The organism is Streptomyces sp. LS-MS-L19, assembly GCF_058382285.1.
Window position 1 is genome coordinate 2,105,113 of the sequence record NZ_JBYCLL010000001.1, and the last position, 111,541, is coordinate 2,216,653.

Consider the following 111,541-nt stretch of genomic DNA (forward strand, 5'->3'; position numbering starts at 1 on the left):
CGGTCTGACCGGGGTGCTGCTGGCCTCGCCCCCGCTGGACTTCCACGTCTCGGACACCTACTTCGTGGTGGCGCACTTCCACTACGTCGTCTTCGGCACGGTCGTCTTCGCGATCTTCGCCGGCTTCTACTTCTGGTGGCCCAAGTTCACCGGCAAGCTGCTCGACGAGCGGCTCGGCAAGATCCACTTCTGGACGCTGTTCGTGGGCTTCCACACCACGTTCCTGGTGCAGCACTGGCTGGGCGCGGAAGGCATGCCGCGCCGGTACGCGGACTATCTCGCCGCGGACGGCTTCACCGCCCTGAACACGGTCTCGACGATCGGCGCGTTCCTGCTCGGCATGTCGACGCTGCCGTTCCTCTACAACGTGTGGAAGACCGCGAAGTACGGCGTGCCGGTCGGGGTCGACGATCCGTGGGGCTTCGGCCGCTCCCTGGAGTGGGCGACCTCCTGCCCGCCGCCGCGGCACAACTTCACGACGCTGCCGCGGATCCGTTCCGAGTCCCCGGCGTTCGACCTGCACCATCCGGAGTACGCGGCCCAGGCTCCGCAGCCCGAGCCGAAGAGCGAGCAAGCGAGCGAGCAAGCCGGTCACGAACCGTCCTGATCGCCTCGGTCAGCTCGGCGGGCTCCAGCACCTCGAACTCGAAGCCGGTCAGGACCACATGGATCACCATGACGTCGAGGCTGGAGGCCCCGGTGCGCAGGATGCAGCTGTCGGGCCCCTCCGCCTCCAGCACCCCGGCGCTCGGCGAGATCCGCTCGGCGGCCTCCTCGACCGGCACCAGCAGCCGCACCACCGCGTGTGCGGCGTACGCGCGTGTGGAGACGCCTCGCGAGACATAGGCGGCGAGGTCGTCGGCGGGCGGGGTGCGCGGGGTGAAGCGGGGGCCGTGCGGCGGCTTCGGGGTGATCCGGTCGGCGCGGAAGGTCCGCCAGTCGTCCCGGTCGAGGTCCCAGGCGACCAGGTACCAGCGCCGTTCGCTGCACACCAGGCGGTGCGGTTCGACGGTACGGCGGCTGGTGGCGCCCCCGTGGTCGCGGTACTCGAAGCGCAGCCGCTCGGCGTCCCGGCAGAGGTGGGCGAGCTCGGTGAGGACTCCCGGGTCCACGGCATCCGGTTGCGGGCCGCGGAGCATCGGCACGGTGAAGGCGTTCAGGGCGCCCACCCGGCGGCGCAGCCGGCCCGGCAGGACCTGCTCCAGCTTGGTGAGGGCCCGCACCGAGGTCTCGCCGATGCCCTCGATGCCCTGTCCCGCCGCGGTGCGCAGACCGACGGCGACCGCGACGGCCTCGTCGTCGTCCAGGAGCAGCGGGGGCAGCTCGGCGCCCGCGCCCAGCTGGTAGCCGCCGCCGGTGCCGGGGCTGGCGTTGACGGGGTAGCCCAGCTCGCGCAGCCGGTCCACGTCCCGGCGCACGGTGCGCGGGGTGACGCCGAGGCGTTCGGCGAGGTCGGCGCCGGACCAGTCGCGGTGGGCCTGGAGCAGCGAGAGCAGGCGCAGGAGTCGTGCCGAGGTCTCCAACATGGTGCCGAGTCTGCCAGTCATTGCGGACAGTGGCTGTCCGCAAGCCTTCCTACCTTGGACTCATGGCAGACAACAGCGTGCACAGCCACCGGATCGACGTTCCGCAGGCCCAGCTCGACGACCTGCACACCCGCCTGGACCTCACCCGCTGGCCGGACGAACTCCCGGACGCGGGCTGGGCGTACGGCGCCTCCCTGCCGTACCTCCGGGATCTCGCCGCGTACTGGCGCGGCGCCTACGACTGGCGCAAGCACGAGGCCGCCCTCAACGAACTCCCGCAGTACGTCACGGAGATCGACGGCGCCCGGGTGCACTTCCTGCACATCCGCTCCGCCCGACCGGACGCGCTCCCGCTGATCCTGACGCACGGCTGGCCGGGGTCGGTCGTGGAGTTCCTCGGCGTGATCGGCTCCCTGAGCGAGCGGTTCCATCTGGTGATCCCCTCCATCCCGGGCTTCGGCTTCTCGGGGCCGACACGCGAGAAGGGCTGGAACGTCAACCGGGTCGCCCGCGCCTGGGCGGAGCTGATGCGCAGGCTGGGCTACGAGCGCTACGGCGCCCAGGGCGGCGACCTCGGCGCGCTGATCTCCCCCGCGCTGGCCCGCGTCGCCCCCGAGTCCGTGGTCGGCGTCCATGTGAACGCCGCCTCGGTCGGCTTCATCCCGCTCGGTCCGGTCGACGAGGAGGCCAGGAAAGGACTGACCGAGCGCGAGCTCAAGAGCCTCGCGAGCATCGCCGACTTCACCACGGACGGCTTCGGCTACAACGTCCTGCAGTCGACCCGCCCGCAGACCCTCTCCTACGGCCTCACCGACTCGCCGGTGGGCCAACTGGCCTGGATCATGGAGAAGTTCCAGGCGTGGACGCACTCCTCGGCCGCGCTGCCGGAGGACGCGGTCGACCGGGACACCCTGCTCACCAACGTGATGCTGTACTGGCTGACCGGCACGGCCGGCTCCGCGGCCCGCATGTACTACGAGAACAGCCATGTCCCGGACTGGTTCCCGACGTCGAGCTCCGGGGTGCCGACGGCGGTGGCCAACTTCGGCGAGGACGTGGCGATCCGCCGCTGGGCCGAGCAGGCCAACACCGTCGTGCGCTGGACGGAGTTCGACCGCGGCGGCCACTTCGCGGCCCTGGAGGTCCCGGAGCTGCTCGCCGGTGACGTACGGGAGTTCTTCAGCGCGCTGCGGTGACGGACACCGACAGATCGTTGTCCCGCGTGTAGTACGGCCCGGCCTCCACCGGGCCGTACGCCGTCTCCACGTGTGCGCGGGGGTAACTGAACACGGGCTGTCTGTCGGCGATGTCGTCGAGCAGCCGGGCGATCCGCACCCGGGGCCCGCTCTCACCGTGCGGCCGCAGCCACAGGTCCCAGATCCCGGGCCCGAGCACCTGATACGGCACCGGGAGGACGAACCGGGCCTCGGCCACGGCGACTTCGGTGCGGTGGGTGGGCCCCGGGGCGTGCCGGGGGCGCAGCTCGGCGTACGCGGCCGGGGTGAAGCAGGTGCCGTAGAGGCGTCCTCGTACGGTCAGCCCGGCGGGCTCCACGTACGGCTCGTCCGCCTCGGCGTGCGGGGCGCGCAGCCAGCTGCGGACGGTGAGGTTGCCCTGGCGGGTGGCGTACGGGATGCGGACGGCGACGTACCCGCGGGAGCCGCTCGGGGTGCGGGCGGTGAGGGCGCGCAGGTCGGTGGCCCCGGTCGCGAGGCGCAGCGGCTCGTCGTCGGCCACGCACGCGTACGCGTCCCAGCGGCCCTCGGGCAGGAGGACGGTGCTCGGCAGGGCGGCGCGGAGCCGTCCTTCGCCCACCGGGGACAGCGGCAGTCCCACCTCCTCGTGGCCGTCGCGGCGGCGCAGCACCAGATGGGCCGTGCCGCTCGCCCCGCCCGCGGTGACGTCGAAGGTCAGGCCGCCGGCGGAGTCGGCGACACAGTCGGCGCGCAGTCGTACGCCCTGCCGTGCGGGCATGGTCCTCCCGTGGTTCATGTCGTCCGGTCAGACCTTCGTGGGCCTCCTTTGGTTGTGTGCGTGCGGTCACTCACTGCTGATACGGCAGTTGCGGAACGTCGAAGCAGGTGCTGTTCATGTCGCCCTGGGAGACCCAGCCCCGGCCGTCCTGCCAGCGGGCCACCGAGAGACAGGTCTTCCGGGACTTCGGCGGCTCGGGCAGGCGCTCGAACCTGACCGGGACGAGCAGACCGTCCGCCGTGTAACCCTGGCTGCGGTTCATCCAGGCGTCGACACACGCGCGCGTGACGCCCTGTGGCGCGCAGGACTTCGCCGCGTCCGTGAACCACATGGCGGCCGCCCAGCCCTCCAACTGCCACTGGGAGTGGGTCCCGAGGTTTTTCGTGGCGTCCCTGAAGGCGCGTACGGCCGCGTCGCCGGTGTCCTGGAAGTTCCGGCTGGACCCGGTCGCCCACAGGGCGTTGCGGCAGCGCGGGGCGTCCTTGTAGTCGTCGGGGACGGTGGAGGTCCAGTTCTGCACGTTGGTGACCTTGGCGGTGACCTCGACGCCGGCCTGGTCCATCGCCTCGCACAGCTGGGCGTTGCCGTGGTTGTCGACGGCGTCGAAGACCAGGTCGACGCCCTGCTCCTTCAGATCGGCCGCCACGGCGCGGAAGTTGGGCAGCGCGAAGTCGACCTGCTCGGTGACGACCTTGTAGCCCTCGGCGCGCAGCCCCTGCCCGACGAGCCGTGCGTAGGCGGCGGAGGCGGCCTGGTTGTACGAGACGACGGCGGCCGTACGGGCCCCGTGCGCGCGCTTGAAGTAGCGGTAGACCTCGGTGCCGCCGTACTGCCTGCCGTCCCAGCCGGTGGTGCCGGCGCGGGGCGCGAGGCTGCCGTAGATGCCGTAGAGGTGCGGCCAGGTGTCGTAGGCGGCGCCGATGGGCTGACCGCCGATGTCGGGCACGCGCGCGTGGGAGACGCGGGAGGCGCCCGCGTAGTCGAGGGCGGTGGTCGCGACCAGGGCGACCACCTTGTCCTCGTCGATCAGCCGGTGCACGCAGGTGTTGTTGCCGACCCCGCTGCCGCCGTCGTCGCACTCGCGCACCTCGATCCGGCGCCCTTCGACGCCCCCGCGCGCGTTGAGGCGCTCGAAGTACGCCTTGGCGCCGTCGCGCGGGCCGGTGAAGGTGTCGCCGCCGACCGGGCTGGTGGCGCTGGTGACGATGCCGACGCGGATCGGGCCGGTGTCCCGGGCGGGGGTGGCCCGCTCCCGGTGCTCGAAGTCGCTCTCGGGCAGCCGGCTGCCGCACGCCGTGCCCACCGCGAGCAGCAGGACGGCGAGGGCGGCCTCAGCAGCCCGGCAGGGCCGACGCCGTGGCATTGCCGCTCAACTGCACCAGCGCGCACAGGGTGTTGACCGAGACCTTCCAGGTGCCGTCCTCCTCGACGGCTGTTCCGGAGGCCTTCGGCAGGGCGGTGGCGCCGTTCAGGAGGAGGGTGTACGTCACGGTCGCCTGGTCCGGTTTCGTGAACTCCACCTTGGTGACCTGCGCCTTCACCTGCCCGCCGCGCTGGTCCCCGCTGAAGGCCTGGAGCACCGGGCCCATCTCGTCGCCGTTCTCCAGGACCGCCTGCTTGTCCTTGGTGGAGGTCTTCGGGTCGAAGAACTTCTCCCAGTTCGTCTTGATCTCGCGCTGGGCGGCAGCCGCGTCGGCGGGCCCGCTCGGTGACGGCGGCGCGGAGGACGCCGGCTGCTCCACCGAAGGCGTCGGCGGCGGGCTCTCGCTGCCGCCGCCGCTGTCGTCGCTGCACGCCGTGAGGGCCACGGCGAGGACGAACCCCACCACCAGCCCCCGGCTGCCGTTCCCCCACGTGCGGTCGCTCCCGAGAACCATCTGGCTCACCACCGGGTGTCGGTCCGGGCCAAGTGCGCCCGGTGCTTTCAGGGTCAGCTTCAAGAAGGCATAGTGCAAGCGATTGGCTGACATGGACAGGGACGCGACATGTGGGAGCCAGAGATGCGGACAGCCCGACTGCGGACCGTGCACCCCGTCCTCTGGGCCGGCTGGGCCACGCTCGCCGCGGGCGCGGTGCTGTGCGTGCTCGGCTGGTACGGCGTCTCGGGCGAGCGCTACGCCGAGCGGCAGCTGCCCTACCTCGCCTCGTGCACGGTCCCCGGCGCCGCGCTGATCGTCGCCGGGGCGGTCCTCCTCACCCACGGCCGGGGCGCGCTCGCCGCCGCGCGCGTGGAGGAGCTGTACGGCCTCCTGGTCGCGGCGGAGCCCGCGGAGGCCGAGGAGTCCGCCCCGAGGGCTCCCCTCGCGGTCAGCGGGGACCTCCTCATGGTGCCCGGCGGCACGCTCTGGCACCGCGCGGACTGCCCGCTGGTCGCCGGGAAGGTGGAGTCGGTCCCGGTGGACGCCAAGCTCCTGGCGAGCGGCGAGCTGGGGCCCTGCCCGATCTGCGAGCCGGTCGAGGAAACCGACTGATGTCCTCGCTGACCTGGGACCTCACGCTGGCCGGGCTGTCGGTCGGCAGTGCGGCCGCGCTCACCGGGATCGGCCTGATCGTGACGTACCGCGCGACCGGGGTGCTGAACTTCGCGCACGGGGCGGTCGCGATGGTGTGCGCGTACACGCTGCGGCAGTGCGTGGTGGAGTGGGGCTGGCCGCTGTGGGCCGGCGCGCTGCTCACGCTCCTGGTCCTGGCCCCGGCCCTGGGTGTGGTGCTGGAGCGTTTCGTCTTCCGGCCGCTGTCCGTCCTGGGCGGCGATCCGGCCCAGACCCTGGTGGCCTCCATCGGGGTGTTCGTGCTGCTCGTGGGCGGGGCCGCGCTGCTGTGGGGCCAGGGCGCCCGGGACGACGCCCCCGGGCTGGTTCCGGCGGACCCGTGGGGGCAGCTGGCGGTCGTCCTGGTGCTGGCCGTGGGCGTCGGCGCCGTGATCCGCCGGACCCGCTTCGGACGGGAGCTGCGGGCCGTCGTGGACGACCGGCGGCTGGCCGTGCTGGGCGGGATCGACGCCGACCGGGTGGCGGCGGCCGGCTGGGCGTTCGGGTCGTTCACGGCGGGCCTGACGGGAGTGTTGCTGGCGCCCTACGTCCGCCTGGACCCGTACGGTCTCCCTCTGCTCGTCATGGAGGTGGTGGCGGTCGCCGTGGCGGCCCGGATGCGGAGCCTGCCGGTGGCCGTCCTGGTGGCGCTGGCCATCGGGGTCGCCCAGAGCCAGCTGACGAGACTGCACCCCTCCGGGTGGGGCGAGCCGCTGCTCCAGGCGGTCGGTGCGAACCTCTTCGTCGTGGCCCTGCTGATCGCCTCACTGGCACTCCCCCGCGTCGGGACCCGCGACGCACTCCCCCGCACGGCCACCGCGCGCGTGCCGACACCGCCGGGCGCGTGGATCGTCGCGGCGGTGCTGTTCCTGCTCCCGCTCGGCTTCGCGGGCTCGGACCTGCACACGTCGGTCCAGGTACCGGCGCTGGGTGTGGTGCTGCTGTCGCTGGTGGTGGTGACCGGCAGGGGCGGTCAGATCTCGCTCGGACAAGCGGCGTACGCGGGCCTGGGGGCCCTGTTCACGGCACTGCTCGCCGCGGGCCGCTTCCCGGGCCTGCCCCGCCTGCCGGAACTGGCGGCCCTGGCGCTTGCGGTGCTCCTGGTGGCCCCCCTCGGCCTCCTGACCGGCTGGCCGGCGATCACCCGCCGGGGCCTGGCGCTGGCCCTCGCGACGTTCGCGGTCGGCGTGGGCGTGAGCCGCTTCGTCTTCGCCCAGCCGTACGCCACGTCGGGCCTGTCCCTGGACCGCCCCGAGGGCTTCGAGGGCGATCGCGCGTACTACGTCCTGGAGCTGGCCCTGCTGACACTGGCCCTGCTGGCGACCCGAGCCCTGCGCAGAGGCCGCACCGGCAGGGCCCTGGCCGCCCTGCGCGATCACGAGGCGGGCGCGTCGGCGGCCGGCGTCCGGGTCCCCGCCCTGAAGCTCCTGGCGTTCGTGGCGGGCGCCGCCCTGGCCGCCCTGGGCGGCGGAATGCTCGCCATGGGCCTGCGCGCCTTCGACCCCGGCGCCTACGACCCCGTCCGCAGCCTCCTGTGGTTCGCCGCGGTGGTGGTCCTGGGCGCCGACAGCACCCTGGGCGCCCTGGCCGCGGCGGCCCTGCTGGTCGGCCTGGACGCGGGGGCGAGGGGCGGGGTGGCGGCGGCCCTGATCGGCGTCCTGGCGGTGCTGGTGGGCCGGTTCCCCGGGGGCCCGTACGAGGCGGTACGGCGGCTGCGGTCCGGGCGGAGACCGACGCTGACGGCGAAGGGCCGTGAGGCACGGCGCCGACTGCGGTCAGCGCAGCTGTCTTTCCCGGCCACAACGGCGAGCACCCCGAGGGCGGACCCCGCCGGTGCCGAACCCACCCCGGCCCACCGCCGAAGCCCCCTCCCACCGCCAGCCGCCGACGGCGCCGCACCCCCACCGGGGCCACCCGCGCCCGCAGGCCGGGGAGTCCTCACCACCCACAACCTCCAGGCCCGCTACGACGGCTTCACCGCCCTGGACGGAATCGAGCTCACCGTCCAGCCAGGCAGAATCACCGCGATCATCGGCCCCAACGGCGCCGGAAAGAGCACCCTCTTCCACTGCCTGGCAGGCACCCTCCGCCCCACCCACGGCCAAGTCCGCTACGACAACAGGAACATCACCCACCTGTCCCCCCACGCCCGCACCCGCCTCGGCATCGCCCGCACCTTCCAGCAACTCGCCGTCTTCCCCACCCTGACCGTCACCGAGAACATCCAAGTGGGCGCGGAACAGGGCCACATCAAAGACCCAGAGGCACCGGGCCGCGCCCTCAGGCTGTTCACCCTCGACGGCAACCTGCGCAACGCCCCGGCCGCCGGCCTCCCCACCAGCACCCTCCGCCGCGTGGAACTCGCCAGAGCCCTCGCCGGCACCCCGAGCGTCCTCCTCCTCGACGAACCCGCCGCCGGCCTGGACACCGCCGAGGTGACCGCCCTGGCCCGTGTCCTCAAGGCCCTCGCGGCGGACGGCACCGCCCTCCTGGTCGTCGAGCACGACCTCGACCTGGTCGCCGACCTCGCGGACGTCGTGCACGTCATGACCGCGGGCCGCATCATCGCCTCCGGCCCCCCGGCCCACGTGCTGGACGCACTCGACGCCCGGGAGACCGCCGTATGAAAGGAATCTCCCTGCGCCACGCGCGCGTGCGCTACGGCCCGTTGGAGGCCCTGCACGGCGTCACCCTCACCGCCCCCGGTCCCGGTCTCACCGTCCTGCTGGGCCGCAACGGATCGGGCCGTACGACGGCGTTGCGCGCCCTGGCCGGAACCGTGTCCCTGACCGGGGGCAGCGTGGTGTGGGACGGTGCCGACGTGACGCGCGTGCCGGCGTACGAGCGGGCCCGCCGCGGGCTGTGCATGGTCCCCGAGCGCCAGGCGGTGTTCGGCTCGCTCACCGTCCGCGAGAACCTCGAACTCGCCGCGCCCGCCCACGACCTGGCCCTGGACGCCTATCCGCAACTGGCCCCGCTGCTCCCCCGCCGGGCCGGCACCCTCTCCGGCGGCGAGCAGCGGATGCTCGCGATCTCCCGCGCCCTGCTGGCACGCGCACGCGTGGTCCTCGTCGACGAGCCGGCCCAGGGCATGTCCCCGACGGTCGCGGCCCGCACGTACGAACTCCTCGCCGCGCTGGACGCGTGCGTGGTCGTGGCCGAACAGCGGCTGCCGCCCGCGCTGCTCGGCAGGACGGCGATCGTGTACGAACTGCGGCGCGGCGCGGTCGTGTTCGCCGGGGAGGCGGCGGAGCTGCGGCTGGGGTGAGCCTCGGTGGCACCTTGTGCGCCCAGGGGCCCCGCCCGGTCGGAGGACCGGACGGGGCCCCGTGCCCGCGACAGGGGGGAGCTCTCAGATTTCGAGGCGCTGCCCGGGCACGATCAGGTTGGGATCAGCTCCGATCACGGCCTTGTTGGCGGTGTAGAGCCGCTGCCAGATGGTGCCGTGCCGGGCGGCGACCTTGCTGAGCGTGTCGCCCGGGCGGACGGTGTAGTCGCCGCGGGACGCGCTGCGGTTGATGTGGCCCTCCGAACGGGTCGGCGTCTTCGCCGGCTTGGAGGGAGCGGCCTTGGCCGAGGACGAGCTCCCGGCCGAGCCGGAGGAGGCGCCGGGCGCGCTGCCGTACGCCCCGGCCCGGGCCGAGCAGGTCGGCCAGGCGCCCCACCCCTGGGCGCCCTGGACCTTGGTGGCCACGGCGATCTGCTGGGACTTGGTGGCCTGGTCGGCGGTGGGCGCGTAGGCCGTACCGCCGTACGCGCGCCAGGTGCCGGCGGAGAACTGGAGTCCTCCGTAGTAGCCGTTGCCGGTGTTGATGTGCCAGTTCCCGCCGCTCTCGCACTGGGCGATGCGGTCCCACACCCCGCCGTCCGCCGCCACGGAGTTGCCGGCCGCGGCCAGCAGTCCGAGGGGGGCGAGCAGGGCGGCCCCGGCAAGGGCCGCGGTGGTCCGGGTCTTACGAGCGCTGTCGCGCGTGGTATCGGCACATTCGGACATGCGGTTCCCTCTCGAACAACCCGGGGTCCCCCAAGGCGGGGCGCGCTCCCGGCACAGGGGCCGGGTGGTCGCGCTCCGCCCCGTCCGCCGAAGGTGGTGCGAAGTGCTGGCTCGATGCGTCGGCGGACGTTCCCGAGCGGTGCTCGCTGCACACGGCGGAGGAATGTAGAGAGCGCGACCGGTCGGCATCAACCAACTGCTTGTCATTCCAGGCCAGTTCGCCGTTACCGAGGGTATCGGCGATTTCCGGACACCCACTTCATTCGCTGATTTCCTGATTTGTCGACCAGGTGCGTTACCGATCTGTGACTCAGTTCACGCAACCAACTCCCTTACCTTTCCATCGACTTGACGCTGAGTGTCCGATTCCGGACCCGGGGTGACCCTGTGCGCTGGATGGTTCGATTCCGTTCGCCCTGGGGCGTGACTCCCGCCACAGATCGGCCGTTGTCTTCTTCATGAGCCCGGGACCCGCCCGAGCACCACATCCCGAGGGAGCCACCCGTGCCGCGCATGCTCGACGTCAGCGACGAGGTACGTGCCGAGATCGGCGACGAAGAAGCCGACCGGCTGCTCGCCGGAGAGAACGCCCCCGGCAGTTACGACTGCACGTCCTGCCGCACCCAGGGCGACTCCGAACAGGAGCGCACCAGCACCGTCCTGTTCATCGGCGACGAGACCGCCGTCCTGGCCTTCGCCCACGCCACCTGCCTGCCCTCCCAGGTCGTCCAGGTCACCGAGGAGCAGCTCCAGGGCGCGGTGAAGTCCATCACCGGTGACACCGTCGACCTGGACCCGGACAAGGTCGTACCCGAGCAGGCGGTGCTCGGGGTGACCAGCGGACTGGTCCTGATCGCCGGGGAGTTGCACCCGGCGCTGGTCGTGGAGCCGACCGGGCCGATCGTGCGGCCGGGCGCGACGGGACTCGGCGACGACTTCCTGCCGCTGCTGATCGAGCAGGGCTTCATGCCCCTGACCACGATCGACTCGGTGCCGTCGGTGCTGCACGGCTGGTCGGTGCTGCTGGCGGTGGGCCAGCTGCACGCGGTGCTCCAACCCTCGGCCAACGGCGGCCAGCCCGTGGCCTGGTGGCAGGCGCACCAGCCGCTCCAGGTCACCGAGGGCTGGCGGGCCGCCGCGAACAAGCACCAGCAGGTGCTGATGTTCGCCGCCCCGGTGGGCTCCATCGGACGCCAGCCGCGCGAGGACCTGCTGCGGGACGCCCTCGACAAGGCCGCGGCCAACGGGAAGTTGGTGGCTGCCGCGATGCCCCTCGCGGGCACGTGAGGGGCCCTCGGGGGACGCGCCCTTGAGGGCGCACCCGCATCCCTGAAGTCCCGCGGTCGTTTGGACATACGTGCACCCATACGACGCTCCGCGCCGGTTTCCCGGCGGACCATCGGCCACGCCGATCTACGACGCGCTCTACTCCGAGTACGTCAAGACCTTCCGTTCGCTGCCGGGTGACCGCAGCGGCGAGGAGGAGCTGGGCTTCACCGCGTTCGGGAACACCCCGCACGCCTCGGGCTCGTTCAGCAGCTCGTACAGCGCCTACAGCGCGGGGGCGTTCAGCGCCCGCCAGCAGTCGCAGTGGCAGCGGGTGGGACACATCGGGCAGCAGCACACCGGGATGCACCACGTCCCGGCGGCGCTGCCGCCCGGCCCGCGCAGAGGGATCTGAGGCATGAGTGAGGGGGCGGTCCCGGACGGGACCGCCCCCTCACTCATGCTCGCGTCACTTCTTCCTGGCGTTCTTCGCGCCGCGCTTCTCGCGCACCCGCACCGAGATGTGGATCGGGGTGCCCTCGAAGCCGAACTCCTCGCGCAGCCGGCGCTCGATGAACCGCCGGTAGCCCGCCTCGATGAACCCGGAGGCGAAGAGCACGAACCGCGGCGGCTTGGTGCCGGCCTGGGTGCCGAAGAGGATGCGCGGCTGCTTGCCGCCCCGGATCGGGTGCGGATGGGCGGCGACCAGCTCCCCCAGGAAGGCATTGAGGCGGCCGGTCGGGACCCGCGTCTCCCAGCCCGCCAGCGCCGTCTCGATCGCCGGGACGAGCTTCTCCATGTGCCGTCCGGTCTTCGCCGAGACGTTCACACGCGGCGCCCAGGCGACCTGGCCGAGCTCGGTCTCGATCTCCCGCTCCAGGTAGTAGCGGCGCTCCTCGTCGAGGGTGTCCCACTTGTTGTAGGCCATGACGACGGCGCGGCCCGCCTCGACCGCCATGGTGACGATCCGCTGGTCCTGCACCGAGATGGACTCGGAGCCGTCGATCAGGATGACCGCGACCTCGGCCTTCTCGACGGCGGCCGCGGTACGCAGCGAGGCGTAGTAGTCGGCGCCCTGCTGGAGGTGGACCCGCTTGCGGATACCGGCGGTGTCGACGAACTTCCAGGTGATGCCGCCGAGTTCGATCAGTTCGTCGACCGGGTCCCGGGTGGTGCCGGCCATCTCGTTGACGACGACCCGCTCCTCGCCGGCCACCTTGTTCAGCAGCGAGGACTTGCCGACGTTCGGGCGGCCGATCAGCGCGATCCGGCGGGGGCCGCCGATCCCGGTGCCGCCGAAGGTCTGCTCGGGCGCCTCCGGCAGCGCCTCCAGGACCGCGTCCAGCATGTCGCCGGTGCCCCGGCCGTGCAGCGCGGAGACGGGGTGCGGCTCGCCGAGCCCGAGGGACCAGAGGTACGAGGCGTCGGCCTCGCCGCTCGGTCCGTCGACCTTGTTGGCGCACAGGACCACGGGCTTGCCGGCCTTGCGCAGCAGTCGTACGACCGCCTCGTCGGTGTCGGTGGCACCCACCTTGGCGTCGACGACGAACACGACGGCGTCGGCGGCCTCGATGGCGTACTCGGCCTGCGCGGCCACGGAGGCGTCGATGCCGAGGACGTCCTGCTCCCAGCCGCCGGTGTCGACGACCTTGAAGCGGCGCCCGGCCCACTCGGCCTCGTAGGTCACGCGGTCACGGGTGACCCCGGGCTTGTCCTCCACGACGGCCTCGCGGCGCCCGATGATGCGGTTGACGAGGGTCGACTTGCCGACATTGGGCCGGCCGACGACGGCGAGCACGGGCAGCGGACCGTGCCCGGCCGCCTCGATGGCCCCCTCGACGTCCTCGATGTCGAAGCCCTCTTCCGCGGCGAGCTCCATGAACTCCGCGTACTCGGCGTCGCCAAGCGCCCCGTGGTCGTGCTCCTCGCCCGAGCCCTCGGAGTGGATGTGGTCGTTCATGAAGTCCGTACCTCGTTCATCGTGGTGATCGGTGGACCGGCCGGAGGTGTCCGGTTTGATCCACTACTCAGTGTCGCCTAGCGCCCGGTGAGGCGCCTGGCGTTTTCCAGGTGACTGCTCAGTTGCTTCTGAATGCGCTCGGTCGCCTCGTCGAGCGCCCTGCGCGTCCGCCGTCCGGTGCCGTCGCCCGCCTCGAAGGGCTCGCCGAAGACGACGTCGACGCGGCTGCGCAGCGGAGGCAGTCCCTTTATCAACCGTCCCGGCTTCTCGTTGCTTCCCAGCACGGCCACCGGGACGATCGGAGCCTCGCCCCGCACGGCGAAGTACGCGAGCCCCGCGCGCAACGCGGCGAAGTCGCCCTCGCCCCGGCTGCCCTCGGGGAAGATGCCGAGCACCCCGCCGCCCGCGAGGACGTGCAGCGCCCGGGAGATCGCCTGGCGGTCGGCGGCCGTACGGTCCACCTTCAGCTGGCCGATGGCCGTCAGGAACGGGTCGAGCGGACCGACGAACGCCTCCTTCTTGATCAGGAAGTGCGTCGGCCGGGGCGCCACACCCATGACCATCGGACCGTCGATGTTGTGGGAGTGGTTGACCGCGAGGATCACCGGTCCGGTGCTCGGCACCTTCCAGGCACCCAGCACCCGCGGCTTCCACAGCCCGTACATCAGGCCGACGCCGATCCGCCGCCCGACCTCGGCACCCCGCCCCGAGGGCAGCTCGCTCACTTGCCGGCCCGCTTCTCCTCGACGAGGGTCACGACACACTCGATGACCTGCGCGAGGGTGAGCTCGGTGGTGTCCACCTCGACCGCGTCGTCGGCCTTGGCGAGTGGGGAGGTCTTCCGGCTGGAGTCGGCCGCGTCCCGCTTGATCAGGGCCTCGCGGGTGGCCTGGACGTCGGCGCCCTTGAGCTCACCGCTGCGGCGGGCGGCGCGGGCCTCCGGCGACGCGGTGAGGAAGATCTTGAGGTCGGCGTCGGGCAGCACGGTGGTGCCGATGTCCCGCCCCTCGACGACGATGCCCTTCTCGGCGGAGGAGGCGAGCGAGCGCTGGAGCTCGGTGATCCGGGCCCGCACCTCGGGCACCGCGCTCACCGCGCTCACCTTGGAGGTGACCTCCGGGGTGCGGATCGGACCGGCCACGTCGGTGCCGTCGACGGTGATCGTCGGGTTCTCCGGGTCGGTGCCCGAGACGATCTCCGCCTTGCCGGCCACGGCGGCGATCGCCGTCGGGTCGTCGATGTCGATGCCGTTGTTCACCATCCACCAGGTGATCGCCCGGTACTGGGCGCCGGTGTCCAGGTAGCTCAGCCCCAGCTGCGCGGCGACAGCCTTCGAGGTGCTCGACTTGCCCGTGCCGGAGGGGCCGTCGATGGCGACAATCACGGGCTGGGCGGCGCCGTTTTCCACGGGGGGACACCTTTCGGGTGCGGTCTGGCGAGTGGTGTGGGGGCGCGACTGTGCCCCGCACCAGGTTACTGGCTCCCCGGACCCTGTCTTACAGACGGATGATCCAGCGGATCACTGCCGGATCGCCCAGCCCCGTTCCCGCAACGAGGCCGACAGCACCGGCGCTGCCGACGGCTCCACCATCAGCTGCACCAGACCCGCCTGTTGCCCGGTCGCGTGCTCGATCCGCACGTCCTCGATGTTCACGCCCGCCCGGCCGGCGTCCGCGAAGATCCTGGCCAGCTGTCCCGGCTGGTCGTCGATGAGCACGGCCACGACCTCGTAGACCCGGGGAGCGGACCCGTGCTTGCCGGGCACCCGCACCTGGCCCGCGTTGCCGCGCCGGAGCACGTTCTCGATCCCGGACGCGCCCTCGACCCGCTTGGCCTCGTCGGCGGACTGGAGCGCCCGCAGCGCCCGCACGGTCTCCTCCAGGTCCCCGGCGACATCGGTGAGCAGGTCGGCGACCGGTCCCGGGTTCGCGGAGAGGATGTCGATCCACATCCGGGGGTCGGAGGCGGCGATCCGGGTCACGTCCCGGATCCCCTGACCGCACAGCCGTACGGCGGCCTCCTCGGCGTGTTCCAGTCGTGCGGCGACCATGCTGGACACCAGATGGGGCATGTGCGAGACCAGCGCCACGGCCCGGTCGTGGGCCTCGGCGTCCATGACCACCGGCACCGCACGGCAGTGCGAGACCAGCTCCAGTGCGAGATTGAGCACCTCGGTGTCGGTGTCCCGGGTGGGGGTGAGCACCCAGGGCCGACCCTCGAAGAGGTCGGCGGAGGCGGCGAGCGGCCCGGACTTCTCCCGACCGGACATCGGATGCGTACCGATGTACGAGGACAGGTCGAGCCCCAGCCCCTCCAGCTCCCGGCGTGGCCCGCCCTTGACGCTGGCCACGTCGATGTAGCCGCGGGCGGCACCGCGCCGCATGGCGTCGGCGAGCACTCCGGCCACGTGCGCGGGAGGAGCGGCGACGATCGCGAGGTCGACCGGGCCCTCGGGCGTCCCGTCGGTGCCGGCGCCGAGCGCGGCCGCCGTACGGGCCTGCTCGGGGTCGTGGTCGGCGAGGTGCACGGTGACACCCCGCTGGGTCAGGGCCAGCGCGGCGGACGTACCGATGAGCCCGCTTCCGACGACGAGTGCGGTCCTCACTGGGCGATGTCCTTGCGGAGGGCGGCCGCGGCGCCGAGGTAGACGTGCGCGATGTCGGCGCGGGACCGGTCGGACTCTATGTGCGCGAGGACCCGGACCACGCGGGGCATGGCGCCCTCGATGTCGAGTTCCTGGGCGCAGATCAGCGGGACGTCCACGATGCCGAGCTTGCGGGCCGCGGCCGCCGGGAAGTCGCTGTGCAGGTCGGGCGTGGCCGTGAACCAGATGCTGATCAGGTCGTCCGCGGTCAGTTCGTTCCGCTCCATGATGGCGGTGAGCAGTGCTCCGACCTGCTCGTCCATGTGGCCGGCCTCGTCCTGTTCGAGTTGGACGGCGCCCCGGACCGCTCGTACCGCCACGACGTTGCTCCTCGCTGATCTGCATACCGGCTCTGTGGACGACCAGCCTAGTCAGCCCGCCCGAAAGGGGTGCGCGGCGCCCGCCCCGTGAGATGGCTGCACACACCAGGTCAATGTCACCTGAATGTCCCAGTTCCGTTACTTGGGGCGAAACACACCCGTGCGCCTCTGGACTCGGGCCCCCGGGTCCGCTCTCATGGCAGGAAACTCGCCTCGGGGGAGGCCCTTTACATGAAGCGTTCCGGACCGCTGCTGACCTTGCTCGCGGGATTGCTGCTCGGCCTGTTCATGCTGTCGCTCAACGCCACGACGGGCGAGAAGCCGACGTCGGCGGCGGTGCAGCCGTCACCCAGCACCAAGGCGTCGCCCGGCACCACCGCGTCGCCGAGTGCCGCGCCGAAACCGACCACCGCGCCACCGAGCCCGTCCCCGTCCCGCACTCCCGTGTCCGAGGGCGTCTACACGGGCCGTACCGACGACGACTCCGCCGCCGTCGCGATCACCGTGCGCGGCGACAAGGCGATCGCGTACGTCTGCGACGGCAGGAACGTCGAGTCGTGGCTCCAGGGCGACGTGAAGGACGACGGCAGCCTGAAGCTCACCGGCAAGGGAGGCGCGAGCCTCGACGCCAGGGTCAAGGGGACCAGGCAGCTGAGCGGCAAGGCGAACGTCGGCAGCGGCGGCTACCCCTTCACCGTCGACAGGACGAACAAGTCGTCCGGCCTCTACCGGGCGAACAGCACGGTGGCCGGCGCGAAGATCGAGGGCGGCTGGATCGTGCTGCCGGACGGCGAGCAGGTCGGCATCCTCAAGCGCGACGGCAAGCCCTCCCCCGCACCCGAGATCGACCCGGAGACCGGTGCGGTGACGGTCGACGGACAACAGCTCACGGCCCGCCCGGTAACCCCCTGACCCCAGGGTCTGTCCGGCGGATCATGCCGGCGTCGCGGGGCTCACCTGCACCGAGCAGCACCGTCTCTTGCAGCCGGCCTGATCCGCCGGACAGACCCTAGCCCGAGGGAGCCGATCATGACCGTCGACCCGAACGCGGCCACCCAGAGCTGGCCCTCACCCGAACCCGAGCGCCGCCCCAACCCGGCCCGCTATCTGATCCCGGCCCTGGTCGCCGCCGCGGTGGCGGTCGCCCTGGGCGCGTACGGCAAGGTCCACGACCCGGCGGGGACGGCCTTCAACCTCGCCGGTTTCAGCAGTACGGGCGCGGTGAAGTCGTGGCTCGCGACGGCCGCGTTCCTCTTCGCGCTCGTCCAGCTCGTCTCGGCCCTGATGGTGTACGGCAAGCTGCCGGGCCCGAGTTGGTCGTCCACCCTGCACCGCTGGTCAGGGCGCGTGGCCTTCCTCCTCGCGGTGCCGGTCGCGGTGCACTGCCTGTACGCGCTGGGCTTCCAGTCGTACGAATCACGCGTTCTGTGGCACTCCCTCCTGGGTTGCTTCTTCTTCGGTGTCTTCAGTGCCAAGATGCTGCTGCTCCGCTGGGAGCGACTTCCCGGATGGCTGCTGCCGATCGTCGGCGGGCTCGTCTTCACCGCGCTCACGATCCTCTGGCTGACCTCCGCCCTCTGGTTCTTCCGCACCTTCGGAGTGACGACATGACGCACAGCCCGACGCGGCGCACGGTCCTTCTCGCGACGGGCGCGGTCTCGCTCGCCGCCGGCTGCGGCGAGTACGGCAACGAGAACAGCGACTCCGGGTCGAGTTCGGTTCAGGCGTCGGCCGGTACCGAACTGGCGAAGACGAGCGAGATCCCGGTCGGCGGCGGAAAGATCTTCAAGGACGAGAAGGTCGTGGTCACCCAGCCGAAGAAGGGCGAGTTCAAGGCCTTCTCCGACATCTGCACCCACCAGGGCTGCCAGGTGACCAGCGTCTCCGACGGCACCATCAACTGCCCGTGTCACGGCAGCAAGTTCAACATCACGGACGGCTCGGTGGCGAACCCGCCGGCCAACCGGCCGCTGCCGGAGAAGCAGATCAAGGTCACCGGCGACTCGATCGAACTCGCCTAGGCGTCCCGGGACTACGCGTCCCAGAGCGCCCCGAGCGTCACCAGCTCACTGCCGTACTCGATCCGGTCGGCCCACTCCACGGGCCACGCGTCGGCTCCCAGGTGGGCGCCCGCGAAGGCGCCCGTGAGGCAGGCGATCGAGTCGGAGTCGCCGGAGCTGCACGCGGCCCGCCGCAGGGCCGTGAGCGGCTCCTCGGGGAACTGGAGGAAGCACAACAGCCCGGTCGCCAGGGCCTCTTCGGCGATCCAGCCCGCCCCGGTGGCCAGGCACGGGTCGTCCTCGGGCGAGGCGGTGCGCACCGCGTCGTCGAGCCGGTCGAGGACCGCGAGGCACTCGTCCCAGCCGCGCGCCATGAACTGCCCGGGCGTCGGGTCCTGACTGCGCGCCCACAGGTCCCCGAGCCAACGCTCGTGGTACTGGCCCCGGTTCACCAGGGCGTACGACCGCAGCAGCGCGACCAGGTCACCCGGCTCGGTGCCCTGCGCGAGCAGCCGTACGGCACGTGCGGTGAGGTCGGAGGCGGCGAGCGCGGTCGGGTGCCCGTGGGTGAGCGCGGCCTGCAACTGGGCGGCGCCCGCGCGCTGTTCGTCGCTCAGGCCGGGGACGAGGCCGACGGGCGCGACGCGCATGTTGGCCCCGCAGCCCTTGGAGCCGATCTGGCTGGCGTCCTGCCAGGGCAGATCCGGGCGCTCCAGGAGGTCGCAGGCCCTGAGGCAGGTGTTGCCGGGGGCGCGGTTGTTCTCCGGGGAGCGGTTCCACGCGATGAACTCCCGGCGCACCGGCTCGGCCATCTCGGGCCCGAGCACCCCCCGGTCCATGGCCGTCCGCAGCCCCCTGCCCACCGCGAGCGTCATCTGGGTGTCGTCGCTGACGACGGCCGGCGTGAACAGCTCCATCTCCCGCCACGGCCCGCACTTGGCGAGGATCGACCGCACGTCGTTGAACTCGGTCGGGAAGCCGAGGGCGTCCCCGAGGGCGAGGCCGACGAGGGTGCCGGTGGCTGCGCGCTTGGTCAGGATCGTGGTCATGCGGGGCGTCCTTCCGGGGACGGTCGGAGGAGAGGGGGGTGCAGACCGGTGGCGGGTCCCGCGCGGTAGAGCGCGGCCGGTTTGCCGCGGCCACCGGTCAACCGCGCGGCACCGGGGACGGCTTCGACGAAGCCGGGCGTGGCCAGCACTTTGCGGCGGAAGTTGGGCCGGTCGAGGGTGGTGCCCCAGACCGTCTCGTAGACCTGCTGGAGCTCGCCGAGGGTGAACTCGGGCGGGCAGAAGGCGGTGGCCAGGCACGTGTACTCGAGCTTGGCGCCGACGCGTTCATGGGCGTCGGCCAGGATGCGGTCGTGGTCGAAGGCGAGCGGCCGCGCCCGGTCGTACGGCACCCAGCGGGCGTCGGCCGCGTCGCTGCCGCCGTGCGGTTCGGGAGGGTCGGGCAGCAGGGCGGCGAAGGCGACGGAGACGACCCGCATCCGGGGGTCGCGGTCGGGCTCGCTGTAGGTGCGCAGCTGTTCCAGATGCAGCCCGGAGACGTCCGACAGCCCGGTCTCCTCGGCGAGTTCACGCCGGGCGGCGCTCTCCGCGGACTCGTCCGGGTGCACGAACCCGCCGGGCAGCGCCCAGTGTCCGGCGTACGGCTCCTGCCCCCGCTCCACGAGCAGCGCATGCAGGGCGCCTTCGGCGACGGTCAGGACGGCGAGGTCGACCGTGACGGCGAAGGGTTCGTAGGCGTACTTGTCGTAGTCCACTCGCGCTCGCCCCCTTTATGGTCAGCATGACTAATAGTCACTACGACTATAAAGGGGGCGAGCCGGGTCCGACAAGCCCCTGGAGGCGCCGACCCAGAAAGGCGAGCAGCCGTGTCTCGGCACGCGCGCGGGACGGCACGGAGAGGGGCCCGGCGAACCGCACGCCCCGGTCCTCCTGCCCCACCACGCACTCGGCGACGGGCAGCAGTTCGGCCGCGAGGCCCTCCGGAACGGGCCACTCCCGCCCACAGGCCCGGGCCACGTCCCACCCGTGCACGGTGATCTCGACGGCGCCCACGGCCGCCATCACCCGCACGTCCAGCGGCCGTTCACCTACCAGCACCTCCTCCGGCGGCCCGGCGGCCCAGGCGCCGAGCACGGCACACGCGCGTGTGCGGAAGCCGCAGACGCGGTCGGCGTGCGGGAGGAGCCCGATGCGGGCACCGGTCAGCCCCTCGTACAGCGCGTCCAGGGAGTCGTCGAGATGGTCCAGCAGCTCGCCCAGGTTCCAGTCGGCGCACGGTGTGTCCCTGCCGGGACTCACCCGCCCCGCTTCCGCCACACTGCCCAGCGCGTAGGCCAGCGAACGCTCCAGCAACTCCCCCGCACTCATGACAGCACCCCCGCCGGATCGCCGCAGCGGCCTCTCGGCGGCCCCGCAGGCGCCTGCCGGACCCCGGCCGACCCGACGGGCCCCGGAGGCTGCACAGGGCCCTCCAGCGCCGCCGGACCCGTCTCGCCGCTGATCCCGGTCCTCTCGTCCATCCCCGCTCCCTCCACCGCTGCCGTCACGACTACAGACCGCCAGGGGGACGAAAACGCATCGGCCGGTCCCGGAGTTCTCCGGAACCGGCCGCACACGCACGCGTGTCGTGCCTACAGATCGACTTCCTTCATCAGCATGCCGACCTCGGTGTTGGACAGCCGCCGCAGCCAGCCCGACTTCTGGTCGCCCAGGGTGATGGGGCCGAAGGCGACCCGCACCAGCTTGTCGACCGGGAACCCGGCCTCGGCGAGCATGCGGCGCACGATGTGCTTGCGCCCCTCGTGGAGGGTGACCTCGACGAGGTAGTTCTTGCCGGTCTGCTCGACGACCCGGAAGTGGTCCGCGCGCGCGTACCCGTCCTCCAGCTGGATGCCGTCCTTGAGCTGCTTGCCCAGGTCGCGCGGGATCGGGCCCACGATGTGCGCGAGGTAGACCTTCTTCACGCCGTACTTGGGGTGGGTCAGCCGGTGGGCCAGCTCACCGTGGTTGGTGAGCAGGATGACGCCCTCGGTCTCGGTGTCGAGCCGCCCCACGTGGAAGAGCCGCGTCTCACGGTTGGTGACGTAGTCGCCGAGGCACTGCCGGCCCTCGTTGTCCTCCATCGTCGAGACGACACCGGCGGGCTTGTTCAGCGAGAAGAACTGGTACGACTGCGTCGCCACGGTCAGGCCGTCGACCCTGACCTCGTCCTTCTCGGGGTCGACCCGCTTGCCCTGCTCCAGGACGATCTCGCCGTTGACCTCGACCCGCGCCTGCTCGATGAGCTCCTCGCAGGCCCGCCGCGAACCGTAGCCCGCGCGCGCGAGGACCTTCTGGAGCCGCTCGCCCTCCTGCTCGGCGCCCGGGTAGGTCTTGGGGAGCTTCACGTCCTTCTTGCCGGCGTACCGCTCCCGGTTGCGCTCCTCGGCCCGGGCGTCGTACTCCCGCGAGCTCGCCGGAGCCGTACGGCCGCGCCCGCTGCTCTGCCCCTGCCGGGGGCCGCCCTTGGCGCCGCCGCGCGCGGAGGCACCGCGCCCCGACTTGGGGCCGTCCGGGGAGGCGCCGGGGCCCACGTCGTAGCGCCGCTCCTCGGGGCGGGGCTTCCTCGGCCGGCCGGCCTGCTTGTCGTCACGGTCGTTCCCAGCGCCGCGGTAGTTGCCGCGGCCGCCGGTGCTCCCACCGCGACCGCCGCCGCTCCCGCCGCGACCACCGCTGTTCCCACCGCGGCCGCCGCTGTTGCCACCACGGCTCCCGCCGTTGTTTCCGCTGCTGTTCCTGCCGCTGCTGCTTCGCATCAAAGTTCCGTCGTCGTCGTGTCAGGCCTGGCCGACGTGGGGCCGTCGTCCGGATCCGGGGCGTCCGGATCGAACGAGGGTACGGCTTCCTGGGTCTCGGCCTCGATCGCCTCCGCCTCCGGGAGGAAGGGCGCGAGCTCCGGGAGCTCGTCCAGACCGCGCAGGCCCATCCGCTCCAGGAAGTAGTTCGTCGTCACGTACAGGATCGCACCTGTTTCGGGTTCCGTGCCCGCCTCCGCCACCAGGCCCCGCTGGAGGAGGGTGCGCATCACACCGTCACAGTTCACTCCGCGCACCGCGGAGACCCGGCTGCGGCTGACCGGCTGGCGGTAGGCGACCACCGCCAGGGTCTCCAGCGCGGCCTGGGTGAGCCGGGCCTGCTGGCCGTCCAGGACGAACCGCTCCACGGCCGGGGCGTACGCGGCCCGGGTGTAGAACCGCCAGCCGTTCGCGACGTGCCGCAGCTCGAACCCGCGCCCCTGGGCGGCGTACTCGCCGGCCAGCTCCCTGAGCGCCTTGGTGATCTGCCGCTTGGGCCGCTCCAGGATCTTCGCCAGGTGCTCCTCGGTCGCCGGCTCGTCCACGACCATCAGGACGGCCTCCAGGGCCGGCTTCAGGTCGAGGTCGGCGACGCCGGGCAGCCCCGCCGGGGCCTCTTCGGTCTCCTCGCTCACGCCTTCTCCTCCTTGGGCGGCTCGGGCGGCCGGTCGAACTCGTCGGTCACCGTCGGCTCGGCCTCCCCCTCACCACCGGTCCACCGCACCAGAAGCTCCCCGAGCGCGGTCTCCTGGTCCAGCGCCACGGCCTTCTCCCGGTACAGCTCCAGCAGTGCCAGGAAGCGCGCCACGACGGTCAGGGTGCCGTCGGCATCCTCCACCAGCAGCCGGAAGCTGGCCTCACCGAGCTCCCTGAGCCGCGCGACGACGATCCCGGCCTGCTCCTGGACGCTCACCAGGGGTGTGTGGATGTGGTCGACGTACACCTGCGGCTTGGGCTTGGGCTGCATCGCCTTCACGGCGAGCTTCGCGAACCCCTCGGCGCCGATGCTGATGACGACCTCGGGCAGCAGGTCGGCGTGGTGCGGTTCGAGGCCGACGGTACGGGGGTAGCGCCGGGCCTCCTCGTCGAGCCGCCGGTTGAAGATGTCCGCGATCTGTTTGTACGCGCGGTACTGCAGCAGCCGCGCGAAGAGCAGGTCCCGGGCTTCGAGCAGCGCGAGGTCGGCCTCGTCCTCCACTTCGGCGGCGGGCAGCAGCCGGGCCGCCTTGAGGTCGAGGAGCGTGGCGGCGACGACGAGGAACTCGGTCGTCTCGTCCAGGTCCCAGTCGGGCCCCATGGCCCGGATGTACGCCATGAACTCGTCGGTGACCTTGGAGAGCGCCACTTCGGTGACGTCCAGCTTGTGCTTGGAGATCAGCTGGAGCAGCAGGTCGAAGGGCCCCTCGAAGTTGGCCAGCCGAACCTTGAAGACACCGTCGGGGGTCTCTTCTTGCGGTTCGCCGGCGGGGGGCTCCTCTTGGTCACCGCCGCCGTTGTGGACAAGCGTCCCGCCCGGCGGGACGGGTGGGCGCAACGGCTCACCGGCTTCGGGCCCGGACTCGACCTCGGCCACGGACGGATCGACCGGCCCCCGCCCCAGCGCACGCCGACGCCCGGCGGAGCCACCGGGCCCGGAAGCGGAAGAGTCGTTCGAGGTCATAGCCCCCGCAGGCTACCGCCTACCGCCCACGCAGCCGGCGTACGAGAATGCTCGCGTCCCCACGGGACTCCAGATCCGCCAGCACCACGGCGACCGCCTCGCGGACGATCCGCCCCCGGTCCACCGCCAGTCCGTGCTCACCCCGGAGCACCAGACGCGCGTGCTCCAGATCCATCAGCTCCTCGGCCGACACATACACGGTGATCTTCTCGTCGTGCCGCTCCCGCCCACTGGGCCGCCGCGCGGGCGAGCGCCCCCGCTTGCCCCGGGGCTGCCCGGCATCGGAGGCAGAACCTTCCTGCGCCCCTCGACCACGCGCGGAGCGGCTGCGGGACTCGCCTTCCTCGGAGCCGTCGGCGTCGGCCGCCACATGCTCGGCCCCGTCGCCGTCCCCGCCCTGCGCGGGCACGGACTGCGGCGCGTCCTCGGACGCCGCGACCCCGTCGGACTCCCCCGCGGGAGCCGGTACCCGGGCCTCGCCGTTGGCCCCCCGCCGGGGAGTGGACGCCTGGAGCGCCATTCCCCCTGTCGTACGGAACAGTTCGTCGGCCCCCGGCAGACTCACTCGGCGTGACACCGGGCGAGCACCTCCCTGGCGAGCTGACGGTAGGCGGCGGCACCGACGGAGTTGGAGGCGTACGTGGTGATCGGCTCTCCGGCGACCGTGGTCTCCGGGAAGCGGACCGTGCGCCCGATGACCGTGTGGTAGACGTGGTCGTCGAAGGCCTCGACGACACGCGCGAGCACCTCACGGCTGTGGACCGTGCGCGAGTCGTACATGGTCGCGAGGATCCCGTCGAGCTCCAGCTCCGGGTTGAGCCGCTCCTGGACCTTCTCGATGGTCTCCGTCAGCAGTGCGACACCACGCAGCGCGAAGAACTCGCACTCCAGAGGCACTATCACCTTGTGCGCGGCCGTCAGGGCGTTGACCGTGAGGAGGCCGAGCGAGGGCTGACAGTCGATCACGATGTAGTCGTAGTCGGCCATGAGCGGCTTGAGGGCACGCTGCAATGTCGACTCGCGGGCGACCTCGGAGACCAGCTGGACCTCCGCCGCCGACAAGTCGATATTGCTCGGCAGCAGGTCCATGTTGGGGACCGCGGTCTTCAGCAGGACCTCGTCGGCCGCCATGCCCCGCTCCATGAGCAGGTTGTAGACGGTGAGGTCGAGCTCCATCGGGTTGACACCGAGACCCACCGACAGCGCGCCCTGCGGGTCGAAGTCCACGAGCAGCACGCGCCGGCCGTACTCCGCGAGCGCGGCACCCAGGTTGATGGTCGACGTGGTCTTGCCGACGCCGCCCTTCTGGTTGCACATCGCGATGATCTTCGCGGGGCCGTGGTCGGTCAGCGGGCCCGGGATCGGGAAGTACGGCAGCGGGCGTCCGGTCGGGCCCACGCGCTCACGGCGCTGGCGGGCCGCGTCGGGCGCGAGCGTGGCCGCGTACTCCGGATCCGGCTCGTACTCGGCGTCGGGGTCGTAGAAGTGCCCCTCGGGCAGTTCGTCGTAGTCGGCGAAGTGGTTGTGGGGCGCGCCACTTCCGTCGCCGGCCATGGCGTTCACGTGATGGCCATCCATGCTCTGGTGTGCTGTCCGCAGGGTCTGCGGACGACTCTGGTGGGCTGCGAAGGTGCGCACCGCGACGGAGCCGACAGCCTCGAACCCCGCGTGGCCCTGGGCCTCGGCAGGCATTCCTGGTTGACCACCCCCGGGAGAAAATGTCGACTCATTCACAAGTCGTCTTACCTCCTTGGTGACCAGGAAACTTCTAGACAAGGTCAGCGTGGCACCATGCCGACGGTTGGCGACTCTATGGCGTGTCGGGTGTTCACAGCAACACAATCCGCCGGACCCGGCAGGATGTGTCGGCAATGAAACATCCCGCTGTCAAGGGCGTACGGCAGTCGCACGGCAGGTTTCGCCGGTGTACGAATCGGTTCAAGGGTTACGTTCGACGCGAGTTGACCGAGAGTCGCAAAGTGACCATACACACATGCGGCCGGACCTTGTGGGCAAGGTCCGGCCGCATGTGCCTCGTTGACGCGCCTTGTTGACGTATCGCCTTTACGAAAAGGTGACTTAGCTCTCTGCCGAGGTCAGTGGCTCAGCCGAGCAGGGTCTCGAGCTCCACGTGCTCCAGGCCGTGCGCCTCCGCCACCTCGCGGTAAACGACCTTGCCGTCATGGGTGTTGAGGCCCTTGGCGAGCGCGGGGTCGCGGCGCAGCGCCTCCACCCAGCCGCGGTCGGCGAGTTCGACGATGTAGGGCAGCGTGGCGTTGGTGAGCGCGTAGGTCGAGGTGTTGGGCACCGCGCCGGGCATGTTGGCGACGCAGTAGAAGACCGAGTCGTGCACCTGGAAGGTCGGTTCGGCGTGCGTGGTCGGACGCGAGTCCTCGAAGCAGCCGCCCTGGTCGATCGCGATGTCGACAAGGACACTTCCGGGCTTCATGCGGGACACGAGCTCGTTGGTGACCAGCTTCGGGGCCTTGGCGCCCGGGATGAGGACGGCGCCGATGACGAGGTCGGCGTCCAGGACGGCCTTCTCCAGCTCGAAGGCGTTGGACATGATCGCCCGGACCTTGGTGCCGAAGACCTTGTCGGCCTCGCGCAGCTTGTTGATGTCCCGGTCGAGCAGCGTGACGTGGAAGCCCATGCCGACGGCGATCTGGGTGGCGTTCCAGCCGGAGACCCCGCCGCCGATGACGACGGCCCGCGCGGGCTGGGTGCCGGGGACACCGCCGGGCAGGACACCGCGGCCGCCGACCGAGCGCATCAGGTGGTAGGCGCCGACCTGCGGGGCGAGCCGGCCCGCGACCTCGGACATCGGGGCGAGCAGCGGGAGCGCGCGGGAGGGCAGCTCGACGGTCTCGTAGGCGATCGCGGTGGTGCCGGACTCGATGAGCGCGTCGGTGCACTCCTTGGAGGCGGCCAGGTGCAGGTAGGTGAAGAGCGTCTGGTCCTTGCGCAGCCGGTGGTACTCCTCGGCGACGGGCTCCTTGACCTTCAGCAGCAGGTCGGCGGTGGCCCACACCTCGTCGGCGGTGTCCAGGATCTGGGCGCCCTCGGCGACGTACTCCTCGTCCGGGATCGAGGAGCCGATACCGGCGCCGCGCTCGATGACGACCTGGTGGCCGTGGCGCACCAGCTCGTGCACACCGGCGGGGGTGATGGCCACCCGGAACTCGTTGTTCTTGACCTCGCGGGGGATGCCGACCTTCACGTGGATCACGGTCCTTGGCTCAGAGTGTGTGGGGCAATACGACACATACCCGGGCATGCATGGGCACACCAGGAGACACCGCAGGAGAAGGTGCGGCAGAGCCAGTCTAATGAAGGTGTTCTCTCTGTCTAGCCTTTCATTGCATCAATCTTCTGCGGATGTACTACGGATTTCGCAGGCGTCAGCGTCTTGTTTCGGTTCATCGACCTGCGAGGACCCAGGTTCCCCCTCGGAAAGCTCCTCACTCAGCAGCCGTTCTGCGGCGCCGCGGTGCAGGTGCGCGGCCGCCGGATCGCCCAGGTGTTCCAGGGTGTCGGCGATCCGCAGCTGGAGCGCGGCCTGGAGCCGGACGTCCTCCGCGCGCCGGGCCCACTCCACGGCGTCCTGGCAGGTGCGCAGCGACTCCTCGGGGTGTCCGGCGTACTCCTGGACCCGGGCGAGTTCGCTCAACGCCCGTGCGTGGGCCGCGACATCGCCGTTCTTGCGGTGCCCGGCGAGCGCGGCCCGCCAGTTCCTGACCGCCTCGCCGTAGCGGCCCGCGTAGGTGTGCGCGGCGGCGATCCGGCCGTACAGCCGGGCGGCCTCCGCGCGCTCGTCCCGGGCCAGCCTCTGGGCGAGGGCCCGGCCGAACCAGTCGGCGGCCCGGTCGTAGTCCCCGAGCTCCAGATGCGCACCGCCTACGGATTCCATCGCGCGACCGGTCGCGTACGGGTCATTCGCCTGCCGTCCGGCGTCCAGAGCCGCCCGGTAGCGGGTCAGCGCCTCCCGGGTCCGGCCGGTCTGGGCGTCCAGGTCGGCGAGGTTCAGCAGGGCCGCGGCCTTCTCGCGGGGCAGCGCGCGCCGCTCGGCCACGTCGAGGACGAGGCCGTGGATGCCGTAGAGGTCGGGGGCGGCGGCCTTGGTGCCGAAGTGGGCCACCATCGTGCGCACGAGCTGCGACATCAGGCGCCTGGCCAGGGTGTCCAGCTCCCCGTCGGCGACCGCGAGCCGGGCCGCGGCGAGCAGGGCGGGCCTGCGGACGCGCAGCCAGTCCTCGGCGGCCCTGGGGCTCGGGAAGCGCAGCGAGCGGGGCATGCCCTGGAGCTTCTTGTGGGCGTCCGGGTTGTCGGTCTCGGTGATCGCGCGGGAGGACTGGAGCAGCCGTACGGTCCGCTCCAGCATCCGGGCGCGGGCCAGCTGGAGCTCGGCGGGGCGCTCCTGGGTGTCGGCGAGGGCCTTGAGCAGCGGGTGCAGACAGCCGGGGACCTCGTACTGCGGCAGCGGGGAGTCCACAGCGTGCAGCAGGCCGAGCGCGACGAAGTCGTCGAGGGTGGAACGGGCGCCGCCCACCGAGCAGCCCGCGAGCGCGGAGGCGGTGTGCGGGTCGACGAGGCCGGCCGGGGCGAGGGAGAGCAGTCGCAGTATCCGGGCGGCGGGGGCGGGCAGGGAGGTGTGGACGAGCTTGAAGACCCGGCTGAGCGGGGTTCCCTCGTCACTCTCCGCATGCAGCTGCTTGGACAGATCGGCCACGGCGGCCTTGGGCCGGGCGGCGAGCCAGCCCCCGGCCAGCATCAGCGCGGCGGGATGGGCCTGGCACTCCTCGACCAGTTGCTCGGCCGCGCGGGGGTCCACGGTGATGCGGACCGACCCGGTGTGCCGGGACAGCAGCTCCAGCGCGGACTTGGTGTCCAGGCCGCCGACGGTGCACGGCCGGACGTCCGCGATCCCGGTCAGCGGGCCCCCGGACACGGCCACGACCAGGCACTCCGGAGTGTCCGGAAGCAGGGCGTCCACCTGTTCCGCGGCCACCGCGTCGTCCAGCAGGAGCAGCGCGCGCCGGTCGGCGAGGGCCTCGCGCAGGGTCTCGGAGAGGTCGTCCTCGGTGGCCCCCGCGGGAGCCGGCACATCGAGCGCGGCGAGCAGGTCCCGGGCCACGTGCGCGACCGGAACAGGGGTGCCGTCGGGCTCGCTCAGCCGGGCGCGCAGCACCCCGTCCTCGTAACGCTCAGCGACCGCGCGGACGAGTTCCTCGGCGAGCGCGGTACGTCCCGAGCCGGGACGTCCCGCGATGAGCAGCACGCGCGCGCGGGGTGCTTTCCGGCCCGCGAGGGTGTCCAGTCCGGCGCGCTCGATGTCGGCGCGCAGTTCCTTCAACTCCCGTGTCCGCCCCAGGAAATGATCCTCGCCGGACAGCCGTACGCCCTCCGCGTCCACCGCCTGATCCGTCACGGGCCACACTCCCGTCCCACCGCACGCGCAAAGCCCGCCGGTAACCCCGGAACGGGCACCAAAAGCCTAGTTCACGCTGTGCAACGTTCCTGGCGGAGCGCGACGGTGAGGGCTGAAGAGTCCCTCGATCGGATCAACGGATCATAGGATCGCCGGTCTTGGCAGTACCGCCAGGGGCGCGGGGAACTGCGCGATCAGCCCCCACGAACCCGCATCCCGCCACGGACCGCTACGACCGCGGCGCAACCCGAGAAACCGTCACGCCTCGAACGGCCGCGCAGGCCACTCCGCCTCAGCAGGACGCAACCCGTCCAACCCGCCGGAGGCCCGCGCGGCGACCAACGCCAGCACGCCCACCACCAGGCAGTCGTTGTGCAACTCCCCCGCCAGCACCCCCCGCACCAACTCCGGCACGGACACACGCGCGTACTCCAGGTCGATCTCCTCGTGCTCGACCTCGAAGCGCTCACCGTCGGCCTCGGACAGCCCCCGCGCCAGGAAGATCCGGATCGCCTCGTCCGAGCCCCCAGGCGACGTGTAGACATCCGTCAGCACCCGCCAGTGCTCCGCCTTGACGTGCGCCTCCTCGTACAGCTCCCGCTGCGCCGCGTGCAGCGGGTTCTCCCCCGGTACGTCCAGGAGCCCCGCCGGGATCTCCCACAGCTTCTGCCGTACGGGGTGCCGGTACTGCCGGATGAGCAGCACCCGGTCCTCGTCGTCGAGGGCGAGGACGGCCACGGACCCCGGGTGGACCTGGTAGTCGCGGTGGACCACCGTGCCGTCGGGCATGACCACCTCGTCCGTGCGGACGGAGGTCTTGTTGCCCACGAAGGGGGTCCGGGTCCCCCGGATCTCCCACTCTTCCGGGGTGTCCTTGATCGTCATGCCCTGTCCTTCCCCACGTGCAAAAGAAGCCGGGACGCCCGCTGTTGAATGCGCGCGCCCCGGCCACCGTACAACTGTCGTGTCAGTTCGAAGTCTTCCGCTCGACCGACGCCTTCACGAGGCCCGCGAAGAGCGGATGCGGACGTGTCGGGCGCGAGCGCAGCTCCGGGTGGGCCTGCGTGGCGACCAGATAGGGGTGGACATCGCGCGGGTATTCGACGTATTCGACGAGCTTGCCGTCCGGCGAGGTGCCGGAAAACAGGATGCCCGCCTTCTTTTCGAGCTCCGCGCGGTAGGCGTTGTTCACCTCGTAGCGGTGCCGGTGCCGCTCCTCGACGTACTCCTTGCCGTCGTACACCTCGCGGACGATGGAGCCCTCGGCGAGCTTGGCCGGGTACATGCCGAGCCGCATGGTGCCGCCCATGTCGCCCTCGCCGGCGACGATGTCGAGCTGCTCGGCCATGGTGGAGATGACCGGGTGGGCGGTCGCGGAGTCGAACTCGGTGGAGTTGGCGTCCGGGATGTCGGCCAGGTTCCGCGCGGCCTCGATCACGATGCACTGGAGGCCCAGGCACAGGCCGAGGAGCGGGATCCTGTTCTCGCGGGCGTACTTGATCGCGCCGACCTTGCCGAGCACACCGCGGTCGCCGAAGCCGCCCGGGATGCAGATGCCGTCGACGTCACCGAGCTGGGCGGCGGCGCCGGCCGGGGTCTTGCAGTCGTCGGAGGTGACCCACTTGATCTTGACGCGGGCCTTGTTGGCGAAGCCGCCCGCGCGCAGCGCCTCGGTGACCGAGAGGTAGGCGTCGGGCAGGTCGATGTACTTGCCGACCAGGGCGAGGGTGATCTCGTGGTCGGGGTTGTGGACGCGGTCGAGCAGGTCGTCCCAGGTCGTCCAGTCCACGTCCCGGAACGGCAGGTCCAGCTTGCGGACGACGTAGGCGTCCAGGCCCTCGCCGTGCACGGTCTTCGGGATGTCGTAGATCGAGCGGGCGTCGGGGCAGGCGACCACCGCGGCCTCGTCGACGTCGCACATCAGCGAGATCTTGCGCTTGATGGCGGTGGGGACCTCGCGGTCGCAGCGGAGCACGATGGCGTCCGGCTGGATACCGATGTTCCGCAGGGCCGCAACCGAGTGCTGGGTGGGCTTCGTCTTCAGCTCACCCGAGGGGCCGATGTACGGCAGGAGCGAGATATGGACGACGAAGACGTTGTCACGGCCGACCTCGTGACGGACCTGGCGGACCGTCTCCAGGAACGGCAGCGACTCGATGTCGCCGACGGTGCCGCCGACCTCGGTGATCACCACGTCGACCTCGTCGGTCGCCATGCGCCGGATGCGGTGCTTGATCTCGTTGGTGATGTGCGGGATGACCTGCACGGTGTCACCCAGGTACTCGCCGCGCCGCTCCTTGGCGATCACCGTGTTGTAGACCTGACCGGTGGTGACGTTGGCGGAGCCGTCCAGGTCGCGGTCGAGGAAGCGCTCGTAGTGGCCGATGTCCAGGTCGGTCTCGGCGCCGTCGTTGGTGACGAACACCTCGCCGTGCTGGAAGGGGTTCATCGTGCCCGGGTCGACGTTGAGGTACGGGTCGAGCTTCTGCATGACGACGCGCAGGCCCCGCGCCTTGAGCAGCATGCCGAGGCTGGAAGCCGTCAGGCCCTTGCCGAGCGAGGAGGCGACACCCCCGGTGACGAAGATGTGCTTGGTCGTCGTGGTGCTGTTTCGAAAAACAGGGGGCATGGCCAAGAGGGGGCTCCCGTGGTCGCGATCTGGAGGTGCGGTTCGGGGGTCTGGCGCCCACCGGTCCACGGGCTACCAGGGTATCAGCGCCGTGGAGAGATGGCTTCCGGCCACGCTCCGCACACAAGCCGACACGGACCCGCACGAGCGCACCGGTTTCTCACCCGTTGCTCACCCGTTCGGCCCAGCCGCGTTGTCCCGAGCGGCACACAGATCATCTACGTGCGTCGTATCCTGCTCGGACACTCGCTGCCGAGCCCGGCCGGAAACACGGGACCACCCCCACCCGTAAGACCCGGAACAACGAGAGCTCGTCAGTTCGTTGAGCAACAGTTGTCGTTTTGCCTCACAGCCGCATGACTGTTTTGCTTCACCGCTCAACGACGCATTACAACGACCCCCTTGACCGCACCAAGCGACAGCCCCCTTTTTCCTTCAGGGGGTGACGTGGCCGTTCGACTGGAGTTGCACGTGGCCGGGCGCATCGAAGACTACGCACTCATCGGAGACATGCAGACCGCTGCGCTGGTCTGCCGGGACGGCACAGTGGACTGGCTGTGCCTGCCCCGCTTCGACTCGCATGCCATCTTCGCCGGCCTGCTGGGCACCGAGGAGCACGGCTTCTGGAGGCTCGGCCCCGCGCACGCGGCCGACGCCGAGCCCCCCACGGCGGCCCGGCGCACCTACCGCGGCGACTCCCTGATCCTGGAATCGGAGTGGGACACCTCACGCGGCACGGTCAGGGTGACGGATTTCATGCCCCCGCGTGACGGCGCCCCCCAGCTGATCCGGATCGTGGAGGGCGTCTCGGGTCGCGTGCCCATGCGCTCGGCCCTCCGGATGCGTTTCTCCTACGGCCGGGTCGTCCCCTGGGTCCACAAGCACGAGGGCCGCACGGTCGCCGTGGCGGGCCCCGACTCGGTGTGGTTCGACACCGACTGCGAGACCTACGGCAAGTCCCTGACCACGTACTCGGACTTCACGGTCGCCCCGGGTGACCGGATCGCGTTCACCATCTCGTGGCAGCCCTCGCACAAGGAGCCGCCGCCGCTCCCGGAGCCCGAGCAGTCCCTGGAGGCGACCGAGGACTTCTGGCGCGAGTGGGTCGAGCACTGTACGTACCACGGCCCGTACCGCGAGGCGGTGATCCGCTCCCTGATCACCCTCAAGGCGCTCACCTACGCCCCCACGGGCGGCATCGTCGCCGCGCCCACGACCTCACTGCCCGAGGACATCGGCGGCGTCCGCAACTGGGACTACCGCTACACCTGGCTGCGGGACGCGGCCATCACCCTGTCCTCGCTGCTGCGCACCGGCTACCGCGAGGAGGCCCGCGCCTGGCGCGAGTGGCTGCTCAGAGCGGTCGCCGGCGACCCCGAGAACCTCCAGATCATGTACGGCATCGCGGGCGAGCGCGAGCTGGGCGAGGCCGAGCTGGACTGGCTGCCCGGCTACGAGAACTCCGCCCCGGTCCGGGTCGGCAACGGCGCCGCGCACCAGCTCCAGCTGGACGTGTACGGCGAGGTCACCGAGGCCCTGCACCTCGGCCACATGACGGGCCTCGCCCGCAACGACTACGCCTCCATCCTCCAGCTCAAGCTGATCCGCTACCTGGAGGACCACTGGAACGAGCCGGACGAGGGCATCTGGGAGGTGCGCGGCCCGCGCCGCCACTTCGTGCACTCCAAGGTGATGGCCTGGGTCGCGGTGGACCGCACCATCAAGCTGATCGAGTCCGGTGACGCGGACGGCCCGCTGGAGAAGTGGCGCGACCTGCGCGACGACATCCACCGGGACGTCTGCGAGAAGGGCTACGACAAGGAGCGCAACACCTTCACGCAGTCGTACGGCTCGAAGGAGCTGGACGCGAGCCTGCTGCTCATCCCGCAGATGGGCTTCCTGCCGCCCGACGACAAGCGCGTCATCGGCACCATCGAGGCGATCCAGCGCGAGCTGTCCACACCGGACGGCTTCATCCTGCGCTACCCGACCTCCAGCGGCGAGGAGAACGTCGACGGTCTCCCCGGCGACGAAGGGGCCTTCCTGGCCTGCTCGTTCTGGATGGCGGACGACCTCGCGATGATCGGCCGCGTGGACGAGGCGAGGAAGCTCTTCGAGAAGCTGCTCTCGCTGCGCAACGACCTCGGTCTGCTCGCCGAGGAGTGGGACCCGCGTCTCAAGCGCCAGGTCGGCAACTTCCCGCAGGCCTTCAGCCATGTCCCGCTCATCGACACGGCCCTGCGTCTGACGGCGTCGGGGGCGTACGGCGGCTGAACAGGACCGGAGCGCCGGGCCCGCCTAGGCTGGGAGCCAACAGCCCCTGCACGAAAGGGGGCGCCCCATGGCATCCCCGTCGAAGGCGGGCGCGGCTCTCACCGCGCTGCGCGAGGATCTGACCGGCGACGTGCTCGCCCCTGACGACCCGGGCTATGACGAGGCCCGGACCGTCTTCAACGCGATGATCGACCGCAGGCCCGCGGCGATCGCGCAGTGCGTGAACGAGGACGACGTCGTACGGGCCGTCCGCTTCGCCCGTGACCTGGACCTGCCGATCGCGGTGCGCGGCGGCGGGCACAGCGTGGCCGGGATGGCGGTGAACGACGGCGGCCTGGTCGTGGATCTGCGCCACATGCGCGCCGTGGCCGTCGATCCCGCCGCGGAGGCGGTCCGCGTCGCGGGCGGCGCCACGATGAGCGACCTGGACCGGGCCTGCGAGCCCCACGCCCTGGCCACCACCGGCGGCCGGGCCTCGACCACCGGGGTCGGCGGCTTCGTCCTGGGCGGCGGCTCCGGCTGGCTGGACCGCTGGTGCGGGCTCGCCGTCGACAACCTGCTCGGCGTCGAACTGGTCACCGCGGACGGCGAGCGCGTCCACGCGAGCGCCGACGAGCACCCCGACCTGTTCTGGGGCCTGCACGGCGGCGGCGGCAACTTCGGCATCGCGACCGCGATCACCCTGAAGCTGCACGAACTGCCCGAGTTCTCCATCGCGCTGCTGCTGTACCAGCCGGAGTTCGGCCCGGAGGTGGTCCGCACCTACCGGGAGGTGATCGCCCACGGCCCGGACGAGGTGAGCGGCGCCGTCCTGTACATCACCGGCCCGCCCGAGGAGTTCGTCCCGCCCCACCTCGTCGGCACCCTCCTGTGCGGTGTGCTGCTGACGTACGTCGGCGGCGAGGCGGACATGCGCAAGGTGGCCGAACCGCTGCTGGCGCTGCCGCACGAGACGGAGGTCGTCGGGACGATGCCGTACGCCGACGTCCAGTGCATGATCGACGACCCGCCGGGGATGCGGAACTACTGGTCGGCGGAGTACCTCACGGAACTGCCCGACGCGTACGTGGACCTCTACTGCGCCCGCGCGCAGTCCATGCCGGTGCCCTCCGGCAGCATCCACGCCCTGTTCCCGCTCGGCGGCGCGATCGCCGACGGCCCGCGCGAGTGGCCCGTGCCCTACCGTGACGCCCCCTGGGGCCTGCACCCCTTCGGGATGTGGGAGGACCCGGCCGACGACGAGCGGGGCGTCCAGTGGGTCCGGGACGTCCGCGCCGACGCCCGGCCGTGGAGCACCGGCGCGGTCTACCTCAACTTCATCGGCGACGAGGGCGTCGACCGGGTGGTGGCCGGCATGGGCACCGCGAACACCCGCCGCCTGGCCGAGGTGAAGCGCCGCTACGACCCGGACAACGTGTTCCGCTTCAACCACAACATCAGGCCGGCCTGAGCGCCGTCAGCGTACGTTCGCCGCCGGGGTCGCCCGCCGTGGCCGGCACCAGGGCGACCTCGTCAAGGCCGGCCTCGGCATAGGCGGCGATCCGCTCCCGTACGGCGTCCAGGTCGCCCACCAGACCGACCGTGCCCGCGGCCGCGGCGGGCAGCGCCCGCACCAGGGTCTCCCGGTCGGCCCCGCGCGCGGCCAGCTCCACCGCGTCGCCGAACCCGGCCCCGGCGAACACCTCGCTGTACCCCGGCACGGTCAGGTAGCCGGCGATGCTCCTCAGCACCTGCGCGAGGGACTCCGGCTCGGGGTCGACGGCGGCGGGCAGCCACGCGGCGAGCGTGGGCGCCGTACGGCCCGCCTCGACGGCCGCCGCGTCCAGCTGCGCGCGCAGCGCCCGCACCTGCTCCGGCGAGACCACGTCCAGCAGCATGCGGTCGGCGTGCGCGGCGGCCGTGGCGATCGCGCGGGGCCCGAACGCGGCCACCGTGAGCGGCCCCCCGGGCGACGGCAGACGCCGGCGGAAGGAGCTGCCCGGCACGACCGGTTCACCTGGAGAACCATGCAGAAGCCGTCGTACGGCTGCCGCGTGCTCCTCCAGTACGGCGGCGGGGCGGGTCCTCGGCCGGTCGTGCACGCCCTCCACCACCCGCTTGCTGGAGGTGCCCAGCGCCACCCCGACCGGCCGGCCGACGAGGGCCGCGACCGAGGCGGCGCCCCGGGCCGAGGTGTACGGGTCGCGTACGGACACCGGCACCGGTCCCGCCGTCAGCGCGACCCGCTCGGTGGCCCGCCCGATCGCGGTGGCGAGGACGAAGGAGTCCCAGGTGGGGCCCTCCCCCGCCCAGACCTCCCGGTACCCGAGCCGGTCGGCGGTCACGGCCACCCGCACCGGCTCCTCGACCGGACTGTCGTCCTCCCGTGCCACGGCCACCACGCTGAAGTCCATGCACCGGCCGCTACCCCGCCCCTGCCGCCCGCACGCCTCGGGTAGCGTCCGGCTCATGGACAGCGCTACGAACAGCGGATTCGACACCCAGGGCGCCGGGATCACCGTGCGGCGCGCGCTGGAGCTGCCCGGGCTGCGCAGCGGGCTCCCGGAGATCCTCGCGGGCGCGGACCGGCTGCACCGGAGCGTGCGCTGGGTGCACGCGGGCGAGGTGCCGAACATCGCCTCCCTGCTGAAGGGCGGGGAGCTGCTGCTGACCACGGGCTACGGGCTCGGCACCCGTCCGGCCGACCAGCGCGCGTTCGTGCGCACGCTGGCCGAGCGGGGCATCGCCGCCCTGGTCGTCGAGCTGGGTCCGCGCTTCACCCGGCTGCCCGCGGCCCTCGTCGACACGGCCCGCGCGACCGGTCTGCCGCTCGTGCAGCTGCACCGCGAGGTGCCGTTCGTGACGGTCACCGAGGAGATCCACACCGAGATCGTCAACGGTCACTACGCCCTGCTCCAGCGGGCCGAGGAGGTGTACCGGCGCTGTACGGAGGCCCTGCTGGGCGGCGGCGGTGTGCCGCAGGTCCTCGGCATCCTGGCCGACTTCGGCGGCAATCCGGTCTTCCTGGAGACGACCGACGGGCGGCTCCTGTACGCCGCCGGGGCCGGCCCCGAGGGCGCCGACCCGCTCCAGGTCTGGGAGGGGCTGCGCGGCCAGCACAAGGACTCGCCGCCGGCCGGGTCGGTCCTCGTGGACGTGCCGGGCGGCGGGCCCGGCACCGGGTCGGTGCGGGCGCGGCTGGTGCTGCTGCCCGTGCGGGGGCCGATGGGCCCGGTGCACCGCATGGCCGCCGAACGCGCCGCGGGCATCCTGGCCGTGGTCCTGATGCAGGCCCGCCAGGAGGAGGAGCTGGCGGCCCGCGGGCGCGGCGACTTCCTCACCGACCTCGCGGAGGGCCGGATCACGGCGGAGGACGCGCCCGCGCAGGCGCGCGTGCTGGGCTTCCGGCCGGGCGGCGGCCCGCTGCTGCCCGTGGTGATGCACCTCGGCTCCTCGGGCGGCGGCTGGACGGTCCTGGCCCGGGCGGTCTCCGAGGAACTGGCCTCGGTCGGGGTGCCGGTCCTGCTCGGCGTCCGGCCCGTCGAGGGCCGCGTCCTGGTCCTGCTGGGCCTGCGCTCGGAGTCGGAGCGGCCGACGGTGGCGGACCGGGTCGCGGCGGCGCTCAGGGCGGGCCTGGAGCGCGCGGGGATGCAACGGCCGGGCGACCGGCCGCCCGTGGTCGTGGTGGGCGTGGCGGGCAGCTGGACGGCGGCCTCGGCCGGCCTGCGGCACGCGGCCGAGACGGCGACGGCGGCCCAGGGCCTGTCGGACCGCCCCTGGTACGACGCCCGCCGCCTCGACATCGACCTGCTGCTGTGGCGGCTGCGCGACCACCCGGACCTGGCGGCCTTCGTGGACCGCGCCATCGGCCCCCTGCGCGCCCACGACGACCGCTCCAAGCCGCCGCTGCTGCCCACCTTGCAGACCTACCTGGCGCACGCGGGCCGCAAGGCGGAGACGGCCCGCGAGCTCCATCTCAACCGGCAGACCCTCTACAACCGCCTCGCCCGCATCGGCGAGTTGCTCGGCACCGACCTCGACGACCCGCAGACGGTTCTGGCGTTGAGCCTGGCGCTGCGGGCCCGTCGGCACGTGCCCTAGGTCTGGTGCCTGGACCTCAGATCGGCCGGGGCTGCGTCAACTCGTCGTAGACGCTGAGCACTTGCGCGACGGTCTCGTCCTCGGTGGGCCAGGTCGCCGCCTGCCGCACCCCCCGCTCCCGCAGCAGCTCCTGCCGCTCGGGGTCACCGAGCAGCCGTACGACGGCCTCGGCGAGCGCCTCCGAGTCGCCGTACGGGACGAGTTCGGCCGCGTCACCGACGAGTTCGGGGATCCCGCCGACCGCGGTCGCGACGAGCGGTACGCGCGCGTGCAGCGCCTCCTGGGCGAGCACGGACCGCGCCTCCAGGCGGCTGGGCAGCAGCGCGAGGTCGGCGGCGGTGAGCAACTCGGCGACGTCGTCCCGGCGTCCGATGAGCCGGACGGGCAACCCCTCGTCCTCGATACGTTGCTGGAGGGCCGTCCGCAGCGGTCCCTCCCCGGCGACGACGACCAGCGGCACGGGGTCGAGCCGGCGCCACGCGCGTGTGGCGTCCAGCAGGGTCTCGTAGCCCTTGTGCCGCTCCAGGGCGCCGACGGCCATCAGCAACGGCCGCCCGGTGGCCCCGAGTTCGGCCCGCAGCTTGGGCCGTAGCCGGTCGGGGTCCTCCTGGTCGACGGCCCCTCGCGGACCGGGCAGGGCGACGGCGGCGAGGCGGGCGTCGCGGGCACCGGTCCTGCGGGCCCGGTCCACGAGCGCCGAGGTGGACCCGAGCACCACGGCGGCCGCCTTCACGACCCGGCGTTCCAGAAGGCGCACGAAATGGGCCCGGGCACCCTCCGCGTACGCCCGGTCGTGCCAGGTGACGACCAGCGGAGTCCGGCGCCCGCTGAGCGCCAACACCGCACGGAACGAGGCGTGCAGTCCGTGCGCGTGCACGAGGTCGGCGTCCGAGCAGACCGCCCGCAGTACGGCGACGGAGGTCGGGTCACTGCTCCGCGGCACATGCACGTGCTCAGCGCCGGCCCCGCTGAAGTCGTAGGCGCGGTCCGCCTCGGCGGGGGCGCACACCGTGACCCGCACGCCCCGCGCGACGAGCCCCGAGGTCAGGGAGCGCACATGCGCGCTGCTGCCGGCATTGCCGCCGCCCAGCACCTGCACGGTGCGCAGCGAGGACTGGCCGTGCGGTGCGTGGCTGCTCACGGGGGTCACGTGGCCGGGCTCCTGGTTCGGGTCGGACGGTCACGAGGAAACGTACAGAAGGTGTCGAGCGGGGGGTGTACCGCGCGCTTCCTACGCGTGATGGGTTCTCTGCCAAGGATGCCAGGACGCACGGGTGTTCCGTGCATGCGGAGAACGGGGGAAGGGCACGCACGGCGAGTCGGGTTCACTCACACGAGTGATGCACCCCTCACGCGTCCGCCCGAGCCGTCGCCAGCAACTCCTCCGCGTGCGCCCGGGCCGTCTCCGAGTCCTCCTGGCCGGCGAGCATCCGGGACAGCTCGCGCACCCGCTCCTCGCCCTCCAGCACCTTCACCCCGGACCGGGTGACGGACCCGTCGTTGGTCTTCTCGACCAGCAACTGCCGGTCGGCGAAGGCCGCGACCTGGGGGAGGTGGGTCACCACGACGACCTGCGCGGTCTTAGCGAGCCGCGCGAGGCGCCGCCCGATCTCGACCGCCGCCTTTCCGCCGACACCGGCGTCGACCTCGTCGAAGAGATACGTCGGCACGGGGTCGGTCCCCGCGAACACGACCTCGACGGCCAGCATCACGCGCGAGAGCTCACCGCCGGACGCGCCCTTGGCGATGGGCCGCGCCGGGGCGCCCGGGTGCGGGGCCAGCAGCAGTTCGACCTCGTCGACACCGGCTGGCCCGTAGGCGACCGGACGACCGCCGACCTCCACACCCTCCGGGTCCTCGGTCTGCCGGATGGCGAAGGACACACGCGCGTGGGGCATCGCCAGTGACGCCAGCTCTGCCGTCACCGCCGCCGCAAACCTCTCCGCGGCCTCCGATCGTGCGTCCGTCAACGCCTGCGCGAGTCCACCCAGTTCGGCCCTGAGCGCGTCCCGCTCGGCGGTCAGCTCGTCGATCCGCTCGTCGTCGCCGTCGAGTTCGGTGAGCCGCGCGGCGCTCCGCTCGGCCCAGGCCAGTACGGAGGCCACGTCCTCGCCGTACTTCCGCGTCAGCGCGGTGAGCGCGGCCCGCCGCTCCTCGACGGCGGACAGCCGCAGCGGATCGGCGTCCAGGTCGTCGGCGTACCCGGCCAGCTCTCCGGCCACGTCGCCCAGCAGGATCCCGATCTCGCCGATCCGGTCGGCGAGCGCGGACAGGGCGGGGTCGTGCGACCGTACGGCTTCCAGGGCCCGCTGGGCGCCCGCCACGAGCGTCGCCGCGTCGATCCCCTCCGGGTCCTCGGGATTGCCCGCGAGGGCGGCATGAGCGGCCGTGGCGGCGGACGACAGGGCCTCGGCGTGCCCCAGCCGCTCCGCCTCCTCCGCCAGCTCGACGTCCTCCCCGGCCCGTGGCTCCACGCCGGCGATCTCGTCGAGCCCGTACCGCAGCATGTCGGCTTCCTGGGCCCGCTCACGCGCGCGGGTGACGATCTCGTCCAGCTCGGCGGAGACGGCCCGCAGCCGCCGGTAGGCCTCGGTGTACTTGGCCAGCGGCACGGCGACGGCGTCCCCGGCGTACCGGTCGAGCGCCTGTCGCTGCCGGGTCAGCTTGAGCAGCCCCTGCTGATCGGTCTGCCCGTGCACGGCGACCAGCTCATCCGCGAGCTCCGCGAGCACCCCGACGGGCACCGACCGCCCGCCCAGATGCGCCCGGGACCGCCCTTCGGCGGAAACGGTACGGCTGATCAGCAGCGCCCCGTCGTCGAGCTCCGCCCCGGCCTCCTCGGCCCGTACGACCACGGAGTCCCCGGCGGACACGGTGATCCGCCCCTCCACGACCGCCTTCTCGGCCCCGATCCGCACGAGCGCCGCGTCAGCCCGCCCGCCGAGCAGCAGCCCGAGGCTGGTGACCACCATGGTCTTGCCCGCACCCGTCTCACCGGTGACAGCGGTGAACCCGGGCGACAGCTCGACGACAGCGTCATCGATGACTCCGAGCGACCGTATCCGCATCTCTTCCAGCACGGTGAAGACCTTACGAGGTCGGGGCGGGCGAGTGCGAGGTGCCCTGTTCACTCGGGCGAGTGGAGGTTCTTCAGGGGCGCGGGGAACTGCGCGACCAGCCACATGCGGCCTTGTGTCGCGCACACCCCACAAGCCACCCCCTACGGAGCGCTAGTGAGGCGCCCCCCGCCACCCGGATACCGGCAACGCGAACTTCGCCACAAGCCGGTCGGTAAAGGACGCGTGATGCAGCCGGGCCAGCCGCACCGGCACAGCCCCCCGCCGCACCTCCACCCGCGCCCCCGGCGGCAACTCGAAGGTCCGCCGCCCGTCACACCACAACACCCCCGGCGGAATGTGCGGCAACAGCTCCACGGCCAGCACAGAGTTCGGCGAGGTCACCAACGGCTTCGCGAACAGCGCGTGCGCGGAGATCGGCACCATCAGCAGCGCCTCCACCTCGGGCCACACCACAGGCCCCCCGGCAGAGAACGCGTACGCCGTGGACCCGGTGGGCGTGGACAGCACGATCCCGTCACACCCGAACCCGGTCACCGGCCGCCCGTCGATCTCCAGCACCACCTCGAGGAGCTTCTCCGCACCGGCCTTCTGCACAGCGGCCTCGTTCAGCGCCCAGTCGGTGTGGACGATGTCCCCGTTCCGGTGAACGACGACATCGACCGTCATCCGCTCCTCGACCTCGTACGCCTTGGTCACCACCCGGTCGACGACCTTGTCGAGATCGTCCCGCTCGGCCTCCGCGAGGAACCCGACACTGCCCAGGTTGACGCCCAGCATCGGCACCCCGGACGCCCGGGCGAACTCGGCGCCTCGCAGCAGCGTCCCGTCACCGCCGAGCACGATGAGCAGCTCGCACCCTTCGAGGCACTGCGGAGTCGCCTCCTTGACGAGTTCCACCTGGGGCGGCAGCGGCAGGTCCGCCGCCTCGTACTCCAGGACGCGCACGCCGATGTCGGAGCGCAGCAGCCCCTTCACGACCAGCTCGGCACTGCGAATGGCCGCGGGCCGCCCGGTGTGGGCGAGCAGGAAAACAGTACGAGCTCGGTTCTGGCTCAACGCGGCCCCTCCGCCACTGCACGGTCGACATCGGCCGGGTCCAGGGCGGGTGCCCCGGCACGCAGCCACAGAAAGTATTCGACATTGCCCGAGGGCCCGGGCAACGGACTGGCCGTGACGCCCTTCACCCCGAGCCCGAGTTCCGCCGCCTTCGCGGCCACCCCCCGTACGGCCTCCGCCCGCAGCTGCGTGCTCCGTACGACTCCCCCGCTGCCCAGCCGTTCCTTCCCCACCTCGAACTGCGGCTTCACCATCATCACCAGATCGGCGTCCGGCTTCACGCACCGCACCAGGGCGGGCAGCACCAGACCGAGCGGGATGAAGGACAGATCCCCCACGACAAGATCCACTGGTTCCCCATCGATCGCTTCGAGCGTCAACTCGCGTACGTTCGTACGGTCCTTGACGGTGACGCGTTCATCGCTCTGGAGAGACCACGCGAGTTGGCCGTAGCCGACGTCGACGGCGACCACGTGAGCGGCCCCGGCGCGCAGCAGTACATCGGTGAAACCCCCGGTGGAGGCCCCCGCGTCCAGCGCCCGCCGCCCTTCCACGACGAGCCCCCGCGGCACGAACACCTGGAGCGCGCCCGCGAGCTTGTGCCCACCCCGGGACACGTAGTCGGGATCGCTGTCGTCGCTCTGCACCACGATCGCGGCCGCCGTCTCCACCTGGGTGGCCGACTTGGTCGCGACGGTCTTGCCGACGGTGACCCGCCCGGCCGCGATCAGCTGGCTCGCGTGCTCGCGCGAGCGCGCGAGCTTCCGCCGGACCAGCTCGGCGTCCAGCCGACGGCGTGCGACTCCTGCCACGTTCGGTTCAGCTCCTAGTGCCATACGAGGGTGAGGGCGCCCTCTGGTCATACGACGGTGAGGGCGCCGGAGGTCCCGGGCGCGCGTCGAGCGCGGTGAGCGTGTCGCGCAGCCCCCGGTGTACATCCTCGTACACCTCGATATGGCCGTCGGTGGCGAGGTGGTCGGCGTCGCCGAGCCGCTCCAGGTGGGCGTCGACCTCGGCGTTGCCGGTGGGGGTGCGGGGCACGTGCAGAGGGGCAGGGGCGGCCGGATCGTGGTCGGGTCCGACCGCGACCTCTGGTGAAGGCTCTGGCTCTTGTGAAGGCTCTGGAACCACGTCGCTCATGCCCAGACGCTACCCCGAACCGCTGGGGTACCGTCGATCGCGATGGCCACGATCGAGGAGTGCCGCGCCGCACTCGAGAAGCTCTCCGACAACATGCGCAGCGCCGAGGGGGATGTCGCCGCGGCGGCTTCCATGGACCGCTCGGTGAGCTGCCGTATCACCGATCTCGACGTCACCTTCGTCGGCCGGATGACCGGCGGCCGGATCGTGGTGCACGACACCCTTCAGGGCCCTCCGAAGGAGAAGGCCCAGATCAGGCTGACCATGTCCGGTGACGACCTGGTGGCCCTGGTGGACGGCGAGCTGAACTTCGCCAGGGCCTGGGGCTCGGGCCGGGTGAAGCTGGAGGCGGGCCTCAGGGACCTGTTCCAGCTCAGGAAGCTTCTTTAGCGACCACACGCGCCTTCCGCGCGGCCGGCACAACCAGCGGTGTCCCCGTCTCCGGGTCGTCGATGACCTGGCAGCGCAGCCCGAACACCTCCTCGACCAGCTCGGCCGTGACGATGTCGTTCGGCGCGCCCTCGGCGATGATCTGCCCGCCCTTGAGCGCGATGAGGTGCGTGGCGTAACGGGCCGCGTGGTTCAGGTCGTGCAGCACCGCGACCAGTGTGCGGCCCTGCTCCTCGTGGAGTTCGGCGCACAGGTCGAGGACGTCGATCTGGTGCTGGATGTCGAGGTAGGTGGTCGGCTCGTCCAGGAGCAGCAGCGGGGTCTGCTGGGCGAGGGCCATCGCGATCCACACCCGCTGCCGCTGTCCGCCGGACAGCTCGTCGACGTACCGCTCGGCGAGCTCGGCGACCCCGGTCTGCCGCATGGACTCCTGGACGACCCGCTCGTCCTCGGTGGACCACTGGCGCAGGAGGCCCTGGTGCGGGTAGCGGCCACGGCCGACCAGGTCGGCGACGGTGATCCCGTCGGGCGCGATCGACGACTGCGGGAGCAGGCCCAGGGTGCGGGCGACCTTCTTCGCCGGCATCGACTGGATGACCTGCCCGTCGAGCAGCACCTTGCCCTGACTGGGCTTGAGCATCCGCGACAGGGCCCGCAGGAGCGTGGACTTGCCGCACGCGTTGGGGCCCACGATCACCGTGAAGGAGTGGTCGGGTATCTCCACCGACAGCTCCTCGGCGATGACCCGCTGGTCGTAGGCGAGGGTGACGGTGTCGGCGGACAGACGGTTCACGGTGCTCCTTGGGTTGTTCAGTCCGCTGGTGAGGCTGGTCCGGGGGCTCATATCCGGCCCGCCCTGCGCTCGGTGACCAGGAGCCACAGCAGATAGACGCCGCCGAGGACTCCCGTGACCACGCCGACGGGCAGCTGGTCGGCGCCGAAGACCTTCTGGGAGATCCAGTCGGCGGTGACCAGGAGGGTGGCGCCCATGCACAGGGACGGCAGCAGGTTGGGGCCGGGCGAGCGGGTGAGACGGCGGGCGAGCTGCGGGGCGGTGAGTGCGACGAAGCTGACCGGCCCGGCGGCCGCGGTGGCGGCGGCGGTGAGCAGGACGGCGGCGACCAGGAGCAGCAGCCGTACGCGCTCGACGCGCACGCCCAGGGCGTTGGAGACGTCGTCGCCCATCTCCATCATCCTGAGGCCGCGTCCGTTGGCGAGGACGAGCGGGACGAGGATCGCGCACAGCCACAGCAGCGGCCACACCTGCGTCCAGTCCCGGCCGCTGAGCGAGCCGGTCATCCAGACCACGGCCTGCGACGCCTCGGTGAGGGTGGACCGGGTCAGCAGATAGCCGTTGACCGCCGTGACGATCGCGGAGACACCGATACCGACCAGGACCAGTCGGTAACCGTGCACTCCTTGCCGCCAGGCGAGCAGATAGATACCGAGCCCGGTCACCAGCCCGCCCACGAGCGCGCCCGTGGTCACCTGCTCCGCACTCCCGGAGAACAGCACGATCATGGTGAGCGCCCCGGCCGTCGCCCCCTGGCTGAGCCCGAGCACGTCCGGACTGCCCAGCGGATTGCGGGAGATGGCCTGGAACAGCGCCCCGCCGAGCCCGAGCGAGGCCCCGACCAGGAGCCCGACGAGCACCCTGGGCAGCCGCAGCTCGTTGACGATGAACTCCTGCCCCGCGTTGCCGTTCCCGAGCAGGGTCCTGAGCACGTCCCCGGCGGGGATCGGGAAGTCGCCGGTACCGATCAGCACCACGCTCGCAGTGAGCGCGGCGAGCAGGATCAGCGCGACGACGACGGTGGCCCGGACGTCCAGACGCAGGGAGAGCCCGCCGGGGGTCCTGATGGCACGGTTGGTCCTCACAGCTGCGCCGTCCTCCGCCGTCGTACGAGAAAGATGAAGACCGGCCCGCCGATGATCGCGGTCACGATCCCGACCTGGAGCTCCGCGGGCCGCGCGACGACCCGCCCGATGACGTCGGAGCCCAGCAGCAGCACGGGCGACAGGATCGTCGCGTACGGCAGGATCCAGCGCAGGTCCGGGCCGGTGAAGGAGCGCACGATGTGCGGGACCATCAGTCCGACGAACACGATCGGACCGCAGGCGGCGGTCGCGGCCCCGCACAGCACGGTCGCCGAGAGCATGGCCAGCGCCCGGGTGCGGTTGAGGTTGGCGCCGAGTGCCCTGGCGGTGTCGTCGCCCATCTCCATCGCGTTGAGCGGGCGAGCCAGCGCGAGGGCGAGGAGCGAGCCGACCGCGAGGAACGGCAGCACCTGCAGGATGGTCGAGTTGCTCGCCGAGGACAGCGAACCCACCGTCCAGAAGCGCATCTTGTTCAGCGCCTGGTCGTCGGTGATCATCACGGCCTGGAGATAGCCGTACAGCGCCGCACTGATCGCCGTACCGGCCAGGGCCAGCCGCACCGGGGTGGCGCCCCGGCTGCCGCCGAGGAACCAGACCAGCGCGCCGACGGCGGCCGCACCGACGAAGGCGAACCACACATAGCCGCTGAGCGAGGTGACGCCGAAGAAGGTGATCGCGGTGACGACGGCCGCGGACGCGCCCGCGTTGATGCCGAGCAGCCCCGGGTCGGCCAGCGGATTGCGGGTCAGCGCCTGGAGCACCGCCCCGGACAGACCGAGGGCGGCGCCGGCGAGCAGGCCGAGGACCGTCCGCGACAGCCGGTCCGCCACGACGACGTCCCCGTAGGTCCCGGTGTCGTGGAAGAGGCCGTGCCAGACCTGGCCGACGGACAGCCCTTTCGCACCGATCGCGATGCTCGCCACCGCGACGGCCACCAGGACGGCCAGGGAGACGAAGAGCCCAAGGACTCGTATCGCCCTGCGGGTTGGGGGCGCGGGGGCGGTCTCCGCGCGCTGTTCGGGAGGACTGTCGACCAACACGCAGTTAGGTTAGCCTACCCTGCCAACCGGCCACGATTCCGAGGGGCGACCGTACCCGGACTCGCAGGAGGACCTGGGCCCCGCCCGGAGCTCCAGCCTCAGGGCCCGGCTAGAGCCCCAGCCTGGCCAGCGCCTTCCCCGAGTCCAGCTCGCACACACCCTCCCCGGCCGCGGTCCAGGCCGCCGCACACAGCGCCCGCAGACCGTCCAGCGCCTCCCCGTCACCGTCGATTTCCAGCCGCTCCTTCCCGGCCGTCGCCGTCCACCCCCCGCACCGGAAGCCGTCTCCCGCCTCGGTGACCTCGGGCTGCCCGGTGAGCATCCCCCGCAGATCCGCGTCCACGTACGTCGGCCGGTGCTGCGGCGGCGCGGCCAGCAGCAGGGCTCCGTCGGTGACACCGGTGAGGACGAGCAGCGAGTCCACCTCGCCGTTGAACGCCCCCTCGATGTCGGTGTCCAGCCGGTCCCCGACCACCAACGGCCGCTCGGCACCGGTCCGCAGAATCGTCTCCCGGTGCATCGGCGGCAACGGCTTGCCCGCGACCTGCGGCTCGGCCCCGGTCGCGATCCGCACGACCTCCACCGCGGCGCCGTTGCCCGGAGCGATCCCGCGCCCGCTCGGAATCGTCAGGTCGGTGTTGGACGCGAACCACGGCACCCCGCGCGCGACCGCGTAACTGGCCTCCGCGAACCTCCCCCAGGGCAGATCCGGCCCGCCGAAGCCCTGCACCACGGCCGCCGGATCGTCGTCCGCCGACTCCACGGGCTCAAGACCCCGCTCCCGCAGCGCCACCCGCAACCCCTCGCCACCGATGACGAGCACCCGCGCCCCCGCCGGAACCTGCTCACTGATCAGCCGCGCGACCGCCTGCGCGGAGGTGATCACGTCGTCGGCCCCCGTCGGTATCCCCAACTCGGTGAGGTGATCGGCGACGGTGTCCGGCGTCCGCAGGGCGTTGTTGGTGACGTACGCGAGATGCATACCCCCCTCCCGCGCGGTGGCGAGCGACTCGACGGCGTGCGCGATCGCGTTGCCGCCCGCATACACCACCCCGTCGAGATCGAGCAGCGCGGTGTCGTACGCCTCGCTCAGGGCCAGTCCACTGCCCTCGGGCCTCGTCCTCACGCGCTGGCTCATTCCGCATCGCTCCCAGTTAGACGGCTTTCCCCCGATCATCCCCCATGCCACTGACACCCGTACGATGCCGGGATGAACACAGCAGGTCACCCGGAAGCAACGGCGCGCCGAGGCCTGGAACTCACCCCGTTCCGAGGCCTGCGCTACGACCCCGACCGGGTCGGCAGCCTCGCCGCCGTCACCTCCCCGCCGTACGACGTCGTGGTCCGCCCCGACGGCCTGCACCAGCTCCAGTCGAACGACCCGTACAACATCGTCCGGCTGATCCTCCCGCAGGCGACGACCCCGGCCGAGCGCAACGCACAGGCGGCCCGCACCCTGCGCGGCTGGCTGTCCGAGGGCATCCTGGCCGCCGACCCCGAACCCGGCCTGTACGTCTACGAACAGCAGGACGGCGCCGGCCTCCTCCAACGCGGGATCATAGGGACCCTGCTCCTGTCGGAGCCCTCAGAGGGTGTGGTCCTGCCACACGAGGACGTCATGCCCCATGTGGTCGCCGACCGCGCGGCTCTGATGCGCGCCACCTCGGCGAACCTCGAGCCCCTGCTCCTCACCTATCGCGGCAACGGCACGGAGTCCGTCACGACGACCGCGATCGAGCGCGCCGCCGAACAGCCCCCGCTCCTCGCCACCACCACCGAGGACGGCTACAGCCACCGCCTGTGGTCGATCACCGACCCGGCGGACGTGGCCCGCATCCAGTCGGACCTGGCCCGGCACCAGGCCCTCATCGCCGACGGCCACCACCGCTGGGCGACCTACCGCCGTCTACGCGCGGAGCACCCCTCCCCCAGCCCCTGGGACCACGGCCTGGTCCTCCTGGTCGACACGGCCCGCTACCCCCTGCGCGTCCGCGCCATCCACCGCCTCCTGCACAACCTCCCGGTGGCACGGGCCCTCGCGCCCCTGGAGGGCCTCTTCCGTGTCAGCCGTCTCGAGGTCGGCCTGGCGGAAGCCCTCGACACCCTCGCCGACGCGGCCTGCGCGGGCAACGCCTTCCTCCTCGCCGGCGACGGTGCCTTCCACCTGGTGGACCGCCCGGCCCCGGACCTGCTGGCCCGCACGATCCCCACGGACCGCCCCACCGCCTGGCGCACCCTGGACGCGACGGTCCTGCACGCCGCCCTCCTCGCCCACGTCTGGCACATCCCCGAGGACGACCCCGCCCGCATCGCCTACATCCACGACACGGCGGCCACGGTCGAGAAGGCGGAACGCGACGGCGGCACGGCGGTCCTCATGCACCCGGTCCGCGAGGAGGTCGTCCGCGACCTCGCCCGCCAGGGCGTCACCATGCCCCGCAAGTCCACGTCCTTCGGCCCGAAACCGGCCTCGGGCCTGGTCCTGCGCGCACTGGACGTCTGACACGATCCCTGACACGAAAAAGGGGCGGGATCTCCAGGATCCCGCCCCTTGCTCATCGAACCGCGCGTGCGTCAGTCCTTGAGGTCGCCCTCATCGTCCTCGACGTCGTCTTCTTCTACGACCTTCTCGGCGCCCTCGGTGTCAGCCTCGACCTCGTCCTCGTCCTCTGCGAAGGCGTCGACGAACTCGACCCCGTCCAACTCGGCGAGCCGGTCGGAGGCGTCGGTGCTGCCGTCCTTGTCGGACTCCACGGCCTTGGCGAACCACTCGCGCGCCTCGTCCTCCCGACCGGCGGCGAGCAGCGCGTCTGCGTACGCGTACCGCAGCCGCGCGGTCCACGGCTGCACCGAGTTGGAGGCCAGCTCGGGGCTCTGCAGCGTCACGATGGCCGCGTCCAGCTGCCCCATGTCACGCCGGGCACCGGCGGCGACGAGCCGCATCTCGACCTGCCCGGCCTTGTCGAGCTTGTGCACCTCGGGCGCACCGGCCATGTCCAGCGCCTTCTCCGGCCGCCCGAGCCCACGCTCGCAGTCGGCCATGACGGGCCACAGCTCCACGTTCCCGGTCATCCGCCGCGCGGCCCGGAACTCGGCGAGCGCCTCGCTGTACTTCTGGTTGGCGTACGCCGCGAACCCGGCCGCCTCGCGTACGGTGGCGACACGCGACGCCAGCCGCAGGGCCACCTTGGAGTAGCCGTACGCACCCTCGGGGTCCTCGTCGATGAGCCGCGCGACCATCACCAGGTTCTTGGCGACATCCTCCGCGAGCCCCTTCGGCAGGCTCTGCAGCTCCTGCCGTACGTCCTTGTCGATCTCGTCGCCCGTGACGTCCTCGGGGATCGGCAGCCGCTTGATCGGCTCGCGGTCGCGGTCCCGCTCGTCACGGAAACGCCCGCCACCGCCACGGCGGTCGTCGCCACCGCGCCGGTCGTCCCGCCCACGGAACCCACCGGGCCGCCCGCCACGGTCGTCCCTACGGGGGCCGCCACCACGCCCACCGCGGTCGTCCCTGCGGTCGTCCCGACGGTCGTCGCGCCGGAAGCCACCACGCTCACCACCACGGCTGTCGTCACGCCGGCCGTAGCCGCCGCCACTCCGGTTGTCATCACGACGGAAACCACCACGCTCACCACGGTGGTCGTCCCGCCGGTCATTGTCCCGACGGAAGCCACCGCGGTCCCCGCGGTCGTCACTCCGGCGGTCATCGCGACGGTCGTCACGGCGATCGTCGCGGCGATCGTAACTGCCGCGGTTGTCGTCGCGCCGGAAGCCACCGCGATCACCACGATCGCCGCGGTCGTCCCGACGGAAGCCGCGGTCCCGGTCGTCCCCACGGGGGCCACGGTCGCGGTCGTCGCGCCGGCCGTAGCCACCGCCGCCACCACGGTTGTCGTCCCGCCGGTCGTTGTCACGGCGGAAGCCACCACGGTCGTCGCGACGGTCGTCACGGCGTCCGTACCCACCGCCGCGGTTGTCGTCGCGGCGCTCTACACGCTCGCCCCGGCCGCCGCGGTCATCACGGTCATCACGGCGGAAGGCAGGCCGGTCACCGTCGCGCCGGAACCCACGGTCACGGTCGTCGCGGCGCGGCCCGGCCGGCCGGTCATCACGACGGAACGCGGGACGAGGTCCGCGGTCGTCGCCACGGGGAGCACGGTCGCGGTCGTCGCGCCGGCCGTAGCCACCGCGGTTGTCACCACCGCGATTGTCGTCGCGACGGAAGCCACCGCGATCCGCACGGTCACCGCGGTCATCCCGCCGACCGTAGCCACCGCCACGGTTGTCGTCACGACGGCCGTAACCGCCGCCGCCACCTCCAGCGCGGTTACCGCCGCGGTCACCGGCACCGCGGTCGTTGTCGCGACGGTCGTTGTCGCGGCGGAAGCCGCCACGTTCACCACGGTCCCCTCGGTAACCGCCGCGATCGCCACGATCACCACTGTCCCGTCGCCGCTGGTCGCGCTCCGGTCGATCGTCGGGAGAGTTGGTGGACATGGTGACTCCTGTCTTCGGTACCGCAAGCATTCTAAAAACAAAAGGACCCCTGGTCCCAGCTGAACGCTGGGACCAGGGGTCCTCCAAAGATTGTTCGGCGGTGTCCTACTCTCCCACAGGGTCCCCCCTGCAGTACCATCGGCGCTGTAAGGCTTAGCTTCCGGGTTCGGAATGTAACCGGGCGTTTCCCTCACGCTATGACCACCGAAACCCTAATGGTTTCGAGCGAACAAGCACACTCTTCTGTTGTGTGGTTCAGCTCTAAGCCGACAACCGTTCGTTGTCTCAGAACTAACACAGTGGACGCGAGCAAATATGGACAAGCCCTCGGCCTATTAGTACCGGTCACCTCCAGCGGTTACCCGCCTTCCAGATCCGGCCTATCAACCCAGTCGTCTACTGGGAGCCTTAACCCCTCAAAGGGGGTGGGAATACTCATCTCGAAGCAGGCTTCCCGCTTAGATGCTTTCAGCGGTTATCCCTCCCGAACGTAGCCAACCAGCCATGCCCTTGGCAGAACAACTGGCACACCAGAGGTTCGTCCGTCCCGGTCCTCTCGTACTAGGGACAGCCCTTCTCAATATTCCTACGCGCACAGCGGATAGGGACCGAACTGTCTCACGACGTTCTAAACCCAGCTCGCGTACCGCTTTAATGGGCGAACAGCCCAACCCTTGGGACCGACTCCAGCCCCAGGATGCGACGAGCCGACATCGAGGTGCCAAACCATCCCGTCGATATGGACTCTTGGGGAAGATCAGCCTGTTATCCCCGGGGTACCTTTTATCCGTTGAGCGACGGCGCTTCCACAAGCCACCGCCGGATCACTAGTCCCGACTTTCGTCCCTGCTCGACCCGTCGGTCTCACAGTCAAGCTCCCTTGTGCACTTACACTCAACACCTGATTACCAACCAGGCTGAGGGAACCTTTGGGCGCCTCCGTTACCCTTTAGGAGGCAACCGCCCCAGTTAAACTACCCATCAGACACTGTCCCTGATCCGGATCACGGACCCAGGTTAGACATCCAGCACGACCAGACTGGTATTTCAACGACGACTCCACAACCACTGGCGTGGCTGCTTCAAAGTCTCCCAGCTATCCTACACAAGCCGAACCGAACACCAATATCAAACTGTAGTAAAGGTCCCGGGGTCTTTCCGTCCTGCTGCGCGAAACGAGCATCTTTACTCGTAGTGCAATTTCACCGGGCCTATGGTTGAGACAGTCGAGAAGTCGTTACGCCATTCGTGCAGGTCGGAACTTACCCGACAAGGAATTTCGCTACCTTAGGATGGTTATAGTTACCACCGCCGTTTACTGGCGCTTAAGTTCTCAGCTTCGCCACACCGAAATGTGACTAACCGGTCCCCTTAACGTTCCAGCACCGGGCAGGCGTCAGTCCGTATACATCGCCTTACGGCTTCGCACGGACCTGTGTTTTTAGTAAACAGTCGCTTCTCGCTGGTCTCTGCGGCCACCCCCAGCTCACCAAGTAAATTGGATCACCAGGTGTGGCCCCCCTTCTCCCGAAGTTACGGGGGCATTTTGCCGAGTTCCTTAACCATAGTTCACCCGAACGCCTCGGTATTCTCTACCTGACCACCTGAGTCGGTTTAGGGTACGGGCCGCCATGAAACTCGCTAGAGGCTTTTCTCGACAGCATAGGATCATCCACTTCACCACAATCGGCTCGGCATCAGGTCTCAGACACATGAGTGGCGGATTTGCCTACCACTCGTCCTACACCCTTACCCCGGGACAACCACCGCCCGGGATGGACTACCTTCCTGCGTCACCCCATCACTCACCTACTGCAAGTCTGGTTCGTCGGCTCCACCACTCCCCTTTGCCCGAAGGCTCCGGGGCGGCTTCACGGACTTAGCATCGCCTGGTTCGATGTTTGACGCTTCACAGCGGGTACCGGAATATCAACCGGTTATCCATCGACTACGCCTGTCGGCCTCGCCTTAGGTCCCGACTTACCCTGGGCAGATCAGCTTGACCCAGGAACCCTTAGTCAATCGGCGCACACGTTTCCCACGTGTGTATCGCTACTCATGCCTGCATTCTCACTCGTGAACCGTCCACCACTGCCTTCCGGCGCAGCTTCACCCGGCACACGACGCTCCCCTACCCATCCATACAGGCGTTGGCCCTGTTGTATGAATGACACGACTTCGGCGGTACGCTTGAGCCCCGCTACATTGTCGGCGCGGAATCACTAGACCAGTGAGCTATTACGCACTCTTTCAAGGGTGGCTGCTTCTAAGCCAACCTCCTGGTTGTCTCTGCGACTCCACATCCTTTCCCACTTAGCGTACGCTTAGGGGCCTTAGTCGATGCTCTGGGCTGTTTCCCTCTCGACCATGGAGCTTATCCCCCACAGTCTCACTGCCGCGCTCTCACTTACCGGCATTCGGAGTTTGGCTAAGGTCAGTAACCCGGTAGGGCCCATCGCCTATCCAGTGCTCTACCTCCGGCAAGAAACACACGACGCTGCACCTAAATGCATTTCGGGGAGAACCAGCTATCACGGAGTTTGATTGGCCTTTCACCCCTAACCACAGGTCATCCCCCAGGTTTTCAACCCTGGTGGGTTCGGTCCTCCACGAAGTCTTACCTCCGCTTCAACCTGCCCATGGCTAGATCACTCCGCTTCGGGTCTTGAGCGTGCTACTGAAACGCCCTATTCGGACTCGCTTTCGCTACGGCTACCCCACCCGGGTTAACCTCGCAACACACCGCAAACTCGCAGGCTCATTCTTCAAAAGGCACGCAGTCACGAGACGAAGCACAAGTGCTCCGTCCGACGCTCCCACGGCTTGTAGGCACACGGTTTCAGGTACTATTTCACTCCGCTCCCGCGGTACTTTTCACCATTCCCTCACGGTACTATCCGCTATCGGTCACCAGGGAATATTTAGGCTTAGCGGGTGGTCCCGCCAGATTCACACGGGATTTCTCGGGCCCCGTGCTACTTGGGTGTCTCTCAAACGAGCCGCTGACGTTTCGACTACGGGGGTCTTACCCTCTACGCCGGACCTTTCGCATGTCCTTCGCCTACATCAACGGTTTCTGACTCGTCCCACGGCCGGCAGACCGTGGAAGAGAGATCCCACAACCCCGCATGCGCAACCCCTGCCGGGTCTCACACGCATACGGTTTGGCCTCATCCGGTTTCGCTCGCCACTACTCCCGGAATCACGGTTGTTTTCTCTTCCTGCGGGTACTGAGATGTTTCACTTCCCCGCGTTCCCTCCACACTGCCTATGTGTTCAGCAGCGGGTGACAGCCCATGACGACTGCCGGGTTTCCCCATTCGGAAACCCCCGGATCAAAGCCTGGTTGACGACTCCCCGGGGACTATCGTGGCCTCCCACGTCCTTCATCGGTTCCTGGTGCCAAGGCATCCACCGTGCGCCCTTAAAAACTTGGCCACAGATGCTCGCGTCCACTGTGCAGTTCTCAAACAACGACCAGCCACCCATCACCCCGGAGCTTCACTCCGAGTGCACTGGGGCCGGCATCACGAGGGGGTTCATTCCCTCAGACACCCAACAGCGTGCCCGACACACTCCCCGCTTCCCTCAACGTTCCACGCTCCGAAGAGCAGTACTAGAAGGAGAAGACGATCAAGTGTGCCGAATAATCAACGTTCCACCCATGAGCAACCACCGTCGAACGTTTGCCGACGTAATGGCCCTGGACCACCAAGCAAGCTTGGCGGCCTAGATGCTCCTTAGAAAGGAGGTGATCCAGCCGCACCTTCCGGTACGGCTACCTTGTTACGACTTCGTCCCAATCGCCAGTCCCACCTTCGACAGCTCCCTCCCACAAGGGGTTGGGCCACCGGCTTCGGGTGTTACCGACTTTCGTGACGTGACGGGCGGTGTGTACAAGGCCCGGGAACGTATTCACCGCAGCAATGCTGATCTGCGATTACTAGCAACTCCGACTTCATGGGGTCGAGTTGCAGACCCCAATCCGAACTGAGACAGGCTTTTTGAGATTCGCTCCACCTCACGGTATCGCAGCTCATTGTACCTGCCATTGTAGCACGTGTGCAGCCCAAGACATAAGGGGCATGATGACTTGACGTCGTCCCCACCTTCCTCCGAGTTGACCCCGGCGGTCTCCTGTGAGTCCCCGTCACCCCGAAGGGCACGCTGGCAACACAGGACAAGGGTTGCGCTCGTTGCGGGACTTAACCCAACATCTCACGACACGAGCTGACGACAGCCATGCACCACCTGTACACCGACCACAAGGGGGCGACCATCTCTGGCCGTTTCCGGTGTATGTCAAGCCTTGGTAAGGTTCTTCGCGTTGCGTCGAATTAAGCCACATGCTCCGCTGCTTGTGCGGGCCCCCGTCAATTCCTTTGAGTTTTAGCCTTGCGGCCGTACTCCCCAGGCGGGGAACTTAATGCGTTAGCTGCGGCACCGACGACGTGGAATGTCGCCAACACCTAGTTCCCACCGTTTACGGCGTGGACTACCAGGGTATCTAATCCTGTTCGCTCCCCACGCTTTCGCTCCTCAGCGTCAGTAATGGCCCAGAGATCCGCCTTCGCCACCGGTGTTCCTCCTGATATCTGCGCATTTCACCGCTACACCAGGAATTCCGATCTCCCCTACCACACTCTAGCCTGCCCGTATCGAATGCAGACCCGGGGTTAAGCCCCGGGCTTTCACACCCGACGTGACAAGCCGCCTACGAGCTCTTTACGCCCAATAATTCCGGACAACGCTTGCGCCCTACGTATTACCGCGGCTGCTGGCACGTAGTTAGCCGGCGCTTCTTCTGCAGGTACCGTCACTTGCGCTTCTTCCCTGCTGAAAGAGGTTTACAACCCGAAGGCCGTCATCCCTCACGCGGCGTCGCTGCATCAGGCTTGCGCCCATTGTGCAATATTCCCCACTGCTGCCTCCCGTAGGAGTCTGGGCCGTGTCTCAGTCCCAGTGTGGCCGGTCGCCCTCTCAGGCCGGCTACCCGTCGTCGCCTTGGTGAGCCGTTACCTCACCAACAAGCTGATAGGCCGCGGGCTCATCCTTCACCGCCGGAGCTTTCAACCACCCAAGATGCCTTGGGCAGTGGTATCCGGTATTAGACCCCGTTTCCAGGGCTTGTCCCAGAGTGAAGGGCAGATTGCCCACGTGTTACTCACCCGTTCGCCACTAATCCCCACCGAAGTGGTTCATCGTTCGACTTGCATGTGTTAAGCACGCCGCCAGCGTTCGTCCTGAGCCAGGATCAAACTCTCCGTGAATGTTTACCGGATATCCGGTGCACACATCACGAGAGCGGAACCACCACCGGAATAAGGTGATGATTCTCAGCGTCCTCGCTGTGTTTTCTTCAAAGGAACCTCGCCCCAGCCGAATGGCCGGAGACGGGGTATCAACATATCTGGCGTTGATTTTTGGCACGCTGTTGAGTTCTCAAGGAACGGACGCTTCCTTTGTACTCACCCTCTCGGGCTTTCCTCCGGGCTTTTCCCTTCGGTCTTGCGTTTCCGACTCTATCAGATCCTTTCGGGCCTGATTCCCTGTCGGCGGGGCCTTTCGACATTCACTACGTTAGACCATTCCCGCCGCAACTCATAATCGAGTTCCGCGAGTTCGAATTCGGGCATGCGGGCACGCCGAAATCGTCCCCGCCGAGGGGATGTCATAGGTAGTGGTTTGGCCGCTTCCGGCTGCTGGCGATTGCCGTACCCGGGTCAAGCGGCTCGGGCTACGTTACGCATCTTCCAAGAGCGAGTCAACTTGAGCGGCGCCTAGGGACATGGGCCCGATAGGGGCTCACCGTCGGGTCGTTGGCAACCCAGAAACGCCAGGGGTGGACGCCCCCTTCGCCGGCCACTCCCGTGCGCGGACCGCTGAGTACCTGGTCGGAGGGGACCGGGGTGCCGGTGAGCACCCTCAGGGGGGTCTCGTCCGTGGCGCAGGCGTCCGTGCCGTCCAGGGCCCGGTCCACGCCCAGGGCGGTGGCCAGGCGGGCCGGCCCTTTGGCCAGTTCTTTGTCATTTCGGGCCGAGAGTCGACGTTTGCGGGCCAGCTCCGTGCCTTCGAGGACCTCGCCGGCCCGGAGCAGGACGGCGCTCGCCCGTCCTGCTTCCCCACAGACGAGGTTCATGCAGAACCACATGCCGTAGGTGAAGTAGACGTACACATGTCCGGGCGGACCGAACATCACGCCGTTGCGGGCCGTGCGGCCGCGATAGGCGTGGGAGCCGGGGTCGTTCTGGCCGTCGTAGGCCTCGACCTCCGTGATGCGGAGCACGATCGGACCGTCCGGGGTGGTCCGGACGAGGAGGCGGCCGAGGAGATCGGGGGCGACCTCCAGTACGGGGCGGTCGAAGAACTCTCGTGTCAGTGGCGTACGGTCCGGGGGCGTGATCATGGCGTACGAGCGTAGTCCAGACGGGTGTGTGCCAAGGGGTGGTCAAGGGTCCGTCCGCTTGCCAGGGTGATGGCGCGGAACCGACCACGGCCGGATCGCGTTTGTAGGGATCAGGAATCCGCGCGTTCTAAGAGGAGAGACATGGCGTTCAAGAAGCTGCTCGCGAGCCTGGGGGCCGGTGGGGCTTCGGTGGAGACGGTGCTGACCGAGGTCAACGTCGTCCCGGGTGGTGTCGTCCAGGGCGAGGTGCGGATCCAGGGCGGGTCCGTGGACCAGGAGATCGAGGGGCTGTCGGTCGGGCTCCAGGCCAGGGTCGAGGTGGAGAGCGGCGACCAGGAGTACAAGCAGGACATCGAGTTCACGAAGGTCTCGCTCGGCGGTGCCTTCACGCTTCAGGCGAACGCGGTGCACGCGGTGCCGTTCGGTCTGGAGATCCCCTGGGAGACGCCGATCACGATGATCGACGGCCAGGCGCTGCGCGGAATGAACGTCGGTGTCACGACCGAGCTGGCGATCGCGCGTGCCGTGGACTCCGGTGACCTCGACCCGGTCAACGTGCACCCGCTGCCGGCGCAGAAGGCGATCCTGGACGCGTTCATGCAGCTCGGCTTCCGCTTCAAGAACGCTGACCTGGAGCGCGGTCACATCCGTGGGACCCGGCAGCAGCTGCCGTTCTACCAGGAGATCGAGTTCTTCCCGCCGCAGCAGTACCGCGGGCTCAACCAGGTCGAGTTGAGCTTTGTGGCGGACGGCCACGCGATGGACGTCGTGCTGGAGATGGACAAGAAGCCGGGGCTGTTCAGCGAGGGCAGTGACACCTTCCGGTCCTTCCAGGTGGGTCTGCACGACTACCAGAGCACCGACTGGGCCGGGTACCTCAACCAGTGGCTGTCCGAGGTCGGCAGCAGGCGCAACTGGTTCTAGGCTCGGAACTGCTGATTCCGCAGATCGACCAGGAGGTACCGAGGTGACCGAGCTCAAGCGGCGGCCGCTCCCCCATGACTTCCATCCGCCCGTGCCGTCGTTCACGGTGACGAGTGAGGATGTCGCCGAGGGTGCGACGCTCAAGGACGCTCAGGTCTACGCGGCCGGGAACACCTCTCCGCAGCTGCGCTGGGAGGGTTTCCCGCCGGAGACCAAGAGCTTCGCCGTGACCTGCTACGACCCCGACGCGCCCACGGGCAGCGGGTTCTGGCACTGGGTCGTGTTCGACATTCCGGCCTCGGTGACCGAGCTGCCGGTGGGTGCGGGCAGCGGGAAGTTCGAGGGTCTGCCGGAGGGTGCCGTACAGGCGCGGAACGACTACGGGTCGAAGGACTTCGGTGGGGCCGCTCCGCCGCCCGGGGACGGGCCGCACCGGTACGTCTTCACCGTGTACGCGGTGGACCAGGAGAAGCTCGGGCCGGATTCCGATGCTTCTCCCGCCGTTGTGGGCTTCAACCTGCGGTTCCACGCGATCGCGCGTGCCCAGTTGATCGGTGAGTACGAGGTGCCCGCCGAAGACTGACGTTCAACGAGCGTTTGCCCGCCTCTGGTCTTGGAATTGATCAGGGGCGGGCACTTTTTATTGCGTTGTCCATCTCGGCGTGCCCGGCCAGAGTTGATCCAAGCCCAAGCCCGCCAGGGGGTGGGCCGGTACGCAACGGGAGGTGGGCTGGTCATGCGGGAGACGCTGGTACTGAACGCGAGCTTTGAGCCGCTGTCGACGGTGACGTTGAATCGAGCCGTCGTTCTGGTGCTTCAGGACAAGGCCGTCGTCGAGCAGTCCCACCCCGAACTGCGCATGCGCGGAGCCGCGGTCGACATACCGGCGCCTCGGGTGATCAGGTTGTGCAGGTATGTACGGGTACCGTTCCGAAGACAAGCCCCGTGGTCCCGGCGGGGTGTTCTGGTGCGTGACCGGCACAGGTGCGCGTACTGCGGGCGGCGGGCGACGACTGTGGACCATGTGGTGCCGCGGTCTCAGGGTGGTCAGGACACTTGGCTGAACACGGTGGCGTCCTGCGCGGAGGACAACCACCGTAAGGCGAACCGGACTCCGGCGGAGGCGGGGATGCCGTTGCTGCGGGAGCCGTTCGAGCCGACTCCTGCTGACGCGATGCTGTTGTCCTTGGGGCACGAGGACTTCTCTGCGCTGCCGGAGTGGTTGGCCGGGGAGGCCGCCTAGTCGTCTGCCGGGATCGGCTGCGTTGCGGCTGAGGGTCCGTTGTGGCTGGTCGCGCAGTTCCCCGCGCCCCTGGGTGGGTGCGGGGAACCTTGCTTTTCCGGACTGTCAGTCGATCTTCGGGGTCTCTCGGCGTTCTGCTCCCGCGTTGCCGCCGTTCGAGCCGCCGCCCATGCCGCCGAAGTTGCCCATGGCGCCGGAGAGGCCCTTGAGGGCGTCGCCGATTTCGCTGGGGACGATCCAGAGCTTGTTGGCGTCGCCTTCGGCGATCTTGGGGAGCATCTGGAGGTACTGGTAGGAGAGGAGCTTCTGGTCGGGGTCGCCGGCGTGGATGGCCTCGAAGACCGTGCGGACCGCCTGGGCCTCGCCTTCCGCGCGCAGGGCCGCGGCCTTGGCCTCACCCTCGGCGCGCAGGATCTGGGACTGCTTCTCACCCTCGGCGGTGAGGATCGCGGCCTGGCGCGTACCTTCGGCGGTGAGGATCGCGGCGCGCTTGTCACGGTCGGCGCGCATCTGCTTCTCCATCGAGTCCTGGATGGAGGTCGGGGGCTCGATCGCCTTCAGCTCCACGCGGTTGACGCGGATGCCCCACTTGCCGGTGGCCTCGTCGAGGACTCCGCGCAGGGCCGCGTTGATCTCCTCGCGGGAGGTCAGGGTCCGCTCCAGGTCCATGCCACCGATGATGTTGCGGAGGGTGGTGACGGTGAGCTGCTCGATGGCCTGGATGTAGCTGGCGACCTCGTAGGTCGCGGCCCGCGCGTCGGTCACCTGGTAGTAGATGACGGTGTCGATGTTGACGACCAGGTTGTCCTGGGTGATCACCGGCTGCGGCGGGAACGGCACGACCTGTTCACGCAGGTCGATGCGGTTGCGGATGGTGTCTATGAACGGGACCACGATGTTGAGGCCCGCGTTGAGGGTCCGCGTGTAGCGGCCGAAGCGCTCGACGATGGCGGCGCTCGCCTGCGGGATGACCTGGATCGTCTTGATCAGGGCGATGAAGACCAACACCACCAGAATGATCAAGACGATGATGACCGGTTCCATCGTGCTCCCCGTGCCCTTCTCCGCCTCGGCGTTTTCGGAAGATCTTATGGTTGTTGAAGATCTTGCTGGTCGAGTCTGACAGACCGTCGTGCAACTCGTGGTGCGTTCGGTTCAGTTGCATCCTGCGAGGTCACATGACGATCGCGGTCGCTCCCTCGATGTCCACGACATCCACTTCCTGGCCCACGTCGTAGGCCCGGTCGGTGTCGAGAGCGCGCGCCGACCAGACCTCTCCGGCGAGCTTGATCCGGCCGCCCGCGCTGTCGACGCGCTCCAGGACGACGGCCTGTTTCCCCTTCAGGGCGTCGATTCCCGTGACGAGTTCGGGTCGCTGCGAGCGATGCCGGGTCGCGATGGGCCGTACGACGGCGATGAGGGCCACCGAGACGACGACGAAGACGAGCACCTGGACCACGACGTCACCGCCCAGCCCGGCCGCGACCGCTGCCGCGACGGCGCCGACCGCGAGCATGCCGAATTCCGGCATCGCGGTCACCACGAGCGGGATTCCGAGCGCTGCCGCGCCGACGAGCCACCACACCCATGCGTCGATGTCGTTCACGGGCTCATGGTAGGTCCGGGGGTACCGCCTCCGACAGGGCGCGATGGCGCCCGGAGGGGCTTCTTACCCGTGTTTTTGCGGGTACTTCACTTGATCACGACAGCGGGAGGCCCTGCGCGGTCCAGCGGTCGCCGACCTGCTCGACGACGAGGGGGAGGCCGAAGCACATGGAGAGGTTGCGGGAGGTGAGTTCGAGTTCCAGGGGGCCGGCGGCGAGCACCTTGCCCTGGCGGATCATGAGGACGTGGGTGAAGCCGGGGGCGATCTCCTCGACGTGGTGGGTGACCATCAGCATCGAGGGGGCGATCGGGTCGCGGGCGAGCCGGCCGAGGCGCCGGACCAGGTCCTCGCGGCCGCCGAGGTCGAGGCCGGCGGCGGGTTCGTCGAGGAGGAGCAGCTCGGGGTCGGTCATCAGGGCGCGGGCGATGAGGGTGCGCTTGCGCTCGCCCTCGGAGAGGGTGCCGAACTTGCGGTCCAGGTAGTCGCTCATGCCGAGGCGGTCGAGGAAGGCACGCGCGCGCTGCTCGTCGATGTCCTCGTACTCCTCCTGCCAGCCGGCGGTCATGCCGTACGCCGCCGTCAGCACGGTCTCCAGGACGGTCTGGCGCTTGGGGAGCTTGTCGGCCATGGCGATGCCGGCCATGCCGATGCGGGGGCGCAGTTCGAAGACGTCGGTGCCGGGCTTGCCGAGGGTCTCGCCGAGGATGGTGGCGGTGCCCTTGCTGGGGTAGAGGTAGCTGGACGCGAGGTTCAGGAGCGTGGTCTTGCCGGCGCCGTTGGGGCCGAGGATGACCCAGCGCTCGCCCTCCTTGACCGACCAGGAGACCTGGTCCACCAGAGCCCGGTCCTCACGGACCACGGATACGTCCTGAAGCTCCAGAACATCGCTCATGAGCGCGTTGTCTCCCCTTGCAGTGTGACGGTGTCGACGTCTCGGCTGTCGCGTGCGCGCTTTTGGGCGCAGCCCTCGATGAAATCTACGCCACCGGCCGCGCGCTCCGGTCCATCGGTCCGGTCCTTAGGCTGGGGGCATGCTCTCGGAACCGCGCTCTGGACGTCTTGCCGCTTGGGGAAACGGTCTTTTGGCCGGACTTGTCTCGCCCGACGACGCCGTACTGGCGATCGTCGGTGACGATGCCGTGCACCGGGTGGAGGGGCTGCCCGGGGAGGCTTCGCCGGTCGGCCTCACCCTGGCGCTCGGGCGGCTGAGGTCGCTCGGGGTCACCGGGCTGCGGGTCGCGCTGCCCGCGCCCGGGCATCCGCTGGGGCTGAGCGGGCCGCCGGAGTTCAACGCGCGGGCGCTGGAGGCGGAGGAGGCGGTGATCTGTCACGGCGCCGCGCTGGGCCTGGTGCCTGAGGTGTACGAGGCCGGGCCCTCGGGTGATGTCCATGTCGAGGTGACCTGGCACGTGCTGCCGGTGCGGGAGGCTCCGCCGGCGGACGTGCCCTCGCTGGGAGAGGCGGAGCGGGAGCTCGCGGAGGCCCTGCGGGAGGCGACGGAGGTGTTGTCGCGGCTGGACGTGGCGGGGTCGGGGCCGGTGGCGGAGGCGGCGATCGGGGCGTACCGGGCTCGGGCCGAGCGGGGGCGGGAGGTGTTGGCGCCGGGGTATCCGCCGCGCGCTGTGCGGGTGTTGGAGCTCGCGCAGCGGGTGGGGTTGCTGGTGTCGCTGGCGTACGAGAACGGGCATGGGGGTGCGGTGAGTTCCGCGGAGATGCGGGCGCGGGGAGAGGCGTTGCGGCCGGTGGAGCGGACGGCTCGGCGGGCGCAGGTGGCTGCGTACAACGCGTATGTGGAGGAGTTGGAGCGGGGGGTGCGGTGAGTGTGCGGGCGCGTCGTGGCTGGTCGCGCAGTTCCCCGCGCCCCTGAAAGCCGGGCTCAGCTGTAGCGACTCAGGGGCGCGGGGAACTGCGCGAGCAACCCCCACCGGCCTGCAGCCGGACCACCGGCCCCAGCCAACGCCAAGGGCCCCTCAGGTCGCCGTTGACTTGAGGGGCCCTCCGGTTCAGACCCGACGTCAGTCGTTCGCACCGGCGTTGCCGAACGCCGGGTTCAGCAGGGCGATCAGGTTCGCCGTGTTGCCGACCACGTTGACGGGGACGTGGACCGGAACCTGGACGACGTTGCCCGAGCCGACGCCCGGCGACTTCACGGCCGCGGCGTCGGCACCCGCGTCGGCGACAGCGGCACCGGCGGCGGCACCCGTGGCGATACCGGCGACGGTGATGGCCACGGCGGCCTTCTTGGCGATGTTCATGGGAAGCGTTCCTCCTGCGTTCGCGGATCCGACCCGGCCGCGGGTCGTGAGCTGATCAACGTGGAGGGGCTGCGGGACGGTACGGAGAGCCTCGCAGGACTGCCCGTTCGGGCCATTCGCCCGACAAGCGGACCGGCCTCCCGGACGCGTGGCGCGTCCGGGAGGCCGAAGTCACTGCCCGCTGAAGGCGGGGAGTCAGTGGTTGATGCCGAGGTTGCCGAAGGCGGGGTTCAGCACACCGATGACGTTCACGCTGTTGCCCACGGCGTTCACCGGGACGTGCACCGGGGCCTGGACGAGGTTGCCCGAGACGACGCCGGGCGAGCCCACGGCCTTGCCGTCGGCGTGCGCGCCCTCGGTGGCGGAGGCCATACCGGCACCGGCGGCGATCAGCCCGCCGGCCACCATCGTCACGGCCGCTGCCTTCTTCAGGTTCTTCACTGCTGAGCCCTCCCTAGCGATTGCCGCGGCAGTCGCCGCGGCACGCCCTGGAGAACGGCGGAGATCGACAGAGGTTGCGCCGTCCGGGGGACATTCCCACGACGGTATGAATCTCACTCCGGAGCGGAACCCTCCGTATTGCCGCTCAGCGCGTGGATCAACCGGCCATACCGTGGCGCACCGCCCAGAGCGCGGCCTGTGTGCGGTCCGCCAGGTCGAGCTTCATCAGGATGTTCGAGACGTGGGTCTTGACGGTCTTCTCGGAGAGGACCAGCGCGCGGGCGATCTCCCGGTTGGAGCGGCCGTCCGCGATCAGTCCGAGCACCTCGCGCTCCCGCTCGGTGAGCGAACCGCCTCTGCCCTGGCCGGAGTTGTTCTCCTCCTGGGACAGCAGGGCGCCCGCAACCTCGGGTTGGAGCAGGATGTGGCCGGCGTGGACGGAGCGGATGGCGCCGGCCAGGGCGTCGGGGTCCACGTCCTTGTAGACATATCCGGCGGCGCCCGCGCGCAGGGCCGGGACCACGGTGCGCTGTTCGGTGAAGCTGGTGACGATGAGCACGCGCGCGGGGTTGTCGAGTTCGCGGAGTCGGCGCAGGGCGTCGATGCCGTCCATGCCCGGCATCTTGACGTCCATGAGGACGACGTCGGGTTTCAGTTCCTCGGCGCGCTCGACTCCCTCGGCGCCGTCGGCGGCCTCGCCCACGACCTCTATGTCGTCCTGCACTTCGAGGAAGGTGCGCAGCCCCCGGCGGACGACCTGGTGGTCGTCGACGAGCAGGACCCTGATCGCGTCAGCCACCGGGGACCTCCATCTCGATCGTGGTGCCCTTGCCGGGCGCCGATTCCACGGTCAGCGTGCCGCCGACCCCGCTGGTGCGGTCCCGCATGGAGACCAGGCCGAGGTGGCGTCCCGCGCGGCGGGTCGCCTTGGGTTCGAAGCCGCTGCCGTCGTCGGTCACCCTGAGGACGGCTCCGCTGCCCCGCCGGTCCAGGGTCACGTCGACGTGCTCGGCGCCCGAGTGCCGCAGCGCGTTGTGCAGGGCCTCCTGGGCGACGCGGAGCATGGCCTCCTCCTGGGAGGCGGGCAGTGCGCGGAAGTTGCGGGCGGCGAAGGTCACGCGGGCGGTGTGGGCGCGGTCCAGGACCTGGATCTGGGTGCGGAGGGTGGCGGTCAGGCCGTCCTCGTCGAGCGCGGCGGGGCGCAACTCGACCACGGCGGCGCGCAGTTCGTCGGCCGCCTCGGCGGCGAGCACGGCCACCTGGTGCAGTTCGCCCTTGGCGCGGGAGGGGTCGCGGTCGACGAGGGCCGCGGCGGCCTGGGCGGTCAGGCGCAGGGAGAAGAGCTTCTGGCTGACGGCGTCGTGCAGTTCGTGCGCGAGCCGGGAGCGCTCCTCGGCGATCGTGAGCTCGCGGCTGCGTTCGTAGAGGCGGGCGTTGGTGAGGGCGATCGCCGCGTGCTGGGCGAGGATGGAGAGGAGGTCCTCGTCCTCCTCGGTGAAGCCACAGCTGCCTTCCGGCTTGGGGCAGTTCTTGTTGGCCAGGAAGAGCGCGCCGATGACCTCGTCGCCGTCACGGATCGGCAGGCCCAGGAAGTCGACCATGTCGGGGTGGGCGGACGGCCAGCCCTCGAAGCGGGGGTCCTTGCGGACGTCCGCGAGGCGCTCCGGCCGGGCCTCGTGCAGCATCGCGGCGAGGATGCCGTGCTGGCGCGGGAGCGGGCCGATGGCCTTCCACTGCTCGTCGCTGACGCCGTCCACCACGAACTGCGCGAAGCCGCCGTGGTCGTCCGGGACGCCGAGGGCGGCGTACTGGGCGTCGAGCAGCTCGCGGGCCGAGGCGACGATCGTCTTGAGGACGTCACGCACCTCGAGATGCCTGCTCATGGCCAGTAGCGCGGAGCTCACCGCGGCGAGGCCGGACCGGGGACCTTGACTCATGCCCTCAGCGTACGGGCGGGGTGTGACAGTGCGGATCGGACCTGTGACCGCGCCCGACTAGGGCAACGGACCTAGGGCGAAGGGCCGCGCCGCTCTGCGGCCCGCGTCCGAGGCGGCGGGGCCGGAGCCGTTCCTACGTTGGGGGCACGCCCACCTGGAGGCGTGGACGACGAGGGGACGGATGTCATGCCGGTTGCGATCATCACGGGGGCCTCGAAGGGCCTGGGGCGGGCGCTCGCCGAGGCCCTTGCCGCGCGGGGCTGGGACCTGGTGCTCGACGCCAGGACGGCACAGGCCCTGAGCGAGACGGCGACCGCGCTCGCCGCGCACGGGCGCCGGGTCTCGGCCCTGCCCGGGGACGTCACGGATCCGGCGCACCGCTCCGAGCTGGTGGCCGCGGCCTGGAAGCTCGGCGGCGTCGATCTGCTGGTGAACAACGCGAGCGCGCTGGGCGCCGAGCCGCTGACGCGCCTCGAGGAGCTGCCTCTGGACGGGCTGCGCCGCGCGCTGGAGGTGAACGTCGTGGCCGCGCTGGGCCTGGTCCAGGAGGCGCTGCCGCTGCTGCGGGCGTCGGAGGCGGGCACGGTGATCGCGGTCAGTTCGGACGCCGCCGCCGAGGCGTACGAGACGTGGGGCGGCTACGGGGCGTCCAAGGCCGCCCTGGACCACCTCGCGGCGGTACTGGGCGAGGAGGAGCCGCGGCTGCGGGTGTGGGCCGTCGATCCCGGGGACATGGCGACCGACCTGTACGCGGCGGCCGTACCGGACGACAAGGAGCCGCGGCCGGAGCCGGCCGGTGTCGTGCCGGCTTTCCTGCGGCTGCTGGACGAGCGGCCGGCGAGTGGGCGGTACGGGGCTCCGGCGCTGTTGGAGGGGCGATGACGGTCGCGATGGGGGTTCCCCCGCACGGGCCCGTGCGACGGTGTGCGAGCGTGCCGGAGGAGCTGTCGGCGCGGGTGCCGGCCGAGCAGCGCGGGCCCGGGCTGGACCGGGACGCCGTACGGCTGCTGGTGTCGCGGGGCACCGAGGTGTCGCACCACTCCTTCGCCGAGCTTCCGCGGCTGCTGCGGGCCGGGGACCTGCTCGTGGTGAACACCTCCCGCACGCTGGCCGCGGCCGTCGACGGGCGGATCGGGCACACGCGTGTGGTGGTGCACTTCTCCACGCGCGGGGACGACGGACGGTGGGCGGTCGAGCTGCGGGATCCCGACGGGAGGGGCACCACGCGCGCGCGTGCGGGCGGGCCCGCGGGGACGGAGGTGCGGCTGCCGGGGGGTGTGCGGCTGGTTCTGGAGGAGGCGGTGAGCGAGCGGCTGTGGTGGGCGCGGGTGCTCGGCGGCGGGGAGGTGCTCGGGCTGCTGCGGGAGCACGGGCGGCCGATTCGGTACTCCTACACGGAGCGGGACCAGCCGCTGTCCGTCTACCAGACGGTGTTCGCGCTGCCGGCCCCGGACGGGTCGGGGAGTGCGGAGATGCCCAGTGCGGCGCGGCCCTTCACCGCGCGGACGGTGGCGGAGCTGGTGAGCCGGGGGGTGATGTTCGCGCCCGTCACGCTGCACACCGGGGTGGCCTCGGCGGAGGCGCACGAGCCGCCGTATCCGGAGCGGTTCTCGGTGCCGGAGACCTCCGCGCGGTTGATCAACGCGGTGAAGGCGGGGGACGGCAGGGTGCTCGCCGTGGGCACGACGGCCGTACGGGCCGTGGAGTCGGCGGCCGGGGCCGACGGCGTCGTACGCGCGCGTGCGGGGTGGACGGAGCTCGTGGTGACCCCGGAGCGCGGGGTGCGGGTGGTGGACGGGCTGCTGACCGGGCTGCACGAGCCGGAGGCCTCGCATCTGCTGATGCTGGAGGCGGTCGCGGGGCGGGCGGCGATCGAGCGCGGCTACGAGGAGGCGCTGCGCGGGCGTTACCTGTGGCACGAGTTCGGGGACGTGCATCTCCTCCTGCCGGAGGAGGATCCTCACGCAGAGCATTGCTTCAGCAACTGCTGGTGAGACCGCTGTGCGTCCGGTGTGAGCCCGCACATAGGGCGCAGATCACGTACGAAGAGAAATAGGAGACAAAGGCTTCCCGCATGAACGGGGCAGACGTTCTAGTCTGTCCCGTTTTGCCCTCCCAGGCTCCACTACCCGGGATCGTACGTCACACCTTTGCCCGGGCATTTTGCGGCCGCTAAGAATGGCTCTCGTCGCTCAGCGCCGCGGTTTCCCACCGCGGCGTTTGTGCCGGAAGCACCCGTGTCCCCCACCGGACAGCGAGCGACCTCCGCGCTATTCGAAGAGGTCCATCCCGCATGCTCAAGAACACCTTCACTCGTGGTCATCGTCGTGCTCTCACCAAGCGCCACAAGATCGCCGTCGCCGGTGTCGCCACGCTCGGCGCCGCCGCCGTGGCGCTCAGCGCGGTGCCGGGCAACGCGGAGACCACCACCTCCGAGGCCGCCGTCTCCTCCGCCCCGGTGAAGTACTCCTCCGAGCAGCTCAAGGGCCTCAAGGGGGACGTCAGCGAGCAGCTGGCCGCCAAGAGCCTCCAGAGCCAGGCCGCCGCGGCGAAGGCCAAGGCGGACGCCAAGGCCAAGGCCGTCGCGGCCGCGAAGAAGAAGGCCGCCGCCGCTGCCGCCGCCAAGAAGAAGGCCGCTGCCAAGAAGAAGGCCGAGAAGGCCCGCAAGGCCAAGGCCGCGAGCCGGTCCGCGCAGCGCGCCAAGCTGAAGGCCGCCGTGCGCAAGTCCTACGCCAACAACCTGGACGGCTGGATCAAGGAGTCCCTGGACATCATGAAGTCCAAGGGCATCCCGGGCAGCTACAACGGTCTCTACCGCAACATCATGCGGGAGTCCTCGGGCAACCCGAACGCGATCAACAACTGGGACATCAACGCCATCAACGGCATCCCCTCGAAGGGGCTGCTCCAGGTGATCCCGCCGACGTTCCAGGCCTACCACGTCGCGGGCACGTCCTGGAACATCTACGACCCGGTCGCCAACATCACCGCCGCGGCGAACTACGCGGCCCACCGGTACGGCTCGATGGACAACGTGAACAGCGCGTACTGAGGTCGCGCGGACCTCTCGTACGCGAAAAGGGCGGCTCCCGTGGCGGGGGCCGCCCTTCGCGGTCGTAGGAGCCCGGCTACTTGCGCATGACCTCGGGCTCGTGGCGGCGCAGGAAGCGGGCCACGAAGAAGCCGCAGACCACGCCGAGGGCGACGAGGGCGATCATGTTCAGGCCCCAGGTGGTGACCGTGTGGTCCCAGAGCGGGTCGGGTGAGTCGCCGGGTTTGACGGGCGGGTTGACCTGGTTGAAGTCCAGCGTGGCGCCGGCGGCGGCGACCGCCCAGCGGGACGGCATCAGGTACGAGAGCTCGTTGACGCCGATCTTGCCGTTCAGGGTGAACAGGCAGCCGGTGAAGACCACCTGGATGATCGCGAACATCACCAGCAGCGGCATGGTCTTCTCGGAGGTCTTCACCAGTGCGGAGATGATCAGGCCGAACATCATCGAGGTGAACCCGAGGCCCATGATCGGCAGGCACAGCTCCGCGAGGGTGGCGTTGCCGAGGACCAGGCCCTCCTTGGGCAGGCCGCGGCTGGCGAAGCCGATGACGCCGACCATGAGGCCCTGGAGCACGGTGATCACGCCGAGCACGAAGACCTTGGACATCAGGTACGCCGAGCGGGACAGGCCGGTGGCCCGCTCCCGTTCGTAGATGACCCGTTCCTTGATCAGTTCACGGACGGAGTTGGCGGCGCCGGCGAAGCAGGCGCCGACCGCGAGGATCAGCAGCACGGTGGTGGCCGTGCTGTTCGGCTCGGGGAGCTTGGTCCTCGGGTCGATGGGCTTGGGCAGCAGGGCGTCGCCGAAGTCGATCAGCAGGCTCACCGCGCCGAGCACGGCCGGAAGGATCACCATCAGGGCCAGGAAGCCCTTGTCGGACGCGATCACCGAGACATAGCGGCGCACGAGTGTCCCGAACTGGCCCATCCAGCCCTGCGGTTTCGGCGGCTTCATGCCCTGCATCGGAGGCGTCTGTACGGATTGCGGCGCTACGGCGTCTATGTCCGCGGCGTACATCTGGTAGTGCTGCGAGCCCTTCCAGCGTCCGGCCCAGTCGTAGTCGCGGTAGTTCTCGAAGGCGGAGAAGACGTCGGCCCAGGTGTCGTAGCCGAAGAAGTTCAGGGCCTCCTCGGGCGGGCCGAAGTAGGCGACCGCGCCGCCCGGGGCCATCACCAGGAGCTTGTCGCACAGGGCGAGCTCGGCGACGGAGTGGGTGACGACGAGGACCGTACGGCCGTCGTCGGCGAGGCCGCGCAGCAGCTGCATGACATCGCGGTCCATGCCCGGGTCGAGGCCGGAGGTCGGCTCGTCCAGGAAGATCAGGGACGGCTTGGTGAGCAGCTCCAGGGCCACGGAGACGCGCTTGCGCTGGCCGCCGGAGAGCGCGGTGACCTTCTTCTCCTTGTGCACGTCCAGCTTCAGCTCGCGCAGCACCTCGTCTATGCGGTTCTCGCGCTCCTCGCTGGTGGTGTCGGCGGGGAAGCGGAGCTTGGCCGCGTACTTGAGGGCCTTCTTGACGGTCAGCTCCTTGTGCAGGATGTCGTCCTGCGGGACCAGACCGATGCGCTGGCGCAGCTCGGCGAACTGCTTGTAGAGGTTGCGGTTGTCGTAGAGGACGTCGCCCTGGTTGGCGGGCCGGTAGCCGGTGAGCGCCTTGAGCAGGGTCGACTTGCCGGAACCCGACGGTCCGATGACCGCGATCAGGGACTTCTCCGGGACGCCGAAGGAGACGTCCTTGAGGATCTGCTTGCCGCCGTCGACCGTGACCGTGAGGTGGCGCGCGGAGAAGGAGACCTCGCCGGTGTCGACGAACTCCTCGAGGCGGTCGCCGACGATCCGGAACGTGGAGTGGCCGACGCCGACGATGTCCGCGGCGCCGAGCATCAGCGAGCCGCCCTTGGCGATCGGCTGGCCGTTGACGTACGTGCCGTTGTGCGAGCCGAGGTCGCGGATCTCCATGCGGCCGTCGGGCATCGAGTGGAACTCGGCGTGGTGGCGCGAGACCTGCAGGTCGGAAACGACCAGGTCGTTCTCCAGGGCACGGCCGATGCGCATGATGCGGCCGATGGTGAACTGGTGGAAGGTGGTCGGGCTGCGGTCGCCGTAGACGGGCGGGGCGTCGGAGCCCGCGCCCCCGCCGGGGCCCTGCTGCTGCGGGATCCGCTGCGGCTGGTGCGACTGGTTCGACGGCTGCGGTCGCTGGGGCTGTGGCCAGCCGGACTTCGCGGCCTGGTGTGCGGCCTGGGGCGGGGGCTGGTGTGCGGCCTGGTTCGCGGCCTGCTGAGGAGCTTGGTGAGCAGCCTGGTGCGGGGCCTGCTGTGGGGCCGGCTGCTGGGGTGTCTGCTGGGCCCAGCCCGGGTTCGCGCTCTGTGCGGCGTACCGCTGCTGTGGCTGCGCGGCCGGGGCCGCGGTGCCGGTGAGGCTCAGCAGCGGGCCGTCGCTCGCGTTGCCGAGGTGGACGGCCGCGCCCGGGCCGATCTCCGACTGGTGGATCCGCTGCCCGTGCAGGAACGTGCCGTTGGTGCTGCTGTGGTCCTCGATGACCCAGCCGTGCCCGTTCCAGCTGATCGTGGCGTGCCGCCAGGACACCCTGGCGTCGTCGAACACGATGTCACCCTGCGGATCACGCCCCAGGCCGTACGCCCGGGACGGATCGAGCGTCCAAGTGCGTCCATTCGCTTCCAGTACGAGTTCCGGCACGCCAAGCCCCACTGAGTAGTCCCCCGAATTGCCCCCGTCACAGGGAGTGTAGGGATGTCGAACATCGTCGGGAACTATTTCAGGATCCGCCTCCTGACCGAAACCCGAGCCCCGAGAAGACCACGTTCGCGCGCTTCGGACGGTTCCGTTGACGGGGTTGAAACCGACCCGGAGAGTGGGTAATCCACGCGAGGGGGACAAGCGCGGTCTCAGCCGCGCCGCGGATCGGGGGGTCTGCCATGAGTGCGTCCAGGAGTGTCGAGGTCGCGGGGCGGGGCGTGCGGCTGCCGTGGGGGGACATCCTGCTGTCCGCGATCGCGTCCGTGAGCTGGGCGTTGATCGGGATGGCCGGTACGGCCGCGCTCGGCCTGCATCTGCTGGAGGCCGATTCCGCGGCCTCGCTGGGTCCGATGACCGCGGCGGTGGTGGCTCTCGCGGCGGGTGGTTCGGTGACGCCTTCCGGGGACGTGTCCGCCTTCGGGTTGACGGGGGCGCAGGCGGCGACCGCCATCGAGATCACGCCATTGGGCGTCAGCCTGGTCGGTGCGGTGCTTTTGTCATGGTTCTTCCTACGGTCCCTGCGGGGGGCCGGAGCGGTGATCGCGCCCTCCGAGCTGCTGGCGCGGGCCGGGTCCGTGGTGGCGCTGTTCGTGGCGATGCTGGGCGGCCTGGCCTGGGCGGGGCACGACGTCATCACGATCGACGGGGGCTCGCTGGGGCTCGACAAACTGCCCGGGGTGGGCGGGGGCGGCGGTCTCGGCATCCCCGGGCTGGGGGACGTCGGGGACATCGGCGGACTGCTGCCCGACCGGATCGGCGACCTCGTCGACGCGAAGGCCGCGGTCGGCTTCACGGTGGACACCGTGCCGACGCTGCTCGGAGGGCTGGGCTGGTCGGTCGGGATCCTGCTGGTCGCGCTGCTGGCGTCCCGCCGTACCCCGCTGCCGCGCGGCTGGGAGGCCGTGCACCGGGTCGTACGGCCGGCTGTGTCCGCCCTGGTGACGGTGCTGCTGGTCGCAGTGGTCGCGGGGCTCTCGGCGGGGGCGTACGCGGCGATCGGCGACGACCACCCCAAGCGGATCGCGGGCGCGGCGCTGCTCGGGGCGCCGAACGGGGTCTGGCTGGGTATCCCGATCGGCCTTTTCGTCCCCTTCGATGGCCGCGCGACGGGTGTCCTGACGAACTTCCTCCCCGACCCCCTGGACCGACTGCTCGACTCGGACTCCGACCAGTCGGTGACGCTGGGGCGGCTGGCGGAGCTGGACGGGCGGGTGTGGCTGCTGGGGGTGGGGGCGGCGCTGATGATGCTGCTGGCGGGGGTGCTGACCGCTGCGCGGACGCCGGTGGGGGGGCGGGGGGTTGGTGAGGCTGTTGGCTCGGTTGCGGGTGGACCGGGTGGAGCGGGTGTGGGGTGGAGTGGGGTCGGTGAGGGGCGAGGTGCGGTTGGCGGGGCGCGGGGTGAGTCGGGGTGGGGTCCGGGTTCGGGGCCGGGTCCGGGGTCCGTGGGTGTGGTCGGGGGTGAGTCGGGGTGGGGTCCGGGTTCGGGTCCAGGGTCCGTGGGTGTGGTCGGGGGTGACTCTGGAGGTGTACGGGATCCGGGGGCCCTCGGTTTCGCCGGGCGGTGTGCGCTGCGGTTGGGGGTCGCGACGGCACTGACGTTGCCGTTGCTCGCCTGGCTGACGGAGGTGTCGGTGGATGCCTCGCTGTCGGTACTGGGGTTCGACGCGTTCGGGGCCGGGGTGGAGTTGCGGGGGCAGCTCGGTCTGGCGGTGCTGATCGGGGCGGTGTGGGGGGCGGCGGCCGGGGCGGCCGGGGCGTTGCTGGCGTGGGCGACGGGTGCGGCGGGGTCTCGGGTGGCTTGGCTGGCACGGGGTGACTTGGGGCGGGGTGGGGTTGGGGCGGGTGGGGGGGCGGGTGCTGGTGCGGGGTCGGGTGTAGGGCCGGGGTCTGGCGTGAGGCCCGGGTCGGGTGTGGGGTCCGGCGCTGGTGTTGCGTTCGGTTCGGGGGCGGCGGGGGCTGGGCCGGGTGTGGGGACCGGCGCTGGTGCGGGGTTCGGTTCGGGGGCCCCTGGGGCGCCGGGAGCTGGGCCGTATGGCGGGGGCGGCCTCGGTGGGGGTGGCGTGCCCGGGGGTGGGGGCGCCTGGAGTGCTGCGGGTGAGGCGGGATCGCGTCAGGGGGAAGGCGGGGGGCACGGGAGCGGGGCGGGTCACGGGAGCGGGGCCGGGGCGCCCTCAGGTGGGCCCGGAGGGTACGAAGGTGGCGGGGCTGGGGCGTCTGGCGGGGCATCGTGGTCGCATGAAGGCGGGGCTGGGGCGTACGAGGGTGGGTCCTCGTCGCACGGCGGTGAGGCGGGGGCTTATCGCGAGGGGGCGGGACGGTACGGGGGTGACGCGGAGCCGTATCCCGCGGGGACGGGAGGGTACAGCGGTGACGCGGAGCCGTACGGTGGCGAGGGCGGGCCGTATGTGCCTGGTACGCCCTATCGGCCGCCGAACCCGGAGACGAACCCGTATCTGCGCGTGCCGGAGGAACTGCGGGGACCGGAGGACGCACGGCCGGGTGACGCAGGTGGGCGCGCGGCCGGGGGCCGGGGTGATCGGCGAGGCCCGGAAGGTGAGAGCAGCGGACGGAGTCCGCGTGGTGAGGCCCGCTGGGGAGAGCAGGAGCGTGGTGGCGAGCCGGGGGCACGCCGTGCGGAGCACCGGGAAGAGCCACGAGGTATCTCCCAGGAGGAGCCGAGGCGACCCGAGCCGTACGGTTCCGGCGCGGCGGGCAGGGAGTGGCCTGGGGCTGTGCCGCCTGCCCAGGGGCCGCGATCGCCCGGCGGGTACCGGCCGGAGCCGGCCGGAGAGAGTGGCCGGCCCCAGGGGCCCCAGCGCGATGCTTCAGGTCAGTCTCCCGAGGCAGGCCCTCCGCCTCCGGGCGGGCCTCGTCGCCCCGACGAGGATCCACCGCCCGGCGACGACAACGTCTACGGCGCCCCGACGATGATCAGCCCGCAGCCGCCGCCCCGGCGACGGCCCGGCAACCGACGACCGGCCTCCGGGGACGAGGGCCAACAGCCCTCCCCGCCTCCTCCCCCACCGCCCCCGCCTCCACCACCGCCGGGGAAGCCGAAGGGACGGCGCTGATACGGCACCGGGTGCGGAGGCAGACCGATGACGCACTGAACCGACCCACACGACTCGGTTCAGGGATGCGCGGAGGTTCGGGTCGTGGTCATGGCCCTGCCGGCGACCCCGCCTCCACGCAGGCGCGCCCGACCTCCACCCCCGTTGCGTCTCGCCCCGCCCCTCGACACCCCTCTCCCAAGAATCCGCCCCCACCCCGCAATCCCCCCGCCACCCCCTCGACACCCACTGTTCCCTGTCCGTCAGACGGACCGAAGGAGCAGGAGGCACTGGGTGCCGGATACGGTGGGAACACCATGAGCGCTTCGCAGACCTCGTCTCCCGACGTCCCCACCCTTCTCGTCAAGATCTTCGGGAAGGACAGGCCGGGCATCACGGCCGGCCTCTTCGACACCCTCGCCGCCTACTCGGTCGACGTGGTCGACATCGAGCAGGTCGTCACCCGTGGCCGAATGGTGCTGTGCGCGCTCGTGACCGCGCCGCCGCGCACGCAGGAGGGCGATCTACGGGCGACCGTCCACAGCTGGGCGGAGTCGATCAAGATGCAGGCGGAGATCATCTCCGGTCTCGGTGACAACCGGCCGCGCGGGCTGGGGCGTTCCCTGGTCACCGTGCTCGGTCACCCGCTCACCGCGGAGGCCACCGCCGCGATCGCCGCGAAGATCGCCAAGGCGGGCGGCAACATCGACCGTATCTTCCGGCTCGCCAAGTACCCGGTCACGGCCGTCGAGTTCGCGGTGTCCGGCGTGGAGACCGAGCCGCTGCGCACCGCCCTGGTGACGGACGCCGCCAAGCTCGGCGTGGACGTGGCCGTCGTCGCCGCCGGTCTGCACCGCCGGGCCCAGCGGCTGGTCGTGATGGACGTGGACTCCACGCTCATCCAGGACGAGGTGATCGAGCTCTTCGCCGCGCACGCCGGCTGCGAGGACGAGGTCGCCGCGGTGACCGCGGCCGCGATGCGCGGCGAGCTGGACTTCGAGCAGTCGCTGCACGCGCGCGTGGCGCTGCTGGAGGGGCTGGACGCCTCGGTCGTGGACAAGGTGCGCAGCGAGGTCCGGCTGACGCCGGGCGCGCGCACCCTGATCCGTACGCTGAAGCGGCTCGGCTTCCAAGTCGGTGTCGTCTCGGGCGGGTTCACCCAGGTGACCGATGACCTGAAGGAGCGGCTCGGGCTGGACTTCGCCCAGGCGAACACGCTGGAGATCGTCGACGGGAAGCTCACCGGCAAGGTCACCGGGGAGATCGTGGACCGCGCGGGCAAGGCGCGGCTGCTGCGCCGGTTCGCCGCCGAGGCGGGAGTGCCGCTGTCCCAGACGGTGGCGATCGGCGACGGTGCCAACGACCTGGACATGCTGAACGCGGCCGGGCTCGGGGTCGCCTTCAACGCCAAGCCGGTGGTGCGGGAGGCCGCGCACACCGCGGTGAACGTGCCGTTCCTGGACACGGTGCTGTACCTGCTGGGCGTCACCCGCGAAGAGGTCGAGGCGGCGGACGCGCACGAGGAGGACTGACCGGACGGATCGGCCAGGGGCCCGGCACCTTCGCGGTGCCGGGCCCCTTTCGTGTCTCGCGCGGGCGGGGTCGCCGTCAGTCGGAGGGTGCCCAGTAGTCCACGAGGGTGGCCACGCCGGGCTCCAGGGTCTTCCAGGGGCCGCTGAAGGACAGGACGGCGAAGGCGGCGGCGGGGAAGCCGCGCTCGCTCATCCGTCGGCGGGCGTCGCCCTCGGCAGCGCCGGCGAGGATGTCGGCGAGGCCCTGCACCCCCGGGTTGTGGCCGATCAGGACGGCATTGTGCACGTCGTCCGGGGTTTCGTTGAGCACGGCGATCAGCTCGCCGGGAGAGGCCTCGTAGATCCGCTCCTCGTAGACGGTTTTCGGCCGGTGCGGGAACTCCTGCACCGCGAGCTTCCAGGTCTCCCGGGTCCGGGTCGCGGTGGAGCAGAGGGCCAGGTCGAAGGGGATGCCGGAGTCGGTCAGCCGCCGTCCGGCTTCCGCTGCATCTTTTCGGCCCCGGTCGGCGAGCGGCCGCTCATGGTCGGTGACCTGTGGCCAGTCGGCTTTCGCATGCCGGAAAAGGACAATCCTGCGGGGTTCTGCGACGCTCATGGGATCCAGCTTCGCATGAAACAGGCCATGGGGCGCAGGGAGTTGACGGGCGGCTTCGGGAGTGCTCAGCGCGCTATGAGCTGCTGTACCCGCTCCAGGAACTGGGTGACGGCGGGGTCGCCGGAGGCCGCGTGCGCGTCGGCGGGGTTGAGGATGAGCGTCAGGAGCACGACGAAGGCGAGCGTCGGCAGGGCGAGGGCCCACCAGGGCAGCCGGATGTCGACGCCGCCCCGGGTCGCCGGGTGGGGCGGGGTGTGCGTAGGGGCCGACATGAGTGCCTCCGGTCTTCGGGTCCTCGGTGGTCCGCTTCTCGCGGTCACCACTCGAAGGTACGGATCCGGGGGCCCTCAACCCATCCGGTGATCCACCCAGTTGACCCTGAGACTCGCCCCCTAGGGGACAGGGGGGTTATCCCCACCGCCGCCCCGGGGAGCGGGGCGGTGGATCAGGGCGAGGCGATCGTCGCGATGATCGCGATGACGACGAAGATGGCGAGGAACGAGCCGAAGACCAGCAGCATCTTCTTCTGGCCGTTCTGGGGGTTCGGGTCGAGCACTGGCATGCGGCCAGTCTCGCACCCCGGTCTCTTACCGGGACCGTCAGGGCCCCTCTTACCCGGACCGGGGGCCGCCTCAGCGGGCCGCCTCCTCCTCCACCGTGCGGTCGCGGCCCGCGAGCACGCCGACCGCCATCTGCGGGATCATCAGGCCGATCATGAGCGCTATGGGCAGGCCCCAGCCGCCGCTGTGCTGGTAGAGCACGCCGACCAGGAGCGGTCCCGGGATGGAGATCAGATAGCCGGTGCTCTGCGCGAACGCGGACAGCTGGGCCACGCCCGCGCCGGTCCTGGCCCGCATCCCGACCATGGTGAGGGCCAGCGGGAAGGCGCAGTTGGAGACGCCGAGCAGGACGGCCCAGGCCCAGGCGCCGGCGGCGGGCGCGAGGTACAGGCCCGCGTACCCGGCGAGACCGCAGACGCCGAGCGCGAGCACGATCGGGCCCTGGTGGGGCAGCCGGGTGGCCACGCGCGGGATGACGAAGGCCAGCGGGACGCCCATCACCATCGTGACGGCCAGCAGCAGTCCGGCGGTGCCCGCGGGGACGCCCGCGTCCCGGAAGATCTGCGCCATCCAGCCCATGGTGATGTAGGCGGCGGTGGCCTGGAGCCCGAAGAAGACGGCGAGCGCCCAGGCGGTCCGGCTCCGGGTGATCCGCAGCGCGGGCGGCTCCACACGCGCGTGCACGTGCTGGACGGGTCCGGCACCCTCCACACGCGTGCGCACGTGCTGGAGCGGCCCCGCGCCCTCCACACGCGTGTGCACGCTCCCCGCGTCGGCCCCGGCTCCCCTGTCCCGTACGAGGGGGATCCACGGCAGTACGGCGGCTCCGGCCAGGCCGGCCCACACCGCGAGCCCGGACTGCCAGCCTCCGCCCAGTGCCCCGGTCAGCGGCACGGTCACGGCGGCGGCGGCCGAGGTGCCGAGGGCCAGGGCCATCGAGTACAGGCCTGTCATGGAGCCGACGCGGTCCGGGAACCAGCGCTTGACGATGACCGGCATCAGGACGTTGCTGACGGCGATCCCCATGAGGGCGAGGGCGCTGGCGGCCAGGAAGCCCGGCACGGAGCCCGTGTACGGCCGTATGAGCAGGCCGGCCGTGATGGCGACCATACCCGCGCACACCACAGCGCCCGCGCCGAAGCGGCGGGCCAGACGGGGGGCCGTGACGCCGAAGAGGGCGAAGCACAGCGGGGGCACCGAGGTGAGCAGCCCCGCCAGGCTGCCGCTCATGCCGAGTCCGTCGCGGACCTCTTCGAGGAGGGCGCCGAGGCTGGTGATGGCGGGGCGGAGGTTGAGCGCGGACAGCACGATGCCGACGACGACCAGCCGCACCGCCCACGCGCGCGGGGCGGGTGTCAGGGGTCCTCCTACGGGCGGGGTGGGTGCGACCGTGGGCTTCATTGTCCGGGTTTCCTCGCGTGCCATGACACCCATCATAGAATCATGGGATGATTGGTTGTCCATCCCCGGGACGCCCTCCGTCGTCCCGCCCGTGCGAAGGTGTGCCATGCCCCTGAGCCATCCCCGCCGCTCGGCGTTGTCCGAGCAGGTCATCGCCGCGCTGCGCAACCAGATCACCTCGGGCGAGTGGCCGGTCGGCTCCCGGATCCCGACCGAGCCCGAGCTGGTCGAGCAGCTGGGAGTCGCCCGCAACACCGTCCGTGAAGCCGTGCGGGCCCTCGCGCACAACGGCCTGTTGGACATCCGGCAGGGCTCGGGGACGTACGTCGTCGCGACCAGTGAGCTGGCGGGCGTGATGCACCGCCGGTTCGCCGACGCGGACCCCCGGCACATCGCCGAGCTGCGCTCCACCCTGGAGTCGTCAGCCGCCCGGCTGGCCGCGGAGCGGCGCACCGAGAAGGACCTCAAGCAGCTCGACACACTCCTGGTGCGGCGTGAGGAGGCATGGGCGTCGGGGGACGCCGAGGCGTTCGTGACCGCGGACTCCACCTTCCACCTGGCCGTGGTGGCCGCCTCGCACAACGACGTGATGACCGAGATGTACGCCGACCTCGGCGAGGTGCTGCGGGACTGGCTGCGCGAGGACGTCGGCGAGGAGCTGACCCCGGAGACGTACATGGACCACGCCCGGCTGGTCGACGCGATCCGCGCGGGCGACGCCGGTGCCGCCGCGCGGGAGGCGGCCGGCTACCCGTTCCTGTGCCGCCCGGGGCGGTTCACAGCGCCAGCTTCCGGTGGCTGATCCACACCGAGCGGACCTCCTTCCAGCACCGGCCGGTCAGCCGTACGGTCTGCGCGGGCCCCGCCTCGACCTCGGTGCCGTCGCTGTCCAGGTCCCACCAGCGCGCGCACTCGATGTGCAGGCGGACGCCGTCGGTGCGGGGATACGGGTTGTGGCAGTAGGAGATCACCCGGGAACCGGCGACCCGGCTGCGGCACGAGGCCCCGAAGGGCTCCGGCGGTGCGGCTTCGCGCGCCTGCACGCGCGTGTGCGGCATCGCGTCGTACGGCGGGGACATCACGAGACAGACGGCTGCGGTCACTGAGGCCAGACTGCGGGACAGGCGCACAAGGGGACCTCCTCGGCCGTGCTGGGGAGGGAAGCGCGGGTGAACGCGTAATCCAGAGTGCCCAGTTGTGGCCGTGGAGCGCCCGGCCTGGTACGCCGAACGGGTGAGGGCCCGCACCTGTGACAGGTGCGGGCCCTCAGCCTCGGCCGAGCCTCGGCGGCAGCGTCACGCGCCAATGGCGTGCAGACCGCCGTCCACGTGGATGATCTCGCCGGTGGTCTTCGGGAACCAGTCGCTCAGCAGGGCGACGATGCCCTTGCCGGCCGGCTCCGGGTCCTTGAGGTCCCACTCCAGCGGGGAGCGGTTGTCCCACACGGAGGCGAGGTCGGCGAAGCCCGGGATGGACTTGGCGGCCATGGAGGCGAGCGGCCCTGCGGAGATCAGGTTGCAGCGGATGTTCTGCTTGCCCAGGTCACGCGCCACATAGCGGCTGGTGGCCTCCAGGGCGGCCTTCGCCGGGCCCATCCAGTCGTACTGCGGCCAGGCGTACTGCGCGTCGAAGGTGAGGCCGACGACCGAGCCGCCGTTCTGCATCAGCGGCAGGCAGGCCATGGTGAGCGACTTCAGGGAGTACGCCGAGACGTGCATGGCGGTGGCCACGGACTCGAACGGCGTGTTCAGGAAGTTGCCGCCGAGCGCGTCCTGCGGGGCGAAGCCGATGGAGTGCACGACGCCGTCGAGGCCGCCGAGCTCCTCGCCGACCACGTCGGCCAGGCGGCCCATGTGCTCGTCGTTGGTGACGTCGAGCTCGATGACCTTGGTGGGCTTCGGGAGCTTCTTGGCGATGCGCTCGGTCAGCGTGGGCCGCGGGAACGCGGTCAGGATGATCTCCGCGCCCTGCTCCTGGGCCAGCTTGGCGGCGTGGAAGGCGATGGAGGACTCCATCAGCACACCGGTGATCAGGACGCGCTTGCCCTCGAGGATTCCGCTCATGGTGATCAGTGACCCATTCCCAGTCCGCCGTCAACGGGGATGACGGCTCCAGTGATGTACGAGGCGTCGTCGGAGGCGAGGAACCGCACCGTCGCGGCGACCTCCTCGGGCTGGGCGTACCGGCCGAGCGGGACCTGCTTCACGATGTTCTCGCGCTGCTCGTCGGTGAGTGCCTGCGTCATGTCCGTGTCGACGAAGCCGGGTGCGACGACGTTGAAGGTGAGGTTGCGCGAGCCCAGCTCACGGGCGAGGGAGCGCGCGAAGCCGACCAGCGCGGCCTTGGAGGCGGCGTAGTTGGCCTGGCCGGGGCCGCCGTAGAGGCCGACGACCGAGGAGATCAGGACGACGCGGCCCTTCTTGGCGCGCAGCATGCCGCGGTTGGCGCGCTTGACGACGCGGAAGGTGCCGGTGAGGTTGGTGTCGATGACCGAGGTGAAGTCCTCCTCGGACATGCGCATCAGGAGCTGGTCCTTGGTGATGCCGGCGTTGGCGATCAGGACCTCGACCGGGCCGTGCTCGGCCTCGATCTCCTTGTAGGCCTGCTCCACCTGCTCGGAGTCGGTGATGTCGCACTTGACCGCGAGGCAGCCCAATTCCGTCAGGGCGGCCGGCGGCTCACCCGAGCGGTACGTGATGGCGACCTTGTCGCCGGCGTCGGCGAAAGCGCGGGCGATGGCGAGGCCGATGCCCCGGTTGCCTCCGGTGACGAGAACCGAGCGGCTCAACGGATCACCCTTTCCATAGGGGTCTGACACACCCGCCCGAACACCCTGGATGACAGGCGGCTTCTCCGAAAACCTATCGGGCCGTCCCGTCCTGAGGACATTCGGGCACCGACAGTGGCTCACGGGGCTCGCTGTCGGGTCTCTACAGAAAGATGGCGGCGGCGGTCACAAACGTGTGGTCCGGGCACCGGTGGCCGCGACATGATCGGGGGCAACCGCCGCTGACCCCCTCCCGACAGGAAGAGACCCAGGTGCCTCATACCATCGACGAAGCCTTCACAGCGCTTCCCCTACGCGCCCTCGCCGACGCCGCGCTGGCACGCGCGCGTGCGCTCGGGGCCGAGCACGCGGACTTCCGGTTCGAGCGGGTGCGCAGCGCGTCCTGGCGGCTCCGGGACGCCAAGCCCGCCGGGTCCTCGGACACCACCGACCTCGGGTACGCGGTGCGGGTCGTGCACGGCGGCACGTGGGGCTTCGCGTCGGGCGTGGACCTGACGCTGGACGCCGCCGCCAAGGTCGCCTCGCAGGCCGTGGCCATGGCGAAGCTGTCCGCGCAGGTGATCCGGGCCGCCGGTTCCGACGAGCGCGTGGAGCTCGCCGACGAGCCCGTGCACGCCGACCGTACGTGGATCTCGTCGTACGAGATCGATCCGTTCTCGGTGCCCGACGAGGAGAAGGCGGCGCTGCTCGCGGACTGGAGCGCGCGGCTGCTGGGGGCGAGCGGGGTCAACCACGTCGACGCCTCGCTGCTCACCGTGCACGAGAACAAGTTCTACGCCGACACCGCGGGCACGGTCACCACGCAGCAGCGCGTTCGGCTGCACCCTTCCCTGACGGCCGTGTCGGTCGACGAGTCCAGCGGCGAGTTCGACTCCATGCGGACCATCGCGCCGCCGGTCGGACGGGGCTGGGAGTACCTGACCGGCACCGGCTGGGACTGGGAGAGCGAGCTCGAGCAGATCCCGGAGCTGCTCGCCGAGAAGATGCGCGCGCCGAGCGTCGAGGCGGGCCTGTACGACCTCGTGGTCGACCCGTCCAACCTGTGGCTGACCATCCACGAGTCCATCGGCCACGCCACCGAGCTGGACCGCGCGCTCGGCTACGAGGCGGCCTACGCCGGCACCTCCTTCGCCACCTTCGACCAGCTCGGCAAGCTGAAGTACGGCTCCGAGCTGATGAACGTCACCGGTGACCGCACCGCCGAGCACGGCCTCGCGACCATCGGCTACGACGACGAGGGCGTCGCGGGCCAGTCCTGGGACCTGGTGAAGGACGGCACGCTCGTCGGCTACCAGCTGGACCGGCGGATCGCGAAGCTGACCGGCTTCGAGCGGTCCAACGGGTGCGCCTACGCCGACTCCCCCGGGCACGTCCCCGTGCAGCGCATGGCCAACGTGTCGCTCCAGCCGGACCCGGCCGGGATGTCCACGGAGGACCTCATCGGGAGCGTGGACCGCGGGATCTACGTCGTCGGCGACCGGTCCTGGTCGATCGACATGCAGCGCTACAACTTCCAGTTCACCGGCCAGCGGTTCTTCAGGATCGAGAACGGGCGGATCACCGGGCAGCTGCGGGACGTCGCCTACCAGGCGACCACCACCGACTTCTGGGGCTCCATGGCCGCGGTGGGCGGCCCGCAGACCTACGTCCTCGGCGGTGCCTTCAACTGCGGCAAGGCCCAGCCGGGCCAGGTCGCGGCCGTCTCGCACGGCTGCCCGTCGGCCCTCTTCAAGGGCGTCAACATCCTCAACACCACGCAGGAGGCCGGTCGATGAGCGCCCGCACCAACAAGCCGCACGAGATCGTCGAGCAGGCGCTCGCGCTGTCGCGGGCGGACGGCTGTGTCGTGATCGCCGACGAGCAGTCGACCGCCAACCTCCGCTGGGCGGGCAACGCCCTCACCACGAACGGCGTCACACGCGGGCGCACGCTCACCGTCGTCGCGACCGTCGACGGCAAGGAGGGCACCGCTTCCGGAGTCGTGTCGAGGTCGGCGGTGACCGCGGACGAGCTGGAGCCGCTGGTACGGGCCGCGGAGGCCGCCGCCCGCGGCGCAGGGCCCGCCGAGGACGCCCAGCCGCTGGTCACCGGCGTACCGGAGTCCCCGGACTTCACGGACGCGCCCGCCGAGACCTCCTCGGCGGTCTTCGCCGACTTCGCGCCCGCGCTCGGCGAGTCCTTCGCACGCGCGCGTGCGGGCGGCCGCGAACTGTACGGCTTCGCCAACCACGAGCTGGTGTCGACGTACCTGGGCACCTCCACGGGGCTGCGGCTGCGCCACGACCAGCCCAACGGCACGCTGGAGCTCAACGCCAAGTCGTCGGACCGTACCCGCTCGGCCTGGGCCGGACGCTCCACGCGGGACTTCAAGGACGTCGACCCGGCGGCGCTGGACGCGGAGCTCGCCGTACGCCTCGGATGGGCCGAGCGGCGCGTCCAGCTGCCCGCCGGGCGGTACGAGACGCTGCTGCCGCCGACCGCCGTCGCCGATCTGCTGATCTACCAGCAGTGGTCGGCGTCCGGGCGGGACGCGGTGGAGGGGCGCACGGTGTTCTCCAAGCCGGGCGGCGGCACCAGGGTCGGCGAGCAGCTGACCGAGCTGCCGCTGACCCTGCGCAGCGACCCGAACGAGCCCGGCCTGGAGTGCGCGCCCTTCGTGGTCGCGCACTCCTCCGGCGGCGACCAGTCGGTGTTCGACAACGGTCTGCCGGTCGCGGCCACCGACTGGGTCCGCGAGGGCGAGCTGGCGCATCTGCTGACCACCCGGCACAGCGCGGGCCTGACCGGACTGCCCGTCGCCCCCGGGGCCGGCAACCTCGTCCTCGACGGCGGCTCGGACCTCTCCCTGGAGGAGATGGTCGCGAACACCACGCGCGGGCTGCTGCTGACCTGCCTGTGGTACATCCGCGAGGTCGACCCGGCCACGCTGCTGCTGACCGGGCTGACCCGGGACGGCGTGTACCTCGTCGAGAACGGCGAGGTGACCGGCGAGGTCAACAACTTCCGGTTCAACGAGTCGCCGGTCGGCCTGCTGGGACGGGCGACGGAGGCGGGGCGGACCGAGAAGACGCTGCCGAGGGAGTGGAGCGACTACTTCACCAGGGCCGCGATGCCGGCGCTGCGGGTGCCGGATTTCAATATGAGTTCTGTCAGTCAGGGCGTATAACCTCGTAGCGGCAGTCACTCGACCGCCCGAGGAACCATCTAGGAGATACGAGAACCGTGACGGACATCGTCGACGAGCTGAAGTGGCGGGGGCTGTGGGCCCTGTCCACTGACGAGGACGCTTTGCGCAAGGCGCTCGCGGACGGTCCCGTCACGTTCTATTGCGGTTTCGATCCGACCGCGGCCTCCCTCCACGTCGGACACCTGGTCCAGGTCCTCACGATGCGCCGGCTCCAGCAGGCCGGTCTGCGCCCGCTGGCCCTGGTGGGCGGGGCCACCGGCCAGATCGGCGACCCGCGCCCCACGGCGGAGCGCACGCTGAACGACCCGGAGACCGTCGCGGCCTGGGTGACCCGGCTGCGCGCCCAGATCGAGCCGTTCCTGTCCTTCGAGGGCGAGAACGCCGCGACGATGGTCAACAACCTGGACTGGACGGCCGGCCTGTCGGCCATCGAGTTCCTGCGGGACATCGGCAAGCACTTCCGCGTCAACAAGATGCTGACCAAGGACTCGGTCGCGCGCCGGCTGGAGTCCCAGGAGGGCATCAGCTACACGGAGTTCAGCTACCAGCTGCTCCAGGGCATGGACTTCCTGGAGCTGTACCGACGCTACGGCTGCACCCTCCAGCAGGGCGGCAGCGACCAGTGGGGCAACCTCACGGCGGGCCTGGACCTGATCCACCGCCTGGAGCCCGACGCCTCGGTGCACTGTCTGGCGACACCGCTGATGGTCAAGGCGGACGGCACCAAGTTCGGCAAGACCGAGGGCGGCGCCGTGTGGCTCGACCCGGAGATGACGACGCCGTACGCGTTCTACCAGTTCTGGCTGAACGTCGACGACCGGGACATCTCGACGTACATGCGCATCCTGTCCTTCAAGTCCCGCGAGGAACTCGAAGAGCTGGAGAAGCAGACCGAGGAGCGTCCGCAGGCCCGTGCCGCACAGCGGGCGCTGGCGGAGGAGCTGACGACGCTGGTGCACGGCGCGGACCAGACGGCCGCGGTGATCGCCGCGAGCCGCGCCCTCTTCGGGCAGGGTGAACTGGCGGAGCTGGACGCCAAGACCCTGGCCGCGGCCCTTTCCGAGCTGCCGAGCATCAAGATCGACAGCTTGACGCAGGTCGTCGACATGCTGGCTGAGACCGGACTGGTCGCCAGCAAGTCGGCCGCACGCAGGACGGTCAAAGAGGGTGGCGCTTACGTGAACAACGTGAAGATCACCGCCGAAGACGCTGTTCCCGCTGCGCAAAGCCTGCTGCACGGTCGCTGGCTCGTGCTGCGCCGGGGCAAGAAGAACCTCGCTGCTGTCGAGGTCTCCGGAGCCTGAACGGAGAAGGGGCGCGGGGTTCTCCGCGCCCCTTGCGTCAGGTCCGGTGTTTCCTCTTGCCCAGCGTCGCCATGTACAGCATGTCGCCGAACGCGACGATGACGATCGCGGCGATCAGCTGGAAGATGTGGCGGCTCCAGTCGATACCGGGGGTCTCGTCCACGCCGAACCCACGTGCCATGGCGTTGCCGGCGATGGCGCCCAGCATGCCGAAGATGGTGGTCAGCCAGAGCGGACTGTGCTGCTTGCCGGGGATGATCGCCTTCGCGATCAGGCCCAGCACGAATCCCACGATGATCGCCCACAACCAGCCCATGGCTGCCTCCTCGTACGGCTCGACGTGAGCATTACGGCCAGTGTCGGCCCGTTCGCCCTACGCCGCATGCCGGGCACGGCCGTACGTGCCGGGGGTGACGCCGTCCGCGCCGGCGGGGGTGCCCCGGTCTCGTAGGCGGCGCAGGTGCGGCGTACCGTGGAAGGTGTCCGGGCCCGGTACCTCCACCGGGTACGGAGCGACACGGGGCGGCGGGAGTCCGATGCGGGCGGATGGTGGAATGTGATGCGGAAGCAGCATGGCGGCGGCAGCGCCCAGGTGTTCCGGATCACCGGCGCCCGGACCAGCCTCCAGGAGGACGTGCGCGGACGTCAGCGCCGGTACGTCATCTCGATGACCGTCCGTACGATTTCCGTGGTGCTCGCGGCCACGCTCTGGAACGTCGAACGGCACGTCGCGATCGTGGCGCTGGTGCTCGGGGCGGTGCTGCCCTATATCGCCGTCGTCATCGCCAACGCGGGGCGGGAGAACGCGCCCTCGCTGCCGTCGACGTTCGTGACCGCTCCGACCCGGCCGATGATCATGCCGCCGCGTGCGGACGGGGACTTCGCGGAACGCTCGGCGGAAGACGGTGCGGGTGAGCCGGCGGCGGGTGTACGCGGTGAACCGCACGAACGGACATGACAAGTCCGCTCCGCACCAAGCTCAAGAAAAGCTCAGATCAATCATGTTGTTCCAGTGCCGGGCGACGGGTTACCCGTGACATACTTCCTACGCGCTCCGCATCCCCCGTCGGAGCGACGGACCGACGCCGGGCAGCTCCCCCCGTGGCTGCTCGGCGTCGCCTTTTCCACCCCGCTTGTGAGACGAAATCCGTGAGTGACGAGACCCCGATCTGCTCCGCCAAGGGCTGCCGTGTCGACGCCGTCTGGGTGCTCGCATGGAACAACCCGAAGATCCATACGCCGGAGCGGCGCAAGACGTGGCTCGCGTGCGAGGAGCACCGGGAGCATTTGTCGCAGTTCCTCGGGGTTCGGGGCTTTCTGAAGGATGTCGTGAAGTTCGAGGACTGGCAGGCGCCCGAAGAGGCCTAGCCTCCGATCGCGGACATCGGGCGGTCCGGCTGGACGAACGACGGGTCGTCCAGGCCCGCTCCCGCCTTCTTGCCCCACATCGCCTCGCGCCAGATGCGGGCTATCTCCTCGTCCGGGGCGTCGGAGCGCAGGGCCGCTCGCAGGTCGGTCTCCTCGCGGGCGAACAGGCAGGTGCGGACCTGGCCGTCGGCCGTCAGGCGGGTGCGGTCGCAGGCCGCGCAGAACGGGCGGGTCACCGAGGCGATGACGCCGACCACATGGGGGCCGCCGTCGACGATCCAGCGCTCCGCGGGGGCCGATCCGCGCTTCTCCGCGCCCTCCTCGGTGAGGTCGAAGCGGGTCCGCAGGGAGGTCAGGATGTCGCCTGCGGTGATCATGCCGTCGCGCTTCCAGCCGTGCTGGGCGTCCAGTGGCATCTGCTCGATGAACCGCAGTTCGTAGTCGTGTTCCACGGCCCAGGCGAGCAGGTCCGGGGCCTCGTCGTCGTTCAGCCCCGGCATCAGGACGGAGTTGACCTTGACCGGGGTCAGGCCCGCCTCGCGGGCGGCGTCCAGGCCCTCCAGGACGTCCTTGTGGCGGTCCCTGCGGGTGAGGGTCTTGAAGACGTCCGGGCGCAGGGTGTCCAGGGAGACGTTGACCCGGTCCAGGCCCGCCGCCTTCAGGGCCTTCGCGGTGCGCTTGAGGCCGATGCCGTTGGTGGTCAGGGACATCTGGGGGCGCGGCTCCAGGGCCGCGACGCGCTCGACGATGCCGACCAGACCGGGGCGGAGCAGGGGCTCGCCGCCGGTGAAGCGGACCTCCTCGATGCCGAGGGAGGTGACGGCGATGTCGATCAGGCGGACGATCTCGTCGTCGGTGAGCAGATCCGGCTTGGCCAGCCATTGCAGGCCCTCTTCGGGCATGCAGTACGTGCACCGCAGATTGCAGCGGTCGGTCAGCGAGACCCGCAGGTCGGTGGCCTGCCGGCCATAGGTGTCGATGAGCACGTGGGCCCCCTCCCTCGTCGCGGATCAGTGCGGAACTCATCTTTTCCGTCACTTGCGAGCCTACGTGACGTCACTGACAACGACAGTGCCCGATCCCACGACGTACGAAGCGGCCGTGTCGTAGAGATCTACGACACGGCCGCTCAGGTGCGTTGGTCTGGTGCGCCGCTCAGGGGCGGGTCAGTGGGCGCCGGTGCCGGTCAGGGACCGGACCTCCAGCTCCGCGTACTTGCCCTTGTCCGGCTCCTCCTTGGACAGGTAGGTGCCGATGATGCCGAGCAGGAAGCCGACCGGGATCGAGATGAGGCCCGGGTTCTCCAGCGGGAACCAGTGGAAGTCGACGTCCGGGAACATCGAGGTGGGCTTGCCGGAGACGACCGGGGAGAACAGCACCAGGCCGACCGCCGTGACGAGACCGCCGTAGATCGACCACAGGGCCCCGGAGGTGGTGAACCGCTTCCAGAAGAGGCTGTAGATGATCGTCGGCAGGTTTGCCGAGGCGGCGACCGCGAAGGCGAGCGCGACGAGTCCGGCGACGTTCAGGTCGCGGGCGAGGGCGCCCAGCAGGATGGAGACCGCGCCGATGCCGACGGTGGCCCAGCGGGCCGCGCTCATCTCCTGCTTCTCGGTGGCCTGACCGCGCTTGATGACGTTCGCGTAGATGTCGTGCGCGAACGACGAGGACGAGGCCAGGGTGAGGCCGGCGACGACCGCGAGGATGGTGGCGAAGGCGACCGCCGAGATGGTGGCGAGCAGGATCGCGCCCCAGTTGGAGTCGACTCCGCCCAGATGCAGTGCCAGGAGTGGCGCCGCCGTGTTGCCCGCCTTGTTGGAGGCGATGATCTCGTCCGGCTTGATGAGCGCCGCGGCGCCGAAGCCGAGGGCGAGGGTCATCAGGTAGAAGGCGCCGATGAGGCCGATGGCCCAGATGACCGACTTACGGGCGGCCTTGGCGGTCGGCACCGTGTAGAAGCGGATCAGGATGTGCGGCAGTCCCGCGGTGCCGAGGACCAGGGCGATGCCCAGGGAGATGAAGTCCAGCTTGGTGGTGCCGGTGGCGCCGTACTTCAGGCCCGGCTCCAGGAAGGCCGCGCCCTTGCCGCTGTTGTCGGCGGCGGAGCCGAGCAGGTCGGAGACGTTGAAGTCGAACTTCAGCAGCACCAGGAAGGTCAGCAGCAGGGCGCCCGCGATCAGCAGGACGGCCTTGACCATCTGGACCCAGGTGGTGCCCTTCATGCCGCCGATGGTGACGTACACGATCATCAGGACGCCGACCAGGGCGACGATGCCGATCTTGCCGCCGTCGCTGGTGATGCCGAGCAGCAGCGAGACCAGGACGCCCGCGCCCGCCATCTGGGCCAGCAGGTAGAAGATCGAGACGACGATGGTCGAGGTGCCGGCCGCGGTGCGGACCGGGCGCTGGCGCATCCGGTACGCGAGGACGTCACCCATCGTGTAGCGGCCGGAGTTGCGCAGCGGTTCCGCGACCAGGAGCAGCGCGACGAGCCAGGCGACCAGGAAGCCGATGGAGTACAGGAAGCCGTCGTAGCCGAAGAGGGCGATGGCGCCCGCGATGCCGAGGAAGGACGCGGCGGACATGTAGTCGCCGGAGACGGCGAGGCCGTTCTGGAAACCGGTGAACTGCCGTCCGCCCGCGTAGAAGTCGGAGGCGTCCTTGGTCTGGCGTCCGGCCCAGACCGTGATGACGAGGGTCGCGACGACGAAGACCGCGAACAGGCTGATGATCAGCGGCCGGTGCTCGCTGGCCTCGCCTGCGGCAAGGGTGATCGCGGGGCTCATTCTCCGCCCTCCATCCGGGACTTGATGGCCTCGGCCTTGGGGTCGAACTTGGCGGCGGCGACGCGCGAGTACCACCAGGCGATGAGGAACGTGGTCAGGAACTGGGCGAGACCGAGGACCAGGGCGACGTTGATGTTGCCGAAGAGCTTGGTGCCCATGAAGTCGCCCGCGTAGTTCGACAGCAGGACGTACAGCAGGTACCACGCGATGAAGCCGACGGTCAGCGGAAAGGCGAAGGAGCGGTAGGAGCGGCGCAGTTCACCGAACTCCGCGCTCTCCTGAACCTCGGTGAACTCCGCGGTGGTGGGGAGTTTATGGGTCTCTTTCGAGGGTGGCGGTGCGTCGGTGGACACGGGGTCTCCTCGCGTTGCGGGTGCGGTTGTGACGGGGATCGGGGGCGAGTGTCCTCGCGTTCCCTGTTCAAGGTCACGGCGCCGCGCTGGGACCGGTTCAACTCGCTTTGCTTCTTTCCGAACTCACCTTGGGGAAGTCATTGCTGGCCAGCGACTTCGGGAGATAGCTTCGGGCTGCACCACCCGTCATGTACCTGCCCGAGCGCCACCTGTGTCTCGGGCCGGTTTCGTTTCCGGATGATGTGGAGACCCCATGTCCCAGCCGCGTTCCAGACGTTCGAGACACCGCCTCGCGCTCGCCGTTCCGGTCGTGCTGTCCCTCACGGCCTCGCTCGGCTTCCTGCCCGCGGCGGCCTCGGCCGCGCCCTTCGGGGAGACCGCGGTTCAGGCCGCGGACGCGACGAACCTGTCGTACGTCGTCAACACCAAGGTGGACCACCGCACGATCGCGGCGGTGAAGAAGGCGATACCGGTGGCCGGCGGCACCGTCGTGATCGCCTACGAGAAGATCGGCGTGATCGTCGCCCACTCCTCCGCCCCGGACTTCGCGCAGAAGATCCGCAAGGTGCGCGGGGTGCAGTCGGCCGGTGCCACCCGCACCTCGGCCCTGACCCCGGCGGGCACGACGGACGAGGGCGCGGTCCAGGTGCTGTCGGACGCGCAGGCCGCGAAGGTCGCGAAGGCCTCCGCCGCCGCCCCGGACAGTGAGCCTCTCGAGGCCGACCAGTGGGACCTGCGCGCGATAGGCGCCGACCAGGCGGCCAAGATCAACCCGGGCAGCCGCAAGGTGACCGTCGCCGTGATCGACACCGGTGTCGACGACACCCACCCCGACATCGCGCCGAACTTCTCCGCCTCCCAGTCCGCCAACTGCGACGGCGGTGTCCCGAACACCACTCCGGGCGCCTGGCGGCCGTACACCGCGGACGACTACCACGGCACCCACGTGGCCGGTGAGATCGCCGCCGCGCGCAACGGCATCGGCGTGGCCGGGGTCGCGCCCGGCGTGAAGGTCTCGGCCATCAACGTGACCGACCCGAGCGACGGACTCTTCTACCCGGAGAGCGTCGTGTGCGCGTTCGTGTTCGCGGCCGACCACGGCGTCGAGATCACGAACAACAGCTACTACGTTGATCCATGGATGTACAACTGCATGGACGATCCAGATCAGCGGGCCATCGTCGATGCGGTCAACAGGGCGCAGTTGTACGCCCAGAAGAAGGGCACGCTCAGCCTGGCCTCGGCCGGCAACTCCAACCACGACCTGGACTCCGACGCGATCGTCGACACCACGAGCCCGGACGACTCCACGCCGGTGGAGCGGACCGTCGACCCGCACGAGTGCTTCGACGTGCCGACGCAGCTCCCGGGCGTCGTCACGGTGAGCGCGACGGGCGTCAAGAACCTCAAGTCGTACTACTCCTCGTACGGCAAGGGCGTCATCGACGTGGCGGCGCCGGGCGGCGACCGGCTCTACCAGATCCCGGACACGCCGTCGCAGAACGGCCGCATCCTGTCGACCCTGCCCAACGGGGCGTACGGCTTCCTGCAGGGCACCTCGATGGCCTCGCCGCACGCCGCGGGCGTGGCCGCGCTGCTGAAGTCGACGCATCCCAAGGCGAGCCCGGCCCAGCTCCAAGCGCTCCTCAAGGTGCAGGCGAACGCCACGAGCTGCCCGGCCTCCTACGACCAGGACGGCAACGGCACGCAGGACGCGGTGTGCGAGGGCGGCACCCGGGTCAACGGCTTCTACGGCTTCGGCATCGTCAACGCGCTGCGCGCGGTCAAGTGACCCGCCGAACCGGACCCACGGCGCCACCCGCACGGACCGCTTGTCCCGAGAACGAACTGGAGAGACTTTCATCATGACAGGGCCCCACCCGCGCCATCGGCGCGCGCTCGCGCTCCCGCTCGGCATGGCCATCGCGACGGCCATGGCGTTCCTCCCGGGAGCCACGGCGTCCGCGGCCGGTCTGCCCGGCACCGCGACCGGCGTGCCCGGCGCCTCGGCCGGTGCCGTCGGCGCCGCCGACGACATCCTCGCCGCCGCCGACGCGGACGGGACGGCGCTCAGCTATGTCGTCAACGTCCGCGCCGGACACGGTCCTTCCGCCCAGGTGAAGAAGGCCATCGCCAAGGCCGGCGGCACGATCGTGACGTCGTACGACCAGATCGGCGTGATCGTCGTCCACTCGTCGAACCCCGACTTCGCGAAGACGATCCGCAAGGTCCGCGGGGTCGAGTCGGCGGGCAACACCCGCAACGCGCCGCTGCCCGCGCAGTCGACGACCGACGAGGGCACGCCGAAGGCGCTCAGCTCGGCGCAGATGGCCGCCGCGCGGGCCGCCGCCGACGCCGGCCAGGACCCGCTGGAGTCCTTGCAGTGGGACCTGCCCGCCATCAAGGCGGACAAGGCGCACGAGAAGTCGCTCGGCAGCAGCAAGGTGACGGTCGCCGTCATCGACACCGGCGTGGACGACACCCACCCGGACCTCGCGCCGAACTTCGACCGGGCCGCGTCGGTCAACTGCGTGACGGGCAAGCCGGACACGACCGACGGGGCGTGGCGGCCGAGCGCGGCGGAGAGCCCGCACGGCACGCACGTGGCCGGTGAGATCGCGGCCGCCAAGAACGGCGTCGGCATGACCGGTGTCGCGCCGGGCGTGAAGGTGGCGGGCATCAAGGTGTCGACGACCGCCGGCTACTTCTACACGGAGGCCGTGGTGTGCGGCTTCATGTGGGCGGCCACCCACGGGGTCGACGTCACCAACAACAGCTATTACACCGACCCGTGGTACTTCAACTGCACCGACGACCCGGACCAGAAGGCGCTCGTGGACGCCGTCACCCGGGCCTCGCGGTACGCGGAGAAGCGGGGCGTGGTGAACGTGGCCGCGGCCGGCAACGAGAACTACGACCTCGCCGCCGACGAGATCACCGACCCGGTCTCGCCGAACGACGGCACGCCCTCGGACCGGGTGATCGACCCGTCGGAGTGCTTCGACATACCGACGCAGCTCCCGGGTGTCGTGACGGTCGCGGCGACCGGCGCGAAGGGCATCAAGTCGTCCTTCTCGAACTACGGTCTCGGGGTCATCGACGTGGCCGCGCCCGGCGGTGACTCGACGGCCTACCAGACGCCCGCGCCCCCCGCGACCAGCGGTCTGATCCTGGGCACGCTGCCCGGCGGCAAGTGGGGCTACATGGCCGGTACGTCGATGGCGTCGCCGCACGTCGCGGCCGTGGCCGCCCTGATCAAGTCGACGCACCCGTACGCCCCGCCGGCCCTGGTGAAGGCGCTGCTGTACGCGGAGGCCGACGCCACGGCGTGCACGGACCCGTACGACATCAACGGCGACGGCAAGGTCGACGCGGTGTGCGAGGGGTCGAAGAACCGCAACGGCTTCTACGGCTGGGGCACGGTGGACGCGCTGGACGCGGTGACGAAGTAGAAGTACGGACCGATCAAGGTCGGTCCATATATTGATTCCGTCAATACTGCATAGTGCAGTCATGACTGGAATCAAGTTTGTGGTGCGGGAGGGCGCTCTTCCGGGGCGCCTTCCCGTCCAGGAGTTGGCGCGGGCCTGTGTGGGCGCGTGCGCGCTGGCCGCCGCCGAACTGGGGGCGCGGCGGGCCGGTCTCGCCGAGGCGCCGGCCGTGCGGGTGGACGACGGGGCGGTCGCCGCCGCCTTCCTGAGCGAGCGTCATCTGTTGATCAACAGTCGCGCCCCGGTCAACTTCGCCCCGCTGTCCCGGTTCTGGCGGACGGCGGACGGGTGGGTGCGGACCCACGCCAACTATCCGCATCACCGGGCGCGACTCCTGGACGCGCTGGGAGTGCCGGACGACGCGGCGGCCGTGGAAGCGGCACTCGCCGAGCGGACCGCTCTGGACGTCGAGGAAGCCGTGTACGCGGTCGGCGGTCTCGCCGTCGCCCTGCGTTCCCCGCGGGAGTGGGCCGCGCATCCGCAGGCGGTCGAGGTGGCGAAGCGGCCCCTGGTCGAGCGGGGGCGGCTGGACGCGGCACGCGCGCGTGCGTTCACGCCGGTCGACACCTCTCCCCTGCTGCCGGCCGCCGGTCTGCGGGTCCTGGACCTGACGCGGGTCCTCGCGGGTCCGGTCGCCACCCGCACGCTCGCCCTGCTCGGCGCGGACGTGCTGCGCGTGGACGCGCCGCACCTTCCCGAACTGCCCGACCAGCACGCCGACACGGGCTTCGGCAAGCGGTCGGCGACCCTCGACCTGGCCACCGACCGACGGACCTTCGAGGAGCTGCTCGGGGCGGCGGACGTGGTCGTCACCGGGTACCGGCCGGGCGCCCTGGACCGGTTCGGACTCTCCCCCGAGGCGCTGGCGGAGCGGCGGCCCGGAGTGGTCGTGGCGCAGTTGTCGGCGTGGGGCACGTACGGGCCCTGGGCCGAGCGGCGGGGCTTCGACAGCCTCGTGCAGGCCGCCACGGGGATCGCCGTCCTGGAGGGTTCGGCACAACGCCCGGGTGCGCTGCCCGCCCAGGCCCTCGACCACGGGACCGGCTATCTGCTGGCGGCGGCCGTGCTGCGGGCGCTCAACGAGCAGGCGCGGGAGGGTGGAAGCCGGTTCGTGCGACTGGCCCTGGCGCGGACGGCTCTTTGGCTGATGGAGGGGGTGGGTGGTGAGGTCGGGTCGCCGGTGCCGAGCCAGGCGGTGACGGGCGAACGGGCGACGGGCGAGGCGGTGACGGGCGACGCCGAGGGCGCACCCTACGGCGGCCCCGAGCCCTGGCTCTCGGAGACGGACAGCGCGCTGGGGCGGCTGCGGTACGCGCGGTCGCCGGTGTCCTTCGAGGCCGGACCGGGGGGCTGGGACCGGCCGCCGGTGCCGTGGGGCACGGATGCGGCGCGCTGGGGCTGAGCCCGCCCGAGCGGACGGCGGCACCGGGAACCTACCGGTGCACGGAATGCCGTACTCCCACTTGTTTCCTTTCGGTTGCCCGTTCTGTCCGTTCTGGTCAGGATCGTCAGGTGACCCTGACCAGACCCACCGCCGAGACGGCTGACGCGAGCGGGCCCGCGCGGCGCCCCGGCGTCGGCCGCGCGGCCGCCGTCCTCGTGCTGGCGACCCTGGCCGTGGCGATACCCCTGTTGGGCCCGTCCGCCGCGCTGCGCGAAACCGGGGAGGCCGCCGCGCCCGGTACCGGCGGCGTGGCCCTCCTGCGAGCGGTGCTGTTCGGGGCGCTGTGCGTGCCGCTGGGCGAGTTGCTCGTGCGCCGGCTCGCCCGCTCGGTACCGGGCGCTCCCCCGAACGGCCCGCGTTCCTGGGCCTCTTACGCGGCCGCCGCCGGTGCCGTCGCCGCGCTGGGCCTCGCCGCGGTCGTCGCGACCGGCAACCGCGTGCCGCACAGCCTCTCCCAGATCGACGTCGGCGGCCTGTACGCCTCGCGCGACGGCAAGCTGGCCCTGCTGGAGGTCAACGCGTTCCTGGTGGCCGGGCTGTGCGCCCGCTCGGCACGGCCTGCCGTCCAGGTGTGGCCCCTGGGCGCCGTGGTCGTGGCGGAGGCCCTGCGCGCGCATCCCCCGGCCGAGCACACCGCACTGGTGGGCTCCGGGCTGACGCTGGTTCACCTGATCTGCGCCGCGCTGTGGGCGGGCGGACTGCTGCATGTGCTGCGGACACTGCGCCGCTGGGGCCCTGTGGAGCAGGGCGTGGCGCTGTTCGGGCGCTACGCGCGCGTGGCGGCCGTTCTGCTCGCCGGCGTGACCGCGACCGGGGTGTGGAGCTCGCTGCGCCGGATGCCGTCCGGCACGGTCCTGACGCAGCTGACCGACACCGCCTACGGGCGCACCCTGCTCGCCAAGGTGCTCCTCGTCGCGGTCGTCGCCGCGCTCGCGCTGTGCGCCCGGCTGCGGCTGCGCCGCGCCCCCGACCCACTGGCGGCCTGCGTCCCCGCGCGCGGGGAGGTCGCCGCGCTGGGCCTGGTGGTCGTGGTGTCGGGGCTGTTGACGGCGCTGCCGCTGCCGATCAGGTGGTGAGCGGCGGCTGGTCGAACGGTGCCGAGCGTCGGCTGCTCGGCGCGGAACCGAGCAGCCGATGCGACACCGAGCAGCCGGTGACCGCTAGTTGGTGACGAGGACCTTCAGGGCGGTGCGCTCGTCCATGGCCTTGTAGCCGTCGGGGACGCCCTCCAGGTCGACAGTCATGTCGAAGACGGGCGAGGCGTCGACGGTGCCGTCCAGGACGTCGGGCAGCAGCTCGGGGATGTAGGCGCGGACCGGCGCCACACCGCCGCGCAGCGCGATGTTCCGGTCGAACATGACGCCGAGGTCGACGCCGGTGCCGCTGCCGTGGGGCACACCCACGAAGCCGATGGCGCCGCCGTCACGGGTGATGTTGACCGCCGTACGCATGGACTGTTCGGTGCCGACGGCCTCGACGACGGCGTGCGCGCCCTGGCCGCGGGTGAGTTCGCGTACGGCCTCGACGGCGGCGTCCCCGCGCTCGGCGACGACGTCGGTGGCGCCGAAGCGCCGCGCGATGTCGGTGCGGACCTGGTGGCGGCCGAGGGCGATGATCCGTTCCGCGCCGAGCCGCTTGGCGGCGAGCACCGCGCACAGGCCGACGGCTCCGTCGCCGACGACGGCGACCGTGGCGCCCGGGCGGGCTCCCGCGCCGAGGGCCGCGTGGTGACCGGTGCCCAGGACGTCGGACAGGGTCAGCAGGGAGGACAGCAGACGGCCGTCGGAGGCCGCCTCCTTGGGCAGCCGTACGAGGGTGCCGTCGGCGTAGGGGACGCGTACGGCCTCGCCCTGGCCGCCGTCGTAGCCGACGGAGCCCCAGAAGCCGCCGTGCTCGCAGGAGGTGGTCAGCCCCTCGCGGCAGTAGTCGCAGACGCCGTCGGACCACATGAAGGGCGCGACGACGAGGTCACCGCGCTTGACGGCGGCGACCTCGGAGCCGGTCTCCTCGACCACGCCGAGGAACTCGTGTCCGATCCGCTGTCCCGGCTGCCGGGCCGCCTCGCCGCGGTAGGCCCACAGGTCGCTGCCGCAGATGCAGGCGCGCAGCACCCGCAGCACGGCGTCGGTGGGCAGCTGCACCACCGGCTCGGGGACGTCCTCCACGCGCATGTCGTACGGGGCGTGGATGGTGGTGGCGCGCATGGCGAGGGTCCTTCTCGTGCGAGGGCGTGACGGCGCTCAGGGGGTGGTCGAGCGCACCTCACCGTACGTCGCCATCGGCCCTGGGCGCGCTTCAGGGGCTCGCAGGGTGCCACTGGCCAGCAGGAACTGGGCGGCGATGTAGGTGAGCATGATCCACAGATCGGGTCGGGGCAGCTGGGGCCAGTCGGCGACGCCGGTCGCGATGAGGGTGTCCGAGAGCAGGAAGAGCGCGCCGCCCGCTCCGGCGACGGGGCCGAGGCGGAGGGCGGCGGTGCAGGCCATGGCCACGAGCAGGGTGCTGTAGCCGGCGACGGGGACGCGGAGGTCGGCCGGCAGGTCCGGCCACAGCAGGGTGACCGTGGTGACGAGGGCCACGCCGTAGGCCGGGGCCAGGAGGGCCGCTCGCGCGCGTGGTGCGCCATGACGGACGAAGAGGGCGAGGTAGCAGGCGTGTCCCGCGGCGAAGGAGGCCATGCCCGCGAGGAAGGCCGGGTCCGCGTCCGACAGCAGCAGGACGTCACCGCCCCAGCCGCACAGGAGCGCCGCGACGAGGAGGCGCGGTGCGCCCCGGGTGGCCGCCCAGGCGGCGAGCAGCGGCATCAGGAGGGGCTTGGCGACGATGTAGCCGCCGTGGAAGCCGACGGCCAGGGCGGTGAGGTCGACGGTGGCGGCGAGGGCGAAGGCGGTCAGGAGGGCGAGATGGGCGCGGTGGGTGAGGTGAGTGCGGCGAGGACCGTAGCTGCTGATGGTGTTCGGGGTTCTCACGCGGGCACGGTTTCCTCGGCGGTCTCCGGTGCGGGCGCCGGCCCCCAGCCAGGCCCCCGGAAGACCCGGCCCGCCCGTTCGCGCCAACTCCGTGCCTTCTTGATGTCCTTGATGATGGCCACGTACTCATGGGTGGCCACCTTGATCGGGTTGAACGTGTTGATGTTCTTGGTCAACCCGTAGACAGGCCGTTCGGTCTCGGCGACGAACGAGCCGAAGAGCCGGTCCCACACGATGAGGATCCCGCCGAAGTTGCGGTCCAGATAGCCGCCCTGGGAGGCGTGGTGGACGCGGTGGTGGGACGGGGTGTTGAACACGAACTCGAACCAGCGGGGCATCTTGTCGATGCGTTCGGTGTGGATCCAGAACTGGTAGACGAGGTTCGCGGAGGAGCAGAAGGCGAGCGCGGCCGGGTGGACGCCCGCGGCGATCAGGGGGACGTAGAACGGCCAGACGGTCAGGCTCGTCCAGGGCTGGCGCAGCGCGGTGGTGAGGTTGAACTTCCGGCTGGAGTGGTGGACGACGTGGCAGGCCCACAGGATGCGGATGACGTGGTGGCCGCGGTGGGACCAGTAGTAGAAGAAGTCCTGCGCGAGCAGCATCAGGGGGACCGTCCACCACAGGACGGGGACGCGCAGCGGGGTGAGCTCGTGGATCGCCGTGTAGATCGCGACGATCGGGATCTTCCAGAGGAAGTCGAAGAAGAGGCTGCCGAGTCCCATGCCGACGCTGGTGGCGGCATCTCTCGTCTCGTAGCCCGCCGCGTCCTCGTCGGGATGGATGCGGACGCTGATCACCTCGACGACGGTGAGCAGCACGAAGGCGGGTATGGACCAGACCACGACATCGGGGAGGTTCGGCATGCGTGCACCGTAGAACCGCCGGTGGGGCACGGCTAGACGTTGTTACCCACAAGTATTGACGGGGGTACGCGCTTGCTTCTTGGTGATCTCCACCAGTCGGCTAGACCCCCGCCGCCCCCAACAGCACCCCCACCCCATAAGTGACCCCCATCGCCACCAACCCGCCCCCCACGTTCCGCACGACCGCCCGCCTCGGTGCCGCCGCCCCCAAGCGCGCGCTGCTCCAGCCGGTCAGTACCAGGGTGCCCACCACGGACACCACCGTCACCGGCACCCGCCAGTCCGACGGGGGCAGCACGATGGCCAGCAGGGGGAGGATCGCGCCTGCCGTGAAGGCCAGGAAGCTTGCCCAGGCCGCGTGCCAGGGGTTGGTCAGTTCGTCCGGGTCGATGCCGAGTTCCACGCGTGCGTGGGCGCGCAGTGCGTCGCGTTCCGTCAGTTGTTCCGCCGCCTCACGGGCGACCTCGCGCGACAGGCCACGCTCCTCCAGGAGCTGCGTCAACTCCTCCAGCTCCGCCTCCGGTTGTTCGCGCAGCTCCCGCTTCTCCTGGGCCAGCGCCGCCTTCTCGGAGTCCCGCTGGGTCGACACGGACACGTACTCCCCGGCCGCCATGGACATCGACCCGGCCAGCAGGCCCGCCAGACCCGCCGTCAACAACGCGGAGCGGTCGCTCGTCGCTCCGGCCACGCCGACCACCAGTCCCGCCGTCGAGACGATGCCGTCGTTCGCGCCGAGGACCGCCGCCCGCAGCCAGTTGAGGCGGGTGCCGAGCCCGCCGCCGTGGGCCTCGCCGTGCGCCGGTCCGCTCACACCCTCTTCGGTCATCCCCGGAGGATCGCACCCCGGTCCTCGACAGCCCGGTACCGACGCCGCCGTGAGGGACTGTCAGTCCCGGGCCGTATCCTCAGGGACCATGCTCGAAGACCAGACGACCGCAGCGTCCTCCCCCACAGCGTGGCCGGCCGCGTATCCGCAGGGATACGCGGTCGTCGACGTGGAGACCACCGGCCTGGCCCGCGACGACCGGATAATCTCCGCGGCCGTCTACCGGTTGGACGCCCGCGGAGAGGTCGAGGACCACTGGTACACGCTGGTCAACCCGGAGCGCGATCCCGGCCCGGTGTGGATCCACGGTCTGACGAGCGACACCCTCGAAGGCGCGCCCCTCTTCCAGGACATCGCCGACGAGTTCTCGGCCCGTCTCGACGGTCGCGTCCTCGTCGCGCACAACGCCGTCTTCGACTGGCAGATGATCGCCCGCGAGTACGCCCGCGCGGGGCGGGTGGCGCCGGTGAGCCAGCGGCTGTGCACCATCGTCCTGTCCAAGGAGCTCGGCCTGCCGCTGCCCAACCACAAACTCGAGTCGCTGGCCGCCCACTTCGGCGTCGTACAGCGGCGGGCGCACCACGCCCTCGACGACGCGCGCGTGCTCGCGGAGGCGTTCCGGCCGAGTCTGCGGGCCGCGGCCGCGCGCAGTGTGCGGCTGCCGCTGCACGAGTGCCGGCCGCTGACCGAGTGGACGGACCGGGCCGTGCCCCGGCAGTCGGCGGGCTACGGCGGCTACCGGCCGACCAGTTGGCGGCCCGCGCGCAAGCGGCCCGCGTGCCCCTACCCCAACCCGGGGCGGTACGAGGACGGCAGGCCGCTCAAGCAGGGCATGCGGATCGCGTTCTCCGGGGACACCTCGACCGAGCGCGACCTCCTGGAGGACCGGGCGATCGAGGCCGGGCTGCACGTCGCCACCAGCATCTCCCGGCTGACCAGTCTCCTCGTCACCAACGACCCGGACTCGGGCACGTCCAAGGTGGTCAAGGCCCGGCAGTTCGGCACACCGGTCGTCGACGAGGCGGCCTTCGGGCAGCTCCTCCGGGATGTCGAGCCGGCGTCAGAGGGGTGACCGGCGATGAAGGCGACCGTACGGCCGCTGCCGACGGACGGGTGATTGTCGTACGACTCGCCCGGCGCCGGCTCGCCCCCGCGGCGGCCACGGCTCACCCTGTGGCGCATGGCGACTTGCGAAGTTTGCGGCAATAACTACGGCATGACCTTCGAGGTGCACGCCCAGGGCGCGGTGCACGTCTTCGACTGCTTCTCCTGTGCGATCCACCGGATGGCACCGATCTGCGAGCACTGCCGGGTGCAGATCATCGGGCAGGGAGTCGAGGTCGAGGGCCACTGGTTCTGCGGTGCGCACTGCGCCCGCGCGGAGGGGAAGGTGGGCATCGTGGATCGGGTCTGACCCACCCCTGCCCAAGGCACCCCACGACCCGAGAGGTACCGTCGTGGGGTGTACCGCTTCCTGTTGTCCCGGCAGTGGGTGATCCTCACGCTGGTCGCCCTGCTCCTCATCCCCACGATGATCCGGCTGGGCATCTGGCAGATGCACCGCTACGAGGAGCGCAGCGCACGCAACCAGCTGGTGACCGACGCGCTGAACGCCAAGCCGGTGCCCGTGGAGGAGATGACCTCGCCGGGGCACACGGTCACCACGCACGACCGGTATCGCAAGGTCACCGCCAAGGGGCACTTCGACACCTCCGCCGAGGAGGTCGTCCGGCGCCGCACCAACTCCGACGACGAGGTCGGTTACCACGTGCTGACCCCGTTCGTCCTCGACGACGGCAAGGTGCTGCTCGTCAACCGGGGCTGGATCCCCTCCAACGGCCCGAGCCAGACCGCGTTCCCGAAGATCCCCGCGCCCCCCGCCGGCGAGATCACCGTCACCGGGCGGCTGATGCCCGACGAGACGACCGCGGCGAGCGGCATCAAGAACCTCAAGGGGCTGCCGGACCGGCAGATCATGCTGATCAACAGCGAGCAGGAGGCCCGGCGGCTCGGCAAGCAGGTTCTCGGCGGCTACATCGCGCAGATCTCGCCGGAGCCGAAGGGCGACACCCCCGAGCTGATCGGCGGCAACCCCGGCAGTGAGGACGCCGCGCTGAACTACGCCTACGCGATCCAGTGGTGGCTGTTCTCGGTCGGCGTGCCGATCGGCTGGGTCATCCTGGTCCGGCGCGAGCTGCGTGACCGCCGGGAGAAGGCGGAGCAGGACAGCGCCGCGGAGGCTGAGCCGGCCGCGGTGTAATGCGCCGAGGCGCACCCCACGTCCGCCAGGGCACTCGCGCACCGTCCGGGCGCTCGGCATCCTCCAGGGCACGCGCCCACCGTCAGAGCACTCGGCATCCACCAGGGCACTCGCCCACCGTCAGAGCCCTCGGCATCCACCAGGGCACTCGCCCACCATCAGAGCACTCGGCACCCACCACGGCCCTCGACATCCGCCAGAGCACTCGGCACCCCCAGGGCCCTCGGCAGGCATCCCCCGGGCCGCTCGACCGGCCGCCCTCAGACCCCCTTGCGGTCCCTCCAGTACAGGAACGTGCGCTCCGGGTCCGGCAGCAGCTCCCACGGGTGCCGGGTCATATGGCGGCCCAGCCGTCGGAACACCGGTGCCGCGTCGGTCGGCCGGTGGGTGCGGACCAGGGCGAAGGCGAGGAGGTTGAGGTCGGCGACGGCCTCGGCGTGCGGTACCGCGGCGGTGTGGAACCAGTCGGTCAGGGCCGCCTCGATCTCGGCGCCGGCTCCGGGTTCGTTCCAGTGGCCGTCCGCCCCGAACGGCAGCTGTCGCTGCCGGTGGGCGACCAGTTCGACGCGGGCCGCCACCGGGAGCAGGGCGAGCGGTGAGCCGTGCGGGGCGCGGGCGGCGCCCTGCCGGGCGAAGTCCGTCATGTCGACGACCGAGCCGTGTCCGCGCGGGGACAGATAGTCCAGCAGCCGGTGGTAGGCGCCCCGGTGCCACGGAGCCCGGGTGACGGCCTCGGTCCACACGGGCACGGCGTCCCTCGGCGGTACGGCGGCGCGGTACATCAGGTCGAGGAGGGCCAGCCAGGGGGTGGGGTCCTCGGGACACGCCTCGGCCGCCCGCAGACAGGCCCGCTCGGCGTCCCAGACGCCGGGCCACCCCTGGGCCGGGGAGTGCCGGCCGCTGCGGACACAGGCCCAGAGCACCGACGCGTCGCCGTCACCGGGCCGTTCGGCGATCCACCGCTCGCTCACCGCGGCCGGCAGCCCGCCCGCCAGTACCGACATCCGGTGCCACCGGCGATCCCAGTCCCTGCCCGTGTCCCGCAGCAGCTCGGCGACCGGTTGCCAGAGCGGGCGGCTGGACCCCGCGCCGAGGCCGTGCGACTGGAGGGTGGGGCGCAGCTCGGTCAGTGTCGCGTGCAGCGCGTCGTCGTCGAGGGCGGGGCGGACCACAAGGGTGTGGCGGCGTCTGAGCATGTCGGTCCCGGGGTGAGTGTCGAGGGATCACGGGGCGGGCAGTACGCCCGCCCCGTGATCCGCAGCGGAAGCAGTGACGCCTCAACAGCACCGCCCCTGCGGACGGGCCTCCCGATGCCGGGTGCGGAGCACCTCGTACTCCCGCCGGGTCGGCACCGGAGCGAGGGGATGGTGGCGCAGATGCCGCTCGCGGTAGCGGTCGTACTCCGCCTCCCCCGTCAGCTCCCGCAGGTACCACCGGACACCCCGAGCCCAGCGCCGGGCGGTCGCGGTCACGAGCGCACTCCCACCAGCTCCTCACCGGTCTGCCCGGGGACACCGATCCGCGACTCGACGTACGGCGCCTCGGTCGTCGGCAACGCCCCCGCCGCCCGGACCGCCCGCACGCACACCACCCCCGCGTTGACGATCACCACCGCCACCAGCACCAGGAACACCGCGATCAGCACCCCGTCGACCGTGGAGTTGGTCACGACCGTGTGCATGTCGTCCAGGGACTTGGCCGGTGCGAGGACCTGGCCCGCGTCGATGCCGTCCGCGTACTTGGTGCGCTGGGCGAAGAACCCGACCCGGGGGTCGTCGGAGAAGATCTTCTGCCAGCCCGCGGTGAAGGTGATCGCGACCACCCAGGCCAGCGGCACCCCGGTCACCCAGGCCCAGCGCAGCCTGCCGGACTTGACGAGGACCGTCGTGCACACGGCCAGCGCGATCGCGGCGAGCAGCTGGTTCGCGATGCCGAAGAGCGGGAAGAGCTGGTTGATCCCGCCGAGCGGGTCGGTGGCGCCGGTGTAGAGGAAGTAGCCCCAGGCCGCGACGACCAGTCCGCTGCACAGCCAGATGCCGGGCTTCCAGTTGACCCGGCCGACCGGCTTCCACACGTTGCCGAGCATGTCCTGGAGCATGAAGCGGCCGACCCGGGTGCCCGCGTCCACCGTGGTCAGGATGAACAGCGCCTCGAACATGATCGCGAAGTGGTACCAGAAGGCCTTCATGGCCGTACCGCCGAACACCCCGGAGAAGATCTCCGACATGCCGACCGCGAGGGTCGGGGCGCCGCCGGAGCGGGCGATCAGGGTCTGTTCCTCGACCGCCTTGGCGGCCTGGGTCAGCTGGTCGGGGGTGATGGTGAAGCCGAGGCCGGCCACCGCGTGGGACGCCGACTCCGCCGTGGCGCCGAGCAGTCCCGCCGGTGCGTTCATCGCGTAGTACAGGCCCGGCTCCAGGGTCGCCGCCGCGATCAGCGCCATGATCGCGACGAAGGACTCCATCAGCATGGCGCCGTAGCCGATCATGCGGACCTGCGACTCCTTCTGGATCAGCTTCGGTGTCGTACCGGAGGAGACCAGGGCGTGGAAGCCGGAGAGCGCGCCGCAGGCGATGGTGATGAACAGGAAGGGGAAGAGCGACCCGGCGAACACCGGCCCGGCGCCCGAGCGGGCGAAGTCGCTCACCGCGTCCGCGCGCAGCACCGGGGCGGCGACCACGACGCCCACCGCGAGCAGGGCGATGGTGCCGATCTTCATGAAGGTGGAGAGGTAGTCGCGCGGGGCCAGGAGCATCCAGACCGGGAGGACGGACGCCACGAAGCCGTAGCCGACCAGGCAGAAGACCAGGGTCGTGGGGCTGAGGGTGAAGGTCGAGGCCAGTGAGGAGTTCTGGACCCAGCTGCCGCCGACGATCGCGAGGAGGAGCAGCGCGACCCCGATGAAGCTGGTCTCCACGACCCGGCCGGGGCGGATGCGGTGCAGCCAGAAGCCCATGAACAGGGCGATGGGGATGGTCATGGCGACGGAGAAGGTGCCCCACGGGGAGTGGGCGAGGGCGTTGACCACGACCAGGGCCAGCACGCCCAGCAGGATGATCATGATGGCGAACACGGCGATCAGGGCCGCCGCGCCGCCCGCCCTGCCGATCTCGTCCCGGGCCATCTGCCCGAGGGACTTGCCGTCCCTGCGCATGGACAGGAAGAGGACCACCATGTCCTGGACCGCGCCCGCGAAGATCACTCCGGCGACGATCCACAGGGTGCCGGGCAGGTAGCCCATCTGGGCCGCGAGGACCGGGCCGACCAGCGGTCCGGCCCCCGCGATCGCCGCGAAGTGGTGGCCGAGCAGGACCCGCTTGTCGGTGGGGTGGAAGTCGACGCCGTCCTCCAGGCGTTCGGCCGGGGTGGCGCGGCGGTCGTCCGGCTTCAGGACGCGGCGGGCGATGAAGCGGGAGTAGAAGCGGTAGGCGATCGCATACGAGCCGAGCGCGGCGACGACCAGCCAGACCGCGGAGATCTTCTCGCCCCTGGCCAGCGCGAGCACGCCCCAGGCGACCGCGCCGAGCAGCGCCACGACGGCCCACAGGAGGATCGAGCGGGGTGACATTCGTGATTTTTCAGGCGCCTCGAGGGCAGGCTGAAGGACGGTTTCGGGCATGGCGGCTCCTCACCAAGAGCGGTGCAAGATCAGACGGTGCAGGGTCGGACGGTGCAGGGTCGGAAGGGCTCAGCGACGATGTCGGTCCGTCAGCGCGTACGCGGCCAGCAGGCACAGACCGCACCCCGGCACCCAGGCGAGCTGGTACCAGTAGAAGAACGGCGTGCCCGCCAGGCGCGGCTCCGCACCGGCGTACATCGGGACCCACAGCAGTCCCGCGGCGGGGGCGAGCAGCAGTACGGCGATCGCGACGCGCCGTAGCCGGTGATGACCGGTCCGTGCCATGACCTGCGCTCCTCTCCCCTTCGCTGTGGGTCTGTGCAAGAGTTGCCCACCTCCCGCGGACGGTTGACAGCGAATTCCGGGGAGATTTCCCGCCGATGTCCGTCATCCGAACCGGCGGTGAGCGCAACTAATGCGCGAGGGCACAGCCATCCCCGCGCACACACCCGGGGCACACCAAGGACGGTGACCATGGCCGACGGCGCCATGACCGCGACGTTCCTCGCCGTGATCGGCGGGGCGTCGCTGCTCGCCGTGACCGCGCGCCGGCTGCGCCCCAGCGACCGGCTGCCGTCCCTGGAGGGCTGGGCGCTGGCCGACCGGAGCCTCGGCCCGGTGTGGACCTGGCTGCTGCTCGGCGGCACGATCTTCACCGCGTACACCTTCACGGCCGTACCGGGACTGGCGTACGGCAACGGCGCGGCGGCCTTCTTCGCGGTGCCGTACACGGTGATCGTGTGCCCGATCGCGTTCGTGCTGCTCAGCCGCCTGGGCGAGGTGGCCCGCCGGCACGGCTACATCACCGCCGCCGACTTCGTGCGCGGCCGCTACGGCTCGGCGCCGCTGGCCCTGGTGGTCGCGCTGACCGGGATCCTGGCGACGATGCCGTACCTGGCGCTCCAGCTGCTCGGGATAAGGGCCGTACTGACCGCGGGTGGCGTGTATCCGAAGGGCGCGACCGGTGATCTGGTGATGGTGGCGCTGTTCGCGGGGCTCGCGGTGGCCACCTACCGGCACGGGCTGCGGGCGCCCACCGTGATCTCCGCGCTCAAGGCGGTCGCGGTCTTCGTCTCGCTCACCGCCGTGACGTGGCTGGTCCTGGAACGGCTCGGCGGACCGGGCGCGGTGTTCGACGGCGCAGCCGAACGCCTCGGCGGCCCTGCCCTGCTCCTCTCCCCCGAGCAGCAGCCCGCCTACGCCACCCTCGCCCTCGGCTCCGCGCTCGCCCTGCTGATGTACCCGCACGTCCTGACCGCCGGTTTCGCCGCCGACGGTCCGCGCACCCTGCGCAAGGTGGCCGTGGCCCTGCCCGCCTGGACGGGGCTGCTCGCGCTCTTCGGGTTCCTGGGCGTCGCGGCGCTCGCGGCCGGGGTGCGGGCGCCGGAGGGCGGCGCCGAGACGGCCGTACCGATGCTGGTGGACCGGCTGATGCCGGGGCCGCTGGCCGGGCTGGTGTTCGGCGCGATCACCGTGGGGGCGCTGGTCCCGGCGGCGGTGATGTCGATCGCGGCGGCCACCAGCTTCGTCCGCAATGTGTACGTCGAGTACGTGCACCCGACCGCCACGCCCAAGCGGCAGGTGCGGATCGCCAAGGCGGTGTCGCTGACGGCGAAGGTCGGCGCGGTCGCCTTCGTGTTCGGGCTGCGCGACCAGGACGCGATCAACCTCCAGCTCCTCGGCGGGGTCTGGATCCTGCAGATCTTCCCGGCCGTCGCCGTGGGCCTGTTCACCGGGCGGCTGCACCCGCGGGCGCTGCTCGCGGGGTGGGCGGTGGGGATGCTCGCCGGCACCTTCCTCGTCGTGCGCGAGGGGTTCTCGTCGATCGGCGCGGGGCCCTTCCAGATCTACGCCGGTCTCGTCGCCCTGCTGCTGAACCTGACCGTCGCCCTGGCCGGGACCGCGGCCCTCGAACGGCTCGGCGTCCCGCGCGGCGCCGACCTGACCGACCTACCGTCGCGCCTGACCGTCAGGCGGCGCCCCGAGACGGGAGCGAACAACCCGTGAGACAGCATCTGAGACACGGCACCGCCGTACCCGTCCCGCTCGCGCCCGCGGCGGCCGATCCGGCCGAGCTGGAACGCGAGGCCGGAGTGGCCCGGCTGTTCGAGCTGCACTACGCGTCGATGCTCCGGCTCGCCGTGCTGCTCGGCGCCGACGACCCGGAGAACGTGGTCGCCGAGGCCTACTACCAGATCTACCGGAAGTGGCGGCGGCTGCGGGACACCGAGGCGGCGGAGGCCTATCTGCGCTCCACCGTCTGCAACCTGACCCGGATGCGGATACGGCACCTCCAGGTGGCCCGCAAGCACGTCGAGGCACCGCCGACCGAGCTCGTGGCCTCCGCGGAGAGCACCGCGCTCCTCCACGACGACCAGCGCGTCCTCATCGACGCGCTCCAGCAGCTGCCCGCCCGGCAGCGCGAAGCACTGGTGCTGCGGCACTGGCTCGGCCTGAAGGAGGGCGAGATCGCCTCCGCGATGGGGATCTCCAGCGGCTCCGTCAAGACCCACACGGCACGCGGCCTGGCCGCCCTGACCCAGGCGATGGAGGCCCGGCGATGACACACCGAGACGCGACCGAGTCGCGCACCGCGCAGGAACTCCAGGAGGCCCTCGCCGCGCTGGCGGGCGGGGTGCACGCGGCCCCCGACGCCTATCGCACGGCACGCGGCGAGTGGCTGCGCCGCGAACGCCGCCGTCGGCTCGTCCTCACCGTCCTCATCGCGGTCGTGTTCGCGCTGGCGACGCTGATCGGGCTGTGGGTGCTGAACCAGACACCGGCGCACTCGGGGGTGATCTTCTCCGGGACAGCCGCTTCACTCCCCCGGCCGCACCCCTGATTGCCCCCGCGACCAGCAGGGAAACCGCACTGCGTGCACCCCCGAACCCCACCGGCTCACCGGATCCCCCGTATCGAGGACTACGCCCTCGTCGGCGACGAACAGACCGCCGCCCTGATCGGCACGGACGGCTCCGTGGACTGGCTGTGCCTGCCCCGCTTCGACTCGGCGGCCTGCTTCGCGCGGCTGCTCGGCGACGAGGAGAACGGCCACTGGCGGATCGCCCCCGAGGGCGCGGACCGGTGCACCAGGCGCGGCTACCGTCCCGGCACCCTCGTCCTGGACACCGAGTGGGAGACCGACGAGGGCGCGGTGCGGGTCACCGACCTGATGCCGCAGCGCGACGTCGCCCCCGACCTCGTACGGGTCGTGGAAGGGCTGCGCGGCCGGGTCACCGTGCGCAGCACGCTCCGGCTGCGCTTCGAGTACGGCTCGATCGTGCCCTGGGTCCGCCGCGTCGACGAGCAGCGGGTGGCGATCGCGGGGCCCGACTCGACGTGGCTGCGCAGCGTGCCCCCGGTGCGCACCTGGGGCGAACACCTCGCGACGCACTCGGAGTTCACCGTCGAGGAGGGGGAGAAGGTCGCCTTCGTCCTCACCTGGCACCCCTCGCACGAACCGCGCCCGCCGCTGTCCGACCCGTTCGAGACGCTGGAGAGCAGCGTGGCCGACTGGCAGGAGTGGTCGGCGCGCTGCCGCTACGACGGGCCGCACCGGGACGCCGTCATCCGCTCCCTGATCACCCTCAAGGCGCTCACCTACCGCCCGACCGGCGGCATCGTGGCCGCGGCCACCACCTCGCTGCCGGAGGAGCTGGGCGGGGTGCGCAACTGGGACTACCGCTACTGCTGGCTGCGCGACTCCACCCTAACCCTGGCCGTCCTGGTGCAGTGCGGCTATCTGGAGGAGGCCGAGGCCTGGCGGAACTGGCTGCTGCGCGCGGTCGCCGGCGACCCGGCGGACCTCCAGATCATGTACGGCGTCGCGGGCGAGCGGCGGCTCCCCGAGTTCGAACTGCCGTGGCTCTCCGGCTTCGGCGGCTCCCGGCCGGTCCGCATCGGCAACGAGGCCGTCAAACAGCTCCAGCTGGACGTGTACGGCGAGGTCATGGACTCGCTGTCACTGGCCCGGCGGGCCGGACTGCCCGCCATCCCGCACATGTGGTCCCTGCAGAGCGTGCTGCTGGACTTCCTCCGCTCCTCCTGGCGGCAGCCGGACGAGGGGATCTGGGAGGTGCGCGGCGGCCGCCGCGACTTCGTCCACTCGAAGATCATGGTGTGGGTCGCCGCCGACCGCGCGGTGCGTGCCCTGGAGGCCTTCCCGAATCTGACCGGTGACCTGGACGGCTGGCGCGCGCTGCGCGAGGAGGTCCACCGCGAGGTCTGCGAGAAGGGCTACGACCCCGGACGCAACACCTTCACCCAGTACTACGGCTCCCGCGAACTCGACGCGTCCCTGCTGCTGATCCCCCGCGTCGGCTTCCTGCCCGCCGACGACCCCCGGGTCGTCGGCACCATCGACGCGGTCCGCGCGGAGCTGGAGCACGGCGGATTCGTACGGCGGTACAGCGCCGAGGAGACCCCGGTGGACGGGCTGCCCGGCGGCGAGGGCACCTTCCTGGTGTGCTCGTTCTGGCTCGCCGACGCGCTGCACATGACGGGCCGCAGGAAGGAGGCGCGGGACCTCTTCGAGCGGCTGCTGGGGCTGGCCAACGACGTGGGGCTGCTGTCCGAGGAGTACGACCCGGTGGCCGGAGCGCAGCTAGGGAACTTCCCGCAGGCGTTCAGTCACATCGGACTGGTGAACACCGCCCTCACCCTCTTCGGGGGCGAGGAGGCAGGATAGGGGTCATGGATCTTGGGCTGAAGGACCGTGTGTACGTCGTCACCGGAGCGACCCGTGGGCTCGGCAACGCGGCCGCGCGTGCGCTGGTCGCGGACGGGGCGAAGGTCGTGGTGACCGGGCGGGACGAGTCGCGTGCGCCGGCCGCGGCGGCGGAGCTGGGGCCGAACGCGGTGGGGGTGGGCGTCGACAACGCCGATCCGGCGGCGGCGGAACGGCTGATCGCGGTGGCGCGGGAGAACTTCGGCGGCTTCGACGGAATGCTGATCAGTGTGGGCGGGCCCGCGCCCGGCTTTGTCGCGGACAACACGGACGAGCAGTGGGAGAACGCGTTCGAGTCGGTGTTCCTGGGTGCCGTCCGGCTGGCCCGTGCGGCTGCGGCGGAGTTGGAGGAGGGGGGCGTCATCGGGTTCGTGCTGTCCGGGTCGGTGCACGAGCCGATTCCCGGGCTGACCATTTCGAACGGGCTGCGGCCCGGTCTTGCCGGGTTCGCGAAGTCGCTCGCGGACGAGTTGGGGCCGCGGGGGATTCGGGTCGTCGGATTGCTGCCGTCGCGTATCGACACGGATCGCGTGCGGGAGCTGGACGGGATGTCGGCTGATCCTGAGGCCACCCGGGCTGCGAACGA

The 111,541-nt window shown here is 70.8% G+C and carries 101 protein-coding genes, 3 rRNA genes and 3 pseudogenes (2 of these 107 running past the window's edge); 43 read left to right on the top strand and 64 right to left on the bottom strand.

What is annotated here, in order from left to right; translation table 11 throughout:
- Window positions 1-475 (top strand): annotated as a pseudogene (gene ctaD / locus AC2XR2_RS09235) (aa3-type cytochrome oxidase subunit I) (its annotated part extends 1,076 nt beyond the left edge of the window); the annotation flags it as partial.
- Here ctaD and AC2XR2_RS09240 read toward each other — a convergent pair.
- Complete coding sequence (locus AC2XR2_RS09240; protein WP_381299359.1) at window positions 474-1,526, bottom strand: helix-turn-helix transcriptional regulator; 1,053 nt, start codon at window positions 1,524-1,526, stop codon at window positions 474-476. The pseudogene ctaD and the gene AC2XR2_RS09240 overlap by 2 nt on opposite strands.
- A gap of 62 nt (window positions 1,527-1,588) precedes the next feature.
- Between AC2XR2_RS09240 and AC2XR2_RS09245 the strand changes: the two genes are divergently transcribed.
- Window positions 1,589-2,722: an epoxide hydrolase family protein gene (locus AC2XR2_RS09245; RefSeq protein ID WP_381299358.1), complete on the top strand. Its 1,134-nt coding sequence runs from the start codon at window positions 1,589-1,591 to the stop codon at window positions 2,720-2,722.
- Here AC2XR2_RS09245 and AC2XR2_RS09250 read toward each other — a convergent pair.
- The 3 genes from AC2XR2_RS09250 to AC2XR2_RS09260 all read right to left on the bottom strand — a co-directional run bounded on the left by AC2XR2_RS09250 (window position 2,706) and on the right by AC2XR2_RS09260 (window position 5,377).
- On the bottom strand, window positions 2,706-3,500 hold the full coding sequence (locus AC2XR2_RS09250) for a hypothetical protein (RefSeq protein ID WP_491514771.1): 795 nt from the start codon (window positions 3,498-3,500) through the stop codon (window positions 2,706-2,708). The genes AC2XR2_RS09245 and AC2XR2_RS09250 overlap by 17 nt on opposite strands.
- A 70-nt stretch (window positions 3,501-3,570) precedes the next feature.
- On the bottom strand, window positions 3,571-4,863 hold the full coding sequence (locus tag AC2XR2_RS09255) for an ABC transporter substrate-binding protein (protein ID WP_491514772.1): 1,293 nt from the start codon (window positions 4,861-4,863) through the stop codon (window positions 3,571-3,573).
- Window positions 4,832-5,377: an MTB12 C-terminal domain-containing protein gene (locus tag AC2XR2_RS09260; protein ID WP_330267899.1), complete on the bottom strand. Its 546-nt coding sequence runs from the start codon at window positions 5,375-5,377 to the stop codon at window positions 4,832-4,834. The genes AC2XR2_RS09255 and AC2XR2_RS09260 overlap by 32 nt, the downstream gene beginning before the upstream one ends.
- 123 nt (window positions 5,378-5,500) lie before the next feature.
- Here AC2XR2_RS09260 and AC2XR2_RS09265 point away from each other — a divergent pair, with 123 nt between their 5' ends.
- The 3 genes from AC2XR2_RS09265 to AC2XR2_RS09275 are packed head-to-tail and all read left to right on the top strand — an operon-like array spanning window position 5,501 to window position 9,299.
- Complete coding sequence (locus AC2XR2_RS09265; RefSeq protein ID WP_491514773.1) at window positions 5,501-5,971, top strand: hypothetical protein; 471 nt, start codon at window positions 5,501-5,503, stop codon at window positions 5,969-5,971.
- Window positions 5,971-8,658: an ABC transporter permease subunit gene (locus AC2XR2_RS09270; RefSeq protein ID WP_491514774.1), complete on the top strand. Its 2,688-nt coding sequence runs from the start codon at window positions 5,971-5,973 to the stop codon at window positions 8,656-8,658. Before AC2XR2_RS09265 ends, AC2XR2_RS09270 begins: the two co-directional genes overlap by 1 nt.
- Entirely contained in the window at window positions 8,655-9,299 is a 645-nt protein-coding gene (locus AC2XR2_RS09275; RefSeq protein WP_491514775.1) for an ABC transporter ATP-binding protein, read from the top strand. Before AC2XR2_RS09270 ends, AC2XR2_RS09275 begins: the two co-directional genes overlap by 4 nt.
- An 84-nt stretch (window positions 9,300-9,383) precedes the next feature.
- On the opposite strand, the gene AC2XR2_RS09280 is transcribed toward AC2XR2_RS09275, so the two are convergent.
- Window positions 9,384-10,025: a LysM peptidoglycan-binding domain-containing protein gene (locus tag AC2XR2_RS09280; RefSeq protein ID WP_491514776.1), complete on the bottom strand. Its 642-nt coding sequence runs from the start codon at window positions 10,023-10,025 to the stop codon at window positions 9,384-9,386.
- A 504-nt stretch (window positions 10,026-10,529) separates the two neighbouring features.
- Here AC2XR2_RS09280 and AC2XR2_RS09285 point away from each other — a divergent pair.
- Both AC2XR2_RS09285 and AC2XR2_RS09290 read left to right on the top strand, forming a co-directional pair.
- Complete coding sequence (locus AC2XR2_RS09285) at window positions 10,530-11,312, top strand: DUF8842 C-terminal domain-containing protein (RefSeq protein ID WP_123759788.1); 783 nt, start codon at window positions 10,530-10,532, stop codon at window positions 11,310-11,312.
- A gap of 70 nt (window positions 11,313-11,382) precedes the next feature.
- A complete protein-coding gene (locus AC2XR2_RS09290; RefSeq protein WP_020139415.1) occupies window positions 11,383-11,706 on the top strand; it encodes a hypothetical protein in 324 nt (107 codons plus the stop codon).
- Between the two features lie 54 nt (window positions 11,707-11,760).
- Here AC2XR2_RS09290 and der read toward each other — a convergent pair whose 3' ends face one another.
- From der to aroH, 5 genes are all read right to left on the bottom strand, one after another.
- Complete coding sequence (gene der, locus AC2XR2_RS09295; protein WP_449352349.1) at window positions 11,761-13,251, bottom strand: ribosome biogenesis GTPase Der; 1,491 nt, start codon at window positions 13,249-13,251, stop codon at window positions 11,761-11,763.
- Between the two features lie 77 nt (window positions 13,252-13,328).
- The gene (locus AC2XR2_RS09300; protein ID WP_330269774.1) at window positions 13,329-13,916 is read right to left on the bottom strand and encodes a lysophospholipid acyltransferase family protein; all 588 of its coding nucleotides are present in this window, start codon (window positions 13,914-13,916) and stop codon (window positions 13,329-13,331) included.
- Between the two features lie 56 nt (window positions 13,917-13,972).
- Window positions 13,973-14,659, bottom strand: coding sequence for a (d)CMP kinase (gene cmk / locus AC2XR2_RS09305; protein ID WP_491514777.1), 687 nt, complete (start codon window positions 14,657-14,659; stop codon window positions 13,973-13,975).
- Window positions 14,660-14,770: 111 nt separating this feature from the next.
- A complete protein-coding gene (locus AC2XR2_RS09310) occupies window positions 14,771-15,856 on the bottom strand; it encodes a prephenate dehydrogenase (protein WP_491514778.1) in 1,086 nt (361 codons plus the stop codon).
- Window positions 15,853-16,215, bottom strand: coding sequence for a chorismate mutase (aroH, locus tag AC2XR2_RS09315; protein WP_328746007.1), 363 nt, complete (start codon window positions 16,213-16,215; stop codon window positions 15,853-15,855). Before aroH ends, AC2XR2_RS09310 begins: the two co-directional genes overlap by 4 nt.
- Before the next feature lie 231 nt (window positions 16,216-16,446).
- Here aroH and AC2XR2_RS09320 point away from each other — a divergent pair, with 231 nt between their 5' ends.
- The 3 genes from AC2XR2_RS09320 (at window position 16,447) to AC2XR2_RS09330 (ending at window position 18,236) form a co-directional block, all read left to right on the top strand.
- Window positions 16,447-17,127 carry a hypothetical protein gene (locus AC2XR2_RS09320; RefSeq protein ID WP_449352347.1) on the top strand — a complete coding sequence of 227 codons (681 nt, stop codon included), beginning with the start codon at window positions 16,447-16,449 and terminating at the stop codon, window positions 17,125-17,127.
- A gap of 117 nt (window positions 17,128-17,244) precedes the next feature.
- On the top strand, window positions 17,245-17,826 hold the full coding sequence (locus tag AC2XR2_RS09325; RefSeq protein ID WP_449349762.1) for a DUF6529 family protein: 582 nt from the start codon (window positions 17,245-17,247) through the stop codon (window positions 17,824-17,826).
- Window positions 17,823-18,236, top strand: coding sequence for a Rieske (2Fe-2S) protein (locus tag AC2XR2_RS09330; protein WP_491514779.1), 414 nt, complete (start codon window positions 17,823-17,825; stop codon window positions 18,234-18,236). Before AC2XR2_RS09325 ends, AC2XR2_RS09330 begins: the two co-directional genes overlap by 4 nt.
- 11 nt (window positions 18,237-18,247) lie before the next feature.
- Here the strand turns inward: AC2XR2_RS09330 and AC2XR2_RS09335 are convergent, their stop codons facing one another.
- The 12 genes from AC2XR2_RS09335 to pyrG form a co-directional block, all read right to left on the bottom strand.
- Window positions 18,248-19,264 carry an ADP-ribosylglycohydrolase family protein gene (locus AC2XR2_RS09335; protein WP_449350813.1) on the bottom strand — a complete coding sequence of 339 codons (1,017 nt, stop codon included), beginning with the start codon at window positions 19,262-19,264 and terminating at the stop codon, window positions 18,248-18,250.
- Window positions 19,261-19,977 (bottom strand): NUDIX hydrolase, encoded by a 717-nt coding sequence (locus AC2XR2_RS09340; RefSeq protein WP_123759798.1) that lies wholly within the window; start codon window positions 19,975-19,977, stop codon window positions 19,261-19,263. The genes AC2XR2_RS09335 and AC2XR2_RS09340 overlap by 4 nt, the downstream gene beginning before the upstream one ends.
- Window positions 19,978-20,023: 46 nt before the next feature.
- Window positions 20,024-20,590, bottom strand: a complete 567-nt coding sequence (locus tag AC2XR2_RS09345) for a TIGR03086 family metal-binding protein (protein WP_491514780.1) — start codon at window positions 20,588-20,590, stop codon at window positions 20,024-20,026.
- 263 nt (window positions 20,591-20,853) lie between these two features.
- Window positions 20,854-22,017 (bottom strand): pseudouridine synthase, encoded by a 1,164-nt coding sequence (locus AC2XR2_RS09350; protein WP_491514781.1) that lies wholly within the window; start codon window positions 22,015-22,017, stop codon window positions 20,854-20,856.
- Complete coding sequence (scpB, locus tag AC2XR2_RS09355) at window positions 22,017-22,691, bottom strand: SMC-Scp complex subunit ScpB (protein WP_449349760.1); 675 nt, start codon at window positions 22,689-22,691, stop codon at window positions 22,017-22,019. Before scpB ends, AC2XR2_RS09350 begins: the two co-directional genes overlap by 1 nt.
- On the bottom strand, window positions 22,688-23,716 hold the full coding sequence (locus tag AC2XR2_RS09360; RefSeq protein ID WP_491514782.1) for a segregation and condensation protein A: 1,029 nt from the start codon (window positions 23,714-23,716) through the stop codon (window positions 22,688-22,690). The genes scpB and AC2XR2_RS09360 overlap by 4 nt, the downstream gene beginning before the upstream one ends.
- Window positions 23,717-23,735: 19 nt before the next feature.
- Window positions 23,736-24,293, bottom strand: coding sequence for a hypothetical protein (locus AC2XR2_RS09365; RefSeq protein WP_330267881.1), 558 nt, complete (start codon window positions 24,291-24,293; stop codon window positions 23,736-23,738).
- On the bottom strand, window positions 24,278-25,408 hold the full coding sequence (locus AC2XR2_RS09370; protein ID WP_123988243.1) for a ParA family protein: 1,131 nt from the start codon (window positions 25,406-25,408) through the stop codon (window positions 24,278-24,280). Before AC2XR2_RS09370 ends, AC2XR2_RS09365 begins: the two co-directional genes overlap by 16 nt.
- 412 nt (window positions 25,409-25,820) lie before the next feature.
- Entirely contained in the window at window positions 25,821-26,936 is a 1,116-nt protein-coding gene (ald, locus tag AC2XR2_RS09375) for an alanine dehydrogenase (RefSeq protein WP_107121156.1), read from the bottom strand.
- A gap of 144 nt (window positions 26,937-27,080) precedes the next feature.
- Window positions 27,081-29,144, bottom strand: coding sequence for a tetratricopeptide repeat protein (locus tag AC2XR2_RS09380; protein ID WP_449350807.1), 2,064 nt, complete (start codon window positions 29,142-29,144; stop codon window positions 27,081-27,083).
- A 258-nt stretch (window positions 29,145-29,402) separates the two neighbouring features.
- Window positions 29,403-30,029, bottom strand: a complete 627-nt coding sequence (locus AC2XR2_RS09385) for an NUDIX domain-containing protein (protein ID WP_491514783.1) — start codon at window positions 30,027-30,029, stop codon at window positions 29,403-29,405.
- Between the two features lie 82 nt (window positions 30,030-30,111).
- Entirely contained in the window at window positions 30,112-31,773 is a 1,662-nt protein-coding gene (gene pyrG / locus AC2XR2_RS09390) for a CTP synthase (RefSeq protein ID WP_123759807.1), read from the bottom strand.
- 471 nt (window positions 31,774-32,244) lie between these two features.
- Here pyrG and AC2XR2_RS09395 point away from each other — a divergent pair, with 471 nt between their 5' ends.
- Window positions 32,245-34,047 carry a glycoside hydrolase family 15 protein gene (locus AC2XR2_RS09395; RefSeq protein WP_381306437.1) on the top strand — a complete coding sequence of 601 codons (1,803 nt, stop codon included), beginning with the start codon at window positions 32,245-32,247 and terminating at the stop codon, window positions 34,045-34,047.
- Between the two features lie 67 nt (window positions 34,048-34,114).
- Window positions 34,115-35,497: an FAD-binding oxidoreductase gene (locus AC2XR2_RS09400; RefSeq protein ID WP_381306434.1), complete on the top strand. Its 1,383-nt coding sequence runs from the start codon at window positions 34,115-34,117 to the stop codon at window positions 35,495-35,497.
- On the opposite strand, the gene AC2XR2_RS09405 is transcribed toward AC2XR2_RS09400, so the two are convergent.
- The gene (locus AC2XR2_RS09405) at window positions 35,484-36,440 is read right to left on the bottom strand and encodes an LLM class F420-dependent oxidoreductase (protein WP_491514784.1); all 957 of its coding nucleotides are present in this window, start codon (window positions 36,438-36,440) and stop codon (window positions 35,484-35,486) included. The two genes, AC2XR2_RS09400 and AC2XR2_RS09405, sit on opposite strands and share 14 nt — an antisense overlap.
- 55 nt (window positions 36,441-36,495) lie before the next feature.
- On the opposite strand from AC2XR2_RS09405, the gene AC2XR2_RS09410 reads away from it, so the two are divergent.
- Window positions 36,496-38,127: a PucR family transcriptional regulator gene (locus AC2XR2_RS09410; protein WP_449350805.1), complete on the top strand. Its 1,632-nt coding sequence runs from the start codon at window positions 36,496-36,498 to the stop codon at window positions 38,125-38,127.
- 16 nt (window positions 38,128-38,143) lie between these two features.
- Here the strand turns inward: AC2XR2_RS09410 and AC2XR2_RS09415 are convergent, their stop codons facing one another.
- The 5 genes from AC2XR2_RS09415 to AC2XR2_RS09435 all read right to left on the bottom strand — a co-directional run bounded on the left by AC2XR2_RS09415 (window position 38,144) and on the right by AC2XR2_RS09435 (window position 43,403).
- Window positions 38,144-39,277 carry a glycosyltransferase family 4 protein gene (locus AC2XR2_RS09415; RefSeq protein WP_491514785.1) on the bottom strand — a complete coding sequence of 378 codons (1,134 nt, stop codon included), beginning with the start codon at window positions 39,275-39,277 and terminating at the stop codon, window positions 38,144-38,146.
- A 199-nt stretch (window positions 39,278-39,476) separates the two neighbouring features.
- Complete coding sequence (recN, locus tag AC2XR2_RS09420; RefSeq protein WP_381306475.1) at window positions 39,477-41,195, bottom strand: DNA repair protein RecN; 1,719 nt, start codon at window positions 41,193-41,195, stop codon at window positions 39,477-39,479.
- A 162-nt stretch (window positions 41,196-41,357) separates the two neighbouring features.
- The gene (locus AC2XR2_RS09425; protein ID WP_123759813.1) at window positions 41,358-42,263 is read right to left on the bottom strand and encodes an NAD kinase; all 906 of its coding nucleotides are present in this window, start codon (window positions 42,261-42,263) and stop codon (window positions 41,358-41,360) included.
- Complete coding sequence (locus AC2XR2_RS09430) at window positions 42,260-43,075, bottom strand: TlyA family RNA methyltransferase (protein WP_491514786.1); 816 nt, start codon at window positions 43,073-43,075, stop codon at window positions 42,260-42,262. The genes AC2XR2_RS09425 and AC2XR2_RS09430 overlap by 4 nt, the downstream gene beginning before the upstream one ends.
- A gap of 7 nt (window positions 43,076-43,082) precedes the next feature.
- Window positions 43,083-43,403 carry a hypothetical protein gene (locus tag AC2XR2_RS09435; protein ID WP_449352759.1) on the bottom strand — a complete coding sequence of 107 codons (321 nt, stop codon included), beginning with the start codon at window positions 43,401-43,403 and terminating at the stop codon, window positions 43,083-43,085.
- A 42-nt stretch (window positions 43,404-43,445) separates the two neighbouring features.
- Between AC2XR2_RS09435 and AC2XR2_RS09440 the strand changes: the two genes are divergently transcribed.
- Window positions 43,446-43,793 (top strand): SCP2 sterol-binding domain-containing protein, encoded by a 348-nt coding sequence (locus tag AC2XR2_RS09440; protein ID WP_491514787.1) that lies wholly within the window; start codon window positions 43,446-43,448, stop codon window positions 43,791-43,793.
- Here AC2XR2_RS09440 and AC2XR2_RS09445 read toward each other — a convergent pair.
- The 4 genes from AC2XR2_RS09445 to AC2XR2_RS09460 all read right to left on the bottom strand — a co-directional run bounded on the left by AC2XR2_RS09445 (window position 43,777) and on the right by AC2XR2_RS09460 (window position 47,849).
- Entirely contained in the window at window positions 43,777-44,637 is an 861-nt protein-coding gene (locus AC2XR2_RS09445; RefSeq protein WP_491514788.1) for an ABC transporter ATP-binding protein, read from the bottom strand. The two genes, AC2XR2_RS09440 and AC2XR2_RS09445, sit on opposite strands and share 17 nt — an antisense overlap.
- Window positions 44,634-45,671 (bottom strand): FecCD family ABC transporter permease, encoded by a 1,038-nt coding sequence (locus tag AC2XR2_RS09450; RefSeq protein ID WP_330267870.1) that lies wholly within the window; start codon window positions 45,669-45,671, stop codon window positions 44,634-44,636. The genes AC2XR2_RS09445 and AC2XR2_RS09450 overlap by 4 nt, the downstream gene beginning before the upstream one ends.
- A complete protein-coding gene (locus AC2XR2_RS09455; RefSeq protein WP_491514789.1) occupies window positions 45,668-46,711 on the bottom strand; it encodes a FecCD family ABC transporter permease in 1,044 nt (347 codons plus the stop codon). The genes AC2XR2_RS09450 and AC2XR2_RS09455 overlap by 4 nt, the downstream gene beginning before the upstream one ends.
- 109 nt (window positions 46,712-46,820) lie before the next feature.
- Window positions 46,821-47,849 carry an HAD hydrolase-like protein gene (locus tag AC2XR2_RS09460; RefSeq protein ID WP_491514790.1) on the bottom strand — a complete coding sequence of 343 codons (1,029 nt, stop codon included), beginning with the start codon at window positions 47,847-47,849 and terminating at the stop codon, window positions 46,821-46,823.
- Window positions 47,850-47,921: 72 nt separating this feature from the next.
- Between AC2XR2_RS09460 and AC2XR2_RS09465 the strand changes: the two genes are divergently transcribed.
- Window positions 47,922-49,214, top strand: a complete 1,293-nt coding sequence (locus AC2XR2_RS09465) for a DUF1015 domain-containing protein (RefSeq protein ID WP_491514791.1) — start codon at window positions 47,922-47,924, stop codon at window positions 49,212-49,214.
- 71 nt (window positions 49,215-49,285) lie between these two features.
- Here AC2XR2_RS09465 and AC2XR2_RS09470 read toward each other — a convergent pair whose 3' ends face one another.
- Complete coding sequence (locus AC2XR2_RS09470) at window positions 49,286-50,059, bottom strand: tetratricopeptide repeat protein (RefSeq protein ID WP_491518424.1); 774 nt, start codon at window positions 50,057-50,059, stop codon at window positions 49,286-49,288.
- Between the two features lie 288 nt (window positions 50,060-50,347).
- Here AC2XR2_RS09470 and AC2XR2_RS09475 point away from each other — a divergent pair, with 288 nt between their 5' ends.
- Complete coding sequence (locus tag AC2XR2_RS09475) at window positions 50,348-51,271, top strand: hypothetical protein (RefSeq protein ID WP_491518612.1); 924 nt, start codon at window positions 50,348-50,350, stop codon at window positions 51,269-51,271.
- A gap of 29 nt (window positions 51,272-51,300) precedes the next feature.
- On the opposite strand, the gene rrf is transcribed toward AC2XR2_RS09475, so the two are convergent.
- The 4 genes from rrf to AC2XR2_RS09495 form a co-directional block, all read right to left on the bottom strand.
- Window positions 51,301-51,417, bottom strand: a 5S ribosomal RNA gene (rrf, locus tag AC2XR2_RS09480).
- Window positions 51,418-51,523: 106 nt separating this feature from the next.
- A 23S ribosomal RNA gene (locus AC2XR2_RS09485) occupies window positions 51,524-54,646 on the bottom strand.
- Between the two features lie 306 nt (window positions 54,647-54,952).
- Window positions 54,953-56,478: ribosomal RNA gene (locus AC2XR2_RS09490) — 16S ribosomal RNA — on the bottom strand.
- The 16S, 23S and 5S rRNA genes sit together here, the layout of an rRNA operon.
- A 494-nt stretch (window positions 56,479-56,972) precedes the next feature.
- Window positions 56,973-57,614 carry a DNA-3-methyladenine glycosylase gene (locus tag AC2XR2_RS09495; RefSeq protein ID WP_491514792.1) on the bottom strand — a complete coding sequence of 214 codons (642 nt, stop codon included), beginning with the start codon at window positions 57,612-57,614 and terminating at the stop codon, window positions 56,973-56,975.
- Window positions 57,615-57,755: 141 nt separating this feature from the next.
- Here AC2XR2_RS09495 and AC2XR2_RS09500 point away from each other — a divergent pair, with 141 nt between their 5' ends.
- From AC2XR2_RS09500 to AC2XR2_RS09510, 3 genes are all read left to right on the top strand, one after another.
- The gene (locus AC2XR2_RS09500) at window positions 57,756-58,538 is read left to right on the top strand and encodes a sporulation protein (protein ID WP_381309047.1); all 783 of its coding nucleotides are present in this window, start codon (window positions 57,756-57,758) and stop codon (window positions 58,536-58,538) included.
- Between the two features lie 43 nt (window positions 58,539-58,581).
- Window positions 58,582-59,121 carry a YbhB/YbcL family Raf kinase inhibitor-like protein gene (locus AC2XR2_RS09505; RefSeq protein ID WP_381309050.1) on the top strand — a complete coding sequence of 180 codons (540 nt, stop codon included), beginning with the start codon at window positions 58,582-58,584 and terminating at the stop codon, window positions 59,119-59,121.
- Between the two features lie 153 nt (window positions 59,122-59,274).
- Entirely contained in the window at window positions 59,275-59,781 is a 507-nt protein-coding gene (locus AC2XR2_RS09510; RefSeq protein ID WP_020140694.1) for an HNH endonuclease, read from the top strand.
- 105 nt (window positions 59,782-59,886) lie between these two features.
- Here AC2XR2_RS09510 and AC2XR2_RS09515 read toward each other — a convergent pair whose 3' ends face one another.
- The 3 genes and pseudogenes from AC2XR2_RS09515 to AC2XR2_RS09525 all read right to left on the bottom strand — a co-directional run.
- On the bottom strand, window positions 59,887-60,825 hold the full coding sequence (locus tag AC2XR2_RS09515; RefSeq protein ID WP_381309053.1) for an SPFH domain-containing protein: 939 nt from the start codon (window positions 60,823-60,825) through the stop codon (window positions 59,887-59,889).
- 130 nt (window positions 60,826-60,955) lie between these two features.
- Window positions 60,956-61,387, bottom strand: a complete 432-nt coding sequence (locus tag AC2XR2_RS09520; RefSeq protein WP_381309055.1) for an NfeD family protein — start codon at window positions 61,385-61,387, stop codon at window positions 60,956-60,958.
- A 361-nt stretch (window positions 61,388-61,748) separates the two neighbouring features.
- Window positions 61,749-62,279 (bottom strand): annotated as a pseudogene (locus tag AC2XR2_RS09525) (ABC transporter ATP-binding protein); the annotation flags it as partial.
- A 139-nt stretch (window positions 62,280-62,418) separates the two neighbouring features.
- On the opposite strand from AC2XR2_RS09525, the gene AC2XR2_RS09530 reads away from it, so the two are divergent.
- A complete protein-coding gene (locus AC2XR2_RS09530) occupies window positions 62,419-63,207 on the top strand; it encodes an Rv1486c family protein (RefSeq protein WP_491514793.1) in 789 nt (262 codons plus the stop codon).
- Window positions 63,208-63,402: 195 nt separating this feature from the next.
- On the opposite strand, the gene AC2XR2_RS09535 is transcribed toward AC2XR2_RS09530, so the two are convergent.
- From AC2XR2_RS09535 to AC2XR2_RS09550, 4 genes are all read right to left on the bottom strand, one after another.
- Window positions 63,403-63,642 carry a chaplin family protein gene (locus AC2XR2_RS09535; protein ID WP_330267859.1) on the bottom strand — a complete coding sequence of 80 codons (240 nt, stop codon included), beginning with the start codon at window positions 63,640-63,642 and terminating at the stop codon, window positions 63,403-63,405.
- Window positions 63,643-63,837: 195 nt separating this feature from the next.
- On the bottom strand, window positions 63,838-64,083 hold the full coding sequence (gene chpE / locus AC2XR2_RS09540) for a chaplin ChpE (RefSeq protein ID WP_330267858.1): 246 nt from the start codon (window positions 64,081-64,083) through the stop codon (window positions 63,838-63,840).
- 157 nt (window positions 64,084-64,240) lie between these two features.
- Window positions 64,241-64,882, bottom strand: a complete 642-nt coding sequence (locus tag AC2XR2_RS09545; protein WP_330267857.1) for a response regulator transcription factor — start codon at window positions 64,880-64,882, stop codon at window positions 64,241-64,243.
- On the bottom strand, window positions 64,875-66,020 hold the full coding sequence (locus AC2XR2_RS09550; protein ID WP_491514794.1) for a GAF domain-containing sensor histidine kinase: 1,146 nt from the start codon (window positions 66,018-66,020) through the stop codon (window positions 64,875-64,877). The genes AC2XR2_RS09545 and AC2XR2_RS09550 overlap by 8 nt, the downstream gene beginning before the upstream one ends.
- Before the next feature lie 186 nt (window positions 66,021-66,206).
- On the opposite strand from AC2XR2_RS09550, the gene AC2XR2_RS09555 reads away from it, so the two are divergent.
- From AC2XR2_RS09555 to AC2XR2_RS09565, 3 genes are all read left to right on the top strand, one after another.
- Window positions 66,207-66,902: an SDR family NAD(P)-dependent oxidoreductase gene (locus AC2XR2_RS09555; protein ID WP_491514795.1), complete on the top strand. Its 696-nt coding sequence runs from the start codon at window positions 66,207-66,209 to the stop codon at window positions 66,900-66,902.
- The gene (locus AC2XR2_RS09560; RefSeq protein WP_491514796.1) at window positions 66,899-68,014 is read left to right on the top strand and encodes an S-adenosylmethionine:tRNA ribosyltransferase-isomerase; all 1,116 of its coding nucleotides are present in this window, start codon (window positions 66,899-66,901) and stop codon (window positions 68,012-68,014) included. The genes AC2XR2_RS09555 and AC2XR2_RS09560 overlap by 4 nt, the downstream gene beginning before the upstream one ends.
- 299 nt (window positions 68,015-68,313) lie before the next feature.
- Window positions 68,314-69,072, top strand: a complete 759-nt coding sequence (locus tag AC2XR2_RS09565; protein WP_449349477.1) for a transglycosylase SLT domain-containing protein — start codon at window positions 68,314-68,316, stop codon at window positions 69,070-69,072.
- Window positions 69,073-69,148: 76 nt separating this feature from the next.
- On the opposite strand, the gene AC2XR2_RS09570 is transcribed toward AC2XR2_RS09565, so the two are convergent.
- On the bottom strand, window positions 69,149-71,773 hold the full coding sequence (locus AC2XR2_RS09570; protein WP_491514797.1) for an ABC transporter ATP-binding protein/permease: 2,625 nt from the start codon (window positions 71,771-71,773) through the stop codon (window positions 69,149-69,151).
- 239 nt (window positions 71,774-72,012) lie between these two features.
- Here AC2XR2_RS09570 and AC2XR2_RS09575 point away from each other — a divergent pair.
- Window positions 72,013-73,599 (top strand): annotated as a pseudogene (locus AC2XR2_RS09575) (streptophobe family protein); the annotation flags it as partial.
- A gap of 1,601 nt (window positions 73,600-75,200) precedes the next feature.
- Window positions 75,201-76,415 carry a phosphoserine phosphatase SerB gene (serB, locus tag AC2XR2_RS09580; protein ID WP_449349475.1) on the top strand — a complete coding sequence of 405 codons (1,215 nt, stop codon included), beginning with the start codon at window positions 75,201-75,203 and terminating at the stop codon, window positions 76,413-76,415.
- A gap of 76 nt (window positions 76,416-76,491) precedes the next feature.
- Here the strand turns inward: serB and AC2XR2_RS09585 are convergent, their stop codons facing one another.
- The 4 genes from AC2XR2_RS09585 to AC2XR2_RS09600 form a co-directional block, all read right to left on the bottom strand.
- The gene (locus AC2XR2_RS09585) at window positions 76,492-77,010 is read right to left on the bottom strand and encodes a SixA phosphatase family protein (protein ID WP_381303307.1); all 519 of its coding nucleotides are present in this window, start codon (window positions 77,008-77,010) and stop codon (window positions 76,492-76,494) included.
- 65 nt (window positions 77,011-77,075) lie between these two features.
- Complete coding sequence (locus AC2XR2_RS09590; protein WP_381303309.1) at window positions 77,076-77,282, bottom strand: hypothetical protein; 207 nt, start codon at window positions 77,280-77,282, stop codon at window positions 77,076-77,078.
- Between the two features lie 173 nt (window positions 77,283-77,455).
- On the bottom strand, window positions 77,456-77,572 hold the full coding sequence (locus tag AC2XR2_RS09595; RefSeq protein WP_123759839.1) for an SGM_5486 family transporter-associated protein: 117 nt from the start codon (window positions 77,570-77,572) through the stop codon (window positions 77,456-77,458).
- Window positions 77,573-77,642: 70 nt separating this feature from the next.
- Window positions 77,643-79,007 (bottom strand): CynX/NimT family MFS transporter, encoded by a 1,365-nt coding sequence (locus AC2XR2_RS09600; protein WP_491514798.1) that lies wholly within the window; start codon window positions 79,005-79,007, stop codon window positions 77,643-77,645.
- A 70-nt stretch (window positions 79,008-79,077) separates the two neighbouring features.
- Between AC2XR2_RS09600 and AC2XR2_RS09605 the strand changes: the two genes are divergently transcribed.
- The gene (locus tag AC2XR2_RS09605; protein ID WP_449349473.1) at window positions 79,078-79,773 is read left to right on the top strand and encodes a FadR/GntR family transcriptional regulator; all 696 of its coding nucleotides are present in this window, start codon (window positions 79,078-79,080) and stop codon (window positions 79,771-79,773) included.
- Here the strand turns inward: AC2XR2_RS09605 and AC2XR2_RS09610 are convergent.
- The 3 genes from AC2XR2_RS09610 to fabG all read right to left on the bottom strand — a co-directional run bounded on the left by AC2XR2_RS09610 (window position 79,748) and on the right by fabG (window position 81,759).
- A complete protein-coding gene (locus AC2XR2_RS09610) occupies window positions 79,748-80,101 on the bottom strand; it encodes a hypothetical protein (RefSeq protein WP_381303315.1) in 354 nt (117 codons plus the stop codon). The genes AC2XR2_RS09605 and AC2XR2_RS09610 overlap by 26 nt on opposite strands.
- A 165-nt stretch (window positions 80,102-80,266) precedes the next feature.
- Window positions 80,267-81,034 carry an enoyl-ACP reductase FabI gene (gene fabI, locus AC2XR2_RS09615; protein ID WP_062024245.1) on the bottom strand — a complete coding sequence of 256 codons (768 nt, stop codon included), beginning with the start codon at window positions 81,032-81,034 and terminating at the stop codon, window positions 80,267-80,269.
- A 5-nt stretch (window positions 81,035-81,039) separates the two neighbouring features.
- Window positions 81,040-81,759, bottom strand: a complete 720-nt coding sequence (gene fabG / locus AC2XR2_RS09620) for a 3-oxoacyl-[acyl-carrier-protein] reductase (protein WP_381303319.1) — start codon at window positions 81,757-81,759, stop codon at window positions 81,040-81,042.
- A gap of 251 nt (window positions 81,760-82,010) precedes the next feature.
- On the opposite strand from fabG, the gene AC2XR2_RS09625 reads away from it, so the two are divergent.
- The 3 genes from AC2XR2_RS09625 to tyrS are packed head-to-tail and all read left to right on the top strand — an operon-like array spanning window position 82,011 to window position 86,250.
- Window positions 82,011-83,534 carry a TldD/PmbA family protein gene (locus tag AC2XR2_RS09625; protein ID WP_123759845.1) on the top strand — a complete coding sequence of 508 codons (1,524 nt, stop codon included), beginning with the start codon at window positions 82,011-82,013 and terminating at the stop codon, window positions 83,532-83,534.
- The gene (locus AC2XR2_RS09630) at window positions 83,531-84,925 is read left to right on the top strand and encodes a metallopeptidase TldD-related protein (RefSeq protein WP_491514799.1); all 1,395 of its coding nucleotides are present in this window, start codon (window positions 83,531-83,533) and stop codon (window positions 84,923-84,925) included. Before AC2XR2_RS09625 ends, AC2XR2_RS09630 begins: the two co-directional genes overlap by 4 nt.
- A gap of 56 nt (window positions 84,926-84,981) precedes the next feature.
- Window positions 84,982-86,250, top strand: coding sequence for a tyrosine--tRNA ligase (gene tyrS, locus AC2XR2_RS09635; protein WP_491514800.1), 1,269 nt, complete (start codon window positions 84,982-84,984; stop codon window positions 86,248-86,250).
- Window positions 86,251-86,287: 37 nt separating this feature from the next.
- Here the strand turns inward: tyrS and AC2XR2_RS09640 are convergent, their stop codons facing one another.
- The gene (locus AC2XR2_RS09640; RefSeq protein WP_381303331.1) at window positions 86,288-86,566 is read right to left on the bottom strand and encodes a GlsB/YeaQ/YmgE family stress response membrane protein; all 279 of its coding nucleotides are present in this window, start codon (window positions 86,564-86,566) and stop codon (window positions 86,288-86,290) included.
- 243 nt (window positions 86,567-86,809) lie between these two features.
- Between AC2XR2_RS09640 and AC2XR2_RS09645 the strand changes: the two genes are divergently transcribed.
- Window positions 86,810-87,208, top strand: coding sequence for a DUF3099 domain-containing protein (locus tag AC2XR2_RS09645; protein WP_381303332.1), 399 nt, complete (start codon window positions 86,810-86,812; stop codon window positions 87,206-87,208).
- 191 nt (window positions 87,209-87,399) lie between these two features.
- Entirely contained in the window at window positions 87,400-87,618 is a 219-nt protein-coding gene (locus AC2XR2_RS09650) for a hypothetical protein (protein WP_330267838.1), read from the top strand.
- Here AC2XR2_RS09650 and moaA read toward each other — a convergent pair.
- The 3 genes from moaA to AC2XR2_RS09665 form a co-directional block, all read right to left on the bottom strand.
- The gene (gene moaA / locus AC2XR2_RS09655; RefSeq protein ID WP_449349471.1) at window positions 87,615-88,604 is read right to left on the bottom strand and encodes a GTP 3',8-cyclase MoaA; all 990 of its coding nucleotides are present in this window, start codon (window positions 88,602-88,604) and stop codon (window positions 87,615-87,617) included. The genes AC2XR2_RS09650 and moaA overlap by 4 nt on opposite strands.
- Before the next feature lie 180 nt (window positions 88,605-88,784).
- Window positions 88,785-90,404, bottom strand: coding sequence for a monocarboxylic acid transporter (locus tag AC2XR2_RS09660; RefSeq protein ID WP_053851422.1), 1,620 nt, complete (start codon window positions 90,402-90,404; stop codon window positions 88,785-88,787).
- Window positions 90,401-90,757, bottom strand: coding sequence for a DUF485 domain-containing protein (locus AC2XR2_RS09665; protein ID WP_381303337.1), 357 nt, complete (start codon window positions 90,755-90,757; stop codon window positions 90,401-90,403). The genes AC2XR2_RS09660 and AC2XR2_RS09665 overlap by 4 nt, the downstream gene beginning before the upstream one ends.
- A 253-nt stretch (window positions 90,758-91,010) precedes the next feature.
- On the opposite strand from AC2XR2_RS09665, the gene AC2XR2_RS09670 reads away from it, so the two are divergent.
- The 4 genes from AC2XR2_RS09670 to AC2XR2_RS09685 all read left to right on the top strand — a co-directional run bounded on the left by AC2XR2_RS09670 (window position 91,011) and on the right by AC2XR2_RS09685 (window position 96,768).
- On the top strand, window positions 91,011-92,549 hold the full coding sequence (locus AC2XR2_RS09670; protein WP_491514801.1) for a S8 family serine peptidase: 1,539 nt from the start codon (window positions 91,011-91,013) through the stop codon (window positions 92,547-92,549).
- 73 nt (window positions 92,550-92,622) lie between these two features.
- Window positions 92,623-94,209, top strand: a complete 1,587-nt coding sequence (locus tag AC2XR2_RS09675) for a S8 family peptidase (protein ID WP_381303341.1) — start codon at window positions 92,623-92,625, stop codon at window positions 94,207-94,209.
- A 61-nt stretch (window positions 94,210-94,270) separates the two neighbouring features.
- Complete coding sequence (locus AC2XR2_RS09680) at window positions 94,271-95,650, top strand: CoA transferase (RefSeq protein WP_491514802.1); 1,380 nt, start codon at window positions 94,271-94,273, stop codon at window positions 95,648-95,650.
- Between the two features lie 110 nt (window positions 95,651-95,760).
- Window positions 95,761-96,768, top strand: coding sequence for a CopD family protein (locus AC2XR2_RS09685; RefSeq protein WP_491514803.1), 1,008 nt, complete (start codon window positions 95,761-95,763; stop codon window positions 96,766-96,768).
- 84 nt (window positions 96,769-96,852) lie between these two features.
- Here AC2XR2_RS09685 and AC2XR2_RS09690 read toward each other — a convergent pair whose 3' ends face one another.
- The 4 genes from AC2XR2_RS09690 to AC2XR2_RS09705 all read right to left on the bottom strand — a co-directional run bounded on the left by AC2XR2_RS09690 (window position 96,853) and on the right by AC2XR2_RS09705 (window position 100,350).
- Window positions 96,853-97,896: a zinc-dependent alcohol dehydrogenase family protein gene (locus tag AC2XR2_RS09690; protein WP_381303347.1), complete on the bottom strand. Its 1,044-nt coding sequence runs from the start codon at window positions 97,894-97,896 to the stop codon at window positions 96,853-96,855.
- A 36-nt stretch (window positions 97,897-97,932) separates the two neighbouring features.
- Window positions 97,933-98,643: a lysoplasmalogenase gene (locus AC2XR2_RS09695; RefSeq protein WP_491518425.1), complete on the bottom strand. Its 711-nt coding sequence runs from the start codon at window positions 98,641-98,643 to the stop codon at window positions 97,933-97,935.
- A 14-nt stretch (window positions 98,644-98,657) separates the two neighbouring features.
- Window positions 98,658-99,524, bottom strand: coding sequence for a sterol desaturase family protein (locus tag AC2XR2_RS09700; protein WP_381303349.1), 867 nt, complete (start codon window positions 99,522-99,524; stop codon window positions 98,658-98,660).
- Between the two features lie 100 nt (window positions 99,525-99,624).
- Entirely contained in the window at window positions 99,625-100,350 is a 726-nt protein-coding gene (locus AC2XR2_RS09705; protein WP_381303351.1) for a VIT1/CCC1 transporter family protein, read from the bottom strand.
- A gap of 88 nt (window positions 100,351-100,438) precedes the next feature.
- Between AC2XR2_RS09705 and AC2XR2_RS09710 the strand changes: the two genes are divergently transcribed.
- The 3 genes from AC2XR2_RS09710 to AC2XR2_RS09720 all read left to right on the top strand — a co-directional run bounded on the left by AC2XR2_RS09710 (window position 100,439) and on the right by AC2XR2_RS09720 (window position 102,610).
- Complete coding sequence (locus AC2XR2_RS09710; protein ID WP_391192768.1) at window positions 100,439-101,422, top strand: DEDDh family exonuclease; 984 nt, start codon at window positions 100,439-100,441, stop codon at window positions 101,420-101,422.
- Window positions 101,423-101,530: 108 nt separating this feature from the next.
- On the top strand, window positions 101,531-101,764 hold the full coding sequence (locus AC2XR2_RS09715; protein WP_079083468.1) for a hypothetical protein: 234 nt from the start codon (window positions 101,531-101,533) through the stop codon (window positions 101,762-101,764).
- A 48-nt stretch (window positions 101,765-101,812) separates the two neighbouring features.
- Complete coding sequence (locus tag AC2XR2_RS09720; protein WP_381303355.1) at window positions 101,813-102,610, top strand: SURF1 family cytochrome oxidase biogenesis protein; 798 nt, start codon at window positions 101,813-101,815, stop codon at window positions 102,608-102,610.
- A 260-nt stretch (window positions 102,611-102,870) separates the two neighbouring features.
- Here the strand turns inward: AC2XR2_RS09720 and AC2XR2_RS09725 are convergent, their stop codons facing one another.
- The 4 genes from AC2XR2_RS09725 to AC2XR2_RS09740 all read right to left on the bottom strand — a co-directional run bounded on the left by AC2XR2_RS09725 (window position 102,871) and on the right by AC2XR2_RS09740 (window position 106,514).
- Entirely contained in the window at window positions 102,871-103,806 is a 936-nt protein-coding gene (locus AC2XR2_RS09725; protein ID WP_491514804.1) for a hypothetical protein, read from the bottom strand.
- 81 nt (window positions 103,807-103,887) lie between these two features.
- The gene (locus AC2XR2_RS09730; protein ID WP_330267824.1) at window positions 103,888-104,082 is read right to left on the bottom strand and encodes a YbdD/YjiX family protein; all 195 of its coding nucleotides are present in this window, start codon (window positions 104,080-104,082) and stop codon (window positions 103,888-103,890) included.
- Window positions 104,079-106,178 carry a carbon starvation CstA family protein gene (locus tag AC2XR2_RS09735; RefSeq protein WP_449349465.1) on the bottom strand — a complete coding sequence of 700 codons (2,100 nt, stop codon included), beginning with the start codon at window positions 106,176-106,178 and terminating at the stop codon, window positions 104,079-104,081. Before AC2XR2_RS09735 ends, AC2XR2_RS09730 begins: the two co-directional genes overlap by 4 nt.
- A 120-nt stretch (window positions 106,179-106,298) precedes the next feature.
- Complete coding sequence (locus AC2XR2_RS09740) at window positions 106,299-106,514, bottom strand: DUF3311 domain-containing protein (RefSeq protein WP_057618211.1); 216 nt, start codon at window positions 106,512-106,514, stop codon at window positions 106,299-106,301.
- A 189-nt stretch (window positions 106,515-106,703) separates the two neighbouring features.
- Between AC2XR2_RS09740 and AC2XR2_RS09745 the strand changes: the two genes are divergently transcribed.
- The 5 genes from AC2XR2_RS09745 to AC2XR2_RS09765 all read left to right on the top strand — a co-directional run.
- Window positions 106,704-108,236: a sodium:solute symporter family protein gene (locus AC2XR2_RS09745; protein WP_381303361.1), complete on the top strand. Its 1,533-nt coding sequence runs from the start codon at window positions 106,704-106,706 to the stop codon at window positions 108,234-108,236.
- Window positions 108,233-108,793: a sigma-70 family RNA polymerase sigma factor gene (locus AC2XR2_RS09750; protein ID WP_330267821.1), complete on the top strand. Its 561-nt coding sequence runs from the start codon at window positions 108,233-108,235 to the stop codon at window positions 108,791-108,793. Before AC2XR2_RS09745 ends, AC2XR2_RS09750 begins: the two co-directional genes overlap by 4 nt.
- Window positions 108,790-109,071 (top strand): hypothetical protein, encoded by a 282-nt coding sequence (locus tag AC2XR2_RS09755; protein ID WP_123988308.1) that lies wholly within the window; start codon window positions 108,790-108,792, stop codon window positions 109,069-109,071. Before AC2XR2_RS09750 ends, AC2XR2_RS09755 begins: the two co-directional genes overlap by 4 nt.
- Before the next feature lie 63 nt (window positions 109,072-109,134).
- Window positions 109,135-110,916 (top strand): glycoside hydrolase family 15 protein, encoded by a 1,782-nt coding sequence (locus AC2XR2_RS09760; protein WP_491518426.1) that lies wholly within the window; start codon window positions 109,135-109,137, stop codon window positions 110,914-110,916.
- Window positions 110,917-110,921: 5 nt separating this feature from the next.
- A protein-coding gene (locus AC2XR2_RS09765; protein ID WP_381303365.1) for an SDR family oxidoreductase crosses the window boundary here: on the top strand, window positions 110,922-111,541 show its 5' portion. 136 nt of this gene lie beyond the right edge of the window; 620 of the gene's 756 nt are visible here — the first part of the coding sequence; the start codon lies at window positions 110,922-110,924; its stop codon lies beyond the right edge, outside the window.

Bases quoted from the DNA above. Each gene is read 5' to 3' on its own strand.
- AC2XR2_RS09240 (WP_381299359.1), bottom strand. From the start codon at position 1,526: ATGTTGGAGACCTCGGCACGACTCCTGCGCCTGCTCTCGCTGCTCCAG.
- AC2XR2_RS09245 (WP_381299358.1), top strand. From the start codon at position 1,589: ATGGCAGACAACAGCGTGCACAGCCACCGGATCGACGTTCCGCAGGCC.
- AC2XR2_RS09250 (WP_491514771.1), bottom strand. From the start codon at position 3,500: ATGCCCGCACGGCAGGGCGTACGACTGCGCGCCGACTGTGTCGCCGAC.
- AC2XR2_RS09255 (WP_491514772.1), bottom strand. From the start codon at position 4,863: ATGCCACGGCGTCGGCCCTGCCGGGCTGCTGAGGCCGCCCTCGCCGTC.
- AC2XR2_RS09260 (WP_330267899.1), bottom strand. From the start codon at position 5,377: ATGGTTCTCGGGAGCGACCGCACGTGGGGGAACGGCAGCCGGGGGCTG.
- AC2XR2_RS09265 (WP_491514773.1), top strand. From the start codon at position 5,501: ATGCGGACAGCCCGACTGCGGACCGTGCACCCCGTCCTCTGGGCCGGC.
- AC2XR2_RS09270 (WP_491514774.1), top strand. From the start codon at position 5,971: ATGTCCTCGCTGACCTGGGACCTCACGCTGGCCGGGCTGTCGGTCGGC.
- AC2XR2_RS09275 (WP_491514775.1), top strand. From the start codon at position 8,655: ATGAAAGGAATCTCCCTGCGCCACGCGCGCGTGCGCTACGGCCCGTTG.
- AC2XR2_RS09280 (WP_491514776.1), bottom strand. From the start codon at position 10,025: ATGTCCGAATGTGCCGATACCACGCGCGACAGCGCTCGTAAGACCCGG.
- der (WP_449352349.1), bottom strand. From the start codon at position 13,251: ATGAACGACCACATCCACTCCGAGGGCTCGGGCGAGGAGCACGACCAC.
- AC2XR2_RS09300 (WP_330269774.1), bottom strand. From the start codon at position 13,916: ATGTACGGGCTGTGGAAGCCGCGGGTGCTGGGTGCCTGGAAGGTGCCG.
- AC2XR2_RS09320 (WP_449352347.1), top strand. From the start codon at position 16,447: ATGAAGCGTTCCGGACCGCTGCTGACCTTGCTCGCGGGATTGCTGCTC.
- AC2XR2_RS09325 (WP_449349762.1), top strand. From the start codon at position 17,245: ATGACCGTCGACCCGAACGCGGCCACCCAGAGCTGGCCCTCACCCGAA.
- AC2XR2_RS09330 (WP_491514779.1), top strand. From the start codon at position 17,823: ATGACGCACAGCCCGACGCGGCGCACGGTCCTTCTCGCGACGGGCGCG.
- AC2XR2_RS09335 (WP_449350813.1), bottom strand. From the start codon at position 19,264: ATGACCACGATCCTGACCAAGCGCGCAGCCACCGGCACCCTCGTCGGC.
- AC2XR2_RS09345 (WP_491514780.1), bottom strand. From the start codon at position 20,590: ATGAGTGCGGGGGAGTTGCTGGAGCGTTCGCTGGCCTACGCGCTGGGC.
- AC2XR2_RS09350 (WP_491514781.1), bottom strand. From the start codon at position 22,017: ATGCGAAGCAGCAGCGGCAGGAACAGCAGCGGAAACAACGGCGGGAGC.
- AC2XR2_RS09360 (WP_491514782.1), bottom strand. From the start codon at position 23,716: ATGACCTCGAACGACTCTTCCGCTTCCGGGCCCGGTGGCTCCGCCGGG.
- AC2XR2_RS09370 (WP_123988243.1), bottom strand. From the start codon at position 25,408: ATGCCTGCCGAGGCCCAGGGCCACGCGGGGTTCGAGGCTGTCGGCTCC.
- AC2XR2_RS09385 (WP_491514783.1), bottom strand. From the start codon at position 30,029: ATGACGATCAAGGACACCCCGGAAGAGTGGGAGATCCGGGGGACCCGG.
- pyrG (WP_123759807.1), bottom strand. From the start codon at position 31,773: ATGCCCCCTGTTTTTCGAAACAGCACCACGACGACCAAGCACATCTTC.
- AC2XR2_RS09400 (WP_381306434.1), top strand. From the start codon at position 34,115: ATGGCATCCCCGTCGAAGGCGGGCGCGGCTCTCACCGCGCTGCGCGAG.
- AC2XR2_RS09405 (WP_491514784.1), bottom strand. From the start codon at position 36,440: ATGGACTTCAGCGTGGTGGCCGTGGCACGGGAGGACGACAGTCCGGTC.
- AC2XR2_RS09410 (WP_449350805.1), top strand. From the start codon at position 36,496: ATGGACAGCGCTACGAACAGCGGATTCGACACCCAGGGCGCCGGGATC.
- recN (WP_381306475.1), bottom strand. From the start codon at position 41,195: ATGCGGATACGGTCGCTCGGAGTCATCGATGACGCTGTCGTCGAGCTG.
- AC2XR2_RS09435 (WP_449352759.1), bottom strand. From the start codon at position 43,403: ATGAGCGACGTGGTTCCAGAGCCTTCACAAGAGCCAGAGCCTTCACCA.
- AC2XR2_RS09440 (WP_491514787.1), top strand. From the start codon at position 43,446: ATGGCCACGATCGAGGAGTGCCGCGCCGCACTCGAGAAGCTCTCCGAC.
- AC2XR2_RS09445 (WP_491514788.1), bottom strand. From the start codon at position 44,637: ATGAGCCCCCGGACCAGCCTCACCAGCGGACTGAACAACCCAAGGAGC.
- AC2XR2_RS09460 (WP_491514790.1), bottom strand. From the start codon at position 47,849: ATGAGCCAGCGCGTGAGGACGAGGCCCGAGGGCAGTGGACTGGCCCTG.
- AC2XR2_RS09465 (WP_491514791.1), top strand. From the start codon at position 47,922: ATGAACACAGCAGGTCACCCGGAAGCAACGGCGCGCCGAGGCCTGGAA.
- AC2XR2_RS09495 (WP_491514792.1), bottom strand. From the start codon at position 57,614: ATGATCACGCCCCCGGACCGTACGCCACTGACACGAGAGTTCTTCGAC.
- AC2XR2_RS09500 (WP_381309047.1), top strand. From the start codon at position 57,756: ATGGCGTTCAAGAAGCTGCTCGCGAGCCTGGGGGCCGGTGGGGCTTCG.
- AC2XR2_RS09510 (WP_020140694.1), top strand. From the start codon at position 59,275: ATGCGGGAGACGCTGGTACTGAACGCGAGCTTTGAGCCGCTGTCGACG.
- AC2XR2_RS09515 (WP_381309053.1), bottom strand. From the start codon at position 60,825: ATGGAACCGGTCATCATCGTCTTGATCATTCTGGTGGTGTTGGTCTTC.
- AC2XR2_RS09530 (WP_491514793.1), top strand. From the start codon at position 62,419: ATGCTCTCGGAACCGCGCTCTGGACGTCTTGCCGCTTGGGGAAACGGT.
- AC2XR2_RS09535 (WP_330267859.1), bottom strand. From the start codon at position 63,642: ATGAACATCGCCAAGAAGGCCGCCGTGGCCATCACCGTCGCCGGTATC.
- AC2XR2_RS09550 (WP_491514794.1), bottom strand. From the start codon at position 66,020: ATGAGTCAAGGTCCCCGGTCCGGCCTCGCCGCGGTGAGCTCCGCGCTA.
- AC2XR2_RS09555 (WP_491514795.1), top strand. From the start codon at position 66,207: ATGCCGGTTGCGATCATCACGGGGGCCTCGAAGGGCCTGGGGCGGGCG.
- AC2XR2_RS09560 (WP_491514796.1), top strand. From the start codon at position 66,899: ATGACGGTCGCGATGGGGGTTCCCCCGCACGGGCCCGTGCGACGGTGT.
- AC2XR2_RS09565 (WP_449349477.1), top strand. From the start codon at position 68,314: ATGCTCAAGAACACCTTCACTCGTGGTCATCGTCGTGCTCTCACCAAG.
- serB (WP_449349475.1), top strand. From the start codon at position 75,201: ATGAGCGCTTCGCAGACCTCGTCTCCCGACGTCCCCACCCTTCTCGTC.
- AC2XR2_RS09585 (WP_381303307.1), bottom strand. From the start codon at position 77,010: ATGAGCGTCGCAGAACCCCGCAGGATTGTCCTTTTCCGGCATGCGAAA.
- AC2XR2_RS09590 (WP_381303309.1), bottom strand. From the start codon at position 77,282: ATGTCGGCCCCTACGCACACCCCGCCCCACCCGGCGACCCGGGGCGGC.
- AC2XR2_RS09595 (WP_123759839.1), bottom strand. From the start codon at position 77,572: ATGCCAGTGCTCGACCCGAACCCCCAGAACGGCCAGAAGAAGATGCTG.
- AC2XR2_RS09600 (WP_491514798.1), bottom strand. From the start codon at position 79,007: ATGATGGGTGTCATGGCACGCGAGGAAACCCGGACAATGAAGCCCACG.
- AC2XR2_RS09605 (WP_449349473.1), top strand. From the start codon at position 79,078: ATGCCCCTGAGCCATCCCCGCCGCTCGGCGTTGTCCGAGCAGGTCATC.
- fabI (WP_062024245.1), bottom strand. From the start codon at position 81,034: ATGAGCGGAATCCTCGAGGGCAAGCGCGTCCTGATCACCGGTGTGCTG.
- AC2XR2_RS09630 (WP_491514799.1), top strand. From the start codon at position 83,531: ATGAGCGCCCGCACCAACAAGCCGCACGAGATCGTCGAGCAGGCGCTC.
- AC2XR2_RS09640 (WP_381303331.1), bottom strand. From the start codon at position 86,566: ATGGGCTGGTTGTGGGCGATCATCGTGGGATTCGTGCTGGGCCTGATC.
- AC2XR2_RS09645 (WP_381303332.1), top strand. From the start codon at position 86,810: ATGCGGAAGCAGCATGGCGGCGGCAGCGCCCAGGTGTTCCGGATCACC.
- AC2XR2_RS09660 (WP_053851422.1), bottom strand. From the start codon at position 90,404: ATGAGCCCCGCGATCACCCTTGCCGCAGGCGAGGCCAGCGAGCACCGG.
- AC2XR2_RS09670 (WP_491514801.1), top strand. From the start codon at position 91,011: ATGTCCCAGCCGCGTTCCAGACGTTCGAGACACCGCCTCGCGCTCGCC.
- AC2XR2_RS09675 (WP_381303341.1), top strand. From the start codon at position 92,623: ATGACAGGGCCCCACCCGCGCCATCGGCGCGCGCTCGCGCTCCCGCTC.
- AC2XR2_RS09680 (WP_491514802.1), top strand. From the start codon at position 94,271: ATGACTGGAATCAAGTTTGTGGTGCGGGAGGGCGCTCTTCCGGGGCGC.
- AC2XR2_RS09690 (WP_381303347.1), bottom strand. From the start codon at position 97,896: ATGCGCGCCACCACCATCCACGCCCCGTACGACATGCGCGTGGAGGAC.
- AC2XR2_RS09700 (WP_381303349.1), bottom strand. From the start codon at position 99,524: ATGCCGAACCTCCCCGATGTCGTGGTCTGGTCCATACCCGCCTTCGTG.
- AC2XR2_RS09705 (WP_381303351.1), bottom strand. From the start codon at position 100,350: ATGACCGAAGAGGGTGTGAGCGGACCGGCGCACGGCGAGGCCCACGGC.
- AC2XR2_RS09710 (WP_391192768.1), top strand. From the start codon at position 100,439: ATGCTCGAAGACCAGACGACCGCAGCGTCCTCCCCCACAGCGTGGCCG.
- AC2XR2_RS09715 (WP_079083468.1), top strand. From the start codon at position 101,531: ATGGCGACTTGCGAAGTTTGCGGCAATAACTACGGCATGACCTTCGAG.
- AC2XR2_RS09725 (WP_491514804.1), bottom strand. From the start codon at position 103,806: ATGCTCAGACGCCGCCACACCCTTGTGGTCCGCCCCGCCCTCGACGAC.
- AC2XR2_RS09735 (WP_449349465.1), bottom strand. From the start codon at position 106,178: ATGTCACCCCGCTCGATCCTCCTGTGGGCCGTCGTGGCGCTGCTCGGC.
- AC2XR2_RS09740 (WP_057618211.1), bottom strand. From the start codon at position 106,514: ATGGCACGGACCGGTCATCACCGGCTACGGCGCGTCGCGATCGCCGTA.
- AC2XR2_RS09745 (WP_381303361.1), top strand. From the start codon at position 106,704: ATGGCCGACGGCGCCATGACCGCGACGTTCCTCGCCGTGATCGGCGGG.
- AC2XR2_RS09755 (WP_123988308.1), top strand. From the start codon at position 108,790: ATGACACACCGAGACGCGACCGAGTCGCGCACCGCGCAGGAACTCCAG.